This is a genomic window from Rhodobacter calidifons (assembly GCF_011174775.1).
Classification (GTDB): Bacteria; Pseudomonadota; Alphaproteobacteria; order Rhodobacterales; family Rhodobacteraceae; genus Tabrizicola; species Tabrizicola calidifons.
The window spans coordinates 333,010-443,534 of sequence record NZ_JAANHS010000001.1 but is presented as its reverse complement, the minus strand read 5'-3'; the positions used below and the strand labels follow the sequence as shown (position 1 = coordinate 443,534).

Annotated in this window: 111 protein-coding genes and 2 tRNA genes (2 of these 113 only partly in view); 65 read left to right on the top strand and 48 right to left on the bottom strand. The window is 67.2% G+C overall.

Annotated elements, in window-relative coordinates:
• The 18 genes from G8O29_RS02240 to G8O29_RS02155 form a co-directional block, all read left to right on the top strand.
• Positions 1–129, top strand: the 3' end of a protein-coding gene (locus tag G8O29_RS02240; RefSeq protein WP_166401589.1) for an adenylate kinase. 516 nt of this gene lie to the left of the window's left edge; only the last 129 of its 645 coding nucleotides appear in the window; its start codon lies off the left edge, out of view; it ends in the stop codon at positions 127–129.
• 369 nt (positions 130–498) lie between these two features.
• On the top strand, positions 499–867 hold the full coding sequence (gene rpsM, locus G8O29_RS02235) for a 30S ribosomal protein S13 (RefSeq protein ID WP_128513555.1): 369 nt from the start codon (positions 499–501) through the stop codon (positions 865–867).
• A gap of 13 nt (positions 868–880) precedes the next feature.
• On the top strand, positions 881–1,276 hold the full coding sequence (rpsK, locus tag G8O29_RS02230; RefSeq protein WP_128513554.1) for a 30S ribosomal protein S11: 396 nt from the start codon (positions 881–883) through the stop codon (positions 1,274–1,276).
• 120 nt (positions 1,277–1,396) lie between these two features.
• Positions 1,397–2,413, top strand: coding sequence for a DNA-directed RNA polymerase subunit alpha (locus tag G8O29_RS02225; RefSeq protein WP_166401588.1), 1,017 nt, complete (start codon positions 1,397–1,399; stop codon positions 2,411–2,413).
• A gap of 134 nt (positions 2,414–2,547) precedes the next feature.
• The gene (gene rplQ / locus G8O29_RS02220; RefSeq protein WP_166401587.1) at positions 2,548–2,958 is read left to right on the top strand and encodes a 50S ribosomal protein L17; all 411 of its coding nucleotides are present in this window, start codon (positions 2,548–2,550) and stop codon (positions 2,956–2,958) included.
• 178 nt (positions 2,959–3,136) lie between these two features.
• Complete coding sequence (locus G8O29_RS02215) at positions 3,137–3,748, top strand: helix-turn-helix transcriptional regulator (protein WP_166401586.1); 612 nt, start codon at positions 3,137–3,139, stop codon at positions 3,746–3,748.
• 52 nt (positions 3,749–3,800) lie between these two features.
• On the top strand, positions 3,801–4,388 hold the full coding sequence (locus G8O29_RS02210; RefSeq protein ID WP_166401585.1) for an acyl-homoserine-lactone synthase: 588 nt from the start codon (positions 3,801–3,803) through the stop codon (positions 4,386–4,388).
• Between the two features lie 99 nt (positions 4,389–4,487).
• Positions 4,488–5,099: an autoinducer binding domain-containing protein gene (locus G8O29_RS02205; protein WP_166401584.1), complete on the top strand. Its 612-nt coding sequence runs from the start codon at positions 4,488–4,490 to the stop codon at positions 5,097–5,099.
• Between the two features lie 50 nt (positions 5,100–5,149).
• Positions 5,150–5,740 carry an acyl-homoserine-lactone synthase gene (locus G8O29_RS02200; protein WP_166401583.1) on the top strand — a complete coding sequence of 197 codons (591 nt, stop codon included), beginning with the start codon at positions 5,150–5,152 and terminating at the stop codon, positions 5,738–5,740.
• A 93-nt stretch (positions 5,741–5,833) separates the two neighbouring features.
• Entirely contained in the window at positions 5,834–7,213 is a 1,380-nt protein-coding gene (locus G8O29_RS02195; RefSeq protein ID WP_166401582.1) for a trypsin-like peptidase domain-containing protein, read from the top strand.
• A 30-nt stretch (positions 7,214–7,243) separates the two neighbouring features.
• Complete coding sequence (locus tag G8O29_RS02190; RefSeq protein WP_166401581.1) at positions 7,244–8,554, top strand: replication-associated recombination protein A; 1,311 nt, start codon at positions 7,244–7,246, stop codon at positions 8,552–8,554.
• Between the two features lie 111 nt (positions 8,555–8,665).
• Positions 8,666–9,040 carry a fluoride efflux transporter CrcB gene (gene crcB, locus G8O29_RS02185; RefSeq protein WP_166401580.1) on the top strand — a complete coding sequence of 125 codons (375 nt, stop codon included), beginning with the start codon at positions 8,666–8,668 and terminating at the stop codon, positions 9,038–9,040.
• Positions 9,037–10,080, top strand: coding sequence for an RluA family pseudouridine synthase (locus G8O29_RS02180; protein WP_166401579.1), 1,044 nt, complete (start codon positions 9,037–9,039; stop codon positions 10,078–10,080). Before crcB ends, G8O29_RS02180 begins: the two co-directional genes overlap by 4 nt.
• Entirely contained in the window at positions 10,077–10,784 is a 708-nt protein-coding gene (locus G8O29_RS02175; protein WP_166401578.1) for an ATP12 family chaperone protein, read from the top strand. Before G8O29_RS02180 ends, G8O29_RS02175 begins: the two co-directional genes overlap by 4 nt.
• Before the next feature lie 235 nt (positions 10,785–11,019).
• Positions 11,020–12,036: an amino acid ABC transporter substrate-binding protein gene (locus G8O29_RS02170; RefSeq protein ID WP_166401577.1), complete on the top strand. Its 1,017-nt coding sequence runs from the start codon at positions 11,020–11,022 to the stop codon at positions 12,034–12,036.
• A gap of 132 nt (positions 12,037–12,168) precedes the next feature.
• Entirely contained in the window at positions 12,169–13,446 is a 1,278-nt protein-coding gene (locus G8O29_RS02165) for an amino acid ABC transporter permease (RefSeq protein WP_166401576.1), read from the top strand.
• Between the two features lies 1 nt (position 13,447).
• The gene (locus G8O29_RS02160) at positions 13,448–14,905 is read left to right on the top strand and encodes an amino acid ABC transporter permease (RefSeq protein ID WP_166401575.1); all 1,458 of its coding nucleotides are present in this window, start codon (positions 13,448–13,450) and stop codon (positions 14,903–14,905) included.
• Positions 14,906–14,915: 10 nt separating this feature from the next.
• Entirely contained in the window at positions 14,916–15,683 is a 768-nt protein-coding gene (locus tag G8O29_RS02155; RefSeq protein ID WP_166401574.1) for an amino acid ABC transporter ATP-binding protein, read from the top strand.
• Positions 15,684–15,874: 191 nt separating this feature from the next.
• Here the strand turns inward: G8O29_RS02155 and G8O29_RS02150 are convergent.
• The 4 genes from G8O29_RS02150 to G8O29_RS02135 all read right to left on the bottom strand — a co-directional run bounded on the left by G8O29_RS02150 (position 15,875) and on the right by G8O29_RS02135 (position 19,579).
• Positions 15,875–15,951: transfer RNA gene (locus G8O29_RS02150), tRNA-Arg, on the bottom strand.
• Positions 15,952–16,000: 49 nt separating this feature from the next.
• Entirely contained in the window at positions 16,001–17,341 is a 1,341-nt protein-coding gene (locus tag G8O29_RS02145) for a sensor histidine kinase (protein ID WP_166401650.1), read from the bottom strand.
• A gap of 102 nt (positions 17,342–17,443) precedes the next feature.
• Complete coding sequence (locus tag G8O29_RS02140) at positions 17,444–18,859, bottom strand: dihydrolipoyl dehydrogenase family protein (protein WP_166401573.1); 1,416 nt, start codon at positions 18,857–18,859, stop codon at positions 17,444–17,446.
• A complete protein-coding gene (locus tag G8O29_RS02135) occupies positions 18,860–19,579 on the bottom strand; it encodes a TVP38/TMEM64 family protein (protein ID WP_166401572.1) in 720 nt (239 codons plus the stop codon).
• Positions 19,580–19,829: 250 nt separating this feature from the next.
• Between G8O29_RS02135 and rpmH the strand changes: the two genes are divergently transcribed.
• Genes rpmH through yidD form a run of 3 tightly spaced genes read left to right on the top strand, consistent with a single transcriptional unit; the run spans position 19,830 to position 20,664 of the window.
• Entirely contained in the window at positions 19,830–19,964 is a 135-nt protein-coding gene (gene rpmH, locus G8O29_RS02130; protein WP_103259146.1) for a 50S ribosomal protein L34, read from the top strand.
• 32 nt (positions 19,965–19,996) lie between these two features.
• The gene (gene rnpA / locus G8O29_RS02125; protein WP_166401571.1) at positions 19,997–20,404 is read left to right on the top strand and encodes a ribonuclease P protein component; all 408 of its coding nucleotides are present in this window, start codon (positions 19,997–19,999) and stop codon (positions 20,402–20,404) included.
• Complete coding sequence (gene yidD, locus G8O29_RS02120) at positions 20,401–20,664, top strand: membrane protein insertion efficiency factor YidD (protein WP_166401570.1); 264 nt, start codon at positions 20,401–20,403, stop codon at positions 20,662–20,664. Before rnpA ends, yidD begins: the two co-directional genes overlap by 4 nt.
• Positions 20,665–20,699: 35 nt before the next feature.
• Here yidD and yihA read toward each other — a convergent pair whose 3' ends face one another.
• From yihA to G8O29_RS02100, 4 genes are all read right to left on the bottom strand, one after another.
• Positions 20,700–21,350, bottom strand: a complete 651-nt coding sequence (gene yihA / locus G8O29_RS02115) for a ribosome biogenesis GTP-binding protein YihA/YsxC (protein ID WP_166401569.1) — start codon at positions 21,348–21,350, stop codon at positions 20,700–20,702.
• Positions 21,350–22,111 carry an MOSC domain-containing protein gene (locus G8O29_RS18765; RefSeq protein WP_166401568.1) on the bottom strand — a complete coding sequence of 254 codons (762 nt, stop codon included), beginning with the start codon at positions 22,109–22,111 and terminating at the stop codon, positions 21,350–21,352. Before G8O29_RS18765 ends, yihA begins: the two co-directional genes overlap by 1 nt.
• Complete coding sequence (gene yidC / locus G8O29_RS02105) at positions 22,108–23,964, bottom strand: membrane protein insertase YidC (RefSeq protein ID WP_166401567.1); 1,857 nt, start codon at positions 23,962–23,964, stop codon at positions 22,108–22,110. The genes G8O29_RS18765 and yidC overlap by 4 nt, the downstream gene beginning before the upstream one ends.
• Before the next feature lie 136 nt (positions 23,965–24,100).
• Positions 24,101–24,340 (bottom strand): DUF8831 family protein, encoded by a 240-nt coding sequence (locus G8O29_RS02100; RefSeq protein ID WP_166401566.1) that lies wholly within the window; start codon positions 24,338–24,340, stop codon positions 24,101–24,103.
• Between the two features lie 121 nt (positions 24,341–24,461).
• Here G8O29_RS02100 and G8O29_RS02095 point away from each other — a divergent pair, with 121 nt between their 5' ends.
• The 4 genes from G8O29_RS02095 (at position 24,462) to G8O29_RS02080 (ending at position 26,395) form a co-directional block, all read left to right on the top strand.
• A complete protein-coding gene (locus tag G8O29_RS02095; RefSeq protein WP_166401565.1) occupies positions 24,462–25,190 on the top strand; it encodes a M48 family metallopeptidase in 729 nt (242 codons plus the stop codon).
• 67 nt (positions 25,191–25,257) lie between these two features.
• On the top strand, positions 25,258–25,506 hold the full coding sequence (locus G8O29_RS02090) for a DUF6455 family protein (protein ID WP_166401564.1): 249 nt from the start codon (positions 25,258–25,260) through the stop codon (positions 25,504–25,506).
• Between the two features lie 107 nt (positions 25,507–25,613).
• The gene (locus tag G8O29_RS02085) at positions 25,614–25,997 is read left to right on the top strand and encodes a YigZ family protein (RefSeq protein ID WP_166401563.1); all 384 of its coding nucleotides are present in this window, start codon (positions 25,614–25,616) and stop codon (positions 25,995–25,997) included.
• 35 nt (positions 25,998–26,032) lie between these two features.
• Complete coding sequence (locus G8O29_RS02080) at positions 26,033–26,395, top strand: diacylglycerol kinase (RefSeq protein ID WP_166401562.1); 363 nt, start codon at positions 26,033–26,035, stop codon at positions 26,393–26,395.
• Position 26,396: 1 nt separating this feature from the next.
• On the opposite strand, the gene G8O29_RS02075 is transcribed toward G8O29_RS02080, so the two are convergent.
• Both G8O29_RS02075 and rimO read right to left on the bottom strand, forming a co-directional pair.
• The gene (locus tag G8O29_RS02075) at positions 26,397–26,756 is read right to left on the bottom strand and encodes a thiol-disulfide oxidoreductase DCC family protein (protein WP_166401561.1); all 360 of its coding nucleotides are present in this window, start codon (positions 26,754–26,756) and stop codon (positions 26,397–26,399) included.
• Between the two features lie 52 nt (positions 26,757–26,808).
• Entirely contained in the window at positions 26,809–28,188 is a 1,380-nt protein-coding gene (rimO, locus tag G8O29_RS02070) for a 30S ribosomal protein S12 methylthiotransferase RimO (RefSeq protein ID WP_166401560.1), read from the bottom strand.
• A gap of 140 nt (positions 28,189–28,328) precedes the next feature.
• On the opposite strand from rimO, the gene G8O29_RS02065 reads away from it, so the two are divergent.
• On the top strand, positions 28,329–30,356 hold the full coding sequence (locus G8O29_RS02065; protein WP_166401559.1) for an AsmA family protein: 2,028 nt from the start codon (positions 28,329–28,331) through the stop codon (positions 30,354–30,356).
• A gap of 119 nt (positions 30,357–30,475) precedes the next feature.
• A complete protein-coding gene (locus G8O29_RS02060) occupies positions 30,476–31,450 on the top strand; it encodes a type I glyceraldehyde-3-phosphate dehydrogenase (RefSeq protein ID WP_166401558.1) in 975 nt (324 codons plus the stop codon).
• A gap of 178 nt (positions 31,451–31,628) precedes the next feature.
• On the opposite strand, the gene G8O29_RS02055 is transcribed toward G8O29_RS02060, so the two are convergent.
• Positions 31,629–32,201: a GNAT family N-acetyltransferase gene (locus tag G8O29_RS02055; RefSeq protein ID WP_166401557.1), complete on the bottom strand. Its 573-nt coding sequence runs from the start codon at positions 32,199–32,201 to the stop codon at positions 31,629–31,631.
• A gap of 144 nt (positions 32,202–32,345) precedes the next feature.
• Here G8O29_RS02055 and G8O29_RS02050 point away from each other — a divergent pair, with 144 nt between their 5' ends.
• Both G8O29_RS02050 and G8O29_RS02045 read left to right on the top strand, forming a co-directional pair.
• Positions 32,346–32,699, top strand: coding sequence for a cupin domain-containing protein (locus G8O29_RS02050; protein ID WP_166401556.1), 354 nt, complete (start codon positions 32,346–32,348; stop codon positions 32,697–32,699).
• Positions 32,700–32,826: 127 nt separating this feature from the next.
• Positions 32,827–33,690 carry an SH3 domain-containing protein gene (locus G8O29_RS02045; RefSeq protein ID WP_166401555.1) on the top strand — a complete coding sequence of 288 codons (864 nt, stop codon included), beginning with the start codon at positions 32,827–32,829 and terminating at the stop codon, positions 33,688–33,690.
• A 54-nt stretch (positions 33,691–33,744) separates the two neighbouring features.
• Here G8O29_RS02045 and G8O29_RS02040 read toward each other — a convergent pair whose 3' ends face one another.
• The 4 genes from G8O29_RS02040 to puuE all read right to left on the bottom strand — a co-directional run bounded on the left by G8O29_RS02040 (position 33,745) and on the right by puuE (position 38,051).
• Positions 33,745–35,160, bottom strand: coding sequence for a uracil-xanthine permease family protein (locus G8O29_RS02040; protein WP_166401554.1), 1,416 nt, complete (start codon positions 35,158–35,160; stop codon positions 33,745–33,747).
• 80 nt (positions 35,161–35,240) lie between these two features.
• A complete protein-coding gene (locus G8O29_RS02035) occupies positions 35,241–35,717 on the bottom strand; it encodes an ureidoglycolate lyase (protein ID WP_207623609.1) in 477 nt (158 codons plus the stop codon).
• A 79-nt stretch (positions 35,718–35,796) separates the two neighbouring features.
• Positions 35,797–36,588, bottom strand: coding sequence for a bifunctional allantoicase/(S)-ureidoglycine aminohydrolase (locus G8O29_RS02030; RefSeq protein ID WP_242678850.1), 792 nt, complete (start codon positions 36,586–36,588; stop codon positions 35,797–35,799).
• A gap of 47 nt (positions 36,589–36,635) precedes the next feature.
• Complete coding sequence (puuE, locus tag G8O29_RS02025) at positions 36,636–38,051, bottom strand: allantoinase PuuE (protein ID WP_166401551.1); 1,416 nt, start codon at positions 38,049–38,051, stop codon at positions 36,636–36,638.
• Positions 38,052–38,195: 144 nt separating this feature from the next.
• Between puuE and uraH the strand changes: the two genes are divergently transcribed.
• Both uraH and G8O29_RS02015 read left to right on the top strand, forming a co-directional pair.
• Entirely contained in the window at positions 38,196–38,549 is a 354-nt protein-coding gene (gene uraH / locus G8O29_RS02020) for a hydroxyisourate hydrolase (RefSeq protein ID WP_166401550.1), read from the top strand.
• Between the two features lie 106 nt (positions 38,550–38,655).
• A complete protein-coding gene (locus G8O29_RS02015) occupies positions 38,656–40,155 on the top strand; it encodes a DUF2125 domain-containing protein (protein ID WP_166401549.1) in 1,500 nt (499 codons plus the stop codon).
• A 74-nt stretch (positions 40,156–40,229) separates the two neighbouring features.
• Here G8O29_RS02015 and G8O29_RS02010 read toward each other — a convergent pair whose 3' ends face one another.
• A complete protein-coding gene (locus tag G8O29_RS02010) occupies positions 40,230–41,144 on the bottom strand; it encodes a LysR family transcriptional regulator (RefSeq protein WP_166401548.1) in 915 nt (304 codons plus the stop codon).
• A gap of 94 nt (positions 41,145–41,238) precedes the next feature.
• Here G8O29_RS02010 and G8O29_RS02005 point away from each other — a divergent pair, with 94 nt between their 5' ends.
• Entirely contained in the window at positions 41,239–42,471 is a 1,233-nt protein-coding gene (locus G8O29_RS02005; RefSeq protein WP_166401547.1) for a urate hydroxylase PuuD, read from the top strand.
• A gap of 147 nt (positions 42,472–42,618) precedes the next feature.
• Here the strand turns inward: G8O29_RS02005 and G8O29_RS02000 are convergent, their stop codons facing one another.
• On the bottom strand, positions 42,619–43,437 hold the full coding sequence (locus G8O29_RS02000; RefSeq protein ID WP_166401546.1) for a sulfotransferase family protein: 819 nt from the start codon (positions 43,435–43,437) through the stop codon (positions 42,619–42,621).
• 146 nt (positions 43,438–43,583) lie between these two features.
• Here G8O29_RS02000 and G8O29_RS01995 point away from each other — a divergent pair, with 146 nt between their 5' ends.
• Together G8O29_RS01995 and G8O29_RS01990 are read left to right on the top strand one after the other, a co-directional pair.
• Positions 43,584–45,161, top strand: coding sequence for a DUF5928 domain-containing protein (locus tag G8O29_RS01995; protein ID WP_166401545.1), 1,578 nt, complete (start codon positions 43,584–43,586; stop codon positions 45,159–45,161).
• A 5-nt stretch (positions 45,162–45,166) separates the two neighbouring features.
• A complete protein-coding gene (locus tag G8O29_RS01990) occupies positions 45,167–45,538 on the top strand; it encodes an HIT domain-containing protein (protein ID WP_166401649.1) in 372 nt (123 codons plus the stop codon).
• Positions 45,539–45,874: 336 nt separating this feature from the next.
• Here G8O29_RS01990 and G8O29_RS01985 read toward each other — a convergent pair whose 3' ends face one another.
• Positions 45,875–46,384 (bottom strand): HIRAN domain-containing protein, encoded by a 510-nt coding sequence (locus G8O29_RS01985; protein WP_166401544.1) that lies wholly within the window; start codon positions 46,382–46,384, stop codon positions 45,875–45,877.
• Positions 46,385–46,410: 26 nt separating this feature from the next.
• Positions 46,411–49,248, bottom strand: coding sequence for a DNA polymerase I (polA, locus tag G8O29_RS01980; protein WP_166401543.1), 2,838 nt, complete (start codon positions 49,246–49,248; stop codon positions 46,411–46,413).
• Positions 49,249–49,277: 29 nt separating this feature from the next.
• Between polA and G8O29_RS01975 the strand changes: the two genes are divergently transcribed.
• A complete protein-coding gene (locus tag G8O29_RS01975; protein WP_166401542.1) occupies positions 49,278–49,730 on the top strand; it encodes a hypothetical protein in 453 nt (150 codons plus the stop codon).
• Here the strand turns inward: G8O29_RS01975 and G8O29_RS01970 are convergent.
• The 4 genes from G8O29_RS01970 to G8O29_RS01955 form a co-directional block, all read right to left on the bottom strand.
• Positions 49,727–49,912: a zinc-finger domain-containing protein gene (locus G8O29_RS01970; protein ID WP_128513504.1), complete on the bottom strand. Its 186-nt coding sequence runs from the start codon at positions 49,910–49,912 to the stop codon at positions 49,727–49,729. The two genes, G8O29_RS01975 and G8O29_RS01970, sit on opposite strands and share 4 nt — an antisense overlap.
• Positions 49,913–49,995: 83 nt before the next feature.
• Positions 49,996–50,775 carry a hydroxypyruvate isomerase family protein gene (locus G8O29_RS01965; protein WP_166401541.1) on the bottom strand — a complete coding sequence of 260 codons (780 nt, stop codon included), beginning with the start codon at positions 50,773–50,775 and terminating at the stop codon, positions 49,996–49,998.
• A 6-nt stretch (positions 50,776–50,781) separates the two neighbouring features.
• Entirely contained in the window at positions 50,782–51,384 is a 603-nt protein-coding gene (locus G8O29_RS01960; protein ID WP_242678840.1) for a DUF1285 domain-containing protein, read from the bottom strand.
• Positions 51,385–51,471: 87 nt separating this feature from the next.
• Positions 51,472–52,074 (bottom strand): GcrA family cell cycle regulator, encoded by a 603-nt coding sequence (locus tag G8O29_RS01955; protein WP_166401539.1) that lies wholly within the window; start codon positions 52,072–52,074, stop codon positions 51,472–51,474.
• Positions 52,075–52,298: 224 nt separating this feature from the next.
• Between G8O29_RS01955 and G8O29_RS01950 the strand changes: the two genes are divergently transcribed.
• The gene (locus G8O29_RS01950; protein ID WP_166401538.1) at positions 52,299–53,438 is read left to right on the top strand and encodes a serine hydrolase domain-containing protein; all 1,140 of its coding nucleotides are present in this window, start codon (positions 52,299–52,301) and stop codon (positions 53,436–53,438) included.
• On the opposite strand, the gene G8O29_RS01945 is transcribed toward G8O29_RS01950, so the two are convergent.
• On the bottom strand, positions 53,435–54,370 hold the full coding sequence (locus G8O29_RS01945) for a Hint domain-containing protein (protein ID WP_166401537.1): 936 nt from the start codon (positions 54,368–54,370) through the stop codon (positions 53,435–53,437). The genes G8O29_RS01950 and G8O29_RS01945 overlap by 4 nt on opposite strands.
• Positions 54,371–54,714: 344 nt before the next feature.
• Here G8O29_RS01945 and G8O29_RS01940 point away from each other — a divergent pair, with 344 nt between their 5' ends.
• The 3 genes from G8O29_RS01940 (at position 54,715) to G8O29_RS01930 (ending at position 57,544) form a co-directional block, all read left to right on the top strand.
• Positions 54,715–55,905: an aspartate aminotransferase family protein gene (locus G8O29_RS01940; RefSeq protein ID WP_166401536.1), complete on the top strand. Its 1,191-nt coding sequence runs from the start codon at positions 54,715–54,717 to the stop codon at positions 55,903–55,905.
• Positions 55,906–55,983: 78 nt separating this feature from the next.
• Positions 55,984–56,910, top strand: coding sequence for an ornithine carbamoyltransferase (argF, locus tag G8O29_RS01935; protein WP_166401535.1), 927 nt, complete (start codon positions 55,984–55,986; stop codon positions 56,908–56,910).
• Positions 56,911–57,049: 139 nt separating this feature from the next.
• The gene (locus tag G8O29_RS01930) at positions 57,050–57,544 is read left to right on the top strand and encodes a DUF1993 domain-containing protein (RefSeq protein ID WP_166401534.1); all 495 of its coding nucleotides are present in this window, start codon (positions 57,050–57,052) and stop codon (positions 57,542–57,544) included.
• A 23-nt stretch (positions 57,545–57,567) separates the two neighbouring features.
• Here G8O29_RS01930 and G8O29_RS01925 read toward each other — a convergent pair whose 3' ends face one another.
• Both G8O29_RS01925 and hrpB read right to left on the bottom strand, forming a co-directional pair.
• Positions 57,568–58,779, bottom strand: a complete 1,212-nt coding sequence (locus G8O29_RS01925) for an MFS transporter (protein WP_166401533.1) — start codon at positions 58,777–58,779, stop codon at positions 57,568–57,570.
• A 266-nt stretch (positions 58,780–59,045) separates the two neighbouring features.
• The gene (hrpB, locus tag G8O29_RS01920) at positions 59,046–61,571 is read right to left on the bottom strand and encodes an ATP-dependent helicase HrpB (RefSeq protein WP_166401532.1); all 2,526 of its coding nucleotides are present in this window, start codon (positions 61,569–61,571) and stop codon (positions 59,046–59,048) included.
• Between the two features lie 96 nt (positions 61,572–61,667).
• Between hrpB and meaB the strand changes: the two genes are divergently transcribed.
• Both meaB and rpmB read left to right on the top strand, forming a co-directional pair.
• Positions 61,668–62,645 (top strand): methylmalonyl Co-A mutase-associated GTPase MeaB, encoded by a 978-nt coding sequence (gene meaB / locus G8O29_RS01915; RefSeq protein WP_166401531.1) that lies wholly within the window; start codon positions 61,668–61,670, stop codon positions 62,643–62,645.
• 212 nt (positions 62,646–62,857) lie between these two features.
• Positions 62,858–63,145 (top strand): 50S ribosomal protein L28, encoded by a 288-nt coding sequence (rpmB, locus tag G8O29_RS01910; protein ID WP_166401530.1) that lies wholly within the window; start codon positions 62,858–62,860, stop codon positions 63,143–63,145.
• A 219-nt stretch (positions 63,146–63,364) separates the two neighbouring features.
• On the opposite strand, the gene G8O29_RS01905 is transcribed toward rpmB, so the two are convergent.
• Positions 63,365–63,673 (bottom strand): hypothetical protein, encoded by a 309-nt coding sequence (locus G8O29_RS01905; protein ID WP_166401529.1) that lies wholly within the window; start codon positions 63,671–63,673, stop codon positions 63,365–63,367.
• A 300-nt stretch (positions 63,674–63,973) separates the two neighbouring features.
• Here G8O29_RS01905 and lepA point away from each other — a divergent pair, with 300 nt between their 5' ends.
• A complete protein-coding gene (lepA, locus tag G8O29_RS01900; protein ID WP_166401528.1) occupies positions 63,974–65,773 on the top strand; it encodes a translation elongation factor 4 in 1,800 nt (599 codons plus the stop codon).
• A 26-nt stretch (positions 65,774–65,799) separates the two neighbouring features.
• Here the strand turns inward: lepA and G8O29_RS01895 are convergent, their stop codons facing one another.
• Entirely contained in the window at positions 65,800–66,780 is a 981-nt protein-coding gene (locus G8O29_RS01895) for a hypothetical protein (protein ID WP_166401527.1), read from the bottom strand.
• 167 nt (positions 66,781–66,947) lie between these two features.
• Positions 66,948–67,463, bottom strand: a complete 516-nt coding sequence (locus G8O29_RS01890; RefSeq protein ID WP_166401526.1) for a BrnA antitoxin family protein — start codon at positions 67,461–67,463, stop codon at positions 66,948–66,950.
• A gap of 145 nt (positions 67,464–67,608) precedes the next feature.
• Between G8O29_RS01890 and G8O29_RS01885 the strand changes: the two genes are divergently transcribed.
• From G8O29_RS01885 to dtd, 4 genes are read left to right on the top strand one after another with little or no spacing between them, the layout of a single operon-like run.
• Positions 67,609–67,917, top strand: a complete 309-nt coding sequence (locus G8O29_RS01885) for a hypothetical protein (RefSeq protein ID WP_166401525.1) — start codon at positions 67,609–67,611, stop codon at positions 67,915–67,917.
• A gap of 51 nt (positions 67,918–67,968) precedes the next feature.
• Positions 67,969–68,934 (top strand): phosphoribosylaminoimidazolesuccinocarboxamide synthase, encoded by a 966-nt coding sequence (locus tag G8O29_RS01880; protein ID WP_166401524.1) that lies wholly within the window; start codon positions 67,969–67,971, stop codon positions 68,932–68,934.
• Between the two features lie 41 nt (positions 68,935–68,975).
• Entirely contained in the window at positions 68,976–69,899 is a 924-nt protein-coding gene (locus tag G8O29_RS01875; protein ID WP_166401523.1) for a carbohydrate kinase family protein, read from the top strand.
• Positions 69,896–70,339, top strand: coding sequence for a D-aminoacyl-tRNA deacylase (gene dtd / locus G8O29_RS01870; protein ID WP_166401522.1), 444 nt, complete (start codon positions 69,896–69,898; stop codon positions 70,337–70,339). Before G8O29_RS01875 ends, dtd begins: the two co-directional genes overlap by 4 nt.
• Here dtd and G8O29_RS01865 read toward each other — a convergent pair.
• The 3 genes from G8O29_RS01865 to G8O29_RS01855 all read right to left on the bottom strand — a co-directional run bounded on the left by G8O29_RS01865 (position 70,336) and on the right by G8O29_RS01855 (position 74,753).
• Complete coding sequence (locus tag G8O29_RS01865) at positions 70,336–70,866, bottom strand: DUF1176 domain-containing protein (RefSeq protein ID WP_207623608.1); 531 nt, start codon at positions 70,864–70,866, stop codon at positions 70,336–70,338. The two genes, dtd and G8O29_RS01865, sit on opposite strands and share 4 nt — an antisense overlap.
• A gap of 102 nt (positions 70,867–70,968) precedes the next feature.
• The gene (locus tag G8O29_RS01860) at positions 70,969–72,861 is read right to left on the bottom strand and encodes an acyl-CoA synthetase (protein WP_166401520.1); all 1,893 of its coding nucleotides are present in this window, start codon (positions 72,859–72,861) and stop codon (positions 70,969–70,971) included.
• A 110-nt stretch (positions 72,862–72,971) separates the two neighbouring features.
• Positions 72,972–74,753, bottom strand: coding sequence for an ABC transporter transmembrane domain-containing protein (locus G8O29_RS01855; protein ID WP_166401519.1), 1,782 nt, complete (start codon positions 74,751–74,753; stop codon positions 72,972–72,974).
• A 126-nt stretch (positions 74,754–74,879) separates the two neighbouring features.
• On the opposite strand from G8O29_RS01855, the gene G8O29_RS01850 reads away from it, so the two are divergent.
• The 4 genes from G8O29_RS01850 (at position 74,880) to G8O29_RS01835 (ending at position 78,938) form a co-directional block, all read left to right on the top strand.
• Positions 74,880–75,707, top strand: coding sequence for an alpha/beta fold hydrolase (locus tag G8O29_RS01850; protein ID WP_166401518.1), 828 nt, complete (start codon positions 74,880–74,882; stop codon positions 75,705–75,707).
• Positions 75,704–76,672 (top strand): threonine ammonia-lyase, encoded by a 969-nt coding sequence (locus G8O29_RS01845; RefSeq protein WP_166401517.1) that lies wholly within the window; start codon positions 75,704–75,706, stop codon positions 76,670–76,672. The genes G8O29_RS01850 and G8O29_RS01845 overlap by 4 nt, the downstream gene beginning before the upstream one ends.
• Positions 76,669–77,454: an alpha/beta fold hydrolase gene (locus G8O29_RS01840; RefSeq protein ID WP_166401516.1), complete on the top strand. Its 786-nt coding sequence runs from the start codon at positions 76,669–76,671 to the stop codon at positions 77,452–77,454. Before G8O29_RS01845 ends, G8O29_RS01840 begins: the two co-directional genes overlap by 4 nt.
• Positions 77,455–77,699: 245 nt before the next feature.
• Positions 77,700–78,938: a mandelate racemase/muconate lactonizing enzyme family protein gene (locus tag G8O29_RS01835; RefSeq protein ID WP_166401515.1), complete on the top strand. Its 1,239-nt coding sequence runs from the start codon at positions 77,700–77,702 to the stop codon at positions 78,936–78,938.
• A 66-nt stretch (positions 78,939–79,004) separates the two neighbouring features.
• Here the strand turns inward: G8O29_RS01835 and G8O29_RS01830 are convergent.
• The 4 genes from G8O29_RS01830 to G8O29_RS01815 form a co-directional block, all read right to left on the bottom strand.
• A tRNA-Arg gene (locus G8O29_RS01830) sits at positions 79,005–79,081 on the bottom strand.
• 31 nt (positions 79,082–79,112) lie between these two features.
• A complete protein-coding gene (locus G8O29_RS01825) occupies positions 79,113–79,577 on the bottom strand; it encodes a GNAT family N-acetyltransferase (RefSeq protein ID WP_166401514.1) in 465 nt (154 codons plus the stop codon).
• Positions 79,578–79,889 carry an ETC complex I subunit gene (locus G8O29_RS01820; RefSeq protein WP_166401513.1) on the bottom strand — a complete coding sequence of 104 codons (312 nt, stop codon included), beginning with the start codon at positions 79,887–79,889 and terminating at the stop codon, positions 79,578–79,580.
• Positions 79,890–80,114: 225 nt separating this feature from the next.
• Positions 80,115–80,975 carry a class I SAM-dependent methyltransferase gene (locus G8O29_RS01815; RefSeq protein WP_242678839.1) on the bottom strand — a complete coding sequence of 287 codons (861 nt, stop codon included), beginning with the start codon at positions 80,973–80,975 and terminating at the stop codon, positions 80,115–80,117.
• 128 nt (positions 80,976–81,103) lie between these two features.
• On the opposite strand from G8O29_RS01815, the gene uvrB reads away from it, so the two are divergent.
• The 3 genes from uvrB (at position 81,104) to G8O29_RS01800 (ending at position 85,567) form a co-directional block, all read left to right on the top strand.
• Entirely contained in the window at positions 81,104–83,287 is a 2,184-nt protein-coding gene (gene uvrB, locus G8O29_RS01810; protein ID WP_166401511.1) for an excinuclease ABC subunit UvrB, read from the top strand.
• 33 nt (positions 83,288–83,320) lie between these two features.
• Positions 83,321–83,791 carry an OsmC family protein gene (locus tag G8O29_RS01805; protein ID WP_166401510.1) on the top strand — a complete coding sequence of 157 codons (471 nt, stop codon included), beginning with the start codon at positions 83,321–83,323 and terminating at the stop codon, positions 83,789–83,791.
• 162 nt (positions 83,792–83,953) lie between these two features.
• Complete coding sequence (locus tag G8O29_RS01800) at positions 83,954–85,567, top strand: GMC family oxidoreductase (protein ID WP_166401509.1); 1,614 nt, start codon at positions 83,954–83,956, stop codon at positions 85,565–85,567.
• 31 nt (positions 85,568–85,598) lie between these two features.
• Here G8O29_RS01800 and betC read toward each other — a convergent pair whose 3' ends face one another.
• Together betC and bhcR are read right to left on the bottom strand one after the other, a co-directional pair.
• Positions 85,599–87,101 carry a choline-sulfatase gene (gene betC / locus G8O29_RS01795; RefSeq protein ID WP_166401508.1) on the bottom strand — a complete coding sequence of 501 codons (1,503 nt, stop codon included), beginning with the start codon at positions 87,099–87,101 and terminating at the stop codon, positions 85,599–85,601.
• Between the two features lie 89 nt (positions 87,102–87,190).
• Positions 87,191–88,003 carry an HTH-type transcriptional regulator BhcR gene (bhcR, locus tag G8O29_RS01790; protein ID WP_166401507.1) on the bottom strand — a complete coding sequence of 271 codons (813 nt, stop codon included), beginning with the start codon at positions 88,001–88,003 and terminating at the stop codon, positions 87,191–87,193.
• A 149-nt stretch (positions 88,004–88,152) separates the two neighbouring features.
• On the opposite strand from bhcR, the gene bhcA reads away from it, so the two are divergent.
• From bhcA to bhcD, 4 genes are all read left to right on the top strand, one after another.
• On the top strand, positions 88,153–89,343 hold the full coding sequence (bhcA, locus tag G8O29_RS01785) for an L-aspartate--glyoxylate aminotransferase BhcA (RefSeq protein WP_166401506.1): 1,191 nt from the start codon (positions 88,153–88,155) through the stop codon (positions 89,341–89,343).
• 83 nt (positions 89,344–89,426) lie between these two features.
• Entirely contained in the window at positions 89,427–90,389 is a 963-nt protein-coding gene (gene bhcB / locus G8O29_RS01780) for a beta-hydroxyaspartate dehydratase BhcB (protein ID WP_437440789.1), read from the top strand.
• 4 nt (positions 90,390–90,393) lie between these two features.
• Complete coding sequence (gene bhcC / locus G8O29_RS01775; protein ID WP_166401504.1) at positions 90,394–91,557, top strand: 3-hydroxy-D-aspartate aldolase BhcC; 1,164 nt, start codon at positions 90,394–90,396, stop codon at positions 91,555–91,557.
• 81 nt (positions 91,558–91,638) lie between these two features.
• Positions 91,639–92,598 (top strand): iminosuccinate reductase BhcD, encoded by a 960-nt coding sequence (gene bhcD, locus G8O29_RS01770; RefSeq protein WP_166401503.1) that lies wholly within the window; start codon positions 91,639–91,641, stop codon positions 92,596–92,598.
• Positions 92,599–93,163: 565 nt separating this feature from the next.
• Here bhcD and G8O29_RS01765 read toward each other — a convergent pair.
• The 3 genes from G8O29_RS01765 to G8O29_RS01755 form a co-directional block, all read right to left on the bottom strand.
• Positions 93,164–94,657 (bottom strand): putative bifunctional diguanylate cyclase/phosphodiesterase, encoded by a 1,494-nt coding sequence (locus tag G8O29_RS01765; protein WP_207623607.1) that lies wholly within the window; start codon positions 94,655–94,657, stop codon positions 93,164–93,166.
• A gap of 69 nt (positions 94,658–94,726) precedes the next feature.
• The gene (gene ttcA, locus G8O29_RS01760; protein ID WP_166401501.1) at positions 94,727–95,593 is read right to left on the bottom strand and encodes a tRNA 2-thiocytidine(32) synthetase TtcA; all 867 of its coding nucleotides are present in this window, start codon (positions 95,591–95,593) and stop codon (positions 94,727–94,729) included.
• 141 nt (positions 95,594–95,734) lie between these two features.
• Positions 95,735–96,481 (bottom strand): SDR family NAD(P)-dependent oxidoreductase, encoded by a 747-nt coding sequence (locus G8O29_RS01755; RefSeq protein ID WP_166401500.1) that lies wholly within the window; start codon positions 96,479–96,481, stop codon positions 95,735–95,737.
• Positions 96,482–96,598: 117 nt separating this feature from the next.
• Here G8O29_RS01755 and argB point away from each other — a divergent pair, with 117 nt between their 5' ends.
• The 6 genes from argB (at position 96,599) to G8O29_RS01725 (ending at position 101,510) form a co-directional block, all read left to right on the top strand.
• Positions 96,599–97,498, top strand: coding sequence for an acetylglutamate kinase (argB, locus tag G8O29_RS01750; protein WP_166401499.1), 900 nt, complete (start codon positions 96,599–96,601; stop codon positions 97,496–97,498).
• Between the two features lie 151 nt (positions 97,499–97,649).
• Positions 97,650–97,820: a sterol desaturase family protein gene (locus tag G8O29_RS01745; RefSeq protein ID WP_207623606.1), complete on the top strand. Its 171-nt coding sequence runs from the start codon at positions 97,650–97,652 to the stop codon at positions 97,818–97,820.
• 109 nt (positions 97,821–97,929) lie between these two features.
• Positions 97,930–98,655: a ferredoxin gene (locus tag G8O29_RS01740; protein WP_242678838.1), complete on the top strand. Its 726-nt coding sequence runs from the start codon at positions 97,930–97,932 to the stop codon at positions 98,653–98,655.
• Positions 98,652–99,155: a SixA phosphatase family protein gene (locus G8O29_RS01735; protein WP_166401498.1), complete on the top strand. Its 504-nt coding sequence runs from the start codon at positions 98,652–98,654 to the stop codon at positions 99,153–99,155. Before G8O29_RS01740 ends, G8O29_RS01735 begins: the two co-directional genes overlap by 4 nt.
• 175 nt (positions 99,156–99,330) lie before the next feature.
• Positions 99,331–99,993: an SDR family NAD(P)-dependent oxidoreductase gene (locus G8O29_RS01730; RefSeq protein ID WP_166401497.1), complete on the top strand. Its 663-nt coding sequence runs from the start codon at positions 99,331–99,333 to the stop codon at positions 99,991–99,993.
• Positions 99,987–101,510, top strand: a complete 1,524-nt coding sequence (locus G8O29_RS01725) for a cryptochrome/photolyase family protein (protein ID WP_166401496.1) — start codon at positions 99,987–99,989, stop codon at positions 101,508–101,510. The genes G8O29_RS01730 and G8O29_RS01725 overlap by 7 nt, the downstream gene beginning before the upstream one ends.
• 949 nt (positions 101,511–102,459) lie before the next feature.
• Here the strand turns inward: G8O29_RS01725 and hemC are convergent.
• Positions 102,460–103,398, bottom strand: a complete 939-nt coding sequence (gene hemC / locus G8O29_RS01720) for a hydroxymethylbilane synthase (RefSeq protein WP_166401495.1) — start codon at positions 103,396–103,398, stop codon at positions 102,460–102,462.
• Between the two features lie 93 nt (positions 103,399–103,491).
• Between hemC and hemE the strand changes: the two genes are divergently transcribed.
• Together hemE and G8O29_RS01710 are read left to right on the top strand one after the other, a co-directional pair.
• On the top strand, positions 103,492–104,520 hold the full coding sequence (gene hemE, locus G8O29_RS01715; RefSeq protein ID WP_166401494.1) for a uroporphyrinogen decarboxylase: 1,029 nt from the start codon (positions 103,492–103,494) through the stop codon (positions 104,518–104,520).
• 84 nt (positions 104,521–104,604) lie between these two features.
• The gene (locus G8O29_RS01710) at positions 104,605–105,327 is read left to right on the top strand and encodes a BUD32 family EKC/KEOPS complex subunit (protein WP_166401493.1); all 723 of its coding nucleotides are present in this window, start codon (positions 104,605–104,607) and stop codon (positions 105,325–105,327) included.
• 77 nt (positions 105,328–105,404) lie between these two features.
• Here the strand turns inward: G8O29_RS01710 and lpdA are convergent, their stop codons facing one another.
• The 6 genes from lpdA to G8O29_RS01680 form a co-directional block, all read right to left on the bottom strand.
• Positions 105,405–106,793, bottom strand: a complete 1,389-nt coding sequence (lpdA, locus tag G8O29_RS01705; protein WP_166401492.1) for a dihydrolipoyl dehydrogenase — start codon at positions 106,791–106,793, stop codon at positions 105,405–105,407.
• Positions 106,794–106,878: 85 nt separating this feature from the next.
• Complete coding sequence (locus G8O29_RS01700) at positions 106,879–107,274, bottom strand: MAPEG family protein (protein WP_166401491.1); 396 nt, start codon at positions 107,272–107,274, stop codon at positions 106,879–106,881.
• Entirely contained in the window at positions 107,271–107,681 is a 411-nt protein-coding gene (locus G8O29_RS01695) for an MAPEG family protein (RefSeq protein ID WP_166401490.1), read from the bottom strand. The genes G8O29_RS01700 and G8O29_RS01695 overlap by 4 nt, the downstream gene beginning before the upstream one ends.
• 28 nt (positions 107,682–107,709) lie before the next feature.
• Positions 107,710–108,294: a hypothetical protein gene (locus G8O29_RS01690; protein ID WP_166401489.1), complete on the bottom strand. Its 585-nt coding sequence runs from the start codon at positions 108,292–108,294 to the stop codon at positions 107,710–107,712.
• A gap of 1 nt (position 108,295) precedes the next feature.
• Positions 108,296–109,513, bottom strand: a complete 1,218-nt coding sequence (gene odhB / locus G8O29_RS01685; RefSeq protein WP_242678837.1) for a 2-oxoglutarate dehydrogenase complex dihydrolipoyllysine-residue succinyltransferase — start codon at positions 109,511–109,513, stop codon at positions 108,296–108,298.
• A gap of 16 nt (positions 109,514–109,529) precedes the next feature.
• Positions 109,530–110,525 carry the end of a 2-oxoglutarate dehydrogenase E1 component gene (locus G8O29_RS01680; protein WP_166401488.1) on the bottom strand. The gene runs 1,977 nt beyond the window's last position, so the window shows 996 of its 2,973 coding nt (coding positions 1,978–2,973); its start codon lies off the right edge, out of view; it ends in the stop codon at positions 109,530–109,532.

Genomic DNA, 110,525 nt, shown 5'->3' with positions numbered 1-110,525 from the left:
CTTATGGAATACTACAAGAAGACCTCGCCGCTGATCGGCTATTACTATGCCAAGGGGGTGTTGACGTCGGTCGACGGACTGGCCGATGTGGATACGGTGTCCTCGGCAATCGCTGCCGTCCTGGACTGACCGACCGCCATTGCAGAGTGACCGGCCCGCTGTCCCGCCGGTCTTAGGCTGCGACCGCCAGCGTCTCTTCGGGGCCGCAAGGCCAGGCGTAACCACCTTTGTCCAAGGCCGCGCCGGACATCGGCCCGGTTCTCTTGTTTCCCCGACGCTGACAGTCAGCCCTTACACGACCCTTGGGCCGCGCCCGTCGGTCGCCGGGCCGATCCCCTTGACGCCACCCGGAAAACCCCATATGGCACGGCGTCCCGCGGTGGAATCACCTTGCGGGCCTTCCATATTGGAAGTTCGTATCGCCGGGTCAACGGCCCGTGCGGTGTTGTGAAAAAAGGTTCTGGCATTACGGAACCGCAACGAAGAAGGACGACACGTTTGGCACGTATTGCTGGCGTCAACATTCCGACCGCGAAACGGGTTCCGATCGCGCTCACCTACATCACCGGGATCGGCCCCCATACGGCCAACACCATCTGCGAAGCGCTGAAGATCGACCCCGCGCGCCGGGTCAACCAGCTGACCGACAGCGAAGTGCTGGCGATCCGTGAATACATCGACGCCAACCTGACGGTCGAAGGCGACCTGCGCCGCGAAGTCACGATGAACATCAAGCGGCTGATGGACCTGGGCTGCTACCGCGGTCTGCGTCACCGCAAGGGCCTCCCGGTCCGCGGCCAGCGCACCCACACCAACGCCCGCACCCGCAAAGGCCCCGCAAAGGCCATTGCCGGCAAGAAGAAGTAAGGGGGCCGGATAGATGGCACGCGATACCAAGACCGTCCGCACCAAGAAGAAAGAACGCAAGAACATCGCCGCAGGCGTGGCGCATGTGAACTCGTCGTTCAACAACACCAAGATCCTGATCTCGGACGTCCAGGGCAACGCGATCTCATGGTCGTCCTCGGGCACCATGGGCTTCAAGGGCTCGCGCAAGTCGACGCCTTATGCCGCCCAGATGGCCGCCGAAGATGCCGGCCGCAAGGCGCAGGAACATGGCGTCCGCACGCTGGAGGTTGAAGTCCAGGGTCCGGGTTCGGGCCGTGAATCGGCGCTGCGCGCCCTGGCGGCCGTCGGCTTCCAGATCACCTCGATCCGCGACGTGACCCCGCTGGCGCACAACGGTTGCCGTCCGCCGAAGCGTCGCCGCGTTTAAGGCATTGATTTCTGCCGGGCCGTGAGGGTCATCCCTCACGGCCCGGTTTTCGTCGTTTACGATCCTCGGGCGTCCGCCAGCTTACGGACATCGGCAGCGGACAAGAATAGGGGCTTCAGAATGATCCACAAGAACTGGCAGGAACTCATCAAGCCGACGCAGCTGGTCGTCAAGCCGGGGGCCGATGCCGCCCGGGTCGCGACCGTGATCGCCGAGCCCCTGGAGCGCGGCTTCGGCCTGACGCTGGGCAACGCGCTGCGCCGGGTGCTGATGTCGTCCCTGCAGGGGGCCGCCATCACGTCGGTGCAGATCGACAACGTGCTGCACGAGTTCTCGTCGGTGGCGGGCGTGCGCGAGGACGTGACCGACATCGTTCTGAACCTCAAGGGCGTTTCGATCAGGATGGAGGTCGAGGGGCCGAAGCGGCTGTCGATCTCGGCCAAGGGGCCGGGTGTGGTGACCGCTGGCGACATCAGCGAATCGAACGGGATCGAGATCCTGAACAAGGACCATGTGATCTGCCATCTCGACGAAGGCGCGGACGTGTTCATGGAACTGACCGTGAACACGGGGAAGGGCTATGTCTCGGCCGACAAGAACCGCCCCGAGGATGCGCCGATCGGCCTGATCCCGATCGATGCGATCTATTCGCCGGTCAAGAAGGTCAGCTACGAGGTGCAGCCGACCCGCGAGGGCCAGGTGCTGGACTATGACAAGCTGACGATGAAGGTGGAAACCGACGGCAGCCTGACGCCCGAGGACGCCGTGGCCTATGCCGCGCGCATCCTGCAGGACCAGCTGTCGATCTTCGTCAACTTCGAGGAACCCGAATCGGCCAAGGTCGGTGAGATCGACAGCGGGCTGGAGTTCAACCCGCTGCTGCTGAAGAAGGTGGACGAGCTGGAGCTGTCGGTCCGGTCGGCGAACTGCCTGAAGAACGACAACATCGTCTATATCGGCGACCTGATCCAGAAGACCGAGGCCGAGATGCTGCGCACCCCGAACTTCGGCCGCAAGTCGCTGAACGAGATCAAGGAAGTGCTGTCCGGCATGGGCCTGCATCTCGGCATGGATGTCGAAAACTGGCCGCCGGAGAACATCGAGGACCTGGCCAAGCGCTTCGAGGACCAGTTCTGAGGCAAGGGTGCGCTGTAGCGCACCCTGCGATCATGCCCGGGCCGCCGGGGAAACCATGGGCCTACCGCCCCAACGACGCCGCCCGCAACGCACGGGCGGCAACACAAAGCAGAACGCGACAATAGGAGATCATCATGCGTCACGCCCGCGGCTACCGCCGCCTGAACCGTACCCACGAACACCGCAAGGCGCTGTTCGCCAACATGGCCGGCTCGCTGATCGAGCACGAGCAGATCAAGACCACCTTGCCCAAGGCCAAGGAACTGCGCCCGATCGTCGAGAAGCTGATCACCCTGGCCAAGCGTGGCGACCTGCACGCCCGCCGTCAGGCCGCGGCCCAGCTGAAGCAGGACATGCATGTCGCGCGCCTGTTCGACGTGCTGGCCGCGCGCTACAAGGACCGCCAGGGCGGCTATGTCCGCATCCTGAAGGCCGGCTTCCGCTATGGCGACATGGCACCGATGGCGATCGTCGAGTTTGTCGACCGTGACACCTCGGCCAAGGGCGCGGCCGACCGTGCCAGGGTCGAGGCGGCCGAGGCCTGAGCCCTCCCGTCGGCTGATCGATTGCGCAGGCCCGCCGGCATCGGCGGGCCTTTGCCGTTCCGCCCTGTCGTCCGGAGGATACTCTCGCGAAAGATGCAGGATGCGCGGCAACAAGACACTGGATTGATTGAACCTTTACTCTTAGGGTTGAAACTGGCCCGCAAGGGGAAACCACGCCATGTCGCAGAGTAAACGATTGAGCGAGCTTTACGAGGAATTGCACGAACTGGCCCCCGAAGGCTTTGCCGTCGGGCTGCACATCCGTTTTGCCAGCCCGCTGATCTACCACAGCTGCTATCCCGCCGAATGGGTCGAATACTACAATTCCCATTCCTATTACCTGCGCGATCCGGTGATCTTCTGGGGAATCGGGACCACCGGAACCCGCCGGTGGAGCGAAATTCCCCTGCCGGATCCGTTCGAATTGCTGAAGAAGGCTGCGACCTATGGCATGAAATACGGGGCTGTCTCTTCCTATGGCCCGATCACCTCGCGTTCGATGGCCGGCATCACCCGGTCGGACCGCGAGTTCACCGATTCCGAGATGGAGCGGCTGGCCGATATCACCGCGCGCCTGCATATCGCTGCGAAGCCGCCATCCGAACTGACCAAAGCGCAGATCGAAGCGCTGCAATGCCTTGCAAATGGGGATCGTCACTCTGCTGCCGCAGCAAAGCTTGGGATATCGGAAAGCGCCTTCAAGGCGCGGCTGAATTCGGCCCGAATCAGACTGGAGGCCCGGACCGCAGCCGAGGCTCTCAGGAAGGCGCGCGAATACCGATTGCTTTGAACGGGTGATGTTTCCCTCTGATCGTTCCGGACCACATCAGAAGGAGACTGCTATGGAAGTTACCACTCTCTCGTACGAGAACCTGCACAATCACGGCGAGCTGTTCGCCAACATGTTCAGGGCGCGGCACCGCGCCTTCATCCAGCACAACAAGTGGGATCTGCCGCAGTCGAACGGGATGGAGTTCGACCAGTACGACACGCCCGCCAGTCGCTGGGTTGCGGTGCATGAGAATGGCGAGGTTCTGGCGGGCATCCGGCTGACGCCGACCACCCACAGATGCGGCATCTACAGCTACATGATTCGCGATGCGCAGCGCGGGCTTCTGGAGTCCATCCCCTCGAACCTGCTGAATTACCCGGCGCCGGTTGCCGAGAACATCTGGGAAAGCAGCCGGGTCTTCGTGTCCGAGACGGTTCCCGCGGCAATGCGCCTGCGCGTCCAGTTGCAATTGCGCCAGGAAATGGTCAACGCCGCCCGCGCGCTTGGGGCGACTTCGGTCCTGGGGCTTATTCCCGAGGCTTCGCGCCGGATCGGACGGCGCGTCGGCCTTGAATGCGAGCCGGTCGGTCCGATCCTGAATTTCGACGGCCTGGATTGCGTCTGCGTCAACATAAACATGGGACCGAGCATGCACTGAGGGCCGCGCGTTCCTGTCTTCGTTCCTGACAAGTCAGGGCTGGATTGATACGGCTGACACGTTCGAGTTCAACGGTCAAAGGGTGCATGCCGAGTGAATATGAGTAGCCGGACGAGTATCGATATCGAGTTGCAGAACGTGGCCCGCATCGCAACGGCAGGCTATTTCATCGGCCTGCACATCCGTTTCACGTCGCCTCTCCTGACGTTCCAGACCTATGACCAGAGATGGATCGATCATTACACGGAGAACGGCTATGTATTGCGCGATCCCATGACGGCCTGGGGTTTCTCCCGGACCGGCTCGATCCGGTGGAGCAATCCGGAACTGCCGGACCCCTTCGGCCTGTTCCGGGAGGCGGCCGAATACGGGCTGAGATTCGGCGCCACGGTCTCTTACGGGCCGATCAAATCGCGCACCATAGCAAGTTTCGCCAGATCAGACCGAGAGTTTCGGGACGATGAGATCGTCAGGTTCGAGCGGGCGGTAAAGCGCCTGCACGAGCTGAGCGAGCCGCCCGAAGCCTTGACCGAGGCCCAGATCGAGGCCTTGAGATGCATTGCAGGGGGCGACCGCTTTGCTGCCGCGGCAGAAAAGCTGGGAATCTCGGAAAGCGCGCTGAAAGCCCGGATCAGTTCCGCCCGCGACCGCCTGATGGCGCGGACGACAGCCGAGGCGATCCAGCGCGCAAAGGACAGCCGTCTGATCTGACGATGTCTCCTGCGAGGTGATGACTTGACCCAACCCTGCAGGAGGACACCATGCAGACCACAACGCTATCCTTTGCCAACATGCACAACCATGGCGAGCTTTTCGCCAACATGCTGCGCGCCCGGCGCGAGCTGTTCATCGTCCATAACAAGTGGAACCTGCCCGAGGCGATGGGCATGGAATATGACCAGTACGACACTCCGGCCAGCCGCTGGGTGGTGGTGCATGACGAGACGGGCAAGGTTCTGGCCGGCAACCGGCTGACGCCCACCACCCACAACTGCGGCATCTACAGCTACATGATCCGCGATGCGCAGCGGGGCCTGCTGGAGACGATCCCGGCCGACCTGCTGTACGATACCGCCCCGACACAGGCGCATATCTGGGAAAGCTCGCGGCTTTTCGTGGCGCATGACACGCCGGCCGCGATCCGGCGTCGGGTCCATGCGCAGCTGATCGCGCAGCTGGGCGACACGGTGCGCAGTCTCGGCGCCTCGCATTGCCTGACACTGCTGGCCGCGACCTGGCCGCGCTGGGCCGACCGGGTTGGCGTGAAGATGCGGGCAATGGGGCCGGTGCTGGTGATCGACGGGGTCGAGAATCAGGTGGTCGAGATGGATTTCTCGGGCCCGCGGCACTAGGCCGTCGCCGGCAAGGCGAACTCGGGGCGATCCGGGTTGCCTTGCCTCTGCAATGACCCCAGATAGGGACGGCACCCTTGCCGGAGGTCCCTGATGCGTCCCTTGCTGCTTGTGCTTGGCCTGGCCCTGATGCCCGTGCAGCTGCTGCGGGCCGAAACCGTCATTCCGGACAGCGCGACCGAGATCGCGTTGTCCTTCGCGCCTGTCGTGCGCGCGACGGCGCCAGCGGTGGTGAACATCTATGCAAGCCAGATGGTGCGGGACCGGATCAATCCCTTTGCCGGCGATCCGTTCTTCGACCAGTTCTTCCGGGACATGTCCGGCCCGCCGCGGATGCAGAACGCGCTGGGGTCCGGGGTGATCGTGTCGGAGGACGGGCTGGTCGTGTCGAACTACCACGTCGTCAGCGAAGCGACCGACATCAGGGTCGTCCTGGCCGACCGGCGCGAATATGCGGCCCGGGTGCTGCTGGTCGATCCGCAAAGCGACCTCGTGGTCCTGAAGATCGGCGCGGACTTGCCGCTGCCCTCACTGGACCTGGGCGACAGCGACGCCTTGCAGGTCGGCGACCTTGTGCTGGCGATCGGCAACCCGTTCGGCGTCGGCCAGACCGTCAGTTCGGGGATCGTGTCCGGTCTGAAGCGCTCGGCCTTGCAGGTGGGGGATGGCACGGGCTATTTCGTGCAGACCGACGCGCCGATCAACCCGGGCAATTCCGGCGGGGCGCTGGTGGACATGGCCGGAAGGCTGGTGGGGATCAACACGGCCATCCTGACCAGAGACGGCGGGTCGAACGGGATCGGCTTTGCCGTGCCCTCGAATCTGGTGGCGGCCGTCGTGGCGCAGGCGAAGGCCGGCGAAAGCCGCTTTGTGCGGCCCTGGGCTGGTCTGGCGGCGCAGGAGGTGGACCAATCGACCGCCGATGCCCTTGGCATGCCGCGCCCCCTTGGCGTCATGGTGACCGCGCTGCACCCGCAAAGCCCCTTTGCCCAGGCCGGCCTGGCCGAGGGCGACGTGGTGCTTGCCCTCGGCGGCGCGGCGATCAACACGCCGCAAGAGTTCCTCTACCGGCTGTCGGTCCTGGGCGCAGGGCCATCCACCGTGACCTTCCGGCACGACCAGGGCGAGAAGACGGCCGAGGTCCTGCTGGGCCCCGCGCCTGACTTGCCCGACCGCGAGACGGTCACGGTCCGCGACGACACGATCCTGCGCGGCGCCACCCTGGCGCGGATCAATCCGGCCGTGATCAGCGAGCTGCGCCTGCCACTCGGGGCAAGTGGCGTGGCGGTCATGGAGACCGGGGGGCTGGCCTATGACATCGGCCTGAAGGCGGGCGATGTTCTGGTGGCGATCAACGGCGTTCAGGTCGCCACGCCGGCCGAGGCGGTGGCCGTGGCCCGTCAACCTGCGCGCCGCTGGCAGGTCGATCTGCTTCGTCAGGGCCAGCCGCTGCGCCTGCGCTTCCGGCTTTAGTCCGGCGGCGCGCCCGGCTAAGCTGGCCGCATGGCCGATCTGTTCGACATGCCCTCTGCCCGTCCTGACAGTGGCCCCCGGCCATTGGCCGACCGCTTGCGGCCGAAGGCTCTGGCCGAGGTTATCGGGCAGGAGAAGGTCCTGTCGCGCGAGGGTCCGCTTGGGGCGATGCTGGCGTCGGGCTCCTTGTCCTCGCTGGTCCTCTGGGGCCCGCCTGGCGTGGGCAAGACCACGATCGCCCGTCTTCTGGCGGATGCGACCGACCTGCATTTCGTCCAGATCAGCGCAATCTTCACCGGCGTGCCCGAATTGCGGAAGGTGTTCGAGGCGGCAAGGCTGCGGCGGCAGAACGGGAAGGGCACGCTTCTGTTCGTGGACGAGATCCACCGTTTCAACAAGGCGCAGCAGGACGGATTCCTGCCGCACATGGAGGACGGGACGATCCTGCTGGTCGGCGCCACGACCGAGAATCCGTCCTTCGAGCTGAACGCCGCCCTTCTGTCGCGCGCGCAGGTGATCGTGCTGGAGCGGCTCTCGCTGGCCGATCTGGAACGGCTGGCGCAGCGGGCCGAGCAGGAGCTGGGCCGCGCGCTGCCCCTGACGGCAGAGGCGCGCGAGGCGCTGCTGGAGATGGCCGATGGGGACGGGCGGGCCCTGCTCAACCTGGTGGAACAGGTGGCGGCCTGGAAGGTTGATGCGGCCCTTGCGACGGACCAGCTGGCCCAGCGGCTGATGCGGCGGGCGGCGAACTATGACAAGTCGGGGGACGGGCATTACAACCTTATCTCGGCCTTGCACAAATCGGTTCGGGGGTCGGACCCGGACGCGGCGCTCTACTGGTTTGCGCGGATGCTGGAAGGTGGCGAGGATCCCCGGTTCCTGGCCCGGCGGATCACCCGGATGGCGGTCGAGGACATCGGCCTTGCCGACCCGCAGGCCGAGGCGGTCTGCCTGGACGGCTGGCAGACCTATGAGCGGCTGGGCAGCCCCGAGGGCGAACTCGCGCTGGCGCAGGCGGTGGTCTATCTCGCGCTCGCGCCCAAGTCGAACGCGGTCTACACGGCTTACAAGGCTGCACGGGCGGCGGCGCGCGAGACCGGGAGCCTGATGCCGCCGAAGCACATCCTGAACGCGCCGACACGGATGATGAAGGAGCAGGGCTATGGCGCGGGCTATGCCTACGACCACGATGCCGAGGACGGGTTTTCCGGGCAGAACTACTTCCCCGAGGGCATGAAGCGTCCGGTCTGGTATCTGCCCCCCGAGCGCGGCTTCGAGCGCGAGTTGAAGAAGCGGCTGGACTATTTCGCCAGGCTGCGGGCGAAACGGCAGGACGGGTAGCGCCGATTTCCGGACGGAAATCGGACCGGAGCCTTGCAGGCTCCGCACCGGAATTCGCCAGAATTCCGCTGCCAGATTGACAATCCGCCCGCACCGCCGCAAAGGGGGGCCATGTTCCAGACCCTGATCCAGGTCGCCCTCGGGGGCGCGATCGGCGCAAGCCTGCGCTATCTGACCAATGTCGGCACGATGCGCTGGATCGGGCCGGGCTTTCCCTATGCCACGGTGATCGTGAACGTCACGGGGTCGTTTCTGATGGGGGTCCTGGTCGTCGTCCTGTCGCGCAAGGGCGGCACCGGCTATTCGCCCTTCCTGATGACCGGCGTCCTGGGCGGCTTCACCACCTTTTCCGCCTTCTCGCTGGACACGCTGACGCTGTGGGAGCGCGGCCAGCACGGGCTGGCCGTCACCTATGTCGGGGTTTCGGTCATCCTGTCGCTGGCGGCCATCGTGGCCGGGCTGGCCGTGGCGAGGGCGCTGGCATGAGCGTGCAGCTTCTGACCGTCACCGAGGACGAGGGCGCGCAGCGCCTGGACAAATGGCTCCGGCGCCGGTTCCCGCACCTGACGCAGGGGGCGGTGGAGAAGCTGTGCCGGACCGGGCAGCTGCGGGTGGACAAGGGGCGGGTCAAGGCCTCGGACCGCGTGGCCCCGGGCCAGGTTGTCCGCGTGCCGCCCCTTCCGGCCGAGGGTCCGCCACCGGACCCCCGCCCTGCCGGGATCAGCGCAGCGGATGCGAAGATGATCCAGGGGGCGGTGCTTTACAGGGACGAGCACCTGATCGTCCTGAACAAGCCGGCCGGACTGCCCTCCCAGGGGGGCAGCGGTCAGGGCGATCGGCATGTGGACGCATTGGCCGAGGCGCTGAAGTTCGGCTACAAGGACAAGCCCAAACTGGTACACCGGCTGGACAAGGACACCTCGGGCGTCCTTCTGCTGGCCCGCACCGACCGCGTGGCCCGCGCCCTGTCCGAGGCGTTGCGCCATCGCAATGCGCGCAAGATCTACTGGGCGGTGGTGGCCGGCGTGCCGCATCCCCGGCAGGGCTCGATCAAGTTCGCGCTGGAAAAGGCACCGGGCCGGGGCAGGGGGGGCGAGGGCGAGAAGATGCTTTGCGTCCATCCCGCCAGGATCGCCGACCACCCGGAGGCCAAGCGGGCGCATACCGATTTCTTCACGCTCTGGTTCCTGGGCAACCGGCTGTCCTGGATGGCGCTGGAGCCGGTGACGGGCCGCACCCATCAGTTGCGCGCCCATATGGCCGAGATCGGGCATCCGATCCTGGGCGACGGCAAGTATGGCGGCAGTCAGGCCGAGAACCTGGGCGACGGCTGGGGCGCGGGCACGGGGGGCGATCTGTCGAAGAAGCTGCACCTGCATGCGCGCAGCCTGTCCATCGAACACCCGATCACGAAGAAGCTGATGACCTTCTCCGCACCCTTGCCCGACCACATGGCGCGCACCTGGAAACTGCTGGACTGGAAAGAGGATGACGTCCCCGCCGATCCGTTCGAGGTGATCCGGTGAACGACTGGACCCCGCGCCGGTTCTGGAGCACCGCGCAGGCCGTTCCGGCCGAAGGCGGCTTCACGGTGCATCTGGACAGCCGCCCCCTGCGCACGCCCCGCAAGGCCCCCCTGGTGCTGCCGACCGCCGCGCTGGCCGATGCGGTGGCGGCCGAGTGGCAGGCGCAGGGCGAAAGGATCGATCCCGTCACCATGCCCTTCACCCGCATGGCGAATTCGGCCATCGACACGGTGACGGCGGAACACGCGACGATCGCCCGCATCGTGTCGGACTATGGCGGCAGCGACCTTCTGTGCTATCGGGCCGAGGGCCCCGCGCCGCTGGTCGCGCGGCAGGCCGAGGCCTGGGATCCGCTGTTGGACTGGGCCGCGCAGCACCTGCATGCGCCGCTTCGCACCACCGCCGGCGTGGTGCATGTGGCGCAATCGCCGGACAGCCTGCGCATCCTGCATGGCCTGGTCAGCGACCTGTCGCCCTTCCGTCTTGCCGCCTTCCATGACCTCGTGTCCCTGTCGGGCTCGCTGATTCTTGCCCTTGCCCTGACCCGCGGCCGCATCGCGGCCGACACCGCCTGGCGGCTGTCGCGCATCGACGAGGACTGGCAGATTTCGCTCTGGGGCGAGGACGAAGAGGCGGCCGAAGTCGCACAGCGCAAGCGGGCGGCATTTCTGGATGCCGACCGATTCTATGCATTGTGTGGGTAACAAGATTGCCCGGATCCTGTGCAGTGCAGGATAACAAGGCCGAACGACTGCTCCAGCCCGAGGAAAACAGGCATTTTTCCCGATTCCGCCAGAGGCCGCTTGACCAGCAAAAGCGCTTTCGCCGAAACTGCGGGGCAGTGGGGGCAAGTCTGCGCCTGCACCGGCAACTGCGCGACAGGATCGCGCTGCAAAAAACGTGATCCGCGAAGGATCACTTACTCAGGAAGAGGTAAGAATGAAAAAATCCGTATTCTTCGGCGCATTCGCGGTCACCGCGCTCGTCTCGGGCATGGCGCTGGCCGGGACCCTCGACGATGTCAAGGCGCGGGGCGAGCTGATCTGCGGGTCCAACACCGGCCTGACCGGCTTTGGCGCTCCGGATGCCAGCGGCAACTGGGCCGGCTTCGATGTCGATCTCTGCCGGGCTGTCGCGGCCGTCGTCCTGGGTGACGCGACCAAGGTGAAGTTCCTGCCGACCACCGGCGAGACCCGCTTTACCGCGCTCCAGTCGGGCGAGGTTGACCTTCTGGTCCGCAACTCGACCTGGACCTTCTCGCGCGATACCGAACTCGCGCTCGATTTCGTCGCAGTGAACTACTACGACGGCCAGGGCTTCATGGTGAAGAAGGATCTCGGCGTGTCCTCGGCCAAGGAACTGGACGGCGCGACCGTCTGCATCCAGACCGGCACCACGACCGAGCTGAACCTCGCCGACTTCTTCAAGCAGAACAACATCAGCTACCAGCCCGTCACGGTGGCCGATGACTCGGAAGCGCAGCGCCAGTATCTGGCCGGTGCCTGCGACGCCTACACCACCGACGCTTCGGGTCTGGCCGCCAGCCGTGCGACCATGCCGGATGCCGACAATCACATCATCCTGCCCGAGATCATCTCGAAAGAGCCGCTGGGCCCGGTGGTGCGTCATGGCGATAACCAGTGGGGCGACGTGGTGCGCTGGACCTACTATGCGCTGCTGATCGCCGAGGAAAGGGGCATCACCTCGGCCAATGTGAACGAGGTCGCCGCATCCACGGCCGACGAGGAAGTCAAGCGTCTGCTGGGCGTCTCGGGCGACATGGGCGCCAAGATGGGCGTGAGCAACGATGCCTTCAAGAATGCCATCTTGGCGGTAGGCAACTACGGCGAGATCTTCGCCCGCAACATCGGCGAAGGCACCACGATCAACCTGGCCCGCGGCCTGAACGCGCTGTGGACCCAGGGCGGCCTGCAATACGCTCCGCCCTTCCGTTGATCCCGGAACATGGGGGCGCGTCCCGCGCGCCCCCATGCCGTTCTTGCAGCGACAGACTGACTGACCAGGGGCACCGACCCTGCAGCCACCGGGAAAACCCGGGGCCGACTTTCCGGGAAACAGGGGGAAACGATGGCTTTTGCCTCGGACGCGCCGAAAGATGGCTTTCGGCTCTCGATGCTCATCTACGACACGCGCTACCGGTCCTACACGATCCAGATCGTGGTGCTGGTGCTGTTCGCCATGGCGGTGGCCTGGCTTCTGAACAACACGGCACAGAACCTTGCGGCGCGGGGCAAGGAATTCAACTTCGCCTTTCTCTGGCAGCGCGCGGGCTACGACATCGGCCAGGCGCTGATCCCCTACACGAACGACGACAATCATTTCCGGGCCCTGCTGGTCGGGCTGGTCAACACGCTGGTCGTCGCCTTCTGCGGCTGCCTTTTCGCGACCGTGCTGGGCGGCATCATCGGCGTGCTGCGCCTGTCGAACAACTGGCTGATCGGCCGGCTGATGACGATCTACGTCGAGGTCTTTCGCAACGTACCCCTCTTGCTGTGGATCCTGCTGAGCTATGTGATCCTCTCCGAGACCACGCCCCAGCCCCGCGATTTCCGCGTCACCGACGAGATGATCGCGGCGGGCGAGGAACCGGCCGCCTCGATGATCCTCTTCGGCACGGTGGCCGTCACCAACCGCGGCACCAACATCCCGGCGCCCCTGTTCGAGCGCAGTCTCGGCTCGGTCCAGATCGGGTTCCTGCCGGTCAGCCTGAACCTTCTGGCCTTCATCCTGGTCATCGTCGCCTCGGTCTGGGCCAACCGCCGGCTTCTGGCCCATGCCAAGGCCGTGCAAGAGGCGACGGGCGACCGCCCCGTCACCTGGTGGAAATCGCTGCTGATCCTGTTCGGGCCGGTGCTGGCGCTGAAGTTCGCGCTTGGCCTGCATCTGGAGATCCCCGAGCTGAAGGGCTTCAACTTCGCCGGCGGCATCCTGGTCGCGCACAGCTTCACCGCGCTGACCATCGCGCTTGCGCTTTACACCGCCGCCTTCATCGCCGAGATCGTGCGCTCGGGCATCCTGGCCATCAGCCGCGGCCAGACCGAGGCCGCCTATGCGCTGGGTCTGCGGCCGAACCGGACGATGAGCCTGATCATCCTGCCCCAGGCGCTGCGGGTCATCATCCCGCCCCTGATCAGCCAGTATCTGAACCTGACCAAGAACACCTCGCTGGGGATCGCGGTCAGCTACCTTGACCTGCGCGGCACGCTGGGCGGGATCACGCTGAACCAGACCGGGCGCGAGCTGGAATGCATGCTTCTGATGATGCTGATCTACCTTTCGATCAGCCTGATCATCTCGGCGCTGATGAACCTTTACAATTCCTCGGTCCAGTTGAAGGCGCGCTAGGATGAGCGAGACCCACGCACAAACCGTCCTCTTCGTCCGCGACACCATGCTGCCGCCCGTGGATCCCCCGATTGCCGAAAGGGGTGCGGTCAAATGGATGCGCGAGAACCTGTTCTCGACCCCGCTGAACATCGCCCTGACCCTTCTGGGCGTGCTGATCGTCTGGTGGCTGGTCTCGGCCTCGCTGCCCTGGTGGCTGAATTCGGTCTGGAACGCCTCGTCGCTGAGCCAGTGCCGCGAGATCGTGGCCGCCACTGCCGGCGAAGGCGCCAGCGGCGCCTGCTGGGCGATGATCCGCGAACGCTGGCACCAGTTCATCTTCGGCTTCTATCCGGCGTCGGAATGGTGGCGCCCGGTGCTGGCCTTCGGGCTTCTGTTCGCCGCGCTGGCGCCGGTGCTGTTCGCCGGGCAGAAGCGCAACCAGTCGCTGATCCTTCTGGCCGTGCTGGCCTATCTTCTGGTGACGCTCTACCTCGCCGGGGCCCCCGGCACGGCCTTTCTGCTGTCCCTGCTGCTGGTGGCGGGGCTGCTGGTGGGCGCCCAGCTGGCTCCGGGGAAGCTTCTGTGGTTCACCCTGGCCTTCCCGGCGTTGTGCTTCTGGCTTCTGTGGGGCGGGTCGGTCTGGTCGCCGATCGTGGCGATGGCGGGGTTCGGTGTGCTTTATGCCGTGTTCCGCGTCGGCACGCCGTTCATAGGCCTGGTGCCCGCAGCCGGAGCAGGGGTCGTGGCGGCGGTGCTGTGGTGGCTCTATCTCGACAAGCCTGTCGTCGATGCGCTTCAGGCGGCCCTTCCGTTCGGGATTCAGTCGGTCCGCTCCGACCTCTTCGGCGGCTTCCTTCTGGCCATCGTGATCGGGGTGACGGGCATCGCCTTCTCGCTGCCCATCGGCATCCTCCTGGCCTTGGGCCGGCAGTCGGACATGCTGATCGTCAAGACCCTGTCGGTGGGCTTCATCGAATTCATCCGCGGCGTGCCGCTGATCACCCTGCTCTTCACCGCCTCGCTTCTGTTGCAGTATTTCCTGCCGCCGGGGACGAATTTCGACATCATCCTGCGCGTCATCATCCTGGTGACCTTCTTCGCCGCCGCCTATCTGGCCGAGGTGATCCGGGGTGGCCTCGCCGCCCTGCCGCGCGGCCAGTATGAAGCCGCCGATGCGCTGGGCCTTGACTATTGGCAGGCGCAGCGGCTGGTCATCCTGCCGCAGGCGCTGAAGATCTCCATCCCCTCGATCGTCTCGACCTTCATCGGCCTGTTCAAGGACACCACGCTGGTCGCCTTCGTAGGCCTTATGGACCCCTTGAAGGGCGTCACCCAGATCGTCCGCGCCGACATCAACTGGAAGGGCATCTACTGGGAGCCCTACATCTTCGTCGGCACCATCTTCTTCCTCATCTGCTTCGGCATGTCCCGATACTCGATGTATCTGGAGCGCAAGCTGAAGACCGATCATCGCTAGGGGCACGCACATGGCAGACGCAGCAAAGATGCAGATCTCGGACGAGGTCGCGATCCAGATCACCGGCATGAACAAGTGGTACGGTCAGTTCCACGTTCTGCGCGACATCAACATGACCGTGCAGCGGGGCGAAAGGATCGTGATCTGCGGGCCGTCGGGGTCGGGCAAGTCCACGCTGATCCGCTGCATCAACCGGCTGGAGGAACACCAGCAGGGTCAGATCATCGTGGACGGGACCGAGCTGACGAACGACCTGAAGAACATCGACAAGGTCCGCTCCGAGGTGGGCATGGTGTTCCAGCACTTCAACTTGTTTCCGCACCTGACCATCCTGGAAAACTGCACGCTGGCGCCGATCTGGGTCCGCAAGGTCCCGAAGAAAGAGGCGGAAGAGACGGCGATGCACTTCCTGACCAAGGTCAAGATCCCCGAACAGGCGCACAAGTATCCCGGCCAGTTGTCGGGCGGTCAGCAGCAGCGCGTGGCGATCGCGCGGTCCTTGTGCATGAAACCGCGGATCATGCTGTTCGACGAACCGACCAGCGCCCTTGACCCCGAGATGATCAAGGAGGTGCTGGATACGATGATCGAGCTGGCCGAAGAAGGCATGACCATGCTTTGCGTCACGCACGAGATGGGCTTTGCCCAGGCAGTCGCGAACCGGGTCATCTTCATGGACCAGGGCCAGATCGTCGAACAGAACGAACCGAAAGAGTTCTTCAACAATCCGAAGAGCGAGCGGACCAAGCTGTTCCTCAGCCAGATCCTGGGCCACTAGGATCAGCGGTCCCGCGCCAGCCGGGGGCGTCAGGCTGCCGTCCGATGGGCGCCATTGCGCCCCGGTGGTTATGGCCATGGCAAAGGGAAGGCGAAGGCGGGATTTCCTCGACCGGACGGACGAGGAAATCGCGATGCAGAAGAGCAAAGTCACCGAAAGCCGCGGGATCATTCCGTCGTTTCGGTGGGGAATGGCGGACCCGGAGCGATTCGAACGCCCGACCCTCAGATTCGTAGTCTGATGCTCTATCCAGCTGAGCTACGGGTCCGCAATGCCCGGCGATGTAGCCCCCTCTGGCGGGCAATGCAAGGGCGAAATCACGCGGAAATCTCGCTGGTCCCCTTTGGCAGGTGGATCGCGAACTCGGTGCCTTCGGCGTCAGAGCGGACCAGCTCCAGCCGGCCGCCATGCCCGCGCACCAGTTCGGCCGCGATGGCAAGACCCAGGCCTGTCCCGCCCTTCCTTGCGCCGCCCTGGAAGGCCGAGAACAGATGCTCGCGCGCCTTTGCGGGCAGGCCGGGGCCGGTGTCGCCGACCCGGATCCACCATTCCGCTTCGTCCTCGCCGGCCGAGATCTCGATCGTGCCGGCCTGTCCGGTCGCCTCGATGGCCTGGCGCGCGTTGCGGACAAGGTTCGACAGCACGCGATAAAACTGTTCGCCGTCGGCCCGGATCATCATGCCCGGCGGCAGGTCCAGCAGGCAGGTGATCGCCGTTTCGCTGCTCAGCCCCTCGCCCTCGGCCACTTCACCGGCCAGCTGCGCCAGGTTCAGCCGGCGCAGTTGCGGCGGCGGTTCCTCGGCCTTGCCGAAGGCCAGCGTCGCCTCGCACAGCGACACCGCACGGCTGATCGAGCCGACAAGCTTCGGGGCCGAGCGGGCGACCACCGGATCGGCGCTGCCCTCGATCCGGTCGGCAAAAAGCTGCGCGGTCGTCAGGATGTTGCGCAGGTCGTGGCTGATCTTCGCCACCGCCCCGCCCAGCTGCGCCAGCCTCTCCTTCTGCCGCAGGGCGCCGGTCAGCTGGGTCTGCATCGATTGCAGCGCCTCTTCGGCCATCCGCAGTTCCTCGACATCGGCACTGGGGGTGATCACCCGTCGCGCGTCCTCGGGCGCTTCGGCATAGTCCTGCATGTGCCGCACCACCCTTCGGATCGGCATCACCAGCAGGCGGCGCACCGCCAGGAACAACAGGAAGGCGGTCACGACCGAGATCAGCGCCGACAGGATCAGGATGCGCAGCCCGTATTCCACCATCGCCGTCCGCAGGGGGCGGGTCTCCATCGTCACCTCGATCAGCGTCCCGGCCTCCTGCACCGGAGAGCCGATCACCCGGACGATGCGGTTCTCCGGGTCCAGCAGCGTGGCGAAGGCGTCGCGGATCAGCTCCCACGGGCCGGCCATCCGCAGGTCGAAGGATTCGTGGATCTCTCCCGGCACCGGCGAGGACAGGACCAGCTGGCGCACCTCGTCCCGGCGCAGGACCACGTTGTAGACCTCGGCGTTCTTCAGCAGTTCGGCCTCCAGCTCGGGCGAGACCGTGTCATCTGCCGCAAGCTGGGTCAGGGCGGCGATCTGGGCCTGTTTCAGCCGCGTCAGCAGGAAGTCGGCCCGATACCGCGCGATCGAGGGGACGAAGATCAGCACTTCGGCCAGCATCACGAAGATGACGGTCAGGATCAGGAAGCGCCCGGACAGCGTGTTGAGAAAGCTCTTGCGTCTTCCGGTCACCCGAACCTTCCCCGAACCTGGCGGGGCACCCTAGGGCACCCAGCGCTGGACCAGCCGCACCAGCCGCTTGACCGCGGCACTTTCGAACAGCCTGGGGGCAAAATAGGCGCCTGCCGCGCGTTTGGAAACCTCTCCCAGCGTCGGATAGGGCGCGATCATGCCGGCAATCGCCGACATCTTCAGCCGGGCCGACAGGGCAAGCGCCCAGAGGCCGATCAACTCGCCCGCCTGGGGACCGACAATGCCGGCGCCGACCGGGCGGCCCTTCACGATCATGACCTTGGCGAAACCCGCGGTCTTGCCCTCGGCCTGGGCGCGGTCGTTGTGGGCGAGGCTGGCGCGCACCACCGTCAGCGCCTCGCCGTGCAGGGCGCGGGCCTCGGCCTCGGTCAGGCCGACCTGGGCCAGTTCCGGGTCGGTATAGGTCGCGCGCGGGACCGCCCGCGGGTCGGCCCTGGCCGGCAATCCAAGGATCGCCTGCCGGATCACGATGCCCGCATGCCAGCCCGCGACATGGGTGAACTGCAAGCCGCCCGCCGCATCCCCCACCGCAAAGATGCGCCGGTTCGAGGACCTGAGCCGCGCGTCCACCGTCACGCCCTTTCCCGTATGGGCCACCCCCGCCGCCTCGAGGTTCATCCCCTCCAGCGCCACCTTGCGCCCGACCGCCAGCAACAGATGCGAACCCCGGACCTGCCGCCCGTCACCAAGCGTCACCTCGACCGTCCCATCCGTCTTGGCCAGCCGCACCACCGGCTGACCCTCCACCAGCACGATGCCCTCGGCCTGAAGCGCATCGGTCACCACCCGGGCCAATTCGGGATCCTCGCGGCCCAGAACGCTGGCGCCCTCCACCACCGTCACAGCGCAACCCAGCCGCCGATGCGCCTGGGCCATTTCCACTCCGATCGGCCCGCCGCCGATGACGATCAGGTGCTGCGGCCGTTCGCGCAGGTCGAAGATCGTCTCGTTCGTCAGGTAAGGAACCGTATCGACCCCCTGGATCGGCGGGACGAATGGGCGCGACCCGGTGGCGATCACGAAGCGCCGAGCGCGGATGGTGGTTTCGCCGGCCTGCACTTCGCGCGGCCCCGAGAAGCGGGCGAAGGCGCGGATCACGGTGCAGCCAAGGCCCTCGAACCGCTCCTGGCTGTCCACCGGGGCGATGGCCTCGATCACCGCGCGCACATGGTCCTTCACCGCGCCGAAATCCACCTCGGGCACGGCCGGAGCCACCCCGCGAAACCCACGGCGTTGCGCCTCGGCCGCCTTCGCCGCCGCGATCAGCGCCTTCGAGGGCACACAGCCCGCATTCAGGCAGTCGCCACCCATCTCTCCGGCCTCGATCAGCACGACCCGCGCGCCCATCTGGACCGCCCCGGCCGCGACCGAAAGCCCCCCGGACCCGGCGCCGATGACGCAGATATCGGTCTCGATGCGCGGCATTCAGCGTGCTCCCTTGATGGCTCGAAGAAACATCGGCAGCGCGGCCAGCGCGGCCAGACCCAGAAGCGGCAACAGCACGGGCAGGGTGAAGATGATGCCCAGGTCGGGCGCCTCGCCACGGGCGAAGACCTCGCCCAGTCCCGCGCCGACCGAGGTGAAGACCAGCGCCCCCGGGATGATGCCGAGGAAGGTCGAGACGGCAAAGCGTGTCAGGCTGGTGCCGACGAAGGCCGGGATCAGGTTCGCGACGAAGAAGGGCACCAGCGGCACGAGGCGCATCAGGAACAGGACCGACCATTCGTTCTCGCGCAGGCGGGCCTGCAACCGCGCGGCCGCACCGCCCGCACCCTCCAGCTTGCGCGACAGGGTCTCGCCAAAGCCGCTGCGCGCGGCCAGAAAGATCAGGACCGCCCCGGTTCCGGCGCCCAGCACGTTGTAGAGGACGCCCGGGAACAGCCCGAACAGGAAACCGCCCGTCAGGGTGGCGACCGTTCCCCCGGGCAGGCTCAGGCCGACGATCAGCACATATCCCGCCAGGAAGGCCAGCACCGCCCACAGGTAATGCGCGTCGCGAAAGGCCAGCAGGTCCTCGCGGTGACGGGCCAGGGTCTGGAAGCTGAGGTCGTCGCGCAGGCTGATCGCCCCGATCAGGGCCGCAAGCAGGATCACCAGGATCGGCAGGCGCCTGAGCCAGGTCGCGTTCTGGGAAGGGGGGGACATCCGGGCTCCTTGCATGGACCGCGAAGATGGACCAGCTTTGCCCGGTGCGACAGGGGCTTCACGCCAGCTTGATCCGGTAGGGTCCGATTGCCGGCCCATTGCAACATATCGCCGCCCTGGCTGCGGAAATGTTGCAAGGAATCGGTGCCGGCGACGTTGACTTGGCGTCTGCGCGACCGTAAAGGACTGGCTTCAATTGCCGGCCCGCGATTCCGAGTGGGGTCCGGGTCATGTCTGATGGAGAGCCGCGATGAAGCGCACCTTTCAACCGTCGAACCTGGTTCGCAAGCGCCGCCACGGCTTCCGGGCGCGCATGGCCACCAAGAACGGCCGTCTGGTCCTGGCCGCCCGCCGCGCCAAGGGCCGTCACAAGCTGACCGCCTGATTGCCCGCCCGCGAGGGCGACCGGGTTTGCTCATGACACCGCCGGAGACCCAGGGCCAAGGCATTGCCGCCGAAGCGCCTGCACGGTCTCCGGCGGTTTCGCTTTGCGTGCTGCGAAAGCGCGCCGACTATCTGAAGGCGGCCTCGGCCCGGCGCCAGGGAACCGCGGGCTTCCTTTTGCAGGCGCGCGATCGGGGGGACGGGTCGGATCAGGTGCGCGTCGGCTTCACTGCCTCGAAGAAGATCGGCAACGCCGTCCTGCGCAACCGCGCCAAGCGCCGTCTCCGTGCCCTTGCGCGCGAAATCCTGGCGCCGGCTGCCCGTCCCGGCTGGGACTACGTTCTGGTGGCCCGGCCCGAAGCCACCGTCACGCGCCCCTATGCCGCGCTTCGTGCCGATCTCAATCTGGCGCTTGTCTTAGTGCACCGGGGGCGCCCTTGAGCCCGCTCGCCCACCTTGTCGCGCTGCCGGTGCGGGCATACCGGCTGCTCTTGTCGCCCTGGGTGGGCCATGGCTGCCGGTTCCAGCCGACCTGCTCGGCCTATGCGCTGGAAGCGCTGGAGCGGCATGGCGCGCTCAAGGGCAGCTACCTTGCGGCGCACCGCATCTGCCGCTGTCATCCCTGGGGCGGGCATGGCTATGATCCGGTGCCAGGCGCGGACCCGGAGCATGACGCGGGACACCGGGACCGGAATTCGTAGGAATTCCGGCCCGATTTCCGTATGGAAATCGGGCCCTATTCCAGCGTGGCGATCAGGGCGCGCAGTGTCTCGATCCCTTCGCCCTTCTCGGAACTGGTGACCACGATCTCGGGATATGCAGCAGGATGCTTGACCAATGCGCCCTTGACCTGTTCGATCACCGCCGCGCGTTCGCTGCGGTTGATCTTGTCCACCTTGGTCAGCACCACCTGAAAGGTCACCGCCGAGCGGTCCAGAAGCGTCAGGATCTCTTCGTCCACCGCCTTCACCCCGTGCCGCGCGTCGATCAGGACAAAGGCCCGCCGCAGCGTGGCCCGGCCCGACAGATACTGCTTCAGAAGCGCCTGCCACTTGGCAACGATGGCCACGGGGGCCTCGGCGAAGCCATAGCCGGGCAGGTCGACCAGATAGCGCTCCTCTCCCAGGGCGAAGTAGTTGATCTCCTGCGTCCGCCCCGGCGTGTTCGAGGCGCGTGCCAGCGTCTTGCGCCCGGTCAGCGCGTTGATCAGGCTGGATTTCCCGACATTCGACCGACCCGCGAAGCACACCTCCAGCCGGTCGGCCGGGGGCAGGCCGCTCATCGCGACCACGCCTTTGACAAAGGTCACCGGCCCGGCGAACAGAAGCCGGCCGGTCTCGCGCGCCGCGTCCTCGGGTTCGGGGGCCAGAGTGAAGGTCATCGCCATCAGCGCACCTCGTCGTTCACGGCGATCCGGCCGCCCGCAATCACCCGGGCGAAGACTCCGAAATCGGTGTGGCCGTAGCCCGTTTCCAGCGCGCCCATCGTATCGGCATCTTGCAGGCCCGTCTCGGGATTTGCCCCGGTCGCGCGGCAGCGGCCGATCGGTTCCTCGATGCGCAGACGGGCGGTGCCGATGGCGATCTCGGTGCCGATCAGGTCAAGCTCGGCCCAGGGCGCCCAGCCCGCGACCCAGATGTTGCCGCGAAAGCGGTGCGGCGAGAGGCGGGTGCCCATCCGGGCCGAAAGCTCGGCCAGCGAGGCCATCGCGTTGATCGACACCAGCGGCTGGTCCTGGTCGGTCAGCGCCTGGCCCGGCACGCGGATCACCCGAGCGGGTTCGGGGCGATTCGCGGGCCAGAGGGGACGCAGCCAGTCGATCAACCGCGCGGCATCCGCAGGGTCGTCCGGGCGGAAGCTTTCGGTCGGGCGGCGGGGGTGGCCAAGCGTCACCACGCCTGCCTCGGGGTCCGAGACGCAGCTGACCGCCATCAGTTCGGCCGAACCCCAGCCGCGCAGAAAATGCAGCTTCGGCGCCCAGGTCGGCGGTTCGGTCAGGCGGGCGGCGGCGTGGGCCACCGCCCAGACCCGGTCGAAGGGAAAGGCCGCGCCTGCGGTCAGCACGGCCTCGTCCAGCTCTTCATGACCCGCGGACTTGATCGGGTGGCGCACCAGAAGCGCGACACGCCCGCCCGAAAGCCCGCTCACTTCTTGCCCTTCTTTGGCGTGTTCGTCGGAGCCTTGGGCGCATTTGCCGCCGCGGACGCGGCGGCCTTCGCCTCGGCCCTGGCCAGTTTTGCCGCCTTGATGTTGCCGAAGATGTCCGGCCGTTTCCCGTGGCTCCACATGATCAGGTACTGCTGGACGAAGGTGATCGTGTTGTTGGTGATCCAGTAGACCACCAGACCCGAGGCGAAGCCGCCCAGCATGAACATGAACACCCATGGCATCCAGGCGAAGATCTGCTGCTGCACCGGATCCGTGGGCGCCGGGTTCAGCTTCTGTTGCAGCCACATGGTGATGCCCAGTAGCAGCGGCAGCACGCCGATGAAGATCAGGTGCAGCAGGCTGCCGGTCGGGGGCGCATCCCAGGGCAGAAGGCCGAACAGGTTGAAGAGCGACGACGGATCGGGCGCCGAGAGGTCCTTGAGCCAGCCGAAGAACGGCGCGTGGCGCAGCTCGATCGTGACGAAGATCACCTTGTAAAGCGCGAAGAAGATCGGGATCTGGATCAGGATCGGCAGGCAGCCCGCGGCGGGGTTGACCTTCTTGTCCTTGTAAAGCTGCATCATCTCGCGCTGGAGCTTCTGCTTGTCCTCGCCCGCGCGCTCCTTGATCGCCTCCATCTCGGGCTGCAATTCCTTCATCCGCGCCATCGAGACATAGGACTTGTAGGCCAGAGGCAGCACCAGGAACTTCAGCAAGAAGGTCAGCGCGATGATCGCCCAGCCCATGTTGCCGATCTGGGCGTTCAGCCAGTGCAGCACCGCGAAGATGGGCTTGGTCAGGAAGAAGAACCAGCCCCAGTCGATGGAATCGAGAAAGCCGGGGATGCCGCCCTCGCGCTCGTAGGCGCGGATCGTCGCCCATTCCTTCGCCCCGGCGAAGAACCGGATCGAGGACGAAGCCGTGGCCCCGGCATCCAGCGACAGGACCGGCTGGCGCACCTCGGCCTGGTAGATGCCGGCGGTCGGGACATATTTCAGCACCGACTTGAACGGCTTGCCCTGTTCGGGGATCAGCACCGTCATCCAGTAGTGATCGGTGAACCCGATCCAGCCGTCGGTCGTGGCCTCGGTCACCTGGGCCGGCAGGTTCCCCTCGCGCGGGTCGGGGGTCAGTTCGGTGATGTCGGAATAGTCGGTCTCGGTGCGGATCCCGTCCTCGCGCTGCACCGCGCCTTCGTGCACCACGAAGATGTTCTGCAACTTGGGCAGACCATGGCGCGCGATGATCCCGTAGGGTTGCAGGGCTACCGCCGCGGCCGATCTGTTCTGGACCTGGTCGGTCACGGTGAACATGAAATCGTCGTCAACCTTGATCTCGCGGCGGAAGGTCAGCCCCTTGCCATTGTCCCAGCGCAGCACCACGGGCGCGGTCGAGGACAGGGTGGCGTTGCCCTCCACCGTCCACAGCGTATTGGCATCCGGCACCTCTCCGGGCTGAAGCCCGGTGCCCGGCAGCCAGCCGAAGACCGAATAATAGGCCAGGTCCTCGCCCACCGGGGCCAGCAGCCGCACCGTGGGCGAGTCTGGTGTCAGGTCCTCGCGGTAGGTTTTCAGCGACAGGTCGTCGATCCGGCCGCCCCGCAACGAGATCGACCCGGCCAGCTTGGTCGAATCGATCCCGAGGCGCGGGGCTTCGGGGACGGCCGTCGCTTCGGTCTGCGCGGGGGCCGCTTCGGGCAGAGGCGTGGCGACATCGCCGGTGACGCCGGCGGCGGTTTCGGTCGGGGCGGTCAGCGGCGGCTCGGGCGGGGGGAACAGCACGAACCAGACGATCATCACCGCCGCGCTCAGAACCATCGCCAGGATCAGGTTCTTGTTGTTCTGGTCTTCCATCTGCCCGCCACCATGCCGTCTCCGGATCAGCGGTGCTTCAACGACAGCACCGGGCAAAGGTCAAGCGGTTTCGCCCGGAACGGCAGGGCAGGGCGATCAATTCTGGCCCATGCCCGCGCCGCAACGCCGCCACGTCTCAGGCCTTGCGCTCCAGCCGGTAGCTGCCTTCGGGCAGGTTCAGCGCCGCCGCCAGGTCGCGCAGCTGGGTCAGCGACAGGGTGATCCGCAACACCTCATCGGTCTGCGGATCGGTCTGTTCGACCGTCACGCAATCCTCGAAGGCATGGATCACGATGTCCTCCACCAGCGGCAGGTCGCCGCCCTCGTCAACCAGGGTGATCACGGTGGCGTCGAATTCGTGCTCGATGGTGAACATGGCCGCAGGCTAGCCCGGGCCGGCGGTCCCGGCAACGCCAAAGGCGCATGACACCTGCGTGAGGCGCCCTTTCCCTTGCCGGGCGATTTGCTACCCTCCGCAGACCCTGCCGAGGTATTTCATGCGTCTGTCCCGGATCTTCGCCCTGCCGCTTGTCCTTTCCCTGGCGCTGGGCGGCTGCGTCGTGCCTGTTCCGGGGCCGGTGCCGCCACCCGCCCTTCCGCCCGCGGCCATCGCCCCGGCCCAGCCGCCCCGCGCCGCTGCCGAGACCTTCCTGTCCGTGGTGGCCCGGGTCGAGCCTGTGGCCGAAAGCTTCTGCCGCGCCCGCGCCGTGGCGAAGAACTGCGATTTCCGCATTGTGGTGGATGACCGCCCCGGACAGCCGCCGAATGCCTTCCAGACGCTCGACCGCAGCGGCCGTCCGGTGATCGGCTTCACGCTTGCGCTGATCGCCGATGCCCGCAATGCCGACGAACTGGCCTTCGTCCTCGGGCACGAGGCCGCGCATCACATCGCCGGCCACATCCCGAAACGTCAGGACCAGGCGCTTTCGGGCGCCATCCTCGCCGGTGTGCTGGCCCAGGCCAGCGGGTTGTCGCCCGAAGAGGTCCGCGCCGCGCAGAACATCGGGGCCGAGGTCGCCGCCCGCAGCTATTCCCGCGAATTCGAGCTTGAGGCCGATGCCCTTGGCGCCGAGATTGCCTTCCGTGCAGGTTATGATCCGGTCCGCGGCTCGGGCTTCTTCGACCGGCTTCCCGACCCTGGCGACCGCTTTCTCGGCAGCCACCCGCCGAATGCACAGCGCAAGGCCCAGGTGGCCGCGACCGTCCGCCGGCTTCAGGGGCTTTGATCTGGGTCAAGGCATCCGGCCACCGGCCCCGGCAGCATGGCCACAATGCGGTCAGGAGGATGTGACGATGATCGGTTATCCCGAGGCCCCGAAAGCCTGGTGGCTGACCCGCGGAATGGCGCGGATTGCCGGGGTGAACCTGCCGCGCGCGGTCGTCGAAGGCTGGCTGCAACGCGCGGAACTGGAGGACCTCATCGCCCGCTGCGCCGCCTGCGGGCGAGGGTCGGCCTGCGAAAGCTGGCTGGTCGCATCGGGTGCCTCGCAAAGGATGCCGGACTTCTGCCCGAACAAGGCCGGGATCGAGGCCCTGGGCTGATCCCTTGCCCGCTTGCAACTTGCCGCGCTGTGCCCTTTGCAGTTGCGGCCACGGGGCGGCGGCCATCCCCTCTGGTCCGCCGCCCGTTCTTTTCCTATGACCGCCGCATGATCGTGCTGGAAAACCTGATCCGCGACCGTGGCTCGCGTTATGCTGCCGCGGCCGGCACCGTGCGCAACCGGGCCGAGATCGAGGCCTTCCTCGCCACGCTGCGCCGCCGGCGCAAGTTCGACCGCGCCACGCATCATTCCTGGGCGGCCATCCTGTCCGAGGGCGGGCCGCTGAAGCATGACGACGGCGAGGCCGGGGCAGGGGCGGTCATCCTGCGGATGCTGGAGCGTGAGGCCGTGACCGACCGCATCGTGGTGGTGACGCGCTGGTATGGCGGCGTGCCTCTGGGCGGCGACCGCTTTGCCCATGTCGTCACCTGCACGCGCGCCGCGCTGGCGGCGCTTGGCAATGGCCTCGACGGGCCGGAGGCGGGCCGCTAGGCTTTCCACGGGACGGGAAGACGGGGGAAGCAGCGATGCGCGGGATGCTTGCGGCCGAGGCACGGCGGCTGGCCAATACGGTGATCTGGTCCTGGGACGGCTTCCGCGCCGCCTGGGCCACGGAAAAGACGCTGCGGCAATGGACGCTGGCGAATGTGCTCTCCGCCGCTCTGGCGTTCTCGCTGGACCTGACGCCGGCAGAGCGGGGGCTGATCCTGGCGCTGGGTTTCGTGGTGCTGGCCGCCGAACTCATCAACACCGCGATCGAGGAGGTGGTGGACATGATCTCTCCCGTCCTGGATCCGAGGGCGAAGAAGGCCAAGGACTGCGGATCGGCCTGCGTGGCGCTGGCCGCGCTTGCGGCGGGCCTGGCCTGGGTTGCGGTGCTGCTCGGCTAGCCTAAGGCCGCTGCCGCCGCAGATGCGCGCGGTAAAGGATCGGTGCCGCGACATGCTCATAGGCCAGATCGGCCAGCGGCCGGATGACCGGCCAGCCCGTCACGCGGGCCAGCCAGCGCCAGCGCGGCATCGTCGCCCACAGGGCGCGGAACGCCGCCATGCCGGCCAGGACCCGGCCATCCTGCCAGACATGCAGGCTTCGCGCCGCCTGATCGGGCGTCAGCCCCCAGTCCCCGGCCCGGTCAAGCGCGTCGAAGCGGATCGGCAGCCCCTCGGCCTGCGCGCGGCGGCGATAGACGTCGATCTCGAACCGGCAGACCGGGCAGGTGTCGTTGTAAAGGACGCGGGTTTCTTGGGTCATGCCGGAAGGGTAGCGCGTCCTGCGCCGAAGTCAGGCGACAGGCTGCCGCAGGTCAGACGCGCCGCCCCCACAGGTCATACTCCCCCGCCTCATCCACCTGGACCCGGACAATATCCCCCGGGGCCAGCCCCTCGAAGCCGTCGTCGATAAAGAGGTTCCCGTCGATCTCGGGCGCATCGGCCTGGGTGCGGCAGGTGGCGCCGTCCTCGTCCACCTCATCGACGATCACCTCCAGAACTTTTCCAACCTTTGCGGCCAGTTTAGCCGCCGAAATCGCCTGTGCCTTTTCCATAAAGCGATCCCAGCGGTCCTGCTTCACCTCGGCGGGCACATGGTCGGGCAGGTCGTTCGACCGCGCCCCGGCGACGTTTTCGTACTGGAAGCAGCCCACCCGATCCAACTGCGCCTCGTCCAGCCAGTCCAGCAGCGTCTGGAACTCGGCCTCGGTCTCTCCCGGGTAGCCCACGATGAAGGTGGACCGCAGCGCCAGGTCGGGGCAGACCGCGCGCCAGGCGGCGATCTCGTCCAGCGTCCGCGCCGCCGCCGCCGGGCGGGCCATCCGTTTCAGCGTATCCGGATGGGCGTGCTGGAAGGGGATGTCCAGATAGGGCTGCACCAGCCCCTCCGCCATCAGCGGGATCAACTCGCGCACATGCGGATAGGGATAGACGTAATGCAGCCGCACCCAGGCGCCGAGCTTGCCCATTTCGCGCGCAAGGTCGGTGATATGGGCGCGCACCTCGCCGCCCTTCCAGGGCGACAGGTCATGCTTGCGGTCCACCCCGTAGGCCGAAGTGTCCTGGCTGATCACCAGCAGTTCCTTCACCCCCGCCTCGACCAGCTTTTCCGCCTCACGCAGCACGGCATGGGCGGGGCGGCTGACCAGCTTCCCGCGCATGTCGGGGATGATGCAGAACTTGCACTTGTGATTGCAGCCCTCGGAAATCTTCAGATAGCTGTAGTGCCGGGGCGTCAGCGAAACGCCCGTGGCGGGCAGCAGGTCGATGAACGGGTCCGGCGCGGGCGGCACCGCGCCGTGGACGGCATCCAGCACCGCCTCGTACTGATGCGGGCCGGTCACCGCCAGCACCTTGGGATGCGCGCCGGTGATATACTCGGGCTCGGCCCCCAGACAGCCCGTCACGATCACCCGACCGTTTTCCTGCAAGGCCTCGCCGATCGCCTCCAGGCTTTCTGCCTTTGCCGAATCCAGGAACCCGCAGGTGTTCACGATCACCGCATCCGCGCCCTTGTAGTCGGGGCTGATCGCATAGCCCTCGGCCCGCAGCCGCGTCAGGATGCGCTCGCTGTCCACCAGCGCCTTCGGACAGCCCAGCGAGACCATGCCGATGGTCGGCTGGCCCTCCCGTCGGCTGTCGGGAACAAGGGCGCGGGCCAGGTCGGGGCGAAGGAGCGGCGGGTTCTGGGACATGGCCCGCCTATACCGCGCCGCGCGGCGCCGGGAAAGCCCGGCCTCTCGGCCATTTGATGCCAGTATGGCACCCCCGACTTGGCAAGCGGGCGCGCATGGGCCTAAACTTTCGGAAAACAAGAAAATCCGAGGAGATGAGCATGCGCTGGATCGTCCGGGTCGGGGTTGCGCTGGCGATCCTTGTCCTTCTGGCCTTCGGATTGCTGGCCATCGTGCCCTCAGACCGCATCGCCCAGGTCGTCTCGACCCAGTTCGAGGCGATGACCGGCCGCAAGCTGGAGGTTGCGGGCGAGATCAGGCCGCGTCTCTGGCCCAGCCTTGGTGTGACCACCGGGCCGGTCAGCATCGCCAATGCCGAATGGGCCGAAAGCGACCAGCCCCTGTTCCGCGCCGAGAACCTGTCGGTGGATGTGAACCTCGGGGCGCTCTTGGGCGGCGAGGTGAAGATCCTCGGCCTGGCCGCCGACCGGCCGGAAATCAACCTGGAACGCAGCCGCGACGGCAAGGCGAACTGGGACTTTGCCGCCGGCCTTCCCAGCGACGGCACCGGCGTCGGGGCCGTGCCGCCCCCCGCGACCGGCTTCACCCTGGACGAGGGCGCGATCAGGGGGGGCACCATCCGCTTTGACGACCGGCAGTCCGGGCGCAGGATCGCGCTGGACGAGGTGGACGCCCGCCTGTCCATTCCCGATTTCTCCGGCCCGTTCAGGCTTGCCGCCACGGCGCTGTCCGGCGGGCAGAAGGTGGCGCTTGACCTGTCGGGGGACGTGTTCTCGGCCTTTGCCATGGGCCGGGTGGTTCCGATCAAGGTCAGCCTGACGGCCGGCGGCAGCAAGCTTGGGTTCGAGGGGCGCGGCGGCTATGCCCCGCTGGCCGCGGAAGGGGCGCTGGTGGCGGACCTGCCGGACCTGCCCGCCTTGGGTCGGCTTTTCGGCGCCAGCCTGTCGCGGCCGAGCCCCGGCCTTGGCCATGACCGGCTTCAGGCCAGCGGCCAGCTGACCCTCGACGGCAGCGGCAGGGCCTTCCTGCGGCAGGCGACCCTGGCCGCGGATGCGAATGAGCTGAAGGGCGATCTTGACCTGACCCCCGGCGAGGCGCGCCCGAAACTGAAGGCGCAGCTGACCGCCGGGCCGATCAGCCTGAACACCGGGTCCGCCGGGGGCACTGGCGGGGGCGCTGGTGGGGGCGCTGGCGGCGGCATGCAGGCAGAGGGCTGGCCCGAGGACGTGATCGACGTCAGCGCGCTGGGCGTGATGGATGCCGAGGTCGCCCTGACCGCGCCTTCGGTCGATCTGGGTGTGCTGAAGCTCGGGCCGACGCGCGCCCTGATCACGGTGGAACGGTCCCGTGCGGTGTTCGACTTCCGTGAGGCACAGGCCTATGGCGGCCGGATCACCGGCGATTTCGTGGTCAACGGTCGCGGCGGCCTGTCGGTCGGCGGCCGTCTGAATCTTGCGGGACTGCAGACCCAGCCCCTGTTTGCCGACCTTGTCGGATGGGACCGGCTGGTCTCGACCGGCGATCTTGAGCTGGAGTTTCTGGGCGTCGGCAACTCGATTGCCGCGATCATGAAAAGCCTGAAGGGCAAGGGCGCAATCACGCTGGGCAAGGGCGAGCTGCGCGGGCTGGACATCGCCGGAATGTTGCGGACGCTGGATGCGGGCTATGTCGGAGAGGGGCAGAAGACCATCTTCGACGGGCTGGCGGGGACCTTCGCCATGGAGGGCGGCGTGCTGACCAACAGCGACCTGAAGCTGGTCGCGCCCTATCTGACGGCCGCCGGCGCGGGCCGCATCGGTCTTGGCGAGCGCACGCTCGACTACCGCCTGCGCCCGACGGCCCTGGCGGCCGCGGACGGGACGGGTGGGGTCATGGTGCCGCTGCTCATCACCGGCCCCTGGGCCAAGCCGCGCTTCCGGCTGGATCTGGAATCCATCGCGCGCGAGAAGATGGAGGCCGAGGCCAAGGCGGCTGCCGAACGGTTGAAGGCCGAAGCGAAAGCCGCCGAAGCCGCGGCCAAGGCCGAACTGGAGCGGCGCCTGAAGGAAGAGCTGGGGGTCGAGGTCGCCCCGGATGACTCCCTTGGCGCGGCGGCAAAACGCAGGGCGACGAAGGCGCTGGAGGATGAGGCGCGCCGCGCGCTGGAGGAAATCCTCGGCGGCAATTGACGCCCCCTGTCACTCCGGCCCGATGCGATTGTGCCGGGCACAAGTTTTGATCAAAACCCTGTTGCAGCCGCGCCCGACCCGTGCTGAGACTGCGTGGAACCAGGCGCGGAGCAGGGCGGATGCGGGTCTTCATCAACGGGTTCGGGCGGATCGGGCGGTCGGTGCTGCGCGCCTTCCTTCAGACACCGGCGCGCTGGCCGGGGGTGGAGATCGTCGGGATCAACGACATCGCCGCGCCCGAGATGTGTGCCTACCTGTTCGAATACGACTCGGTCTTCGGCCCCTGGCGCGGCACGGTCGCGCTGGAGGAGGGGGCGCTGGTGGTGGACGGGCGGTCCATCCCGCTTCACCGGGCGCCGGACCTCTCGACGCTGGACCTGTCGGGGGTGGATCTGGTGATGGAATGCACCGGCCGGGCCGAGGCGCGCGACGTGGCCGAACGCGGCCTGCGCGCAGGGGCGGCACGGGTGCTGATCTCCGGCCCTTCGGCGGCGGCGGATGTGACGGTGGTGCTGGGGGCGAACGAGGCGGTGCTGGGGGACCAGCGGATTGTCTCGAATGCCTCCTGCACGACCAATGCGCTGGCGCCGCTGGCGCGGCTGATCCATGACAGATGGGGGGTGGTGACGGGCTCGATGACCACGGTCCATTGCTACACCGGCAGCCAGCCCACGGTGGATGCGCCGGCCGCCGACTATCCGCGCAGCCGGGCGGCGGCACTGTCGATGGTGCCGACGACGACCTCGGCCGCCCGGCTGCTGGACCGGGTGCTGCCCGGGCTTGCCGGGCGGATCATGGCGCAGGCGGTGCGGGTGCCGGTCGCCAGCGTCTCCTGCGTGGACTTCCACCTGCTGACCGAGGCCCGCCCGACGGTTGCGGAGGTCAACGCCGCCTTCCGGGCGGCGGGGGGCGTGATCGGGGCAACGGACCGGCCGCTGGTCTCGACCGACCTCAGGGCGCGGTCCGAGTCCGTGGTGGTGGCCTGCCCGGAGACGAAGGTGACCGCGGGCGGGATGCTGCGGGTCTTCGGCTGGTACGACAACGAATGGGGGTTTTCGAACCGGATGCTGGACATGGCCCTGCGGATGGCCTGAGCGACCGCGCGCGGTCCGCGTTCGGGCCTGAGCGATTTCAATGGGTTGCGCGCGGGCGTTCAGAATCTGGCAAGGATTGCCCGCAGGTCCTGGCGGGGCGCTCGTCGTGGGCTTCGCCCCTCCTCGGTGGCGGTGGCCCGACGGGAAGCCGAAAGCGAACGAGGAGGCGGGTCAGAGGTCAGAGGGATCTGGTGAACAGAATCCATTCCGAGGCATCGACCGCCCAGTCCTCCTTGACCACCGCCCGGCGGGCGACTTCGGCAAATCCCCTGGCCCGGTACAGGCGAAGGGCGTCCTGATGCGTGTCCGCGGCGATCAGGCTGATGCTGCGGCGCCCGGCCTGCCGTGCGACCTCCTCGGCATCCGCCAGAAGCGCCGAGCCGAGACCGCGCCCGCGATGGGCAGGATAGGTCGCCAGCACGTTCAGATACCATGACCCGGGGGCGAGATTCTCCAGTTCGATCAGCGGCACGAACAAGGGCGGCGTGTCCGGCGCGATGGGTTCGGGCTCCATCGCGGCGGGATAGCCCAGCAGGCAGGCGGCCGCCGCGCCCTCCACCTCGGCCAGCCAGGCGTTGCGATAAGAGAAACTGCCCGTCTCGCGCGCCGCCCGTTCGCGACCCAGGGCGAGCGGATCACCATCGGGGCCGACGGATTTCTTCCAGAAGTGCAGCGGCAGGTCGTCGGCGGCCATGTTGATGAACCGGACCAGATGGTCGGCATCGCTGGCCTGGGCCGGGCGGATCAGCATGGGGGGACCTCCTGTCCTGCTGCCCCGGATGAAGCAGACCGGGCGCTGGCCTGCAAGGCGGAAACCGACGGATCATGGCGCTTCCCGGCCTTGCGCGGCCATCGTCCCGGTCCTACCAAGGGCCAGGCCAGAGGGAGCCGCCGCATGACCGACACCGTTTTCCGCCTGCCCGCCCCCGGCCCCGAGCCGATGACCACCGACCTGGACGGCTGGGTGAAGACCGAAGGCGCGCCTGCGATGAAGACCTGGGTCCAGCACACCAGCGCGGACGGCAGCGTCATCAGCGGCACCTGGGAGGCGACGGTCGGCAGCTGGCATGCGACCTACCGATTCTACGAATTCGTCCATCTGATCGAGGGGCGCATCACCATCACCCCCGACGGCGGCCAGCCGGTCACGCTGAATCCGGGCGATGCCTTCGTGGTGGAACCGACGTTCAAGGGCACCTGGACCATCGAGGCCCCGGTCAGGAAGCATTTCTGCCTCAAGCTGAAATAGGCCGGTCGCGTCGCGACGGTAAGGATTGGCCGGTGCGAAGGCAAGTCCGAACATCAGCCATGACAGACGGCGCAGACCTGCTAGGCTGCCACCATCCGATTGATGCCACGTCCAGGGAGTGTCTGCCATGCCATCAGCCAAAGGAACGCTTGCCGTGCTGCGTCACGCCCTGCTTGCGGGCGTCGTGATCGCCGCCCAGGCCCTGTTAGCCCCGTCTGCCGTTCACGCCCAGGCCTCTACCCGCGCCGAGCCGGTGACAGGTCCCGGCGTGGTCACGATCGGCAACATCGCGACCAACGCCAAGGTCAACCTGCGCGCGGGTCCGTCCACGGTGTTTCCGGTGGTGGGCTCGCTGGGCTATGGCACCCGGGTGAAGAAGGGCCTGTGCATCGGCGGCGGCAGCGCGCGCTGGTGCGAGGTCGAGACCATGGACGGCAAGATCTCGGGCTATGTTTCGGGCCGCTTCCTGGTCGAAGGCGTCCGGCCCCCGACGGACGACGACCTGGCCGGCGGGCCGGATTTCTGGAGGGTGACCGGCCTTGCCGGCAACGAAAGGCTGGGCGTGCGGCTGGAGCCGCGGTCGAGCTCGGACGTGCTTGCGACGCTGCGCAACGGCGAGATCGTGCGCAACCTGGGCTGCCGGATGAGCGGCGGCGCGCGCTGGTGCAGGATCCGCTCGACCGTCGGGATGGATGTCACCGGCTGGGTCCGGGGCAGCTATTTGCGCGAATCGGCGGCACCGGGCGGCGGTGGCGGCGGCGGCAGCGGCCCGGATTTCTATGTGGTTCGCGGCCTTCCCGCGGGCGATACGCTGAACGTCCGCACCCGGCCCTCGACGCAGGGTGACGTGATCGCACGGCTTTCGGAAGGCGCGCGCGTGCGCAACCTTGGCTGCGAGCAGTCGGGCCAGACCCGTTGGTGCAAGATCCGCAGCACCGGCGGGGTCGAGGTGACGGGTTGGGTAAACGGCCGCTATCTGCGCGAGAAGTAGCTTTCTGCAAGCTGTCCGGGCGCGCGGCGTCTTGCGCGCGCCCGGATGTCGCGATCAGTCGCCCAGGTCTTCCGGCAGGGCGAGGTTCAGCACGATGGCGATGGCCGCCGCGGGCAGCAGGCCCGAGGTCAAGAGGATCTGCGCCGTGCGGCCCATGTGTTGCAGCGCCTCGGGCACCAGTTGCAGGCCCAGGCTGACCGACAGCGCGGTGGCGAAGATCACCATGTTGCGGCGGTTCCAGCGCACCTCGGACAGCATGTTGACGCCCGCGGCGCAGACCATGCCGAACATCACCACCACGCCGCCGCCAAGGACGTTGATCGGGACGGTGTTGATTGCGGCGCCGATCTTCGGGATGAGCCCGCAGAGGATCAGGAAGACCGCGCCGATGGTGACGACATGGCGGCTCATCACGCCGGTCATCGCGATCAGGCCCACGTTCTGGCTGAACGAGGTGTTTGGCAGGGCGCCGAAGACACCCGCGATCGCGGTGCCCGCCCCGTCGGCGAAGGTTGCGCCCTGAATTTCCCTGTCCGTCGCCTCGCGCCCCGCGCCGCCCTTGGTGATGCCCGAGACATCGCCCACCGTCTCGATGGCCGAGACCACGGCCATGAAGCACATGCCAAGCACGATCGCCAGGTTGAACTCGACGCCCCAGCGGAAGGGGTTGGGCAGGGCGAAGGAGCCGGCGCGCTCGACGGCGGTAAAGCTGACCTGACCCATGGCCAGCGCCACGACATAGCCTGCCAGGATGCCGATCAGGACGGCGGCAATGGCCAGGAAGCCGCGGGTGAAGAACTTGATCGCCAGCGTCACCAGGATCACCACCAGCGCAGGCAGCCACTGGTTGAAGCTGCCGAAGGTGATGGTGGACCAGTCGACGGGGGTGCCCGCGGCCCTGGCCTCGGCGATGGCGCGCATCCCGGCCTCCATCGCGGGGACGCCACCGGCGGCATACTGGATGCCGACCTTCACCAGGGCAAGGCCGATCATCAGCACGATCAGCCCGGTGACCAGGGGCGGCAGGGCATGGCGGATGCGCCCGACGATGAAGCCGAGGCAGAAGTGGAACAGCCCGCCCAGGACGACGCCGGTCATCAGGCCCGCAAGGCCTGCGGTGCCAAGGCCCGCCACGGCGGGGATCATGACAGGGATGAAGGCGAAGGAGGTGCCCTGCACGATGGGCAGGCGCGCGCCGACCGGGCCGATGCCGATGGTCTGCAAAAGCGTGGCGATCCCGGCGAACAGCATCGACATCTGGATCATGTAGGTCATGTCCGGAAAGCCGAGCGCCCCCTGGTCCGAGCCGAAGCCGATCCCGGCCGCGCCGCAGACGATGATCGCGGGCGTGACGTTCGAGACGAACATCGCCAGCACATGCTGGATGCCCAGCGGTACGGACTGGCCGAGCGGGGGCAGGTAGTCCGGGTCGCGCAGTTGCTCTGGCGTCCCGATCGCGGATGCGGTCATGTGTCTGTCCTTTCCCTCGGGGCGTTTATGTTCGCGCCGTCTTCGCACTGCCCCGGGGGTGCGATCCGGTTAGGCGGCCCTCAGGGGGCCAGAACCGTCCAGGGTTGGCTGTAACGGTATTCCTCCAGGTTCGGGCCTGGCCCGATCCGGTCGACCACGGCAAAGATGCCGGGCGCATGCAGCGGTGTCAGCACGCCGTGCCAGGTGCCGCGGTGCAGGTTGATGCCCTGTCCGCCGTTTGTGACGAAAGCGCGCGGAACTGCCTCAGGATCGGGCGCGACGATGACGAGGAACGGGTGTGCGGTCATCGGGATGAAGGCCTGCGAGCCGTCCGGGTGGCGTTCGATCAGATCGAAGCTGTAGGGCAGGGCGCGGGGCTCGGCGTTGAAGACCGAGATGCCGGCGCGGCCGTCGGGGCCGAAATCGAGGTGGGCGCGGTCATGGTGGCGGCGGCAGAGGCCCGCGTTGATGAGGCGGAAGTCGCCGGTCGCATCAAGGACATCGCCGAAGGGGGCGAAGGCTTCGGCCGTCAGCGGGGCCGGGCGCAGGGGTCTCATGCGCGGCTCCTTGTGCGGCTTCGCCTTCTCGTCGCCGGAGCCGGGCCCGGCGATGCGTGCCGAAGGCATCGAAACGCGGTCATCGGGGCGGGCCGAAAGCGCCGGGGCCGCGCAGTCTGGCGTGGCGGTTGACGTCCTTGTAGAGAAGATATCGGAACCGTCCCGGCCCGGCGGCATAGCAGGCCTGCGGGCAATAGGCGCGCAGCCACATGAAATCGCCCGCTTCCACTTCGACCCAGTCCCGGTTCAGCTTGTAGACGGCCTTGCCTTCCAGCACATAGAGCCCGTGCTCCATCACATGCGTCTCCTCGAACGGGATCAGGCCGCCGGGCTGGAAGGTGACGATGTTGACATGGGCGTCATGGCGCAGGTCCTCGGGATCGACGAACCGGGTGGTGCCCCAGCGGTCCTGGGTGTCGGGCATGAAGCGGATCGGCACGTCGCGTTCGTTGATGACGATCGGGTCGGGTGCGGGCAGGCCGGGGGCGGGTTCGTAAAGCTTTCTCAGCCAGTGGAAACGGGCGGGTGTGCCGCCTTCGGCCAGCAGGGTCCAGGGGGTGCCGGGCGGGATATAGGCGTAGGAGCCCGCCTCCATCTCATAGCCCATGCCCGCGATGGTCAGCGTCGCCAGCCCGTCGGTGAAAAACAGCCAGTGCTGGGCGCCCGTCTCCGGATCCGGCGCGTCGGAGCCGCCGCCCGGGGCGACCTCCATCACATATTGGCTGAAGGTCTCGGCGAACCCCGACATGGGGCGCGCGATGAGCCAGAGGCGGGTTTTCGTCCAGCCGGGCAGCTGGCTGGTGACGATGTCGGAAAAGCAGCCCTTCGGAATGAAGGCATAGGCCGTGGTGAAGACCGCGCGCTGGGTCATCAGCGCGGTCTGCGGCGGCAGGCCGCCGGGCGGGGTGTAATACTGGCTCACGGCAGCTGGTCCTTGAGACGAAGCTCGGCGATGCGTTCCACCTGTTTGCAGGCGGTGGCGAATTCGGTCTGCGTGTCGTTCGCGATGCGGGTCTGGAAGGCCTCGAGGATGCTGTCCCTGGTGTGGTCCCGGACCGCGATGATGAAGGGGAAGCCGTGCCTGGCGACATACGCCTCGTTCAGGCGCTGGAAGCGGCTTCTCTCCTCGTCGGTCAGCGCGTCGAGGGCGGCCGAGGCCTGTTCGGCAGTGCTTTCGGGCGTCAGCCGTCTGGCGGCGGCCAGCTTGCCGGCAAGGTCGGGATGGGCCCTCAGCACGCCCAGGCGTTCCTCGGGCGTGGCGCTGCGGAAGATGCGGGCCAGCGCGTTGTGCAGACCCGCAGCGGAATCATGGGCGGGGCCGAGCTCCAGGTCGAAGGCCCGGTCGGCGATCCAGGGCGAATGTTCGAAAATGGAACCGAAGCGTTCGACGAAACGGGCGCGCGCCATCTGCGAGGGCCGCTCGAACCGCTTGTTCGGATGGGTCTTTCGCCAATGCTCGGCAATGTCGATCCGGCGCGGAAACCAGACGCCCGCGTGGGATAATGCATAGTCGAGAAAGCGCTTCAGCCCCGCGATCCTGCCGGGGCGGCCGATCAGTCGGTTGTGCAGGCCGATGGAGAACATCTTTGCCGCCCCCGCCGCGCCTTCGGCGTAAAGGGTGTCGAAGCTGTCCTTCAGGTATTGGTGGAACTGTTCCCCGGTGACATAGCCCGGCGCGGTGGCAAAGCGCATGTCGTTGGCTTCCAGCGTGTAGGGGATCACCAGCTGGTCATGGTCGCCGAATTCGCGCCAGTAGGGCAGGTCATCGTCGTAGCAGTCCGAGATCCAGGCCAGGCGGCGGGTCTCGGCGGTCAGCCGCACCGTGTTCATGCTGCACCGGCCGGTATACCAGCCACGCGGGGCCTCGCCCACCACCTCCTCGTGCAGGCGGAAGCTTGCGGCGATCTGGGCGGCCTCTTCGGCCTCGCTCATGTCGCGGTGATCGACCCATTTCAACCCGTGGCTGGCGATCTCCCAGCCGGCGGCCTTCATCGCGGCGACCTGTTCGGGGTTGCGGGCCAGCGCCGAGGTCACGCCGTAGACGGTGACAGGGAGGTCCAGCCCGGTGAACAGCCGGTGCAGCCGCCAGAAGCCGGCCCGGGCGCCGTAGTCGTAAAGCGATTCCATGTTCCAGTGCCGCTGTCCCGGCCAGGGCGCGGCCCCGGCGATGTCACTGAGGAAGGCCTCGGACTGCGCGTCGCCGTGCAGGATGTTGTTCTCGCCGCCCTCCTCGTAGTTCAGCACGATGGAAACGGCGATCTTTGCCCCGCCCGGCCAGCGGGGATCGGGGGGATTCGGGCCATGGCCACGGAAATCTCGGGGGTAGCGGTGCACGGGCGGTCTCCTTCCGGCGCCAGACTAGGGGAAATCCGTGGAAGATATTTTCAGGATTTGACGAAAGGTCATATGCGCAGAACGCCGGGTCGCCGCGGACCGGGTTTCGTGCTTTGATGCCTCGGCAAGCGATGGAGGACGAGGATGGGGCGCGTTTCGACGCATGTTCTGGATACGGCAAGGGGCAGGCCCGCGGCGGGGGTGCGGATCATCCTCTACCGGATCGCCGGGCAGGACCGTCGGAAGGTCAAGGAGGTCGTCACCAACGCCGATGGCCGGACCGATGCGCCGCTCTTGGAAGGCGACGGGCTTGAAGCGGGGATCTACGAACTGGTCTTCTGCGCGGGCGACTATCTGCGCGCCTCGGGGCAGGCGGGCGAAGGCGTTCTTTTCCTTGACGAAATCCCGATCCGCTTTGGCGTGCCGGATGCAGGCCAGCACTATCATGTGCCGCTGCTGATCTCGCCCTTCGGCTATTCCACCTATCGGGGATCGTAGGGCCGGGCGGTGGCGCCCCGGAACGGTCGTGAAAGCGTCACTTGCGGTTCGGCTCAGGGCGGCATTATCTGGCTGCGTCCCATTTTTTCGTCCTGAGGAGAAGCGCATGTTTCAGATGAAGAGTTTCGCAGCAGCCCCGGCCTTTGCACTCTTGCTTGGCGGCACCGCCCATGCCGCGCTGACCGCCGATCAGGTCTGGCAGTCCTGGAAGAATGCCGGCGCGCTGGTCGGCCTGACGGTTTCGGCCGCGACCGAGAACACTTCGGGCGGTGTGCTGACCCTGAACGGCATCAAGATCGCGCCCGAGGGGATGGGCGGGCTGACCATCTCTGACATGGTGCTGACCGAACAGTCCGACGGATCGGTTGCGATCACGCCGGGTGCCGATATCGGGATGACGATGACCGGCGAGACCGAAGGCTCGATCAAGGTGACCCATGACGGCCTGATCCTGACCGCGCGCGAGGCCGATGGCGGGCTGGCCTACGACTATTCCGCGGCAAAGCTGGATGTCGTCTACGACAGCACCTATCCGGGCTATTCCTTCGACGGCAGCGAGCCGCCGAAGGTCACCGCGTCGGGCGATGTGCGGTTCTCGAACCTTGCGGGCACCTACAGCGACAGGCCCGGCACCAACCGGACCTTCGGGCTGGACCTGCGGGCGGACGAACTGGCCTACAACACCCTCTCGGACGACCCGGGGATGGAGCTGAAGCAGACCTCGACCAGCGCCACCCAGGACATCCGGGTGTCGCTGGCGCTGGCCTTGCCCTCGACCATCGAACTGGCCGCCATCGCCTCGCCCGCCGATTTCGGCACCGCGCTGAAGGAAGGGCTGAGCGTCTCTCTCTCGATGACGCAGGGCGAATCGGTGGGCACGATGAAGCAGGAAAGCCCTTATCTGCCGATGGACCTTTCGATGAAGGCCGGCGGTGGCGATGCCTCGGCGCTGTTCAACAGGGACACCTTCTCGATCAAGTCCACGGCCACCGGGCTTGACATCGAATCGGCGCCGGGCGCGATGCCGGTGCCGGTCAAGCTGGTCTCGGGCCCGATGGCGTTCGGCCTGACCGCGCCGGTGATCGCAACCGAGGCGGCGGGCGACTACGGGCTGGTCCTGAAACTCAGCCAGTTCAGCCTGAACGAGGAAGCCTGGGCGCTGTTCGACCCGAACGGGGCGCTGAAGCGGGATGCGGCGGACATTGCCATCGACATCTCGGGCAAGGCCAGGATGGACGTCCCGGCGATGATCGCTGCGGACGAGGCCGGCGGCCCCCCCGCGGTGCCCCAGCCGGAAAGCCTGAACATCACCGAACTGGCCGTGAAGGTGGCGGGCGCGGCGCTGGCGGCGACCGGGGCCTTCACCTTCGACAATTCCTTCGGCATGCCGATGCCGCTGGGCGAGGCGAATGTGAACATCACCGGCGCGAATGCGCTGATCGACGGGCTGATCGCGACGGGCCTGCTGTCGGACCAGGACGCGATGGGCGCGCGGATGATGATGGGCATTTTCATGATCCCTGCGGGTGATGACAGCCTGACCTCGAAGATCGAGGCCAAGGAAGGCATGCAGATCCTGGTGAACGGTCAGCCGCTGCCGATGTAGGGCCTGCGGTTTCGGGTTGAAGGGGGCGGGGCTTCGGTCCCGCCCCTTTTCCGTTGGTGGGTTGGAACCCCACCCTATGCAGTCGCGCGCCTCAGGTCGTCGCGGATCTGCCCAGCCATGTAGTCGGTGAACAGCTGCACCTTGGGGTCCTTCAGCCTGCGGTGCTGGCTGAGGGCGGACAGCTGGACGGCCATGGGCGGCGTGGCGGTGGCAACCGGGACAAGGCGACCCTCGCGCAGGAAGTCGGCGACCTCGAACAGCGGTTTCAGCACGATCCCGCGCCCGTCCAGCGCCCAGCCGGTCAGCACGTCACCGTCGTCGGATTCGAACGGCCCGGCGATCTCGAACCGGCGCGGGCCCTCGGGGGTTTGCAGGGTCCACTGGAACTCCTTCGCGCCCGGAAAGCGCAGGTTCAGGCAGTCGTGCCGGTCGCGGACCAGGGCCTCGCCGTCTGCGGGCATGCCCCGACGGGCGATGTAGGCCGGGGCGGCGCAGAGCAGGCGCGGGCAATCGGCGATGGTGCGGACCTTGAGCGTGGAATCCTCCAGAAGGCCAAGGTGGAAGGCCACGTCGATGCCTTCGGCGACCACATCGACCCCGCGGTCCGACAGGCGCAGGCGGACGTCGATCTGGGGATAGAGGTCCTTGAAGGCGGGCACCCGGGGCGCGATGAGCCTGCGGCCGATGCCGAGGGGGGCTGCGACGAAGATCGTGCCGCGCGGGTTCTGCGTGACGTCCATCACGGCGGCTTCGGCCTCGTCGATCGCCTCGAGGATGCGGCGGGCGCCGTCATAGAAGATGCGGCCGTTCTCGGTGGGTTGCAGCGACCGGGTGGTGCGGCTGAACAGGCGCACGCCGAGGTGCTTTTCCAGTTCGGAAATCCGGGCCGAGGCGACCGCGGGCGAGGTGCGCTGATCGCGGGCAGCCGCCGACATGCTGCCCAATTCATAGACACGGACGAACATGCGGATGTTGTTCACATAGGACATTTTACGTCCTCTTTTGAAAGTGATCCGGTCATTCCATGGATTACCAGAAAGGTAGCGGTCGGTATAGCATTCCGGAAACCGTGGAGGGCGCGCGATGTACGACTGGGTCGTCTTGTGGGAATGGGTCGAGATCGCGGCGCGCTGGCTGCATGTTATCACCGCCATCGCATGGATCGGGTCCAGCTTCTATTTCATCGCGCTGGACCTGGGACTGCACCGCGACCGCAATCTGGCCTCGGGCGCGGATGGCGAGGAATGGCAGGTCCATGGCGGGGGGTTCTACCATATCCAGAAATATCTCGTGGCTCCGGCCGCGATGCCCGACCACCTTGTGTGGTTCAAATGGGAAAGCTATGCGACCTGGCTGTCGGGCTTTGCCATGCTGGTGCTGGTCTACTACCTGGGCGCCGAGCTTTACCTGATCGACCCGCAGGTGATGGAGCTTTCGGTCTGGCAGGCGGTGGCGATCTCGCTGGCCTCGCTGGCCTTCGGCTGGGTGGCCTACAACACGATCTGCAAGGTCTTCGTGAACGCGAACCAGACGGTGCTGATGGTGGCGCTGTTCGTGGTGCTGGTGGGGATGGCCTGGTTCTACACGCAGGTGTTCAGCGGCCGGGCGGCGATGCTGCATCTGGGGGCGTTCACCGCCAGCATCATGTCGGGCAACGTGTTCTTCGTCATCATGCCGAACCAGCGCGTGGTGGTCGCCGACCTGAAAGCGGGCCGCAAGCCCGACCCGAAGTATGGCAAGATCGCCAAGCAGCGCAGCACGCACAACAACTATCTGACCCTGCCCGTGGTCTTCCTGATGCTGTCGAACCATTATCCGCTGGTCTTTGCCACCGAGTGGAACTGGGTGATCGCGAGCCTCGTCTTCCTGATGGGCGTGACGATCCGGCACTGGTTCAACACCCGCCACGCGCGGAAGGGCAACCCGCACTGGACCTGGGGGCTGACGGTGATCCTGTTCCTGGTCATCGCCTGGCTGTCCACCGCGCCGATGCGGGTGGTTGACGGCGAGGCCAGGTTGCAAGGCGCGGCTCTGGTCTATGCCTCGGCCCCCGGCTTCGAGGAGGTGGTCGGCATCGTGCAGGGCCGCTGTTCGATGTGCCATGCGGCAGAGCCCGGCTGGGAGGGACTGCACTGGCCGCCGAAGGGCGTGGTGCTGGAGACGCCCGCCCAGATCGCGCAAGAGGCGCGGCGGATCTATCTGCAAGCGGGGGTGACCCATGCCATGCCGCCGGGGAACCTCAGCTACATGGAGCCCGAGGAACGGGCGGCGATCGTGGAGTGGTTCCGCAAGGCGGGCACGCAGGACCCGGTGTGACGCTGGGGCAAAACTCTTCGAAGAGTTTTGCAAATTCCTTCGAAGGAATTTGCCTCGGCAACCGGCGCCGGTGTCCTGTCGATCGTTGACGCAGGGATGTTGTCCGGCAACCGGCCTTTCCGCCCGTCCGACAGGCAGCCGACGGCGTCAATCGCCAAGCTTGGCGTGAACCTCGTCCAGATCGACCGGCCCCTTCGGCATCTTGTTGGCCGGATTCTCGAAATCATAGCGGAACAGCTGGAAGTCGCGCTTGTAGATTTCCCACATCAGATGCATCGACAGGTCGTCGAAGTAATCTTCCACCGGATGCGCGCGTTTCGGGCCGTGGCCTTCGCTTTCGTTGAAACGGGGGATCGTGGCCAGATCGACCGGGTGCCGGGTCTGGATGTTGTCCAGCACCACCTGCATCCCGGCATTGAAATCCTCGGTGAAGAAGATGTGGTTGTAGCGCCCGCCGTTGACGATGAAGGTCGAGACATGCCCCGACACCGAAGACCAGTGGATGTCGGGCTCCATCGGTTTCTTCCAGCGGATCGTGTCGCGGGCGAACAGAAGGAAGCGGCGGAAGCTGGCGATCTGGTCGAAGTCCTGCTTGCCGTCCTCGCCGCCGACCTCGATCCCGTATTTCTGGATCAGAAGCGGCACCAGATTGCCCCGGTAACGCCTGCCGTTGCGCTGGATGCCGCAGATCTTGTCGAAGAACGAGGACAGGATCCGGGTATAGGGATTGCGCACGCAGGTGAAGGCATAGACCTGTCGCGCCCGCACGCTGCGTTCGATGATCGGCTGGCTGGCCTCCTGCGCCCATTTGTGCAGGCCGGTGGTCGCATCGTGGATGTCGCCGTCGAAGAACCGGCCGTGGTCGGAATAGTACATGATCTGCCCGATGGTCGAGCAGGCACATTTCGGCACCACCCGGTAGACGACGCTTTCGCTCTCGGTCATCCAGGTTCCGGGAAAACCCATTAACAATCGTCCTTCTTCAGCCAATGCCGCAGGTTCCAGCATGAACCGCGATTGTGGCAGTCAAGCAGACATATTCGGGCTTTTCAAGGAACCACCGGGCGGTCTAACCAGTCAGGACCGCGCCTTGTCGGGCTGGCCCAGGACCGATGACCCAGATTGCCTTCATCCTTCTCTGCCACAAGGACCCGGAAGGGATCATCGCCCAGACCCTGCGGCTGACGGCGGCCGGGGATTGCGTGGCGATCCATTTCGATGCCCGCGCGTCGCAGGCCGACTATGCCCGCATCCGTGCCGCCCTGGCCGACAATCCGCAGGTGACCTTCGCGCGACGGCGCCTGCGCTGCGGCTGGGGGGAATGGAGCCTGGTCGCGGCCACGCTTTCCGCCGTGCAGGCCGCGCTGGCCGATTTCCCCGGCGCCACGCATTTCTACATGCTGTCGGGCGACTGCATGCCGATCAAGACGGCGGAATATGTGCACGCCTTCCTGGAACGCGAGGATGCCGACTACATCGAAAGCTTCGACTTCTTCGGATCGGACTGGATCAAGACCGGGATCAAGGAGGAACGGCTGATCTACCGGCACTGGTTCAACGAACGTCAGCGCAAGTGGCTGTTCTACACGTCACTTGAATTGCAGAAGAAATTCGGCCTGGCGCGCAAGGTGCCCGAAGATCTGAAGATCCGCATCGGCAGCCAGTGGTGGTGCCTGCGCCGCCGCACGGTCGAGGCGGTGCTGGCCTTCGTGAAGCGCCGGCGCGACATTCCGCGCTTCTTCTCGACCACCTGGATCCCGGACGAGACCTTCTTCCAGACGCTCGTCGCGCATCTGGTCCCCGACCGCGAGATCCGCTCGCGCACGCTGACCTTCCTGATGTTCACCGACTACGGCATGCCGGTGACCTTCTACGACGACCACCATGATCTGCTTCTGGCGCAGGGCTGCCTGTTCGCCCGCAAGATCAGCCCCGAGGCGCGGGCGCTGAAGGACCGCCTGGGGGCGCTTTACTCCGAGACCGGGCGGCATTTCGCGATCTCGGACGAGGGGCGGCGCCAGTTCGCCTATCTGACCTCGCGCGGGCGCGAGGGGCGGCGCTTTGCCCAGCGGTTCTGGGAGGTGGAGGCCAGCATCGGCCGCAACCGCACGCTGATGCTGGTGGCCTGCAAGAAATGGCATGTCGCAAAACGCCTGGCTGACCGGGTGCGCAGCCTGACCGGGATTCCGGCGGTGGACTATCTGTTCAACGAACAGGCCACCCCGCTGCCGGATCTCGGCGGGATCGAGACCACGCTGGACAAGCGGATGCGCCATCGCCGGGCTTTGGTGCGGATGCTGTTCGAGCACTGGCAGACCGACCGGCTGCTCCTGTGCGTCGATCCCGGCAGCGTCGAGCTGATCCAGGACTTCCGCGAGGACCGCGCGACGCTGCGGCTCATGGAGATCGAGTGCCAGTTCAGCGACGACTACCTGGTCGGCCATGCCCGGCGGGTCGGTCTGGCCGGGCCCGAGACGCCGGTTGCGGCGATGGACCTGCTTCTGCCGACGATCCGCTATGACGTGCGCTTCGAAAGCAACCGGCTGCGCGACCTGGACCTGGCGGGATACAGCCGGATGCGTCAGACTGCCAGTGTGGCCGAGAACGCCGCAGTCCTGGCGGCCTTCCTGGAAATCCCGCCCGAGACGGCGCAGGAAATCGCTGCAACCGAGTATCTATTCGTGGATTGACCGACATGAGCTGGACCTATGACCCGACCAACGTCTTCGCCCGCATCCTGCGGGGCGAGATTCCGAACAAGACGGTGATGGAGACGCCGCACACGCTGGTCTTTCATGACATCAATCCGCAGGCCCCGGTGCATGTGCTGGTGATCCCGAAAGGCGCCTATGTCAGCCTTGACCATTTCTCGGCCGAGGCTCCGGAGGAAGAGATCGTCGATTTTCACCGCACGGTCGCCAAGGTCTGTGCGATTCTGGGCCTGTCGGGCGAGGAAGGGTTCCGCGCCATCGCCAATGCCGGGATGAACGGGCATCAGGAAGTGCCGCATTTCCACCTGCATATCCTGGGCGGGCGCCCCCTGGGCCGGATGCTGGAGCGCGTCTGACCCCGCAGGGATCGGCTCGTCAGGGCAAGGGCGGCGCGCTGACGCGCCATTGCCGGATCAGACGGGCGACGAGCCCAGCCTTCGGCGGGGCTGCCCGTGCGGACGAGGATCAGATTGTGGGGGCCGCACTGCGGGGGAGGGTGAATGTCTCGGCGGCGGCGGCCAGCACCATCTCGCGTTCTTCGCGGGAGGTCTTGAAGACGGCAGCATCCACGAAAGGCGACCTCCAGCACCACATCCTGCCGAGTGCCTTGAGGCATTCGTGACCCCAGGGGAGGTGATGACGACGTCGGGGAGGGCGAAGGATTCGAGTGCAGGCCTATCGGCGGTCATCAGTCATTCCGCCTTGCGGATGAACTTCCTGCGGTTCTTGGCACTCGGCACAAAGAGGCTGAGCTTGAAGAATACAGCATCGCCGGATTTCTTCTGGCCCCATTCCCGAAGGGCCGCTTCCAAAGGCATCTCCTTTGCGAACTCGTGCGCGATCCTGTCTGCAATATCGCGTGGGAGATAGCCGATGTGGCATGTGCGATGACGTAAGTTGACGACGACACGAACCGCATTCTCATCTTCGGGATTGTCCGTCTCGCGGATTAAGCTAACCGTATCGGCGTTGACCCGGCCACCTTTCAGCGCACTGATGGCCACTTTGCATTCGTCAAGTCGGTAACTGGTTCCGGCGACTGCAACGTCAGTTGCGCCAGTAAGGTTCACGAAACCGCTTGGTGCAGCCGGTGGTTGGACGTTGGGTTTCCACCTTATCCATTGGCTTTCTTGTGGCAGATCTTCATTGTCACGTTGGGACTTCTTGCTGCGCCCAAGAAGAGCTCTGAGCAACTTCAACATGAGTGGACCTCCCCTCTTCGTGGTCATCAATGCGCCTCGGCCCAGGTGCGGCCAATTCCGGCCTCGACGGCAAGGTGGACCTTCAGCGACACGGCGGGGTGGGAGGAGCCTTCCATGACCTCCCTTGCGATCGGGATCAGGCGGTCGGCCTGGTCCTCTGCCACCTCGAACAGAAGTTCGTCGTGGACCTGCAACAGCATCTGCGCGTCGAGGTCCCTGATCGCAGCAGGCATGCGGATCATCGCCCGGCGGATAACATCGGCGGCGGTGCCCTGAATGGGGGCGTTGATCGCGGCGCGTTTGGCGAAACCGGCGCCGGGGCCTTTCGCGTTGATTTCGGGAGTATGAATTTTCCGACCGAAAAGCGTCTGCACATAGCCGTTTTCCTGGGCCAACTTTACAGTATCGGACATATAGCCCTTGATGCCGGGGAAGCGTTCGAAATAGCGGTCGATGAAGCCCTGCGCCTCGGCCCGCGGGATGCGCAGGTTCCGGGCAAGGCCGAAGCCGGAGATGCCGTAGATCACCCCGAAGTTGATCGCCTTGGCCTTGCGGCGGATGTCGGGGGTCATCTGGTCGAGGGGAACGTTGAACATCTCGGACGCTGTCAGGGCGTGGATGTCGATGCCCTCCTCGAAGGCGCGGCGCAGTTCGGGGATGTCGGCGATATGGGCAAGGATGCGCAGTTCGATCTGGGAATAGTCGAGGCTGACCAGCACCCGGCCTTCGGGGGCGACGAAGGCCTCGCGGATGCGGCGGCCTTCCTCGGTGCGGACGGGGATGTTCTGGAGGTTGGGGTCGGTCGAGGCAAGCCGCCCGGTGTTGGCACCCGCGATGGAGTAGGAGGTGTGGACGCGGCCCGTTTCGGGGTTGATCGCCTCTTGCAGCGCGTCGGTGTAGGTGGATTTCAGCTTGGCGATCTGCCGCCAGTCGAGGATGCGCGCGGCGAGGCGCGCGCCCTGCGGATGGCTGTCCTCCAGCGTGGCGATGTCCTCCAGGATGTCGGCGCCGGTGCCATAGGCCCCGGTCTTGCCCTTTTCGCCGCCGGGAATGCCCAGACGGTCGAACAGGATCTCGCCCAGCTGCTTCGGGCTGCCCACGTTGAACTTTTCCCCGGCGATGTCCTGGATTTCCTCTTCGAGCTGGACCAGCTTCTGCGCAAAGACGTTGGACATGCCGCGCAGGACGTCGCGGTCGACCTTGATGCCGGTCATCTCCATGTCGGCGAGGACGGGGACGAGGGGGCGTTCGAGCGTTTCGTAGACGGTGGTGACCTTCGCCCGGTGCAGCTGGGGTTTCAGCCGTTGCCAGAGGCGAAGCGTGACATCGGCGTCCTCGGCGGCGTATTTCACGGCGTCGTCGATGGCGACCTTGTCGAAGGTGATCTGGGATTTGCCCGATCCGAGGAGGGACTTGATCGGGATAGGCTGGTGGCCGAGGTATCGGTCGGAAAGCTCGTCCATGCCGTGATTGTGGAGCCCTGCGTGCATCGCGTAGGACATGAGCATCGTGTCGTCGATGGGGGCGATGCGCAGCCCCAGACGGGCGAAGATCTTCCAGTCGTATTTCATGTTCTGGCCGATCTTGAGGATGGCGGGATCCTCGAGGATGGGCTTCAGGGCGGCCAGAACCTCGTCCAGCGGCAGCTGGTCGGGGGCAAGGGCCTTGGCCCCGAACAGATCGCCGCCGCCGGTGGTGTGGCCGACGGGGATGTAGGCCGCCTTCCCGGTATCGACCGACAGCGAGATGCCGACGAGATCGGCCTGCATCTCGTTCAGGCTTGTCGTTTCGGTGTCGATGGCGACATGGCCCAGATCGCGGATGCGGGCGATCCAGCGGTCGAGGGCGTCGCGGCTGCGGATGCATTCGTAGGCGGCGTGGTCGAAGGGGGGCTGTTCGGCCTGCGCCTGCGGCTTCTCCTCGCGGGCGACGGTGAGCTGCGAAACCTCTGGCAGGGCGGGGGCGGCGATGCCGAGCTTCTCCGCGACACGTTTCGTCAGGGTGCGGAATTCCATTTTCGCAAGGAACTCCATCAGCTTGTCCGGTTCGGGCAGGCGGATTTCCAGATCGTCCAGCGTCACGTCCAGCGGCGTGTCGTCCTTCAGCGTGACCAGCGCGCGGCTGATGCGGATCTTCTCGGCATTCTCGACCAGCGCCTCGCGGCGTTTGGGCTGCCTGATCTCGGAGGCGCGGGCGAGAAGCGTGTCGAGGTCGCCGTATTCGTTGATGAGAAGCGCGGCGGTCTTGAGCCCGATGCCGGGCGCGCCGGGGATGTTGTCCACGCTGTCGCCCGCAAGCGCCTGCACGTCGATCACCTTTTCCGGGGGGACGCCGAATTTCTCGATCACCTCCTCGGGGCCGATGACGCGGGATTTCATCGGGTCGAACATGTCCACCCCGGGGCGGATCAGCTGCATCAGGTCCTTGTCCGAGGAGATGATGGTGCAGGACCCGCCCGCCTCCACCGCCTGTTTCGCCAGGGTGGCGATGATGTCGTCGGCCTCGAACCCTTCCGTTTCCAGACAGGCGACATTGAAGGCGCGGGTGGCTTCGCGGGTGAGGGGGAATTGCGGGCGCAGGTCCTCGGGCAGCTCGGGGCGGTTGGCCTTGTAGTCCGGGTAGATCGCGTTGCGGAAGGTCTCGGCCGAGTGGTCGAAGACCACGGCAAGATGCGTCGCGGCCTTGCCGTTCGAGGTGGCGCGGGAAAGTTCGTTCCACAGGATGTTGCAGAAGCCCGCGACGGCACCCACCGGCAGGCCGTCGGACTTGCGGGTCAGCGGCGGCAAGGCGTGATAGGCGCGGAAGATATAGGCCGAGCCGTCGATGAGATGCAGATGATTGCCCTTGCCGAAAGTCGATGACATGCTTGGCTCCCGTTTCAGGGGGTTGTGCCATGTTCCGCTTCGTCATGCCAGCTTTGGCGCTTTGCGCCGTTCCGGTCGGTGCCGAAGAGGTGCAGTTCTGCGATCCGGCGACGATGAACTGTTCCCCGCTGGTCGTCTGCATCGAGGCGACGGGTGAGATGATGCGGGGGGCATCGTTCGGCCTCGACGCCGGGCCCTTCTTTGCGCAAAGCCGCGACGGTGTGCTGTGCGAGGGCAGTTGGCGCCGTGGCCTCTTTGGCGTCGGCCTGGCCGAGTTTACCTGTTCGGACGGCCGCAGCGGCCAGTCGGCCTTTACCTGGTTCGAGCCGGAAAGCGGCACGGCAGTCGGCAAGGGCAGCTTCTCGACCGGCGAAGTGGCCCGGTTCTGGGCCGGAAACAACCTTGAGCGTTATTTCCGCAAGGTAGCCCCGGAAGAGAGGCAGCGCATGGCCTGTTCGCCCGAGGAAATGCTGATCGGCTAGTGGTCGTCGTGGGCGTGCTCGCGGTCGATGACATACCGCTTGTCGCAATAGCCGCATTCGACCCAGCCCGTGTCGCGCGGAATGGTCAGCCAGACGCGGGGGTGGCCAAGGGCGCCTTCACCGCCGTCGCAGGCCACTTTCCAGGTGGTGACAACTTGGGTTTCCGGCGCTTCGATCGGCATGGGGGGCTTCCTGTGCTGGCTTGACGGCCTTTTAGCGGGCGAGGGGAGGGCGGCACAAGGGGGCGCGAGCGTTCGGCCGCCGCCTATCCCCCGATCAACAGGGTCCTGCGCGACTTCAGCGCGGTCAGCCAGCCCAGACCCTGCGCCGTACCCCTTGCCGGGCGGTATTCGGCCGAGATCCACCGCGCGCCGCCATCCGCATCCACCGCATCGCACAGATCGGGCAGCGAGAAGCCGCCGCCTCCCGGCTCGTTCCGGCCGGGAAAGCCCGCGATCTGGATATGGCTGATCCGGTGGCGCTGGTCCTCCCAGACCAGCCCCGCATCGCCATGCAGCCGCGCGGCATGCCAGAGGTCGAATTGCAGGCCGATCCTGGGGCTGGCCAGATCGTCGATGATCCGCGCCGCCTGATCGTAATCGTTCAGGAAATAGCCCGGCATGTCGTCGGGGTTCAGCGGCTCCAGCGTCAGGCAGAGCTCCGGCGCCTGGTCCAGCGCCCAGGCTAGGTTCTCGACATAGCACTGTTCCGCCTGCGGCCCCTTGGCCACGCCCGCCATCACATGCAGCCGCGCCGCGCGCAGCCGGGTGGCATATTCCGCCGCGCGCAGAAAGCTGTCGCGAAAGCGCAGCTCCATCCCCGGCACGGCAGCAAAGCCCCGGTCGCCCGCCGCCCAGTCGCCCGGCGGCGTATTGATCAGCGCCACCGGCAGGCCGTTCAGCGCGCGTTCCCAGTCTGCCATCGGCTGGTCATAGGGAAACAGCACCTCGACCCCGTCGAACCCGCAGCGCGCCGCCCAGTCGGGGCGGTCGAGCATCGGGACCTCGGTGAACAGATAGGTCAGGTTGGCGGCGAAACGGGGCATTTCGGTTCAGGGCATTTCCGGGCTGGGCATTTCCGGGCTGGGCAAGTCTGACGAAGGGATGACCGGGAAGAACTGCCCCGAGGACCAAAGGCCGAACCACATTTCACCGTCATGGTCGTGATGGCAACACAGATCGACCAGCCGATAGAAGGATTTCCGGTCGATCAGCGCCCAGAGATCGGCCCGGATCAGGACATAGGGCGCAGGCTCGCCCGTCTGCGGGTCGCGCTCGACGCGCAGAGGGTGGTCGGGGCCCAGCACCGCCACGTCCTCGGTCTTCGTGGTGAAGGTCAGCACCTGGTCGCGGCCCTGGCCCTCGACCTCGAAGTCATCGGCCAGCAGGGGGGCGTCATCGACGGTGATCCCGACCTTCTCGACCGGCGTGACCAGGTAATAGCGGTCGCCCTCGCGCTTCAGGATCGAGGAGAAGAGTTTCACCAGCGGCGCCCGGCCGATGGGCGTGCCCAGGTAGTACCAGGTGCCGTCGCGGGCGATGCGCATGTCGATGTCGCCGCAGAAGGGCGGGTTCCACAGATGCACCGGCGGCGGGCCCTTGCGGCTGGCGGCCTTGGCAGCGGCGGCAAGGGCATCGGCGTCGGGTGTCGGCATCGGCGGGCGCTCTGGCGGCTGGGGCATGCGGTGCAACCGGCGGCGGCGGGGTCGGGTTCTTCCCCGACCCGCGCGCCAGGCTCGGCATCAGCGGCGGCGGTCGCGCCGCGCGCTCATCGGCTGGAAGGCCACGCCGACATGCGCTTCGCAATAGGGTTTGCCGGGCAGCGAGGGCAGGCCGCAGAACCAGAAATCCTCGGTCGCGGGGTCGCCGATCGGCCATTTGCAGGTGCGCTCGGTCAGTTCCATCAGCGAAAGCTTGCGCGCGCGCTTTTCCACCTCGCGCACCGAGGCCAGCGCCTCGGGGCTGATCTCGTTCTGGCTGGGCTGCGGCGGCAGGGGCTGGCCGGCGGGGATGATCGCCTTGCGCACCGGCAGGGGCGTCACGTTCGAGACCGGAGCGGCCTGCGGCGCTGCCGCAGCCGCCGGGCGTGGCGCTTCGGTGCGCGGGGCGGGATCGGGGCGCGGGGCCGGCTCGGGCCGGGCCGCCTGCGCGGCGGCCGGGGCCGGCGCCGGGGCGGCCTCTTCCTCGTCCTTGCCGCCGACCCGGTTCGACAGGCCCAGCCGGTGCACCTTGCCGATGACCGCATTGCGCGTCACGCCACCCAGTTCCTTGGCGATCTGGCTGGCCGACTGGCCTTCGTTCCACATGCGCTTCAGCGTCTCGACCCGCTCGTCCGTCCAGGACATCCTGTTCTCCGCCTGTCTGATTGCCGCCCCATTCTATCCGCCCCGGGGCAGGGGCCGCAAGGGCGGGCCGAAACGGTCCCCTCGGGCTGGCCGTGAAAGTGTCATCCAGCCGTCACCTTGGCCCGCCAGCATAACTGCGGATCGCGGCGACGTCGATGCCGGTCCTCCTGACCTGACCCGCCCAGGGGGCAGCGCGTAGGCTCGGATATGCAAGGAGGCGCCCGATGCAGCCGCAGACCCATCCCAACCCCGATCTCAGCGTCGGCCCCGACCACCACCCGCGCTGGAATGCGGCCCCGCACCGCCGGCAGGGCTTTCACACCCTGCACCGGATCGCCCGCTACAGCCTCGGGTTCCGCGCCGCCTCGGTCCTTGACCTGCGCCTGACCGCCGACCTCGGGATCCCCGCGCGCGAAGATGTGCGCCGCCTGACGGCAAGCCCCTGGTTCTCGGCCCTGGCGGTGACCGAGGGCAACCGGCTTCTCTACGAGGCCTATGCCCCGGATTTCGGCCCCGACCGTCCGCATGCCATCATGTCGATCTCGAAGATGGCGGCGAACCTGATCCTGGGCCACCTGTGGGAAGCGGGGCGGATCGCGCTGGACGAACCCCTGGGCGCGATCCTGCCCTGGCTGGGCCCGGGCTACCGCGATGCCACGGTGCAGCAGGCGCTGAACATGGATGTGCACAACGCCTTCAACGAGGATTACACCGACCCCTTCACCACCGTGTTCCAGTTCGAAACGGCCATGGGCATGCGCCTGCCGCAGGGGCCCGAGCCGCTGATGGCCGAGCTTCTGGCCGGGATCGGCCTGGCCCCCGGGGCCGGGGACAGCGTGAACCGGACCGGGGCCAGCCTGTACAAAAGCGCCAATACCGATGTCCTGATGCTGGCCGCCGAGGCGCGGGGCGGGCGGCCCCTGCGCGCCTGGCTTGCCGATCTGGCCGACGCGGCGGGGATCGAGGGCGTGCTGCACATGGGCACCGACCGCGCCGGAACGCCGATCTTCTCGGGCGGCATCTGCCTCACGGCGCGCGACCTCTGCCGCTATGGCGCGCTTTTTGCCCGCAACGGGCGCGGGGTGGACGGCACCGCCTTCGGCTCGGCCGCCTTCCTGGACCGCACGCTTGCCGGTGGCGTGCCGATGCCCGCCCCGCGCGGCCACCTGCGCTATTCGAACCAGACCAACACCGACGGCACCTGGGTCGGTCATGGCGGCTATGGCGGGCAGTATCTGGTGGCGAACCCGGCAACGGGGCGGGTGGCCTGTTATCTCTCGGTCCTCCAGGACGCCCACGGCTATGACCCGGACTGGTATCCGCCGGTCATCGCCATGCTGACCGAAATCTGCGCCGGCCCCTAGCCCTGCAACCGCAAGGCCCGCGCCTCCGAGCCGCGCAGGATGGGATAGGCCGCGCGCCGTCGCGCAAGATCCGCCTCCGAGACCACCTGCGCCAGCGTGGCGCGGGCCTCCGCGTCCAGCCCCTCCAGCCCCTCGTCGCCCGGGTGGAAGCTTTCGCTCAACGCGCCTTCCGCCAGCAGAACCTCGTGCCGGTCGCACAGCAGGACCACATACTCCACCCCCGCCTCCGCGAGCATGGGCCGCACCCCCTGGTCATCGACCAGCGCCCCGGCCGAGACCAGCACCCGGTCCTCGCCGAAATAGACCTCGGCGCGCCAGTCGTCGATCAGAAGCCGCTGCCGGGCCGAGACGACCAGCTCGCGCGCATTGCCCAGAAGGCCCGGCGCAAGGACCACCGGTCGCAGGCCGGGGCGCGCCAGCATCTCGATCGCCGAGACCCGCCGCCGCCCGACCCAGCGCAAGGGGCGCGACCCGTTGGACAGCGTCGTCACCACATCGCCCGCCGTCAGCGACCCCGCCGGGCGCGGTCCGTCCGGCGTGTCGATCAGCGTGCCGGCGGCAAAGGCCGCGGGTGCCTCCGGGGGGGCGTGCGCGCCCTCGGGCAGGCCGTCGCCCGCCGTCCAGGGTGCCGCCATGGCCAGCGCCGCGGGCTTGCCGCCGCAGCGGACCAGGAAAAGCCCCTGCCGCCCGGCGATGTCCTCGACCTGCACATTTGCGCCCTCCGGCCAAAGGGTCCGGCCCAGCCGGGCCGGACGGGCCAGGACAGGGCCGTCCGGGCCCAGCGCCAGCGACAGGGCAACGGGCTCCGCCCCGTCGGCCAGCGCCGCACCGCCCTCGGCAAGCCGTTGCGGCCAGCCCTTGGCAGCCCCGCCGCCCGGCAACAGGATCTGGTCCAGCGCAAAGACGCCGACGGTGATGCACGTCGCATTCATGCCTGTCCCGGACCCTCGGCCTGTTGCCTGCCTTCTGCCGGGGCGATGTCCCCGGCACGATCTCACTGTGCCTTGCCAGCGTTTACAGGTCATTTCCAGCGAAAAACGGACCCCGCGACGGGGCGGCGGGACACGCGCAGAAAACCGCTTTACCGGCGCGGCCATTCCCGCTATGCCGCCGGCATGACCGCCGGATCCCGCCATTTCCCCGCCTTGCGCCGACGCCGCCGCGTCTGACGTCCGTCCCGCCGTCACCGGCGCCCCCCGCGCCATTCCTTCCCCAAGTTGACTCAAGGCCAGCCCTCGGGCACCCATTGGCTTTCACCATCCAAGGACCCCGTTCCATGATCCCGTCCGTCCTGCCGACCTACAATCGCGCCCCCCTCGCCTTCGTGCGGGGCGAGGGCAGCTGGCTTGTCGCCGAGGACGGGCGGCGATACCTCGACCTCGGCTCCGGCATCGCGGTGAACGCGCTGGGCCATGCCCATCCCGCGCTGGTCGCCACAATCACGGAACAGGCGCAAAGGCTCTGGCATGTCTCGAACGTCTACACGATCCCCGAACAGGAACGGCTGGCGCAGCTGCTGACCGACCGGACCTTCGCCGACACGGTCTTCTTCACCAACTCCGGCACGGAAACCGCCGAGCTTGCCATCAAGATGGCGCGCAAGTTCCACCATGACGCAGGCCAGCCCGAACGCATCGAGATCATCGCCTTCGAGGGCGCCTTCCACGGCCGCTCCACCGGCGCCATCGCGGCGGCGGGGTCGGAGAAGATGGTCAAGGGCTTCGGCCCGCTCATGCCGGGCTTTGTCCACCTGAAATGGCCGACCTCCGACGCCGATCATGCCGCCATCCGCGCTGCCATCACCGACCGGACCTGCGCTGTGATCATCGAGCCGATCCAGGGCGAAGGCGGCATCCGCCCGGTGCCGGACCAGTGCCTCAAGGGCCTGCGCGACCTCTGCGACGCCACCGGCACGCTGCTGATCTTCGACGAGGTGCAATGCGGCATGGGCCGCACCGGGCGCCTCTTCGCGCATGAATGGGCCGGGGTCACGCCGGACATCATGATGGTCGCCAAGGGCATCGGCGGCGGCTTCCCGCTGGGCGCGGTGCTGGCCACCGAACGCGCCGCCAGCGGAATGACCGCGGGCACCCACGGCTCCACCTACGGCGGCAACCCTCTGGGCTGCGCGGTCGGCGCGAAGGTCGTCGAACTCATCTCCGACCCCGCCTTCCTGGCCGAGGTCGCCCGCAAGGGCGCGCTCCTGCGCCAGGGCCTCGAATCCCTCGTCGCCCGCCACCCGCAGGTCTTCGAGGCCGTCCGCGGCGAAGGCCTGATGCTTGGCCTGAAATGCCGCCCCGCGCCCGCCGATGTGGTGAAGGCCGGCTACGCGGCCGGCATCCTGACCGTGGCCGCCGCCGACAACGTCCTGCGCCTTCTGCCGGCGCTCAACATCCCCGACACCGACATCGCCGAGGCGCTGGTCCGCCTCGACCAGGCCGCGACCACCCTCGAACACGCCGCCTGATTTCATCTGTCCCCAAATATCCCACGGGGGTCCGGGGGTGTGAAACCCCCGGCCTCGGGTCCCAAGAAGCGAAACGACATGAACCACTTCCTCGACATCCACAAGACCGACCCCGCGCATCTGCGGGCCATGATCGACAGCGCGCAGAAAATGAAATCCGCGCGGGGCGGCCGCCCGAAAGGCGCGCCAGACGATGACCAGCCGCTCAAGGGCCGCATGGTCGCGCTGATCTTCGAGAAACCCTCGACCCGCACCCGCGTCAGCTTCGACGTGGGCGTGCGCCAGATGGGGGGCGAGACCATGGTGCTCTCGGGCAAGGAGATGCAGCTCGGCCATGGCGAGACCATCGCCGACACCGCGCGCGTCCTGTCCCGCTATGTCGATCTCATCATGATCCGCACCTTCGAGGAGGCGACGCTGCTGGAGATGGCCGAACATGCCACGGTCCCGGTCATCAACGGCCTCACGAACCGCACCCATCCCTGCCAGATCATGGCCGACGTGATGACGTATGAGGAACATCGCGGCCCCATCGCAGGGAAAAAGGTCGTCTGGTGCGGCGACGGCAACAACGTCTGCGCCTCCTTCCTGCATGCCGCCGGCCAGTTCGGCTTCGACTTCACCTTCACCGGGCCGGAAACGCTCGACCCCGAAGACAAATTCGTCCAGTTCGCCCGCGACAAGGGCTCGAAGGTCACCATCCAGCGCGATCCCTTCACCGCCGTGGAAGGCGCCGATCTGGTTGTCACCGACACCTGGGTCTCGATGCACGACCCCGAAAGCGCCAAGGAACGCCGCCACAACCAGCTGCGCCCCTATCAGGTGAACGAACAGCTGATGAGCCGCGCCAAGCCGGACAGCCTGTTCATGCATTGCCTGCCCGCGCATCGCAACGACGAGGCGACAAGCGCGGTGATGGACGGCCCCCACTCGGTGATCTTCGACGAGGCCGAGAACCGCCTGCACGCCCAGAAGGCGATCATGCGCTGGTGCCTCGAGGTCTGACACCGGACCCCGGGGCGCGGCGCCGATTTCCGAATGGAAATCGGTCCGGAATTCGTCGCGAATTCCGGCGCCCGGGCCGGCCCTCCGGCTTGACTTCACGCCCGCAGCGCCAGACCCTGCGCGGGAAAGGAGCTTGCCCATGCACCGCCGTTCCGTCGCCGTCTTCGACCGTTTCCTGTCCGCCCTCGGCGCCATCCTCGACAAGGCCGAGGCGCATTGCACCGCCCGGAACATCAAGCCCGAGGTGATCCTTGCGGCCCGGCTTTTCCCCGACATGTTCTCCTTCACGCGGCAGGTGCAGCTGGCCTGCGACTTCGCCGCCCGCGGCACCGCCCGGCTGGCGGGGGTCGAGCCGAAGGGTTTTCCCGACACCGAGGCGACCTTCGCCGAACTGAAGGACCGCATCCGCGCCACGCGGGGCTACATGGGCAGCTTCCAGCCCGAGGACTTCGCCCATGCCGAGACGCGCGAGATCCGCTTCAAGGCCGGAGGCCGCGACATGGTGCTGCCGGGCGAGGAATTCCTTTCCTTCTACAGTCTGCCGCAGTTCTTCTTCCACCTGACCACCGCCTACGACATCCTGCGCCACAACGGGGTCGAACTGGGCAAGCGCGACTACATGGGCGCGCCCTGACCAGGGGACGCGCGGGCCGGACCTCAGGCCGCCCGAGGCGCAGCCCGTGACAGCGCCCGCGCCCCGTCCGCGTCCGCCGTCCGGGTGGCCAGCAGCGCCACCAGGACCAGCACGAGCGACAGCCCGGCATAGGTCGGGCGAAAGCCCAGATGCTCGGCCAGGAAGCCGATGCTCGACGGCGCGACGAGGATGCCGCAGTAGCCGACCATCGTCACGATCGAGATCGCACTGGCCGCAGGCAGGCGCGGGTGGTTGCCGGCGGCCGAGAACAGGATCGGCACCATGTTGGCGATCCCCAGGCCCGCGACGAAGAAGCTCAGGATCACCATCCACTCCGCGCTTGCCACCGCCCCGCCCATCATCCCCGCCGCGCCCAGCCAGCCCGAGATCCGCAGCGTCCGCACCGCGCCCAGGCGGTTGCGCACCCGGTCCCCAAGGAACCGCATCAGGGCCATCGCGCCGGCGAAGAAGGCAAAGCCCAGGCCCGAGACGAAGATTTCCGCCCCCAGCTCCTTCTGCATGTAGATCGCCGCCCAGTCCAGCACCGCGCCTTCGGGCACCATCGCGGCCAGCGCCAGAAAGCCCAGAAGCCAGACGTGGGCATCCTTCGGGAACAGCTTCGTCCTCGGGGCAGGGACCGCCGCTGTCGCCGCCGGCCCCGCTCCCGGCCGTGGCGCATCGGGCAAGAGAAAGGGCATCGCGGCCAGCACGATCCCGGCAACGACCGCAGCGGTGGCCAGCGACTGCACTTCTGATCCCCACTGCGCGATGACCCAGGCCCCTGCCGACCCGCCGATGAAGCCGCCCAGGCTCCAGAACCCGTGCGAGGCGGACATGATCGCCTTCGCCAGCCGCCGCTCGATCGCGACCGCCTGCGCATTCATCGCCACGTCCATGCAGCCCACCATCGCGCCGAAGATCGCCATGAACAGGGCCAGCGCCCAGAGGTTCGGCGAAAAGACCACCATCGGCAGGACGGGGATCAGCGCCAGCGAGAACCAGGACAGCACCCGTCGTCCGCCGAACCGCCCGATCAGCCGCCCGGCGAACAGCATGGCCGTCACCGCCCCCAGCCCCAGAACCAGGATCAGCAGTCCCAGGACCGATTCCGTCACCGCATGGCGCGGCATCAGCAAAGGGATCTGCGGCGCCCAGGCCCCCATGACGATGCCATTGGCCAGGAACATCGCCGCCACCGCCCACCGCGCGCGCCGGGCCTGCACATCCACCCGCATGATCCGCCTCTTGACTGTTAGCGCCTGTCATAGGGCAGGCTTGCCGGGACGGAAAGGCCGCTGCGATCAATCCGTATTGCAGGGTTGCAAGGTTTTCGCCCCGCCCGGCCGGCGCCCCGGTGACCGGACCCATGCCGTGAGACAGCCCTCAGACATTCCGGTCGCGCAAACTCGCACCGGCCTGTGCTTGCCCTCGTCCGAAATACTCCGCGGGAGGTCTGGAGGGTGCGAAACCCTCCAGTCCGACGCCGGACAGAAGCGCGGCCTCAGGTTCCGCGCGGCTTTGCCCGCAAGGTGGGCTCGGCCTGGGTCGGGTCCTCGGGCCAGGGATGCCGGGGATAGGCGCCGCGCATGTCCTTGCGGACATCCGCGTAGGAGCTCGCCCAGAAGCGCGGCAGGTCGGTCGTCACCTGCACCGGGCGGTGCGCCGGGGACAGAAGCGTGATGCGCAAGGGCTGCCGGGCGGCTCCGACCACGGGATGCGCGGTGACCCCGAACATCTCTTGCAGACGCACCTCGATCGCGGGCACCTGGCCTTCGTAGTCGATGGGGATGCGCCGCCCCAGCGGGGTCTCGAAATGTCCGGGTACCAGGCGGTCCAACTCGGTCAGCCTTTCCCAGCCCAGCAGGCCCTGCAAGGCCGGCACCAGATCCACCGCGCGGAGATCGGCCTCGGTCCTGACCCCCGCCAGATGCGGCAGCAGCCAGTCCTCGGCCGTGGCCAGAAGCTCGGCATCCTCCACCCCCGGCCAGCCCGCGCCGCGGGCAAGCCGCGCCCGCGCGCGCAGCCGCCGCGCCGCCGGAGACCAGGGCAGACCCAGCGCCCGCACACCGTCCAGCGCGGCGCGGGCCACGGCCTCGGGCGGCGCATCCCAGTGCCGGTCCTCCAGCACCAGCGCCCCCAGCCGCTCCTGCCGGCGCGAGACGACCCGCCCCTCGCGCCGTGACCATTCGCAGACCTCGACCCAGGCGATGCGGTCGGCGTAAATCCCCCGCAGTTCCGCCTCGGACATCGCCACCGCCTGCCGCACGGTCGCCTCGCGGGCGTCGCCGTCAAGGTCGGTCGCCACGATCAGCCGCGCGCCCGACAGGGGCAACCCCGGCGCCATCGCCGCCCCCTTGCCGCCCGACAGCACCCAGCGCGGCGCCTCACCCTTGCGGCGCAGGCCGATCCGGTCGGGATAGGCCAGCGCCGCCATCTCGGCCAGTGAATGGCCCCGGGCATGGCCCCCCCTCCCCATCCCTCCCCCACCAGGGGGGAGGGGGGCACCCTTGCCCGACGTCTCCGCATCGCGCCTCCCCTCCCCCCCGTGGGGAGGGGATGGGGGTGGGGGGCTTCCTGCCAGAGCCTTCGCCGCCGCCGCCAGCCGCTTTGCCTCGGCCCGGATGCGCTCGACCACCCCCCGGTCGGCCTCCGGCCCCGGGCGCCGGATCGCCGCCATCCGCAAGGCCAGATCCGGCCCCGCCCCGCGCAGCGGGTCGCGCTCGGCCAGAAGCGCGGCCAGCTCCGCCGCCTCCGGCCCCGCCACCGCCAGCATGTGCCCCAGCCGCGGATGCAGCGGCAGCCCGGCCAGCACCCGGCCATGCGCGGTGATGAGGCCCTTCTCGTCCAGCGCCCCAAGGTCCATGAGAAGGCTGCGCGCCTCGGCCAGGGGCCCCGCCGGCGGCGGGGTCAGGAAGGGCAGGTCCGCACCCCCCCACAGCGCCAGCTCCAGCGCAAGGCCCGCCAGATCCGCCACCTCGATCTCGGCCGGAGGGTAGGGGGCCAGACCGCCCTCCTCTCCCCTGGTCCACAGCCGGTAGCAGACCCCTTCCGCCACCCGCCCCGCCCGGCCCCTCCGCTGCTCGGCTTCGGCCTTCGTCACCCGTTCGGTCACCAGCCGCGACATGCCCGAGTTCGGATCGAACCGCGCCCTTCGCGCGCGGCCCGAATCCACCACCACGCGGATGTCCGGCAGGGTCAGCGAGGTCTCGGCGATCGAGGTCGCAAGCACCACCTTGCGCCCCTCGACCGGGGCCAGCGCCGCCCGCTGCGCGGCAAAGTCCATCGCGCCGTAAAGCGGCCGCACCGTCACACCCGGCAGACCGGCCAGCAGCGCCTCGACGCGCCGGATCTCGCCTTCCCCAGGCAGAAAGACCAGCATCCCGCCCTCGGTCTCGGTCAGCGCCGCCTTGACCGCGCCCGCCACCACCGCCTCCAGCCGCAGGCTCGGGTCGGGCGGGCGCGGCAACCACCGCGTCTCCACCGGATAGGCCCGGCCCGCCGAGGTGACCATGGGCGCATCCCCCATCAGCGCCGCCACGGGGCCTGCGTCCAGCGTGGCCGACATGACCAGAAGCTTCAGGTCCTCGCGCAGCGCGCCGCGCACTTCCAGACACAGCGCCAGCCCCAGATCGGCGTTCAGGGACCGCTCGTGGAACTCGTCGAAGATCACCAGACCGACGCCCGCAAGCTCCGGGTCCGACTGGATCATCCGGGTCAGGATGCCCTCGGTCACCACCTCGATCCGCGTGGCCGCCGAGACCCGCGCCTCGCCGCGGATCCGGTAGCCCACCGTCCGCCCCACAGGCTCGCCCAGGGTCTCGGCCATCCGCTCGGCCGCCGCCCGCGCCGCCAGCCTGCGCGGCTCCAGCATCACGATGCGGCCCGCCACCACCCCCCGCGCCAGCAGGTCCAGCGGCACCAGCGTCGTCTTGCCCGCACCGGGTGGCGCCTGCAACACCGCCATCCCGCGCAAGGCCAGCGCCTGGGCAAGCTCGGGCAGGACATGGGAAACTGGCAGAGTGGTCATGCCCCGCTTATCGCGCGGGGCCATCGCAAGCGGAAGCCCCAGGAATTTTCGCCCCGGCCTCTCGCCAAGGCTGCCTCGATCCGGCACAACTCCGGCATGGACACGACCGAACGCGCCGCCCTCATCCGTGCCGGAGACCGCCGGGCCCTGGCCCGCGCCATAACCCTTGTCGAAAGCGCACGCCCCGATCACCGGGCCGAAGCGCTGGCGCTTCTGGAGGCGCTGCGCGATGCGCCGCAGGCGCTGCGCATCGGCCTGTCGGGCACGCCGGGGGTGGGCAAATCCACCTTCATCGAAGCCTTCGGCCTGATGCTGACCGGGCAGGGCCTGAAAGTCGCCGTCCTGGCCGTCGATCCCTCCTCGGCCCGCTCCGGCGGCTCGATCCTTGGCGACAAGACCCGGATGGAACGCCTCTCGCGCGACCCCGCAGCCTTCATCCGCCCCTCGCCCAGCCAGAGCCAGCTTGGCGGCGTCGCCCGCCGGACGCGCGAGGCGGTGGCGCTCTGCGAAGCGGCCGGCTTCGACGTCGTGCTGATCGAGACGGTGGGCGTCGGTCAGTCGGAAACCGTGGTCGCCGAACTGTCCGACCTCTTCCTCCTGCTTCTGGCCCCGGCAGGCGGCGACGAATTGCAGGGCGTGAAACGCGGCATCATGGAGATGGCGGACCTGATCCTGGTCAACAAGGCCGACGGCGACCTCAAGCCCGCGGCCCTGCGCACCGTGGCCGATTACGCCGGGGCCCTGCAACTCCTGCGCCGCCGGCCGCAGGACCCGCCGGGCTTCCCCAAGGCCCTGCCGGTCTCGGCGCTGGGCGCGGCAGGGCTCGGCGAGGCCTGGGCCGAGATGCAGGCCCTCGTCGCCTGGCGCAAGGCGCAGGGCCACTGGGACCGCGCCCGTGCCGCCCAGGCCCGCCACTGGTTCGAGGAAGAGGTGCGCCAGGGCCTTCTGGCCGCACTGGCGCGCGAGCCGCAGAAGGGGCTGATGGCAAGCCTCGGGGACCGCGTGGCACAAGGCAGGCTGACACCAGAGGCCGCCGCCGCCGAGATGCTGCATCACCTCGGCCAAGCCCGCTGATCCCGCCTCCTTGCCCTTTGTCCGGAGACTTCGGCCGGAGTCCGCTGCCCTGTGCTGCGCGACCCGGCGCCGGGCATCGCCCGGCAGGCCCCGGTTCCGGCTGCCTTCCCGCTTGACGCTGGCGCGAAATCCCCTTAAACGCCCGCAATCGCTTTCGAAGGCAGGGGATGCCCCGCCTTTCCCCGCTTTTGACGAATCGAAGGAACACCGCAATGTCGCGCGTCTGCGAACTCACCGGCAAGGGGCCGATGACGGGCAACACCGTCTCCCACGCCAACAACAAGTCCCGCCGCCGGTTCCTGCCGAACCTGAACGAGGTCACGCTGATCTCGGACGTGCTGGGGCAGTCGTTCAAGTTCCGCGTCACGGCGGCCGCGCTGCGCTCGGTCGATCATCGCGGCGGTCTCGATGCCTATCTGGCCAAGGCCAGGGACGAGGAACTGTCGCCCGCTGCGCTGAAGATCAAGAAGGACATCGTCAAGGCCCAGGCCAGCGCCTGATCCTGGCCGGCTTTCCGGAAAAGGCCCCGCCTTCGTCCTGAAGGCGGGGCCTTTTCGCATCCTGCCCCGTTCGGCGCAAACCGGACTTTTCAAAAAGTCCGGACCAGAACCTTCACAGGCTCCGAGGCGATTTCTTCGAAGAAATCGCCGCCTGACGTCAATCAGGTGCCGTCGTCAGGTACAGCGCGGGCCGAACCAACAGCCCACCCTGCGCGAGCTTCAGCCAGAGCAATAGGCTTCGGCGGTCTGGCCGAAGCTCTTGTAGCGCTCCCAGAAGGCGTCGTCCGCTTTCGACTGCGACACCCAGGTCGCATGCGCGGCCTCGGGATCCTTGAAGAACTTCGCCGCCCGACGCTGGTCGCTGCCCGAAAGCGTCATGTCCGCCGCCTGCTGGATGCAGCCGCAGAGCGACCGGTTGGCGCCGCGGTCCGAGGCCATGCAGGCCCGCTCGATCGGGCCGGCCAGGGCAAGGGTGGTCATTACCGGAAGAAGGGCCGCGCATGCGGCCGCGATTGCGATGGGTTTCATATGCCTCTGCCTCGTCTGCCAGGCCGGGGCCGAGCCGCAGCCCGGACCGCCGCCGGTCATCTTCTCTGTTCGATATTGCCAAGTCGAAGGGAAATTTTCAAGCTCTTTCAGTCACTTGCGTCGCCTGCGCAGATTTCCGCAACTTCTCGCGTCCCGTCGCGCCCATGCCCACAAGATGCGGTAGGTCCATCGCCCCTCCCGCGCATCAGGGCGACAGGCCCGCCGCCGCTGCGCCCGGACGCCCAATTCGCGCCGCAGGCCCCCCTTTCGCGGCCTTGCGGCACAGGCTATACGCGCGCCATGATCTCGCTCGACCGCATCCGCAATTTCTCCATCGTGGCGCATATCGACCACGGCAAATCCACCCTGGCCGACCGGCTGATCCAGTCGACGGGCACGGTCGCCGAACGCGACATGCAGGCCCAGCTGCTGGACTCGATGGACATCGAACGCGAACGCGGCATCACCATCAAGGCCAACACCGTCCGGATCGACTATGTCGCCAGGGACGGCCAGGCCTATGTCCTGAACCTGATCGACACCCCCGGCCATGTCGACTTTGCCTACGAGGTCTCCCGGTCGATGCGCGCCGTCGAAGGTTCGCTTCTGGTGGTGGATGCCAGCCAGGGCGTCGAGGCGCAGACGCTGGCCAACGTCTATCAGGCGCTGGATGCGGGCCACGAGATCGTCCCCGTGCTGAACAAGATCGACCTTCCGGCGGCCGACCCCGAACGGGTGAAGCAGAACATCGAGGACGTGATCGGCCTCGACGCCTCCGACGCGATCCCGATCAGCGCCAAGACCGGCCTCGGCATCCCCGACGTGCTGGAGGCCATCGTCCACCGCCTGCCCCCGCCCAAGGGTGACCCGAACGCGCCGCTCAAGGCCATGCTGGTGGACAGCTGGTACGACGCCTACCTTGGCGTCGTGGTCATGATCCGCATCATCGACGGCGTGGTCAGGAAGGGCGACCGCATCAAGATGATGCAGACCGGCGCCGTCTACGGCATCGACAAGCTCGCCGTCCTGAAACCCCAGATGCAGGACATCCCCGAACTTGGCCCCGGCGAGATCGGCGTCTTCACCGCCTCGATCAAGCAAGTCCGCGACACCCGCGTCGGCGACACGATCACGCATGAGAAGAAACCCTGCGACCAGCCGCTGCCGGGCTTCAAACCCTCGGTCCCCGTCGTCTTCTGCGGGCTCTTCCCGGTGGACGCCAACGACTTCGAGGCGCTGCGCGACGCCATCGAGAAACTCGCGCTGAACGACGCCTCCTTCACCTACGAGATGGAGACCTCGGCCGCGCTCGGCTTCGGCTTCCGCATGGGCTTCCTCGGCCTCCTCCACCTCGAGGTCGTCCGCGACCGGCTGGAACGCGAATACGACCTCGACCTCATCACCACTGCGCCGTCGGTGGTGTTCAAGCTCCACATGAAGGACGGCGAGGTCCGCGACCTGCACAACCCGGCCGACATGCCCGACCTGACCTATGTCGATCACATCGAGGAGCCGCGGATCAAGGCCACGATCATGGTGCCGGACGACTACCTCGGCGACATCCTGAAGCTCTGCCAGGACCGCCGCGGCATCCAGCTGAACCTCACCTACGCCGGCAACCGCGCGATGGTCGAATATGACCTGCCGCTGGCCGAGGTCGTGTTCGACTTCTACGACCGCCTGAAATCGGTGACCAAGGGCTATGCCAGCTTCGACTACCAGATCAGCGAATACCGCGAGGACAATCTGGTTAAGATGTCCATTCTGGTGAACGAGGAACCGGTGGATGCCCTGTCGATGATGGTCCACCGCGACCGCGCCGAGGCGCGCGGTCGGGCGATGGTCGAGAAGCTGAAGGACCTGATCCCCCGCCACATGTTCAAGATCCCGATCCAGGCGGCGATAGGAGGCAGGGTGATCGCGCGTGAGACCCTGTCCGCCATGCGCAAGGACGTAACGGCGAAGTGCTACGGCGGCGACGCGACGCGGAAGAAGAAGCTCTTGGAGAAGCAGAAGGCGGGCAAGAAGAAGATGCGCCAGTTCGGGAAGGTCGAGATCCCGCAGGAAGCGTTCATTGCGGCGTTGAAGATGGATGGGTGAGGGAGATTAGCGCAACACCGCAAAGTCTAATTCGAAATCCATTCGGGTAGTGGCTTTTTGTTTCTTTGTATGTTGTCCAGCATCTTCACCATTTGTTCATCATAAAGGCGGTTCTGGCTATTGATGACTGAAAGCCATTCGCTATTCGCCTCGATGGACTTATTGATATTCTGACTGGTCGCCCATAAGCCTGCCACTTCGGCGCTTGCACCGTCAATTCTGCTGGCAACAAGCTGGCCTGCATCGCGAACCTCAGACCGAATCGCGTCTAACGAGGACACCAAGCAATCTGTCTGATTTCTAATCTGGCTGGATACATCATCCAGAGCACTCGCCAATGAGGAAAATCCAGCAACTAGAATTTGATTTGTCTTGTGAACCGCAAATATCCCAGCAAAGTCCTTGTCCTTGTGCGCTGCTCTCGTTATTGATTTAAGCCGCGTGACTGTTCCCGCGGTTTCGCAAATCGCACGAACCGTTTCGATGGAAACAGGAAAGTTCGGAGCCGGCTGATTAAACCTCAATCGAAGTTCTTGGTAGTTCTCAGAGTGGGTCCTGATTAGATCAAGGCATTTCTTGATACCAGCAATTTCATTGGCACACGCAGCGATTTGATCCCAAAAAGGGTAAAGCGCTCGCTCTTCGAAATCCACGAGACTCTGGGCTAGGTGGTCTTCAGCACTTCTTGCATGCTCCACACATCTACGGACAAGTTCATTGGCGGAATTTATACGGCTCTCAATTTGTTGAGAAATTCGTTTCTGCTCATCCTCCTTCCGTTTTCTTTCAAGTGCAGCTGCATCCACGCGACGAATCCGATCTTGTTCGGCTTCATCCCTCTTCTTGGCCTCATTTCTAAAATAGAAGAATATCGCGGCCGCGGCGGCAAAAATTAGAATAAACGGAATTGCCGAGACTAGCAGTGGAAATATGTATTTTGGAATGAATTCAAATATAAACCACAGCGCGGCAAAAAGAACAAATAAGGAAATTACTAGGCCTTCCATCTTCTCCTCGTTTACGCACCTGATACACCCGAGCAGTAGTTTGCATTGGTTGAAAGTTCCAAGCAAGCGGGAACCTCGTTGATACGGATCACCCACGATCTTCTGACACCCCGGTCTAAGCAAGCGTAGGGTGTGTGCTCGCGCGCGCAACTCCTCGCACCCCCCCCTCACCGCACCCAAGGCACCGCCTCCCCCCAATCCGTCATCTCCCCCGCTGCAAACCGCTGCTGCCGCACCTCCTGCATCCGTGCCCGCAGGGCCTGAGCCGCCTCCGGCCCCTCGTCCTCCCACTCTTCGCCCGTCACCTTCGCCACATCCCCGAACTGCGGTTTCGGCCCGTCCAGCCCCTCCGCTTCCCGCCGCCGGTAATGCGCCAGCGTCTCGGCCCCCCGGATCACCCCCGCCAGCCGCGCGTGCATGTAGCTGCGCAGCACGTCGTTGATCCGCGGCCCGTAGTCCGGCCCCATCGAGCGGAAGAACTTCAGCACATCCCGCTCCAGCCGCAGCGTCACCTTCTCGCGCGCCGTTCGGGGTGTCCGTTGCGCGATCTCGTGCCACTCCTCCGGGATGCGGCCCGTGGCTTCGATGGTGTTGTGCAGGTCCCATTCCAGGCGCCGCATCACGTCCATCATGTAGGTCATCTGCGCCCGCTGCCGGGGCGTCTGCTTCTTCAGGTCGGGCATCGGGGTCGCTCCTTTCGCGGCCACTTTGATCCGCAAAAGTTAACGCCCAAGGAAGCCATCGTCCGCCCGACCAATGCCAGACGCCTGCCAGACGGATGCCAGACGCTTAACCCCCCGTTAACCAACCTTTGCCATCCTTGCAGCCATGAAACACCTCATCCCGCTGATCCCAATCGCTTTTCTCACCGCCTGCGGGGCCTCCCCGGCCCCCGAATTCATGGGCGCGACCCGGACCGACGTTAACGTTGGCGGACGGGACTACACGGTCTTCCAGAAGGGGGAGCGGGTAGAGGTCATCCGCCTCGGCTATGCCCGGCGTGGCGAGCATCAGCAGATCCGCGCCACGATGATCGAACTGATCCCCCGGGTGACCGGCTGCAAGTTGCGCGACAGCACACTCCAGGGCGACAGCGGTGAGATGCGGGGAAGCCTCGACTGCCCCAGGCAGCCTTGACTCGACTGGTAAAACCCCCAAGAAGCAGGCACCGCGAACCGGGGGCCCGCCATGCGCCAGATCGACCTTTCCCGCACCCTGCCGGATGCGCGGATACCAGAGCTTCCCAACCCCTATTTCGGCAAGGTCCGCGACTGCTATGACCTGCCCGACGGCACCCGGCTTCTGATCTCCTCCGACCGGATTTCCGCTTTCGATCAGATACTTGCGGTGATACCCTGGAAGGGCCAGGTCCTGACGCAACTCGCCCGCTACTGGTTCGATGCGACCTCCGACATCGCCGCGAACCACGTCCTTTCCTACCCTGACCCGAACGTCGTCCATTGCAGACGCGTCACCATCCTGCCCGTCGAAATCGTCGTCCGGGGCTACCTCGCCGGCACCACCTCCACCTCGATCCTGACCCAGTACAAGGCCGGCGCGCGAACGATGTACGGCCATACCCTGCCCGAGGGTCTGCGCGACAATCAGGCCCTGCCGCAGGCGATCATCACCCCCACCTCGAAGGCCTTCGACGGCGGCCACGACGAACCCCTGACCGCCGCCGAGATCATCGGAACCGGCCTCCTGACCCCGGCGCAATGGGACGAGGTCAGCGCCAAGGCCCTTGCCCTTTTCGCCCGTGGGCAGGAAATGGCGCGGAAACAGGGGCTTATCCTTGTAGACACCAAATACGAATTCGGCACCGACGAGGCCGGAAACATCCTTCTGGCCGACGAAATCCACACCCCCGATTCCAGCCGCTACTGGATCGCGGAGGGCTATGAGGAGGCCCTGAACGCAGGCACCCGGCCGCCCAGTTTCGACAAGGACGTCATCCGGTCCTGGGTCGTCGCGCGCTGCGATCCCTACAAGGACAGGATCCCCGATATCCCCCTGGAAATGATCGAGAAAACCGCCCAGGTCTACATCGACGCCTTCGAGAAGATCACCGGCCAGCCCTTCCGCCCCGATGCCAGCGGGGCCACGCCCCTCGACCGCATCCGCGCCAACCTCGCTCCGTTCTTCACCCGTTAACCTGGTTGCGCTAACAGTCGATCCGACAAGGGAGAGCACACATGATTCTCAGCTGCGGCGAAGCCCTGATCGACATGCTCCCCCGCACCTCGACCGAGGGCGAGGCCTGCTTTGCCCCCTATGCCGGCGGCGCGGTCTTCAACACGGCGATCGCCCTGGGCCGGCTCGGGGCGCCTTCGGCGTTCTTCTCGGGCGTTTCCAACGACATGCTGGGCGAGATCCTGGCGGATACCCTGACGGCCTCCAAGGTCTACACGCGCTATCTCGCGCGGTCGGACCGGCCGACGACGGTGGCCTTCGTCAAGCTGGTGAACGGCCAGGCAACCTATGCCTTCTATGACGAGGCGACGGCGGGGCGGATGCTGTCCGAAGCCGATCTTCCGACCCTGCCCGCCGAGGTCGATACCCTCTTCTTCGGCGGGATCAGCCTGGTGAACGACCCGGCCGCCTCGACCTACGAGGCGCTGCAAGCCCGCGAGGCCCCGACCCGCGTCACCATGATCGACCCCAACATCCGCCCCGGTTTCATCGCCGGGAAAGAGGCCGAGTACCGCGCCCGGATCGAACGGATGGTGGCCCGCGCCGATATCGTCAAGCTGTCGGACGAGGACCTGCACTGGCTGGAAGGGCAGGGCGATCTGACCGCGCTGGCGCGGAGCATTCTGGCCAGGGGGCCGAAGGTCGCCTTCATCACCGAAGGCGCCAAAGGTGCCCGCGCCGTGACGGCAACGCAGGATATTTTCGTTGCATCGCAAAGAGTTACCGTCGTCGATACCGTCGGCGCGGGGGATACGTTCAACGCCGGTGTCCTTTGTGCGCTGCATCAGGCCGGGGCGTTGAGCAAGGCGGCCGTCGCCGGCCTGTCGGACGCCACCCTCACCGCCGCCCTGACCCTCGGCACCCGTGCCGCTGCGGTCACCGTCTCTCGCGCCGGGGCCAACCCGCCCTGGGCGCACGAGCTGTGAGGGTCGTCCTTCAGCGCGTCACCCGCGCCGCTGTCCACGTTGACGGCGAACTGGTGGGCGAGACCGGAAAGGGCTTTCTGATCCTGGTCTGCGCGATGGCTGGCGATACCGAGGCCCAGGCCGAACGGCTGGCCGCCAAGGTGGCCAAGCTGCGGGTCTTCAGGGACGATCAGGGCAAGATGAACCTGTCGATCCGCGACATCGGCGGCGGCGCTCTGGTGGTCAGCCAGTTCACCCTGGCCGCCGACCTGCGCGGCAACCGGCCGGGCTTTTCCACGGCGGCCCCCCCGGCCGAGGGCGAGCGGCTTTACCTTCACTTCGCCCAGGCACTTGAAAACGAAGGCGTTCCGGTCGCCAAGGGCCAGTTCGGGGCGGATATGGCCGTCAGCCTTGTCAATGACGGGCCGGTGACCATCTGGATGGACACCGACGCGCTTTAGTTGAACGGATTGCCCGGGGTCTTCGCGGCGATCGCCTCTCCGCATTCCACCAGTGCCGAGATCGAGGCGCTGGATCCGGCAAGCGAATAGTTCTGCACGTCCGACCCGTCCTTTGCCCTGAGATACAGGCGGTTGCCGCGGGCGACCTCGGTGATGAAGTTCACCCCGGCCCTGTCGTCGGGTAGATAGAACAGGACCGAGTTCCTGTAGAGTTCGGCGCCGGTCAGGCTCCATGGTGTGCGGCGGTCGATCTGCACGCCCAGATCGGCGGTCTTGCCCTCGCCGAATTCCCAGGCGGTCGAGTAGAACTGCAACTGCACCGCGCCATTCGGAAAGGTCCAGATCGAGAAGCTCTCGCCCGGCGCCGTCACCTCGGCCACGCAGCCGACTGTCCCGTCATCCCAGCCGACGACAGAGACCTGCCAGTGCTTGTGCGAGAACAGCACCTCGCTTTGCTGCGCCTCGGCCCCCGCCAGCGACGCGACCACCAGGGCCGCAGCACATCCCGACCTTCCGATCATCTTCACCGTCCCGTCCATCCTGCCGTTTCCCCCTGTCTCGCCGCGAAGGCCGATTCAGGCAAATGAAACATGCAAGGTTGCGGGCAACGGGCGGTCCGACCCAGGCCGTCAGGCCGCCCATTCCCAGGGGTTCGAGAACTGGCCCAGCACGCTGGCGACGGCGGCATCCTCGACCGGGGCGGACTTGCGCAGTTGCGCGACAAGGCCACGCTTCTTGTCCTCGATCACCGAATCCACCCGCGCGGGCAGGCCGGCCTCGGCCAGGGCCGCGTCGAAGGTCCGGGTGATCGCCAGCCGCCGCAGGTCGGGCTTGAAGACCTTGCCGACCGCGGTCTTGGGCAATTCCGGCAGGATCTCGATGTACTTGGGCAGGGCGGCGCGTTCATGGATATGCTTGGCGGCATAATCCATCAGCTCATCCACCGTGGCCGACTTGCCCTTTACCAGTTCCACATAGGCGCAGGGCAGCTCTCCGGCATGGGCATCGGGCTGGCCGATGGCACCGACGAAACCCACCGCCTCGTGCCCCATCAGGGCCTCTTCGATGATCGCCGGATCGATGTTGTGGCCGCCGCGGATGATCAGGTCCTTGGCGCGGCCGGTGATGAACAGATAGCCGTCCGCGTCGATCCGGCCAAGGTCGCCGGTGCGCAGGAACCGGCCATCGGCGAACAGTTCCCTGTTCTTGTCCGCCTCGGTATAGGTCGAGCCCTCGTAGACCCCGGGGTTCGAGATGCAGATCTCGCCCACCTCGTCCACCGCACATTCGCGGAACCCGATCGCCCCCTGACTGGTCAGGATCCGGACCTGGGTATAGGGGAAGGGCAGGCCGACCGAGCCGATCTTCTTCACCCCGTCCGGCGGGTTGACTGAAACCAGGCAGGTGGCTTCGGTCAGCCCGTAGCCCTCGACGATCTCGATGCCGGTTTCCTTCTTGAAGCGGTTGTACAGCTCTACCGGCAGGGGCGAGGAGCCCGAGAAGGCGCTCTTCAGGCTGGAGATGTCGGCATTGACCGGCCGCTGCATCAGCGCGGCAAGGGCGGTGGGCACGGTGATAAGATAGGTGACCTTATAGCGTTCGATCAGCTTCCACAGGTTGTCGAACACGCCCTCGCCGCGATAGCCCTGCGGGGTGGGGAAGACGACATGCGCGCCCGAGCCGATCATCGACATCAGGATCGGATAGCAGGCAAAGACGTGGAACAGCGGCAGCGGGCACATCACCACGTCGGTCGGCTGGAACAGCAGCGTGGAGCCCAGCCAGCCATTGTAGATCATGCCGCTGGCCTTGTGCTGCGCCACCTTGGGCATGCCGGTGGTTCCGCCGGTGTGGAAATAGGCGGCGACATGGTCTTCGGTGCGGTCGGCAAAGGTCAGACTGTCGGACGGCATCCGGGCCAGTTCCGTGCGGAAGTCCTTGACATTCGCGGTGTGCTGGATCGGGTTCTTCGGCCGGATCCAGGGCACGATGACCTTCTTCAGCCCCGAGAGATAGGGCACGAGGTCCACCTCCAGCACCGTCTTGACCGAGGGCGCGAACTGCACCGCCTCGGACACCTTCTGTGGCAGGTCGGTCTTGGGGAAGGCCTTCAGCGTGACCACGACCCTGGCATTGGTCTCGCGCAGGATGGCGCTGATCTTCTCGGGTTCCAGAAGCGGGTTGATCGGGTTGACGATCCCGGCGACGGCCCCGCCCAGAAGCGTGACGACAGTCTCCATCGCGTTCGGCAGGACGAAGGCGACAACGTCCTTTTCGCCGACACCAAGACTGCGGAACAGGTTCGCGGCCTGGGTGACCTGGGCGTGCAGCTCGGCCCAGGTCAGCGTGACCTTCTTCGTCTCCGGCCCGGACAGCAGCTGGAAGCTGACCGCAGGTCGTGCGCCATGGGCGGCCTTGGCGCGGCTGAGATATTCGTAGATCGACCGCGCCTGGCCCCTCTCGGACCAGGGCATTTCGGCCTCGATGGCGCGCAGGTCCGCTGCGGTGGCGAATGTGGTCATGGCTTCCTCCCCGTCATGCCCGCTGTATCCGCAGGCTTCAGACGAACATGGGGGCGTCAGGCGGTTTTGTGAAGTCCGTTTGTCCCGACCCGGAAGGTCGGGACGCCACGTCAGACCGATCCGTCGGTGAATTGCAACCGGGCAAGGCGGGCATAAAGCCCGTCCTCGGCGACCAGCTGGTCATGCGTGCCCTGAGCGACGATCCGGCCCTTTTCGAAGACCACGATCCGGTCCGCGCGCTTCACCGTGGCCAGCCGGTGCGCCACGACCAGCGTCGTCCGCCCCTCGGCCAGCCTTTCCACCGCCGCCTGCACCGCGCGTTCGCTTTCCGCGTCCAGGGCGCTGGTCGCCTCGTCCAGCAGCAGGATCGGCGCATCGCGCAGGATGGCGCGGGCGATGGCCACCCGCTGCTTCTGCCCGCCCGACAGCATCACCCCGCGCTCGCCCAGATAGCTGTCATAGCCCTGCGGCAGCGCGGTCAGGAAATCATGCGCAGCGGCGGCCTTCGCGGCGGCCTCGACCTCGGCATCGGTCGCATCGAGGCGGCCGAAGCGGATGTTCTCGCGCGCCGAAGTGGCGAAGATCACCGGGTCCTGCGGCACCAGCGCGATGGCCTGGCGGAAATCGCTGCGCGCCATGTCGGGCAGAGCGATCCCGTCCAGCGTGATCCGGCCCGATTGCGGGTCGTAGAACCGCATCAGCAGTTGCAGGATCGTGGTCTTGCCCGCGCCCGAAGGGCCGACCATGGCCACCGTCTCGCCCGGGCGCACATGCAGCGACACGCCGTTCAGCGCCGAGGCCTCGGGCCGGGCGGGATAGCGGAAGGTCACATCCTCGAAGGCAATCTCGCCGCGCACCGGGCGGGGCAGGGGGACCGGGCGCACCGGATCCTGCACCGAATCCTCGGTCCCCAGCAGTTCCACCAGCCGCTCGGTCGCGCCGGCGGCCCGCTGCAACTCGCCCCAGATCTCCGACAGCGCGCCCACGGCCCCCGCCACCATCACCGCATAGATCACGAACTGGATCAGCGCGCCGACCGACATCTCTCCGGCCCGCACGTCGCGCGCGCCGACCCACAGCACGCCCACGATCCCTGCGAAGGTCAGGAAGATCACAATCACCGTCATCACCGCCCGCGTGCGGATCCGCGCCTTGGCCGAGACAAAGCTCTTTTCGGTCACCTCGGCGAACTGGCCACGCGTGGCGCCCTCATGCGTGAAGGCCTGCACCGTCTGGACCGAGGTCAGCGCTTCGGAGGCCGCACCCGAGGACGAGGCGATCCAGTCCTGGTTTTCGCGCGACAGGGCCCGCAGACGCCGCCCCAGCACCACGATCGGCACGATGATCGCCGGAACGATCAACAGGACCAGGCCGGTCAGCTTGGCCGAGGTCAGGAACAGCAGCAGCAGCCCGCCAATCAGGATCAGCACGTTGCGCAGCGCGACGGATACCGACGAGCCGATGACCGACAGGATCAGCGTGGTGTCGGTGGTGATCCGGCTCAGCACTTCGCCGGTCAGGATGCGCTCGAAGAAGGCGGGGGACATGCCCAGCACCCGGTCGAACAGCGCCTTGCGGATATCGGCCACCACCCGTTCGCCCAGCCGGGTCACAAGGTAGTAGCGCAGGCCCGTCCCGACGGCCAGCAGCGCCGCAATCCCCAGCGCCGCAGCGAAATACTGGTCCAGCAGCTGCGCGTTGGCATCGTTGAACCCGTCGACAACCCGGCGCACGGCCAGAGGCAGGACCAGACTGACGGTCGCAGTCAGGATCAGGGCAAGCAGCGCAAGCGCGCCCAGGCCGCGATAGGGCCAGAGGAACGGGATCAGCCCGCGCAGGGCGCCCACCCGCTTCGACTTCGGCCGATCCTCGACGCTGGATGTATCCGTCATGCCCTGCCCCTTCCGGTTCGGCCAAGGGTTTAGTGTGCCACGGCCCGCCCCACAAGCGCGCTTCCCCGCGACCAAAGGCGCATCGCCCCCTTTTCCCCGCCGCCGCCGCATGCCACCCTGCCGCCCATGACCCAGCCCCTGCATTTCCCCGCCGCCGACGGCGCCCGCCTGGCCTATCGCGACGAAGGCGCGGGGCTGCCGCTGCTCTGCCTGCCCGGCCTGACCCGGACCATGGCCGATTTCGACTATCTCATCCCCCATCTGCCGCCCCTGCGCCTGATCCGGATGGACTATCGCGGCCGCGGCGCCAGCGACTGGACCGGGGCCGCGACCTATACCGTCGCGCAAGAGGCGCAGGACGCGCTGGCGCTCCTCGATCACCTGGGTGTGGCCAGGGCCGCGATCCTTGGCACCTCGCGCGGGGGGCTGATCGGGATGGTTCTCGGCGCCACGGCGCGCGACCGGCTGTCGGGGCTGATCCTGAACGATGTCGGGCCCGAGATCGCCCGGGACGGATTGACCCGCATCTTCGATTATGTGGGCCGCAACCCTGCCGGCAAGACCCACGAGGGCTTTGCCGAACTGCTGTCCCGCACTCCGGGCTTTTCTGGCGTGCCGATGTCGCGCTGGCTGGACGAGGCGCGCAAGCATGCCGTGGAAACCCCGCAGGGCCTGCGCATACCCTATGACCCGGCCCTGCGCGAGGCGTTCCTGGCCGCCTTCGAGGGCCCGCCGGTCGATCTCTGGCCGCTGTTCGACGCGCTGGCGGGCCTGCCCCTGGCGCTGATCCGGGGCGCGAATTCCGACCTTCTGGCACCCGAGACCGTGGCACAGATGCGCGCCCGCCGGCCGGACATGGCCTTCGCCGAGGTGCCGGACCGCGCCCATATCCCCTTTCTCGACGAACCCCCGGCAGTGGACCTGATCCGCCGCTTCCTTGCGGGGCTGGGATGACCGACATCGCCCTGATCGAGGCCGCCGCGCGGCGCATGCAGGGCCGGATCCGCCGCACGCCCCTCCTGCATGCGCCGCTTCTCGACCGGGTGGCGGGACGGCGCATCTTCGTCAAGGCCGAATCCCTGCAACTGACCGGCAGCTTCAAGGCGCGCGGCGGCTGGTCCGCCGTCTCGGCCCTGCCGCCCGAGGCGCGCGCGCAGGGGGTCATCGCCTATTCCTCGGGCAACCATGCCCAGGGTGTCGCCCATGCCGCCGCACGGCATGGCGCGCCCTGCGTCATCCTGATGCCCGACGACGCGCCGCAGGTGAAGATCGCCAACACCCGCGCCTACGGGGCCGAGGTCGTCCTCTACGACCGCCGGACCGAGGACCGAGACGCCATCGGCGCGCGTCTTGCGGGCGAACGCGGCCTGACCCTGATCAAGCCCTATGACGACCCCCAGGTGATCGCTGGCCAGGGAACGGTTGGCCTGGAACTGGCCGAGCAGGCTGCCGAGGCCGGGTTGACCGAGGCCCCGGTTCTCACCTGCTGCGGCGGGGGTGGGCTGGCGTCCGGGATTGCGCTGGCCCTGAAGGCGCGGGCGCCCGGCCTTCAGGTCCGCACCGCCGAACCGGCCGGCTTCGACGACATGGCCCGCTCGCTGGCCTCGGGGCGGCGGGAACGCAATGCCGCCCTCGGCGGATCGGTCTGCGACGCGATCCTGACCCCCACGCCGGGCGACCTGACCTTGCCGATCCTGCGCAAGCTTGCCGGACCGGGTGCCGTGGTCACCGACGACGAGGCCCTGCGCGCCGTCGCGCTGGCCTTCACGCATCTGAGGATCGTGCTGGAACCCGGCGGCGCCGCCGCGCTTGCCGCCGCGCTGTTCGGCGCGGATCTGCCCGAAACCGTGATTGCGGTCGCCACCGGCGGCAATATCGACCCCGCCACTTTTGCCACAGCGCTGGATCGCTTCGCATGACTCTGGTCTGGCTGGACGACCTGCGCCTGGACGCCGAAGTGGCGGGCCCGCCCTCGGCACCCCCGATCGTCCTTGTTCATGGCCTTGGCCTGGACGGCCGCCTGTGGCAGTCGCTTCTGCCAGGCCTGACCGGCCACCGCGTCCTGCGGCTGGACCTGCGCGGACACGGCGCATCCGACGCGCCGGCTCCGCCCTACGCGATGGGCGCGATGATCCGCGATGTCGAACGGCTGATGGACCATTTTGCGCTGAAAGAGGCGATCGTCCTCGGCGCCGGAGAAGGCGGGCTGATCGCCCAGGGTCTTGCCGTCAAGCGGCTGGACCTGGTGCGGGGCCTGGTGCTGACCGGCGCGGCCACCCGCTTTGCAAATCCTTCGGTCTGGCAAGTGCGCCTTGCCCGGCTGCACGATGCGGGCCCCGATCTCGACGCCGAATGCGCCGCCCTGCTTGGTCCGCGCTGGCGCACCTCTCCGGCCCAGGCCGAAGTCCGGGCCATGCTGGAGACCACCCGCCGCGCGGGCTGGGCTGGCTTTGCCTCGGCCATCGCCAGCGCCGATTTCTACCGGACCACTGCCACGCTGCGCCTGCCGACCCTGGTCCTGGCCGGCGCCGATGACCGCAGAACCCCGCCCGACCTGCAACGCGAACTGGCCGATCTTGTCGCGGGATCCACGTTCCGTCTGATCCGGGGCGGCAGCCACCTGCCCATGCTGACCCATGCCGACGGGTTCCTGCCACCGCTGCGCGACTTCCTGTCCGCCATCGGCCATCTCCAGACTTGAGATAACCGTTCATTTCCCTGGATGCTGCTTTCTGACGACATGATCGACTTGATTATTTCGAACATCTGCGGGGTCTTCACCCCCCTGGCTCCGCCAGCCCGGCCACTGTCCTGTCTGCGTCACGCCCTGTCGCGGATGAAGGGTTGGCCCCGGGGCTTCCGGTCTAGCTTGCCCATGCAGAAATACTCCACGGGGGTGCGGGGGTGTGAAACCCCCGCTGCACCGGCAGCCAGGGAGATCGGCGCATGAAGCTCAAGGACCTGGAGATCTTTGTCGTCGCCCCGCCATTTCCGGGCTGGGGCGGCCGCTACTGGATCTTCCCGAAACTGACCACGGACGACGGCATCACGGGCTACGGCGAATGCTACGCCTCGACCGTTGGCCCCAAGGCGATGCGGGCGGTGATCGAGGATGTCTTCGAACGCCACATGCAGGGCGAAAGCCCCGAGAATATCGAACTGATGTTCCGCCGTGCCTACTCCTCGGGCTTCACCCAGCGCCCCGACCCCACGGTCATGGGGGCCTTCTCGGGGCTCGAGATCGCCTGCTGGGACATCCTCGGCAAGGCGCGGAACCGCCCGGTCTACGCCCTTCTGGGTGGCCGCATGAACGACCGCATCCGCAGCTACACCTACCTCTACCCTGAACCCGGCAGGGAGTCGCCCGAGTTCTGGGTGAGCCCCGACGCCGCCGCCGAGGCGGCGGTGCGCTTCATGAACCAGGGGTTCACCGCCGTCAAATTCGATCCCGCCGGCCCCTATACCATCCGGGGTGGCCATGAACCGGCCCTGTCCGACATCACCCGCTCCGTCGCCTTCTGCAAGGCGATCCGTGATGCCGTCGGCGACCGTGTCGACCTTCTCTTCGGCACCCACGGCCAGTTCACCACCCCCGGTGCGATCCGCATGGGACGCGAGCTCGAACCCTGGAACCCGCTCTGGTACGAAGAACCGATCCCGCCCGACAACCTTCTGGAATTCGCCGAAGTCGCGAAATCCGTCCGCGTCCCCCTCGCCACCGGCGAACGCCTGACCACCAAGGCCGAATTCGGCACCCTTTTGCGCGCCGGGGGCGTCAAGATCCTGCAACCCGCTCTTGGCCGTGTCGGGGGGATCTGGGAGGCAAAGAAGATCGCAGCCATGGCCGAGGTCTTCAACGCCGAGATGGCCCCGCACCTCTACGCCGGGCCCGTCGAATGGGCCGCCAACGTCCATTTCGCCGCCTCGATCCCCAACCTGCTGATCGCCGAGACGATCGAAACCGGCGGCGCCTTCCACCAGAAGCTGATCCGGAACTCGATCAAGTGGGAGGACGGCTACATCCTGCCTCCCGAAGCCCCCGGTCTTGGCATCGACTTCGACGAGGACGTCGCCCGCGCCCATCCCTTCACCGGCACCGGCCTGCACCTTCAGATGCAGGAGGCCCCCTGCGACTATCGCAACGGCAACCGCTTCGAGGGCGGCGCACCGGGCACCAAGACCTGACCACCTACCGTGGCAACGCCGTCCGAGTGGCTCGATGCCACGAGGACGGCTTTCTGTTGCGGAAAATGGCGGGCCCGGAAGGACTTGAACCCTCAACCTCGGACTTAGAAGGTCCTTGCTCTATCCAGTTGAGCTACGAGCCCGCGCGACGCCCTTTTGGGCCAAGCGCAAGGGTCAGGCAAGCATCTTTGTCATGAAAACCGAATTCGGGTCGGGGCCATATCCCTCGAACGGCGGGCATTCGGTGAACCCGGCACGCGCGTAAAGCGCCCGCGCGGCGGTGAAGGTCGGCTGTACCCCGGTCTCGAGGCTGAGCCGCGAAAAGCCGTCCGCCGCTGCCGCAGCCAGAAGGTGATCCAGCATCGCCTTCGACAATCCGCGGCCGCGCGCTTCGGCAAGGACATGCATCGACTTGATCTCGGCATGGGTCGCGTCGATCCGCTTGAACGCACCCATGGCCAGCGGCACCCCGTCCTCGCGCAGCACGAAGAAACGGATGCCCGGCGCGGCAAGGGCGGCCCTGTCCATCATGTGGATCGATTCGGGCGGCGTGTCGGCGTGCATGTCGGCCGTGTGCCGCTGGAACAGCAACGCCAGATCCGGGGTCAGCGGATGTTCCTCGGCAATCGAAACCGCCATTCAATGCGTCCAGGCGCCCTTGCGGTCGGTGGCGAAGTTCTCGCCATAGCCGCGCGGCCGGATCACCGGCTTGCGCGGCTTGGGCTCGATCACGTCATATTCGATGCCCTTTTCGGCCGCATAGGCCTCGGCCGCCGCGCGGGTCTCGAAGCGCAGGCGCACCTGGCTCTGGGTGTCGGCCGAGGAGGTCCAGCCCATCAGCGGGTCGATCTCGCGCGTGGAGGCGGGGGCGAATTCCAGCACCCAGAGATGGGTCTTGGCGGTTCCCGACTGCATCGCGGTCTTGGCGGGCTGATAGATGCGGGCGCGCATGGCAGGCTCCTTCCGACGTGTCCCGTGTTATTCCGAAGCTTTGCGGAAAGCGCAAGGGCGAGCTGTTCGGGAAAGGACTGCCGGCCGGCATCGGTGAGTGCGGGTGGGGTGGGGTCCGAGGCCGCCGGCAGTTTCAGTTGCTGCTTGCCCCGATACCTTGGCCGAGACAGGCGCCGAAAGCAACCCCAAGTTGTGCGCTGTGCGGCAGAAGTTCGTCTGCCCTTGTCATGCCCCGGCGCGGGCCAGCCGGGTGATGAGATAGCGGTTGTAGGTCCGGAACGCCTGAGAGGTCCGCGCGGTCCCCATCAGCCGCTGCATCAGGTTCTCGCGGCGCCTGGCCGACAGGAAAAGGCCGATCATGCGCGCCAAGGCCCAATGCGCCCAGGGCCGTTTGCCGCGGAGTTCGTCCGACACGCGGACAACGCCATGGCCGAGCACGTTGAACAGCCGCTGTTCCAGATCGATCGAGGGCGCGACGGCATCGGTGATGTCCTCTTCGGCGACCACGGCAAAGCCCGCCTGCGGCACCGCGGCGCGGAACGCCGCGATCTGGTGTCCGCCGCCGGGCTGCGGGCCATGCACGGCGCGGCCGCGGTAGGCCTCGGTGCGGAAACAGTCGGCAATCAGCACCTGCCCGCCGGGCGCCAGAAGCCGGGCGCATTTCGGCAGGCTTTCGGCCAGCGGGATATACTGGAAGCTTTCCGAAAAGAGGCACAGGTCGAAGGGGCCGGTCCCGGCAAAGGCCTCGAAGGTGGTCTCGTGCACCACCGCGCCGCGCGCCGTCTCGCGGCAGCGCGCGGCCAGGAAGGCCGACGGCACGACGATCTCGACCGCATGGCCAAGGGCCAGAAGCTTTTTCGCCGTCTCGCCCGCGCCGCCGCCGATGTCGAGGATGCGCAGGCGCCCTTCGGGCAGGTAGCCGAACAGCCTGGTGGAATAGTTGTCCTGCGCGGCCCGCAGGTTGCCCGCGGTGACCTCCAGCCCGGTCCAAAGCCCGTAATGCAGGTTCTCGGCCCCGGTCAGCCAGCGGATGAAGGCCAGCCCCACATCCAGCCCCACCGCGCGCGTATCGATCTTGTCTGCCATCATGCACCTCTTGGCGTCCGATTACCGGCTTGGCCCCGCCGCGGCAACCATGGCCTGCGGATTGGCGCTTGAACGGGAACAAAAACGGATCAACTCTGTCCTGCCCCCGAGTCGCGAAAGCCCGCCCGATGCCGCACAACAACGCCAATGCCCTGACCGAACGCCCGGAGGTGCTGACCAAGCCCAAGCTGGAAGGCGGGCGGCGCTTTGTGCTCTCGACGCCGTTTCAGCCTGCGGGCGACCAGCCGACCGCGATCGCCGAGTTGACGGCCGGCGTTCTGGCCGGCGAACGCAACCAGGTGCTGCTTGGCGCGACCGGCACCGGCAAGACCTTCACCATGGCCAAGATCATCGAGGAAACCCAGCGCCCCGCGATCATCCTGGCGCCCAACAAGACGCTGGCCGCGCAATTGTACGGCGAATTCAAGGGCTTCTTCCCCGACAACGCGGTGGAATACTTCGTCAGCTACTACGACTACTACCAGCCCGAAGCCTATGTCCCCCGCACCGACACCTATATCGAGAAGGAATCCCAGATCAACGAACAGATCGACCGGATGCGCCACTCGGCCACCCGGGCGCTTCTGGAACGCGACGATGTGATCATCGTCGCCTCCGTCTCCTGCATCTATGGCATCGGCTCGGTCGAGACCTATTCGGCGATGACGCAGGATCTGGTCGTCGGCCAGCTATACGACCAGCGCAAGGTGATGGCCGATCTGGTGGCCCAGCAGTACCGCCGCCTCGACACCGCCTTCCAGCGCGGCGCCTTCCGCGTGCGCGGCGACAGCCTGGAAGTCTGGCCCGCCCACCTGGAAGACCGCGCCTGGCGGTTCAGCTTCTTTGGCGAGGAACTGGAGGCGATCACCGAATTCGACCCGCTGACCGGGGCAAAGACCGACAGTTTCAAGCAGATCCGCATCTATGCGAACAGCCACTACGTCACCCCCCGGCCAACCCTGCAACAGGCGATCAAGGGCATCCGGGAAGAGCTTTTCCACCGTCTGAAACAACTTACCTCGGAAGGAAAACTCCTCGAAGCCCAACGTCTGGAACAACGCACCAACTTCGATCTCGAAATGCTGGAGGCGACGGGCAGTTGCGCCGGGATCGAGAATTATTCCCGCTACCTGACCGGCCGCGCGCCGGGCGAACCGCCGCCCACGCTGTTCGAATTCATCCCCGACAATGCCATCGTCTTTGCGGACGAAAGCCATGTCAGCGTGCCGCAGATCGGCGGCATGTATCGCGGGGACTTCCGGCGCAAGTTCACCCTGGCCGAACACGGCTTCCGCCTGCCCAGCTGCATGGACAACCGGCCCCTCAAGTTCGAGGAATGGGACGCGATGCGCCCGCAATCCATCTTTGTCTCGGCCACCCCGGCGGCCTGGGAGCTGGAGCAGACCGGCGGCGTCTTCACCGAACAGGTGATCCGCCCCACCGGCCTTCTCGACCCCGAGGTGGAAATCCGCCCGGTGGAGATGCAGGTGGACGACCTTCTGGACGAGATTCGCAAGGTCTCGGCCAAGGGTCTGCGCACCCTCGTCACCGTGCTGACCAAGCGCATGGCCGAGGATCTGACCGATTACCTGCACGAACAGGGCATCCGGGTGCGTTACATGCATTCGGACATCGACACCATCGAACGCATTGAAATCCTGCGCGATCTGCGGCTGGGGGCCTTCGACGCGCTGGTGGGCATCAACCTCTTGCGCGAAGGGCTCGACATCCCCGAATGTGGCCTGGTGGCGATCCTCGATGCCGACAAGGAAGGTTTCCTGCGGTCTGAAACCAGCCTGATCCAGACCATCGGCCGCGCGGCGCGCAACAGCGAAGGTCGGGTCATCATGTATGCCGACCGGATCACCGGATCGATGGAACGCGCTCTGGCCGAGACCAACCGCCGGCGCGAGAAGCAGATGGCCTACAACCTGAAGCACGGGATCACCCCCGAAACCGTGAAGAAGAATGTCGAGGACGTGCTGGCGGGCCTCTGGCAGGGCGACACGGACCAGTCGCGGATCACCACCCAGGTCGAAAAGCCGATGGTCGGGTCCAATCTTGCGGCCCATCTCGACGCGCTGCGCACGCAGATGCGCAAGGCGGCCGAAAACCTGGAATTCGAGGAAGCCGCCCGCCTGCGCGACGAGATCAGGCGGCTGGAGGCCGTGGAACTCGCCATCGCCGACGACCCGTTCGCCCGGCAGGAGGTGATCGAGGAAGCCGTGACCGAAGCCGTGAAGCGGACCGGCAGGTCCACCGCCGGCCGTGCCGGGCAGCGTGGCGGCAAACGGTCGCGCGGGCGCGGCTGACCCGGCCCGCCGAAAAGACCGAGGAGCCGGCCCATGCCCAGCCACGACTATACGACGCGCATCCTCTGGACCGGCAACCGCGGCGAGGGGACGGCGCATTACCGCGCCTATGACCGGACCTGGGACATCGCCGTGCCGGGCAAGGCGCCGGTCCATTGCTCGAACGACCCGCTTCTGGGCGGCGATCCCGGCAAGATGAACCCGGAGGACCTGCTGCTTTCGGCGCTCGCAGCCTGCCACATGCTGTGGTACCTGCACTATGCGGCAGAGGCGGGAATTGTGGTGACATCCTATTCCGACGTGCCGCTGGGCGTCGGCGAGGTCGGGCGCGGCGGGGCGGGCCGCTTTGTCAAGGTGACATTGCGGCCGCATGTGGTGGTGCAGCCGGGCACCGACCTCGCCGCGGCCGAGGCCATTCACCACCGGATTCACGAGGTCTGCTTCATTGCGCGGTCGGTGAATTTTCCCGTGGACCATGCCCCGACCTTCGCGGTTTCGGGCTGACGCATCCGCTCGTCCTGCGCCTTCGGCTTCTCCTCGCAGGGCCCCATGACGAGAAGCCGCAGGCGCAAGAGGAGTGATGTCAGGTGCGACATACGGTGTCGCAAACCGGACGGTTCGCCGCCTTTGCCGCCGATAGGGTCACCCCGACGGTCTGGGGGCGACATGGACGAGACGGATTACATCATTGTCGGCGCGGGCAGCGCGGGCTGTGTGCTTGCCGACCGGCTGACGGCCAGCGGTCGCCACAAGGTGACCCTGCTGGAGGCCGGGGGATCCGACCGGCGCTTCTATGTCCACCTGCCGCTCGGCTATGGCAAGCTGTTCTACGATCCGGCGGTGAACTGGATGTACCGGACCGAGCCCGACCCGGGACTGAACGGGGCGCAGGACCACTGGCCGCGCGGCAAGATCCTCGGCGGCTCTTCCAGCATAAATGCCATGGTCTGGATCCGCGGTCAGCGAGAGGACTACGAGGACTGGGGGCGCGCGGCCCCGGGCTGGGGATGGGAGTCCTGCCTTGCCGCCTATCGCGCGCTTGAGGACAACGAGGCCGGCGCGGACGAATATCGCGGGACCGGGGGGCCTTTGTTCATCTCGGCCAACCGCTCGGGCCTGCATCCCCTGGTCCGCAGCTATCTTGACGCCTGCGCCGAGGCCGGCCTGCCCGAGATCCCGGATTTCAACGGCGCACGGCAGGAAGGTGCGGGCGTCTACCAGATGACGATCAAGGGCGCCCGGCGCAATTCCACCGCGCGGGCCTTCCTGCGCCCGGCGATGAAGCGGGCGAACCTGCGCGTGATGACGCGGGCGCTGGTGACCCGGGTGCTGATCGAGCAGGGCCGGGCGGTCGGGGTCGAATACCGCCAGAGGGGCGCGACGCGGACCTTGCGCGCCCGGGCCGAAGTCATCCTGGCCGGCGGCGCCATCAACTCGCCGCAGCTGCTGCAACTGTCGGGCATCGGGCCGGGCGCGCTGTTGCAGGACCTTGGGATTCCGGTCGTGCTGGACAATCCCAATGTGGGCGACCATCTCAGCGACCATCAGGGCCTGAACTACACCTGGTCGATGAAGGTCCCCACCTACAACGACGAGCTGCGTCCCTGGTGGGGCAAGCTTCGTGCCGGACTGCAATATGTCCTTGGCGGCGGCGGGCCGCTTGCCAAGTCGATCAACCACGGCGGCGGGTTCTTCCGGACGCGGCCGGACCTCGACCGGCCGAACATGCAGCTGTACTTTCAGGCTTTCTCCACCCTGATCCCGCGCAGCGGCGAAAGGCCGCTGCTGACGCCGGACCCATGGTCGGGCATGTCGATCGGTCTGTCGAACTGCCGGCCCACCAGCCGCGGACATATCCGGCTGCGGACGCCACGACCCGAGGACCATCCGGTCATCACCGCCAACGCCCTTTCGACGAACCACGACGTCGAGGAAATGCTGGCCGGCGTCAAGCAGTTGCGCCGGATCGCCGCGCAGCCCGCCCTGGCGGCGCTGATCCTGGAGGAGCTGCGTCCGGGCCCGCAGGTGGTGACGGACGAGGAACTGATCGCCGATTTCCGCGCGCGGTCGGGCACGGTCTACCACCCAAGCTGCACCTGCCGGATGGGGCAGGATCTGGCGACTTCGGTTGTGGACCCCGGGCTCAGGCTGCACGGCATCGGCGGGCTGCGGGTGATCGACGCCTCGGCCTTTCCGAACATCACCTCCGGCAACACCAATGCCCCTGCCATCCTGATGGGCTGGATGGGCGCCGAGGCGGTCCTGCGCGACGCAAGGTAAGCCGGGCTGCGCCGCCCGCCCGGCACGGGGGTCATTCCCCGCGCGGAAAGCGCTTCTGCTCTTCCAGCACGTTCAGGTCCATGTGGTTGCGCATGTAGCGTTCGCTGGCCGCGCGCAGCGGCTGGTAATCCCAGGGGTAATAGCCACCCTGGCGCAGCGCCTCATAGACCACCCAGCGGCGGGCCTGGCTTTCGCGGACCTGGGCGTCGTAGGCGGAAAGATCCCAGCGCGCGTCGGCAAGGGCGCGGAAATGGGCCAGAATCGGCGCGGCGCGGCGATCGTCGGCCAGGTTCACCGTCTCGCCCGGGTCATTGGCCACATCGAACAGCAGGTCCGGGTCGGCGGGGCAGCGGATGTATTTCCACGCGCCTTCCCGCAGCGCGACCATGGGGGTGATGCTGCCCTCGGCAGCATATTCCATCGCCACAGGTCCGCGGGGCTGGCCTTGCGCGACGGGGATCAGGTTGACGCCCTCGGTCCAGGGCATGACCTCTTCCATCGAGATGCCGGCCAGCGCCGCAAGCGTCGGCGCTAGGTCGATGGTGCTGACCGGCGTGTCGATGCGTCCCGCGGGCAGGTCGGGCGCCGCGATCATCAGCGGCACGCGGGCCGAGCCCTCGAAGAAGTTCATCTTGAACCACAGACCCCTCTCGCCCAGCATCTCGCCATGGTCCGACAGGAAGACGATATGCGCCTCCTGCCGGGTGGCTTCCAGGACCGCAAGGATCTCGCCGATCTTGTCGTCGATATAGCTGATGTTGGCGAAATAGCCGCGGCGGGCGCGGCGGATATGGTCGGGCGTGATGGCGAAGTTGCGCCAGTCGCAGGCGTCCATCAGGCGTCGGGAATGGGGGTCCATGTCGTCGTAGTCGACGGGCTTTGGCGGTTCGCATTCGGGGGCGCCTTCGTAGAGGTCCCAGTACTTGCGGCGGGCGACGAAGGGGTCGTGCGGATGGGTGAAGCTGACGGTCAGCGCCCAGGGGCGGGGGTCGGCCCCGCGCGAGAGGTCGTAGAGTTTCTGCACCGCCTGGAAGGCCACGTCGTCGTCGTATTCGTACTGGTTGGTGATCTCGGCCACGCCGGCACCCGTGACCGAGCCGAGGTTGTGATACCACCAGTCGATCCGTTCCCCCGGTTTGCGGTAGTCCGGGGTCCAGCCGAAATCGGCGGGGTAGATGTCGGTGGTGAGGCGTTGTTCGAAGCCATGCAGCTGGTCGGGGCCGACGAAATGCATCTTGCCCGAGAGCGTGGTCTGATAGCCTGCCCGGCGCAGGTGGTGGGCGTAGGTCGGGATGTCGGAGGCGAACTCGGCGGCGTTGTCGTAAACGCGGGTGCGCGAGGGCAACTGGCCGGACATGAAGCTGGCGCGCGCCGGCGCGCAAAGGGGCGAGGCGGTGTAGCAGTTGGCGAACCGGGCCGACCGCGTGGCGAGCGTCTTCAGGTTCGGGGTGTGCAGAAAGTCCGCCGGGCCGTCGGGAAACAGAGTCCCGTTCAGCTGATCGACCATGAAGATCAGGAGGTTGGGCTTGGTCATGGCGGCAGTCCTTCCGTGCAGTCGCCTGCCTGTCTAGCCGGTCGTGGGGCCGGGTCTGGCCCCCGACCGACAGGCCCCTGTCGAAAGCGTCACGCGGGCCGGGTGCCGCCTGTGGCCTCGGTCACCTGATCCGCCGCCGCCCGGACCAGCGCGCCGATCCTTGTCGCGTCCGACAGGCCCATGCGGAAGGCGGGGCCAGAGACAGAGAGGCCCGCCACCGGCTCGCCATGCGCGTTGAAGATGGGCGCGGCGACGCAGCGCATCCCCTCGGCGCGTTCCTGATCGTCGATGGCAAAGCCCCGGTCGCGGGTGCGGGACAGGTCGCGCAGCAGGGCGCTTTCGCTGGTGAGCGTCAGGGAGGTGAACTTCTCCAGCCCCTTGCGGGCGAGGATTCCGCGTGTCTTTTCCTCGGGATACCAGGCCAGAAGCGCCTTGCCGATCCCGCTGGAGTGCATCGGCGCGCGGGTGCCGGGGGGGAAGAAGGCGCGGATCGCCTCGTAGGTTTCGACCTGGGCGACGAACAGCACTTCGTCCCGGACCTCGATGCCAAGATTCGCGGTTTCCCCGGTTTCGCGCATGAGCTGGTCCATCGGCTGGCGGGCGCGTTCGACCACCTTGGTGCGGCGCAGGAAGGCCGAGCCGACGCGGAAGGCGCCGGGACCGATGTGCCAGAACTGGCCGGGCTCATCCACCTCGACCATGCCGTGGCCTTGCAGGGTGACAAGGGCGCGGAAGACGGTGGCGATGGCCTCGCCCGTCTCCTCGGCGATTTCCGAGAGCGTGCGGCCGGGGTTCTGCGCGACATGGGTCAGGATGTCGAGCCCGCGGTCCAGGGCCTGCACCGTGTTCTGGTCGGTCTTGTCGTTGAACGCCTTCGGCCGGCCGCGGGGTTTCTGGGCCATCAGGGGCCTCCCATTCATGAAAAATCGCAAGGCATTGAACGGACGAGGGAATAGCACGGGCCTGTGACAATGAAAAATCTTTTCGAAAAAATTGTGCGGATTGGTCGCAGGGCGTAGATTTTGTGGGCGATCTTTCAGGGAGTTGCCCGATGTCGATGCAGAACCCGGTTTTCATCCCCGGTCCGACGAACATCCCGGATTCGGTGCGCAAGGCCTGCGACATGGGCACGCTGGACCACCGCTCGCCCGCCTTCGCACGGCTGTTCAAGCCTGCGGTGGAAGGGGTGCGGCGGGTCCTGAAGATGGATGAGGGCGAGGTCATCCTGATCCCCTCGACCGGGACTGGCGGCTGGGAGGCGGCGGTGACGAACACCCTCTCGCCGGGTGATACCGTGCTGGCGGCGCGGTTCGGGATGTTCAGCCACCGCTGGATCGACCTGTGCCAGCGCCACAAGCTGGATGTCGAGATCATCGAGACCCCCTGGGGCGAGGGCGCGCCGCTGGCGGCGATCGAGAAGGCGCTGCGGGCCGACAAGGGGCACCACATCAAGGCGGTGCTGGCCACGCACAACGAGACGGCGACGGGCGTGAAGTCCGACATCGCGGGCATCCGGGCCGCGATGGACGCGGCGGGGCATCCGGCGATGCTGTTCGTCGATGGCGTGTCGTCGATTGCCTCGATGCCCTTCGATTTCGCGGGCTGGGGCGTCGATATCGCCGTGGCCGGGAGCCAGAAGGGCTTCATGCTGCCGGCGGGACTGGCGATCCTGGGCGTCAGCCCGAAGGCCATTGCAGCAATGGAAACGGCGCGGTTGCCGCGAACCTTCTTCGATTTCAAGGACATGCTGGCCTCTTACGCAAAGGGCGGCTACCCCTACACGCCCGCCGTGGGCCTGATCGCGGGTCTGGCGCACGCCATCGACTTGCTGGAGAGCGAGGGGCTGGACAACGTCTATGCCCGACATCACCGGCTGGCAGAAGGGGTCCGCCGGGCGGTCTTTGCCTGGGGGATGGCGCCCTTTGCGGCCTCTCCCGACCTCTATTCCGATACGGTGACGGCGGTGAAAGTGCCGCCGGGGTGCGACGGCACGGCCTTGGTCCAGCTTGCAGCCTCCAAATACGGCATGGCCTTCGGCGTGGGCCTGGGCGAGGTCGCGGGCAAGGTGTTCCGCATCGGGCATCTGGGGATGCTGACCGAGGCGATGGTGCTGTCCGGGCTGGCCGTGGCCGAAATGTGCATGGCCGATCTGGGCTGGCCGGTGACGCTGGGGTCCGGCGTGGCGGCGGCGCAGGAGTACTATCGCGGCACGATCGAGGCCGTGGCGCTTGCGGCGGAATAAGGGGGCCAGGACTTTTCGAAAAGTCTTGCAAAATCCTTCGAAGGATTTTGGCCCCCAGTGGAAAGGTCAGGAAAATGAAGGACATGAACGGACTTGTGATCCCCACCTACGACGACATGCTGGCCGCGCATGAGCGCATCCGCCCGCATGTCCGGCTGACCCCGGTGCGAACCTCGGACTATCTGAACGAGCTTGCCGGCTGCGAGCTATTCTTCAAATGCGAGAACTTCCAGGAGCCGGGGGCCTTCAAGGTGCGGGGGGCGACGAATGCCGTCTTCGGCCTGACTGAAGAGCAGGCGAAACGCGGTGTCGCCACCCATTCCTCGGGTAATCACGCCTCGTGCCTGTCTTACGCGGCTATGTTGCGGGGCATTCCCTGCAACGTGGTCATGCCGCGCACCGCGCCGCAGGCGAAGAAGGATACGGTGCGACGCTATGGTGGGGTCATCACCGAATGCGAACCTTCGACCACCAGCCGCGAGGCCACCTTTGCCGAGGTGCAGGCGCGGACGGGTGGCGATTTCGTGCACCCCTACAACGACCCGCGCGTCATCGCCGGGCAGGGCACCTGCTCGGCCGAGTTCATGCAGCAGACCGGGGGTCTCGATATCGTCGTGGCCCCCATCGGCGGGGGCGGCATGATCTCGGGCACTTGTCTCACGCTGGCGACGCTTGCGCCCGAAACCAGGGTGATCGCGGCGGAACCCGAGCAGGCCGATGACGCGTACCGCAGCTTCAAGGCGGGCCACATCATTGCCGACGACGCGCCGAAAACCATCGCCGACGGGCTGCTGGTGCCCCTGAAGGACCTGACCTGGCATTTCGTGTCGAACCATGTGAGCGAGATCTTCACGGCCTCCGAGCAGGAGATCATCGATGCGATGAAGCTGACCTGGAAACACCTGCGGGTGGTGATGGAACCTTCCAGCGCGGTGCCCCTGGCCGTGGTCCTGAAGAACCGCGCGGCCTTCCGGGGCAAGCGGGTGGGCATCATCATCACCGGCGGCAACGTCGATCTGGACAAACTTCCCTGGATGAAAGGCTGAGGCCATGAACAAGCATGCGGAATTCGAAGGCTACGAGGTCGGCTACGACATCCCGGCTCTGCCGGGCATGGACGAGAAGGACATCCAGACACCCTGCCTGATCCTCGACCTCGACGCGCTGGAGCGCAACATCGTCAAGATGGGCAACTATGCGAAGGCGCACGGGATGCGGCACCGGGTGCACGGCAAGATGCACAAGTCGGTCGATGTTGCCAGACTGCAAGAGAGGCTCGGCGGCGCGGTCGGCGTCTGCTGCCAGAAGGTCAGCGAAGCCGAGGTCTTCGTCCGCGGCGGCATCAAGGACGTGCTGGTGTCGAACCAGGTGCGCGATCCGGCCAAGATCGACCGTCTGGCGCGGCTGCCGAAGCTGGGGGCCCGGACCATCGTCTGCGTCGACATGCTGGACAACGTGGCCGATCTGTCGGCAGCGGCGGTGAAGCACGGGACCACCATCGAGTGCCTGGTCGAGATCGACTGCGGCGCTGGCCGCTGCGGCGTGAAGACCACGCCGGAGGTGGTGGCGCTGGCCAAGGCCATCGACGCGGCGCCGGGTCTGACCTTCTCGGGCATCCAGGCCTATCAGGGCGCGATGCAGCACCTGGACAGCTACACCGACCGCAAGGCCAAGATCGACCTCGCCGTGGCCCAGGTGAAGGAGGCCGTCGAGGCGCTGGAGACCGAGGGGCTGGCCTGCGACATCGTGGGCGGCGGTGGCACCGGCAGCTACTATTTCGAAAGCAATTCAGGGGTTTACAACGAACTTCAGTGCGGCAGTTACGCCTTCATGGACGCCGACTATGGCCGCATCCTGGACAAGGACGGCCGCCGGATCGACCAGGGCGAATGGGAGAATGCGCTGTTCATCCTGACTTCGGTGATGAGCCACGCCAAGCCCGACAAGGCCATCGTCGATGCGGGCCTCAAGGCCCAGTCGGTCGACAGCGGGCTGCCGGTGGTATTTGGCCGCACGGATGTGAAATATGTCAAGTGCAGCGACGAACATGGCGTTGTCGAAGACCCGGCAGGCGTGCTGAAGGTCAACGAAAAGTTGAAACTGGTCCCCGGTCACTGTGACCCGACCTGCAACGTGCACGACTGGTATGTCGGCGTCCGGGCTGGCCGCGTCGAGGTGGTCTGGCCGGTCTCTGCCAGAGGCAAGGCCTACTAGCACGTTCCCTTCCTCGAACATCCCACGAGGGTCCGGGGGTGTGAAACCCCCGGTCCGACGCCTGCCGCAAAGGACCGTCCCATGCTCATCGTTCCCGAGACACTGATCGCCTCGCTTGTCACTCCCGAAGACGCCTTCCACGCGGTCGAGGCCTGCTTCTCCTCCATGGCGCGGGGAGAGGCATACAATTTCCCCGTCGTGCGCGAGGCCCTGGGCGAGGGACGGCAGTATGGTTTCAAGTCGGGTCTGGATCGGGCGGCGGGGCAGCTGGGCGTGAAGGCGGGGGGCTACTTTCCCGGTAACGCGGCCAGGGGGTTGATCAACCACCAGTCCTCGGTCTTCCTCTTCGACCCGGAGACAGGGCGGCCCCTTGCGATGGTCGGGGGAAACCTGCTGACGGCTCTGCGGACGGCGGCGGCCTCGGCGCTCGCCATCGACCGGCTTGCCCGACCCGAGGCCGAGGTGCTGGGGATCGTCGGTGCCGGACACCAGGCCGGCTTCCAGCTGCGCGCTGCCGCGCGGGTGCGGCGGTTTCGTCGGGTGCTTGCCTGGAACCTGCACCCCGAAATGCTGCCCCGGCTCGGGGCTGTCGCCGCCGAACTGGGCCTGCCGTTCGAGGCGGTGGCACTGCCGCGGATGCGCGAGGCCGAGGTGATCGTCACCATCACCTCTTCGCCCGCGGCAAGCCTGATGGCCGAACATGTCGCCCCTGGCACGCATCTGTCCTGCATGGGCACCGACACGCGGGGCAAGCAGGAGGTGGAGCCGGCGCTGGTGGCCGCCGCGACCGTGTTTGCCGACGAAGTGGCGCAGTCGGTTTCGATCGGCGAGGCGCAGCATGCGGTGGCGGCGGGCATGCTGGATGCCTCCGCCATCGTGCCCATCGGCGAGGTTTTGGTCGGTCGCCATCCGGGCCGGCGGTCTGCGCAAGAGATCACCCTCTTCGACGGCACCGGCGTCGGCCTTCAGGATCTTGCGGTGGCCGCAGTAGCGGCCGCGCGGGCCAGCGAGCGGGGTCTCGGGATCGAAGTCGGGATCTGAGACTTCGGTGCGCAGCTTGGCACGATCAGGGACGCTGCAACCCGGGTCCGGAGCGCGACGGGCAACGGATCGCGGCGATCCCTTGGCCTGGTCGCGGGGAACGGGTCAAGAAATGGCGCAGAGGTCCGATCGAGGCCCGTGCCTGCGGGGGGCGGCCGGCGTTTGCGCCAGGGCGAGGTCATGGCCTCGGCCAGCGCCCTTGTTCGGTGTCATACTGGAGCGATGACACTTGTCCGGCCTTGTCCGGCAGGGGGATCCTTGCCGTACGCGTCATGCCGCACCGGGAATCGGGCGTTCGGGCGAAGGTCCGGGTCCGATCCAGCTGCGCGAGCCGCCCCGGTCCGACCGGGCAGCCGAGGCAGCAAATGCCGGCCCGGCAAAAGCCCTCACCCTCGCACGGACGCGCCTGACCCTGATCCCCTGACCCCGGGTGCGACCTGCCGGGACAGGCCTACCCGAATGGACGGACGACCCGTCGCGTTCGGCCGGACTGTCCTTTCCCGGGATTTCCGATGCAGGCCCGCTGCGGAGCCCCCTTGCGGGCGCGATCCGCGTGCGCCCGGGATCACTTTGCGCGAACGCCGATCCGGATTTCCCTCGACTGTCGGTCGCGATAGGCAGCCAGCCACTCGGCCAGATCCTCGGCCGGCATCGGACGGGCGACGACAAAGCCCTGCACATGGCCACAGCCAAGCTGGGCAAGCAGGGCATGTTCTGCCGGGGTCTCGACGCCTTCGGCCACGGTATCCAGCCCCAGGCGTTCGGCCAGCGAGAGGATCGCAGTGACCAGGTTCTGCTGGTCGCGGTTCTGGTCGATGTGCTGGACGAAGCTACGGTCGATCTTCAGCCGGTGCAGAGCAAAGCGGCGGATCGCGGTGATCGAGGCATGTCCGGTGCCGAAATCGTCCAGATCGACGCCGCAGCCCAGGGCGGCGATCCGCGCGATGTTTGCCGCGACGATGTCCTCGCCATCCCCGGCGACAACGGATTCCAGCACTTCGACGGTCAGGCGCGAGGGCGTGAGGCCGAAGCGGTCCAGCGTCCAGGCCAGCCGGTCGGGCAGATGGGGATCGCGCAATTCCTGCTGCGACAGGTTGACTGCAACCGTGGGGATGCGCAGCCCCTGGCGGTCGAGATCGGCCAGGGTCGCCAGCGACTGGGTCAGCATGGTGTGGCCCAGCAGCTCCATCAGGTCGGACCCTTCGATGGCCGGCAGGAAGGCACCGGGGGCAAGGCAGCCGCGCTCCGGGTGGTGCCAGCGCACCAGGGCCTCGATCCCCGTGACCTCGCCGCTGTCGGTCGAGACCTGGGGCTGGAACCAGGCCCGCACCTCGCCCCGGCCCACCCCGTCAGCGAACCCGGTCCGCAGGGCATCGCGTTCGGCGCGCGCGCGCGCCAGTTCCGCGGTAAAGCCGCGGATCGCGCCCGGACGGCAGGCCCTGGCCTCGTCCCCGGCGATCTGTGCGGCGTCCAGCAGCGCCCGCCCGTCTGGCTGGGCCAGTTGCGGCGAATGGCAGAACCCGATGGAGCAGATCACCTGAACCGGACCGGAGGCGAGGATCACCGGCTGCTGCACCACAAGCTGCATGCGCGCCGCGATGCGGACCATGATCTCGGCGTCGAGCCGAGGGGAAGCCGACAGCACGACGGCAAGGCCGCCATCCTCGAGCGGGTAAAGCAGATCGCCCGGGCGCAAGGCCCCGCGCAACCGGGCAACCAGGGTCGCCAGAACCTCGCTCTGCCGGGCGCGGCCAAGCCGGTCGCAGAGATGGGCGGCGCCGTCGAACTGGATCACGAGGCAACCCGTCGCCCCGCCACGGACCGCCGTTTCGGAAAGTATGGCGTCCAGCCGGGCGATCACCTGATCGGAAACGGCACCGGGACGCTCGGGCGGGGCGAGGCGGCCGAAGGCAAGCACCGCCAGGGGAACCGTGGCCGCCAGCGCCGCCAGGGCCGGTTCGCCCCCCGTCCAGTAGGCCGCCAGCGCCAGCAGGGGCGTCAGGGCAAGAAACTGCCAGGAAAGCGTTGCCAGCCGTTGCAGCGCCAAGGTCATGCCCATCGCCTCCGTTCAGGCGGGCCGGATGCCCGCGATCCTGGTCAGGCTAGGCGGATGTTCATGATCAGTTCCTTAACGCTCGCGCGGAAGTTGCGTCGAATTTTCCATATCGGCCGCAGCGGCGACCAGCGCGGCGAAGTCGAACAGCCCGGGGTCCGCCAGATGCGAGGGGCGCACATTCATCAGCGCGCGGAACATGATCTGCCTGCGGCCGGGGCTGCGGGCCTCCCATTCGTCCAGAAGCTTCTTCACCTGGGCGCGCTGCAACCCCTCCTGGCTGCCGCAGAGGTCGCAGGGGATGATCGGATAGCCCATCGCGCCGGAGAATTTGCCGCAATCCTCTTCCGAGACGAAGGCCAGGGGGCGGGCGACGAAGAGATCGCCATCCTCGTTCAGAAGCCGCGGCGGCATCGAGGCGAGACGTCCGCCGTGGAAGAGGTTCATGAAGAAGGTTTCCAGGATGTCGTCACGGTGGTGGCCGAGGACGACGGTCGAGCAGCCTTCTTCCCGCGCGATCCGGTAAAGATTGCCGCGCCTTAGCCGCGAGCAGAGCGAGCACATCGTCCCGCCCGGCTTGATCTTGTCGATGACCACGGAATAGGTGTCCTGGTATTCGATCCGGTGCGGGACGCCCATCCGGGTCAGGAACTCGGGCAGGACGGTTGCCGGAAACCCTGGCTGCCCCTGGTCCAGGTTGCAGGCCAGAAGGTCCACCGGCAGCAGGCCGCGCCATTTCAGCTCGGTCAGGATGGCGAGCAGCGTGTAGCTGTCCTTGCCGCCCGAAAGGCAGACCAGCCAGCGGTCGCCCGCGCGCGCCATGCCGTAGGTGTCGATCGCCTCGCGCACCTGTTGCACCAGACGCTTGCGCAGCTTGCGGAACTCCAGCGCCTTCGGGGCGCCGTGGAACAGCGGGTGGATGTCGTCGGTGTCGTCAAGCATCTTGGGCCTCGCCGGGATGCGCCCTTATGCCAGAGGACGGGCGGAAGGCAAAGGTCCGGGGCGGCGCTCATCGCTTCCTGCGGTCGCTCTTCGCCGGGTCCGCACGCGAAGAGCGACCGCAGGAAGCGATGAGCCGCCCGGTCAGACGTGCTGGGCGCCGTTGACCTCGATCTCGGCGCCGGAGATGTAGCTGGCCTCGTCGGAGCAGAGGAACCAGATCACGTCGGCCACTTCCTTCGGCTGGCCGAGCCGTTGCAGCGGCAGCTTTTCCACGATCTTCTCGGTGCCGGGTGAAAGGATCGCCGTCTCCACCTCGCCGGGCGCGATGGCGTTCACCCGCACGCCCAAGGGCCCGAAATCATGCGCCATTTCCCGTGTCAGCGCGGCCAGCGCGGCCTTGGACGTGGCATAGGCCGCCCCGGCGAAGGGATGCACGCGCGAGCCGGCGATGGAGGTCACGTTGACGATGCTGCCCTTCGCGGCGGTCAATTCGTCCTTCAATCCCCGGGCCAGGATGACCGGAGCGAAGAAGTTGACGTGGAACACATGGCCCCAGGTGCGCAGGTCGGTCGTCATGGTGTTCAGCCGCGCGCCGCCGGGGCCCTTGGGGCTGATTCCGGCATTGTTCACCAGGGCATGGATGTGGCCGCCGACCTTGGCCTTGATCGTCTCGATCGCGGCGATGGTCTTGTTCGGGTCGGCCAGGTCGATCTCGATATGGTTCTCCTCGCCCCCCGGCCAGGGGCAGCGCGGGTCGAAGGGCTGGCGCGAGCAGGTGAGGACCCGCCATCCCTCGGCCGAAAAGCGCTTGACGGTGGCATGGCCGATCCCGCGACTGGCGCCGGTCAGGACAAGCGTCTTCTGTTCGGGGGGCGTATGCTCGGACATCTGCGATCTCCTTTCCGTGCCAAGCTACGCTGGCCTGCGAGGAAGGCAAGGCTTGGCCAAGAGGACTTGGCGGGGGGGCGGAAAAGGCTTATGCGGCGCGCAAGCATGGAGGTCCCGATGAGAGAGCAGACCCTGACCGCCGAGAACGCCAAGGCCACGGCGAAGATGCTGTCCGAGGCGCTGCCCTATCTGCAACGGTTCGAGGACGCGGTGGTGGTCGTCAAGTTCGGCGGCAATGCCATGGGCGACGATGCGGCGATGGCCGAGTTCGCCCGCGACATCGTGCTGATGAAGCAGGTCGGCGTGCATCCCGTCGTGGTGCACGGCGGCGGACCGATGATCAACGAAATGCTGGAAAAACTCGGGATCAAGTCCGAGTTCGTCCGCGGCAAGCGGGTGACGGACAAGGCCACGGTTCAGGTGGTGGAGATGATCCTGTCGGGCCTGGTGAACAAGCGGATCGTGCAGGCGATCATGGATGCGGGCGGGCGGGCCGTGGGCATTTCCGGCAAGGATGACGACCTGATGGTCTGCGAGGCGGACGACCCCGAACTGGGCTATGTCGGCCGCCCGGTCGAGATGAACGTCCAGGTCCTGCGCGACCTTTACAAGGCCGGCATCATTCCCGTCGTTGCCCCCGTGGCGACGGGGATGAAGGACAACGAGACCTTCAACGTGAACGGCGACACGGCGGCAGGCGCGATCGCGGGGGCTTTGAAGGCGGACCGGCTGCTGCTTCTGACCGATGTGCCGGGGGTGAAGGACGCGAACGGGCAGGTGATGACCCAGATCACCCCGGAGGAGATCCGGCGGATGATCGCCGAGGGGGTGATCTCGGGGGGCATGATCCCCAAGACCGAGACCGCGCTGATGGCCATCGAGCAGGGGACGCGGGCGGTGACGATCCTGGACGGCAAGGTTCCGAACGCCTGCCTGCTGGAGCTGTTCACCGACCATGGCGCGGGCAGCCAGATCCGAAGCACGGAGCCGCGGGTGAAGCCGCATGTCCGCCGGTAGGCGTTCGGCGCGTTGACACGCTGAAACCCGGCGATTTTACGGGTCGGGCTTGCGTCGGCTTTCCGTCCGGCATGTGTCTGCCATCCGGTCTGGCGGCAACCGGCGGCGAGACGGGTTGACCTTGCCTGGCGAATCGGTGCGGGGTCGGCGCATGGAGCATGACAGCGGATACGGCTTCTGCCTGTCGCTCCGGGACCGGATTTTCCGCACCCGTGTGCCGGAACCGAAGGCAGGGCATGTCGCGATGACCGTGGGGCTGGAATGGCAGGACGAAAGGCCGGCGAGGCTGGGATGGAGCCTGGGGCTACCTTTCCGGCGCTGATCCAAGGGGGGCCTGGGGGCGCCTCCCGTCCCCCTTGCGGGGAGGGGAGGGGGGCGGGGGGCCGGCGGCCGGGTGCCGGAAGGCGCCTGCGCGCCGCAAGGGACATGGCATGACCCGAGGCGCCCCCCCTCCCTCTCCCTCCCCCACGCGGGGGGAGGGAAGCGCACCGGGTCCGGCCCTGCGCTCTGCCGGTCCGGCGCGGCTGGAGGACCGGCTGGCCGAGGCGCAGCTGGAGATTCTGGGCGGATTCCCGGTCGCCGAGGGCGAGGCGGGCTTTCCGGCGGGGACGCGGACGCTCTTGCTGCTGGGGCCGAAGGAGCCGGGGTTCTGGGTGCATCTGACGGCGCAGCCGGAATGGGATGGCGGACCGGACCCGGTGGATCGCTGGTCGCGCCGGGTGATCGGGCGGATCGCCTGCGATCTGGGGGCAAAGGCGCTGTTTCCCTTCGGCGGGCCGCCCCATCATCCGTTCTATCAATGGGCGATGCGGACGGGACGGATCTGGGACAGCCCGGTGCGGCTGCTGGTCCATGCCGGGCAGGGGCTGATGGTCAGCTTTCGCGGCGCGCTGGCGTTGCGGGAGGCGGTCGAGGTGCCTGCGGCGGCTCCCCGGCCCTGCGACGCCTGCCCGGCCCCCTGTCTCACGGCCTGCCCGGCGGGGGCGTTGAGCGGGTCGGGTTATGACGTGCCGGCCTGTCACGCCTGGCTGGACCGGGCGGAGGGGGCGAAGTGCATGGGCGGCGGCTGCCTTGTGCGCCGCGCTTGCCCGGTGTCGCAAAGCTATGCAAGACTGCCCGAACAGTCGGCCTATCACATGAGGCAGTTCCACAGATGAAGCGGTTGATCCTGACGCGGCACGCGAAATCCTCGTGGGACGATCCGGCGACCCCCGACCATGACCGCCCGCTGAACGAGCGCGGCAAGGCGGCGGCGGCGGACCTGGGGCAATGGCTGGCCAGCCGCGACTATGTGCCGGGAGAGGTTCTGTGTTCCGACGCGCTGCGCACGCGCAAGACCTTTTCCGGGATCGCGCCTGCGCTGCCGGGGGCGCCGGTGCTGGAGCTGAAGCCGGCGCTGTATCATGCCGGGCCGGATGTGATGATGGCGGTGCTGCGCCATGCGAAGGCCGATGTGGTGATGATGATCGGCCACAACCCCGGCATCGCCGAGTTCGCCGCGCGGCTGGTGGCGCATCCGCCGTCGAACCCGGAGTTCGCCCGCTATCCGACCGGGGCGACGCTGGTCGCGGATTTCGACGTGGCGGACTGGGGGCAGGTGACGTTCGGCTCGGGCGTCACGGTGGATTTCATCGTCCCGCGCGAGATCGTGGTCTGACGGAGAGCCGCCGCGGCGCCCATCGAGGGCCCCGCGGCGGCGCATCCGCGGGAAAGCGGGTGACCTTGCGCGCCTGCGGGGCGGGGGCTGCCTCCGGCGGGAGTATTTGGCACATGGGCAAGCCATGGTCGGCCGCGGGCCGGGCGCTAGCTTCCGTCGCAGTGACGGAGGGACCATGCGGGCATTGGTGATCGGGGCTTCGGGCGGGATCGGGGCGGCGCTGGTGGCGGAGCTGCGCGCGCGGGGGGACGAGGTTGTCGGGCTGTCGCGGTCGGGCGACGGGCTGGAGGTGACGGACGAGGCGTCGGTCGCGGCGGCGCTGGGGGCCCTGGAGCCGTGGTTCGATCTGGTGGTGGTGGCGACGGGGGCGCTGGTCATCGGCGGGGTCGGGCCGGAGAAGACGCTGCGTGCGGTGACGGCCGAGGGGCTGGCGGCGCAGTTCGCGGTCAATGCCATCGGGCCTGCGCTGGTGATGAAGCATGCGCTGCGGCTGATGCCCCGGGACCGGGTGGCGCGGCTGGCGGTCCTGTCGGCTCGGGTGGGGTCGATCGGGGATAATGCGCTGGGCGGCTGGTATGGCTATCGGGCGGCGAAGGCGGCGCTGAACCAGTTGCTGCGGACGGCGGCGGTGGAGGCGAAGCGGACGCATCCGCAGTCGGTCTTCGTGGCCCTGCATCCCGGGACGGTGGAAACGGGCCTCGCGCCTGCCTTGCGCGCGGGGCATCCGGCCGTGCCGCCCGCGGTGGCGGCGGGCAACCTGTTGCGGGTGCTGGAGGGCTTGGGGCCGGAGCAGTCCGGCGGGTTCTACGACTGGCAGGGCGAGGTGGTGCCGTGGTGAGGCTGGTCCTGGTGCTGGGGGATCAGCTGACGCGGGACGTTGCGGCCCTGCGGGCGGCGGACCGGGCGCGCGACGTGGTGGTGATGGCCGAGGTGATGGCGGAGGGGACGAGTGTGCCCCACCATCCGCAGAAGATCGCGCTGATCCTGGCGGCGATGCGGAAGTTTGCCGTCGCGCTGGAGTCCGAGGGCTGGCGGGTCGCCTATTCGCGGCTGGACGATCCGGCGAACAGCCAGACGATTTCGGGGGAGCTTCTGCGGCGGGCGGCGGAGTTCGGGGCGGCGGAAGTGCTGGCGACGAAGCCGGGGGAGTGGCGGGTGCTGCGGGATTTGCAGGAGCTGCCGCTGCCGGTGCGGGTGCTGGAGGACGACCGGTTCCTCTGTTCCGAGGCGAAGTTCTTCGCCTGGGCCGAGGGCCGCAAGCAGCTGCGGATGGAGTGGTTCTACCGCGAGATGCGGCGGAAGACGGGGCTGATGATGGAGGGGGACCAGCCGGCGGGGGGGCAGTGGAACTTTGACCACGACAACCGGAAGGCGGCGAAGGCGGACCTGTTGCGGCCCCGGCCCCGGGACTTCGCGCCGGATGCGGTGGTTAAGGAGGTGCTTTCCCTGGTGGAGGCGCGGTTTTCGCACTTCGGGCGGCTTCGGCCGTTTCGCTGGGCGACGGATCGGGTGGGGGCCTTGGCGGCCTTGCGGGAGTTTGTCGAAGAGCGCCTGCCCCGGTTCGGCGAAGAGCAGGATGCGATGCTGGCGGGGGAGGCGTTCCTGTCCCATGCGGTGATTTCTCCGTATCTCAACATCGGGCTTCTGGGGCCGATGGAGGTGTGCCTTGCGGTGGAGGCGGCGTGGAAGGCAGGCCGCGTGCCCATCGCGGCGGCGGAGGGGTTCATCCGGCAGGTGATCGGCTGGCGGGAATATGTGCGGGGCATCTGGGCGCTGAAGGGACCTGCCTATCTGGAGGGGAATGCCTTGGGGCATGTCCGGGCTTTGCCGGGGGTCTATTGGGGAGGTGAGACGGGGATGGCCTGCATGGAGGCGGCGGTCGGGCAGACGCGCGACCTGGGCTATGCCCACCATATCCAGCGGCTGATGGTGACGGGGAATTTCGCCTTGCTGGCGGGGGTGCACCCGGCGGCGGTGCATGAGTGGTATCTGTCGGTCTATGTCGATGCCTTCGAATGGGTGGAGGCGCCGAATACGCTGGGGATGAGCCAGTTTGCCGATGGGGGGGTGCTGGGGTCGAAGCCCTATGTCTCGTCCGGGGCCTATATCGACCGGATGTCGGATCATTGCGGGGGGTGCCGGTATCGGGTGAAGGAGAAGGTGGGGGAGCGGGCCTGTCCGTTCAACCTGCTGTACTGGCACTTCCTGGACCGGCATCGGGAGCGGTTTCGGGGCAACCCGCGGATGGGACAGATGTACCGGGTCTGGGACGGGATGGAGGCGGGGCACCGGGAGGCGGTGCTGGCCGGGGCGGAGGCGGTGCTGGCGCGGCTGGACCGGGGGGAGGTCGTGTGAGATCGCCGCGCGCGGCGCGGTTTTCGGGGTGAGGAATTTCAAGGGGTTGGCTGCGGGCATTTACGGATTGGCAAGGATTGCCGCGCGTACCCTGGCGGCCGCCCCGACCCCTGGTCCCTTCCCTCGGAGGGGGAAGCAAGGGGCCTGCGGATGCCCTTGCGCCTGGCGGGAGACGCTGTTCCGGGTGGTGAGGGAAGGGCCTCCGGCGGGAGTATTTGGGACATGGGCAAGGGCAGGGAGGGTCGGGGTGACGTGCGCCGCGGTCCGGCTGCGTGCCCGCTGCTTGCCCGGTGCGGGTCGGCGGCTGATCGCGCGGGCGCGGGTGGCGGGAGGCTGGCCCGGGCTGCGCGGTGCGGGACGTGGGGAGTGGCCTCTTGCGCAGGTGGTCGGAACCTTCGCGAGGGCAAGGGAGGGCGGTGTGGCGATACCCGTTCCTGCGCGTTTCTTTGGCATAGCGGGATTTGAAGGGTCCGCCGGTGGCGCGCAGGCGGTCACGCGCCGTTCTGCACCGGCTTTCGGGATCTGCCTTCGCCCTGGCCTCGGGAACCCGGGAGACCATGGGTCAGCCTTCCGCCAGGATTTCAGCGGCAACGCGGAGGCTCATGAAGAAGAACGGCGCCCGGAGGAGGCGGGCGGTTTCGATTTCCGCCGCAGGTCCGGCCGCGAACGTCGCCATTCCGAGGATCGGAACGTCGCGAGCCTGCGCGGCATGGGACAGGGCGAAGGCGGGGACAGGAAGGGCGAGAGCAAGCGAGAGACGGCGCAGGGCATCGGACCCTTCCGGGCAACGGCGGCGCGTCACTTCCGGAAGGGGAGCGGTCTGGCTGCCACCGGCGACAAGGGCGCCGGTGGCGGGAGTTTCCCGAGCGGGGCAAACGGAGCGTCGGCTGCGGGCCGCGGTGCGGGGATTGCCCTGGAGCGGGTTCCGGTGACGCGTTCGGCCTGTCGGTCAGTCGAAGAACCCCGGTCCGGCCCGGGAGAGAAGCTCTTCGCCCAGGGCCTCGCCGATCCCGGCACCTTGCGCGGCCGCGCCGCGTCGTTCGCCGGTGACGGAGGCCGAGCCGTCGGGGCGCAGGATCTCTCCGCGGAGCCAGAGTTGGTCGCCGTCGAGGATCGCAAGGCCCGCGATGGGGGTTTCGCAGGAGCCGTCGAGCGTGGCGAGGAAGCTGCGTTCGGCGGCAAGGCACAGGCCGGTCGCCCGGTCGTGGATGCGGGACAGGAGGGCGGCGGTGCGGGGGTCGTCGCTGCGACGCTCAATCCCGATGGCGCCTTGGGCGACAGCGGGGAGCATTTCCTGCGGCTCGATGGCGGAGCGGGCGACGTCCAGCATGCCGAGGCGGGTGAGACCGGCCATGGCGAGGAATGTGGCCTGGGCGACGCCTTCGTCGAGCTTGCGCATGCGCGTCTGCACATTGCCGCGGAATTCGACGAGATGCAGGTCGGGGCGGCGGAGGGCAAGCTGGGCGCGGCGGCGGAGCGAGGAGGAGCCGACCGTGGCGCCTTGGGGGAGGTCGTTGATGCTGGCGTAGCGGGGGGAGACGAAGGCATCGCGCACGTCGGCGCGGGGCAGGTAGCAGTCGAGGATCAGGCCCTCGGGCTGCCGGGTCGGCATGTCCTTCATCGAATGGACGGCGATGTCGATGCTGCCGTCGAGGAGCGCCTCTTCGATTTCGCGGGTGAAAAGGCCCTTGCCGCCGATCTCGCGCAGGGCCTTGTCCTGGATCTGGTCGCCGGTGACCTTGATGACCACGATCTGGAAGGCCGTTTCGGGCAGGTCGAAGGCCGCCATCAGGCTGCGGCGCGTCTCGTGCGCCTGCCAGAGGGCGAGGGGGGAGCCTCGGGTGCCGATCCTGAGGGGCTGCGCGGGGGTGGGCAGATCTACGCTCATGGCGGAAGGCTTAGCGGTGTCAGGCGCGGCTGACAACTCTTGACAAGCCGGGCAGGGCGTCGGACGCATGGTCCCGACACGAAAGGGCCGAAGATGACCAAGACGATCCTGCGCGCGCTGAAGGGCGAGGTGCTGCCGACCCCGCCGATCTGGATGATGCGCCAGGCGGGGCGGTATCTGCCGGAGTATCGGGAAACGCGGGCGAAGGCGGGAGATTTCCTGTCCCTGTGCTACAACCCGGTGCTGGCCGCAGAAGTGACCTTGCAGCCGATCCGCCGCTACGGGTTCGACGCAGCGATCCTGTTTGCCGACATCCTGCTGCTGCCGCAGGCGCTGGGACCGAAGCTGTGGTTCGAGACGGGCGAAGGGCCCCGGATGGAGACCGTCACCACAGCCGCCCAGGTCGCCAATCTGAAACCCGTCGAGGCGATCCATGACACCTTGTCGCCGGTCTACGAAACGGTGCGGATCCTGGCGCAGGAACTGCCGAAGAAGACCACTCTGATCGGGTTTGCGGGCGCGCCCTGGACGGTGGCGACCTACATGATCGCGGGGAAGGGATCGAAGGATCAGGCGGCGGCGCATGCGCTGAAGGCCGAGGACCGGGCGACGTTCCAGGCGCTGATCGACAGGATCACGGAGGCGACGGTGGAATATCTGTCGGCCCAGATCGATGCGGGGGCCGAGGTGGTGAAGCTGTTCGACAGCTGGGCCGGGTCGCTGAAGGGGCAGGATTTCAGGGACTTCGCCGAAGCTCCGGTGGCGCGGATCATCGCCGCGCTGAAGGCGCGGCATCCGGGGGTGCCGGTGATCGCCTTCCCGCGCGAGGCGGGGCAGGGCTATATCGGCTTTGCGCACCGCACGGGGGCGGATTGCGTGGCGATCGACAATTCGGTCAGCCCGGAATGGGCGGCGGCCAATGTGCAGATCGACGGCTGCGTGCAGGGCAACCTTGCGCCCGAGCACATGGTGACGGGCGGGCAGGCGCTGGTGGCGGCCACGCGGCATGTGGTGAAGGCGTTTTCCAGGGGGCCGCATATCTTCAACCTTGGCCACGGGATCACGCCGGATGCGAACCCGGACCATGTGCAGCTGATGATCGACACGGTGCGCGGGACCTGAGCGGCAGAGGCCGCCGGTTGCGGCCGGGGTTTTGCAAATCCGACATGCAGACGTTACATGGGCGCAAAGAGCCCGGAGCCTGCCTTGCCCGATCCGCAACTTGACAAGACCCTGAAGCGCGCCCTGGCCGAGCCGGCCCGGCGGGTGCGGCGGCTGGATCTGCCGGATGGGCGGCGGTTCTGGCTGAAACGGGTCGAGCGGCTGTCGGGGCGGTTGCGGGTGCAGAAGGGCGATCCGGCGCGGGCCTTCGCGGTGGAACGCGCGGGGCTGCGGGCCATGGCCGCGGCGGGTCTGCCGGTGGCGGGGGTCGCGGCCGAGGGGGCGGACTGGATGCTTATGCCCGATGCGGGGCCGGTCCTGCCGGAAGTGGTGGCCGATGCGGGCCGGGCCGAGGCCGAGAAGCTGCGCGCCTTTGCCCGGGCGGGGCGGGCTCTGGGCCTGTTGCACTGGGCCGGGATGGCGCATGGGCGGCCGGCTGTGCGCGACGTGTGCTGGGACGGGCAGGAGGCGCGGTTCATCGACCTGGAACGGTTCCGGCATGCGCGCCGCGCCGGGGTCTGGCAAGCGGCGGATGTGGTGATGTTCGCGCAGACGGCCTTCACGCTGTGGCCGGAGGAGCCGCGCTGGCTGGACGCGGCGCTGGCGGAATATGCGGTGTCGGCGCCCGAGGGGGCGATGGCGGCCGCCCGGCGGCTGGCGCTGTGGCTGCGGCCGCTGCGCTGGCTGGCGGCGGGGCTGGCGCGGCTGAAGCCGGGAAGCCGGGAGTTGCGGGCGGTGGGGCTGACGCTGGCGCGGCTGCGGCGGTAGGCTTGCTCGTCGGGGGCTTCGTCCCTCCTCGCTGCGGGTGGCGAGGAGGAGACGAAGGCGAACGACGAGCCCTGGCGTCAGGCGTGGATCGCGCCGTCGCCGCAGGCGAGCGCGGCTTCGCGGACGGCTTCGGACCAGGTGGGATGCGCGTGGCAGGTCAGCGCGAGGTCCTGGGCCGAGGCGCCGAATTCCATCGCCACGCAGATCTCGTGGATCAGGTCGCCCGCGGCGGGGCCGATGATGTGGGCCCCGAGGATGCGGTCGGTGGTGGCGTCGGCGATCAGCTTCACGAAGCCTTCGGCCTGGAAGACGGCCTTGGCGCGGGCGTTGCCCATGAAGGGGAACTTGCCGACCTTGTAGGCGCGACCTTCGGCTTTCAGCTGCTCTTCGGTGAGGCCGACGTTGGCCACCTCGGGCGTGGTGTAGATCACGCCGGGGATCACGCCATAGTTCACATGGCCGTGCTTGCCCGCAAGGACCTCGGCCACGGCCATGCCTTCGTCTTCCGCCTTATGGGCCAGCATGGGGCCCGCGATGGCGTCACCGATGGCGTAGAGGCCGGGGATGTTGGTCTGCCAGTGCGCATCGGTCTTGATGGTGCCACGCGGGCCCATCTCGACCCCCAGCGCCTCGAGCCCGAGGCCTGCGGTATAGGGTTTGCGGCCGGTGGCGACGAGGACGATCTCGGCGTCGAGGCTGGCCTCGCTGTCGTCCTTCCTCAGCTTCCAGGTCACGGTCGCGCCCTTCTTGCCCTTGGTCACGGACTGGACCGCGGCGCCGAGGACGAATTTCAGGCCCTGTTTCGTCAGGATGCGCTGGAAGGTCTTGGCGATCTCGGCGTCCATGCCGGGGGTGATGGCGTCAAGGTATTCGACCACGGTGACCTCGGTCCCGAGGCGGGCGTAGACGCTGCCCAACTCCAGCCCGATGACGCCCGCGCCGATGACCACCATGGTCTTCGGCGGCTTGGCGAGCGTGAGGGCTCCGGTGGAGGTGACGACGGTCTGTTCGTCGATTTCGACGCCGGGGAGGGAGGAGGCTTCGGACCCCGTGGCGATGACGATGTTCCTTGCGGTGTGGATGTCGTCGCCGACCTTGACCTGACCCGGCGCCGGGATGGTGCCCCAGCCCTTCAGCCAGGTGACCTTGTTCTTCTTGAACAGGAACTCGATCCCCTTGGTGTTGCCGGAGACGACATCGTCCTTGTAGGCCTGCATCTTCGCCCAGTCGACCTTGGGCGCGGCGCCGATCAGCCCCATCTTCTCGAAGTTCTCGTGCGTCTCGTGCAGCATGTGGGTGGCGTGCAGGAGCGCCTTGGACGGGATGCAACCGACGTTCAGGCAGGTGCCGCCCAGCGTCTCGCGCCCTTCGACGCAGGCGACCTTCTGTCCGAGCTGGGCGGCACGGATCGCGGCGACATAGCCTCCGGGGCCGGCGCCGATGATGATGGTGTCGAAATCTGCCATTTGGTCGGTTCCTTTGGTCTGGCCGGGGAACCGGGGGTTTCACACCCCCGGACCCCCGTGGGATATTTTCGGACAGATGAAACAGTCAGATGAGGCTGGCCAGGATCATCGTCAGGGTTGCGAAGAAGCCTACCGCCCAGATGACAGAGCGCCAAGGGCGCCAGCCGAAAGCGTAGGCGGGGATGTAGAGGATGCGGGCCGCAAGGTAGGCCCAGGCGGCGGATTGGGTGACCTGGGTGGACTGGTTGCCGAGCGTGACGACGACGACGGCGAGGGTGAAGAGGATCAGCCCCTCGAAATGGTTGTTCATCGCGCGTTGCAGGCGGCCGGTCAGGGTGGAGAGTTCGCGGGAGGGCGGGCGGTCGCGGGGGCCGCTGGTGTAGCCGGTGCCGAGTTCCAGGTTCGCGGGGATGGCGAAGAGGTGGAACTGCACGGCCTGGAGAAGGCCGGCGAGAGCGAGGGCGGTGAGTTCGGGGGTCATAGCGCGGCTCCGGTCGGGGCGAGGATAAGGCCTGCCAGCATCGCGGCGATCCCGGTGGTGGCCACCAGCCAGGCGGCGGTGCGGGCGTAGGGAATGGCGAGGGCATAGGCAGGCAGGTAGACCGCCCGCCCGGCGATCCACGCGAGGATGCCGGCATCCGCCAGGCGCCCCTCGCGGCCCGACAGCGCAAGGGCGGCGGCGTAGGCGACGAAGGCGGTCGCGGTTTCGGTGTCGTTGCGCAGGGCCTGGTCGAGCCGCGCGGCGAGCGGGCCGGGGGCGGCGGGCGTGTCGCGCGGGCCGATGGTCCAGCGGTTGCCCACCGAGGCCTTGAGCGCCATCGACTGCGCGCCGACATGGATCAGGGCGAGGAGGGCGGCGGCGGCGAGGCCCCAGAGGGGGAGGGTCATGCGAGCGCGGTGCATTCTGACACCATTGCTAAAGAACCTGTTTGATTGCGTCGGCAATCTCTTGCGCTCGGCGTTCACCCGCTTGGAATGACGGGTGAGCAGCGCCGACGAACGGAATTCCATTCAACCTGCATGCTCGCTGGGCGGAATTCCCCAATGCCACGGGCACCCGCGAAGCAAGTTCCAAACGCAATACCCGGCTTATCGACAGTTGATACACCTCATCCGGAATGTTCTTTCCCGTGACTTCGGCAGGCAAGAAAACGCAGGCTTGGGTGATGTACACTTCGCTTCGGCGCAGCCGTAGAATGCTCAGCGCGCGATCAAGGCAAGTATTGGTCTTTATTCCTTCGAGATATCCCAGTTGTCTGAGTGCAACCTTGGAGTGGTGCTCCAGCTCCCTCAGCGCGCGCCAGCCATACCAGTTATTCAGCAGAATTACAGGACCATTAAGGGAACGGGAGGATAGTTGATTTGGAACAACAAAATCACCGTCCCATCCCTCGTCAACCAATGACCGCATATCCGCGGACGCTGCAGCGGGACACTCTGCAACCGTCAGGCCTTGTCTCGCCCTGATTGCAGCCTGATACCGTTCCGGCGAAATCGCCATCTCACAAGTCCATCAAGAGCCGCCGCGGATCCTCCAGCGCCTCCTTCACCCGCACGAGGAAGGTCACCGCGCCCTTGCCGTCCACGATCCGGTGGTCGTAGCTGAGCGCCAGATACATCATCGGGCGGATGACGATCTGGCCGTTCACCACCACCGGGCGGTCCTGGATCTTGTGCATGCCGAGGATGCCGGACTGCGGGGGGTTGAGGATGGGCGACGACATCAGGCTGCCGTAGACGCCGCCGTTGGAGATGGTGAAGGAGCCGCCCTGCATCTCGGCCATCGACAGTTTCCCGTCGCGGGCGCGGGCGCCCAGTTCGGCGATCTTCTTCTCGATGGCGGCGAAGCCCATCTGGTCGGCGTCGCGCACCACCGGAACAACGAGGCCCGAAGGCGTGCCGACGGCGACGCCCATGTGGACGTAGTTCTTGTAGACGATGTCCTGGCCGTCGATCTCGGCGTTGACCTCGGGCACCTCTTTCAGGGCGTGGCAGCAGGCCTTCACGAAGAAGGACATGAATCCCATCTTCACGCCGTGCTTCTTCTCGAAGGCGTCCTTGTAGGCGTTGCGCAGGTCCATGATTCCGGACATGTCGACCTCGTTGTAGGTCGTCAGCATCGCGGCGGTGTTCTGCGCGTCCTTGAGCCGCCGGGCGATGGTGGCGCGGAGGCGGGTCATCTTCACCCGTTCCTCACGCGCGGCGTCGTCGGCGGGGACGGGGGCGCGGGGGAGGGCGGCGGGGGCCGGGGCGGGTGCCGCAGTGGCAGCTTGCGCGCCGGCGGCGCCCGCGACGGTGCGGGCCACGTCTTCCTTCATGATGCGGCCGTCGCGGCCGGTGCCCTGCACCTGATCCGGCGTGAGGCCCGCCTCGGCCATCGCCTTCTTCGCGGCGGGGGCGTCCTCCACGGATTTCGCGGCGGGCTCCTCCTTCCGCTCCTCCTTCGGCGCGGGTGCTTCGGTCTTCGCTGCCGTCGTCGCGGCGGCACCCTCGGTCACGATGGCGAGGCGGGCGTTTGCCGCCACGGTCGTGCCTTCGGGCGCCAGGATCTCGGCCAGGACGCCGGAGACGGGCGACGGGACCTCGACCGAGACCTTGTCGGTTTCCAGCTCGCACAGCATTTCGTCCTGCTTCACCGCATCGCCGGGTTTCTTGAACCAGGTGGATACGGTGGCCTCGGACACGGATTCGCCAAGGGCGGGCACCATCACGTCAGTCATTTGTCTTCTCCGGTCTTCAGGCGGACAGGCCAAGGGCCTGGGCGACGAGGGTTTCTTGTTCATGCTTGTGGCGGGAGGCGAGGCCCGTGGCGGGCGACGCGCTGGCCTTGCGGCCCGCATAGGACATGCGGGTGGGCTTGCCGCGGACCCTGGTGAGGATCGCTTCCATCTCGGGCTCGATGAAGGACCAGGCGCCCTGGTTCTTCGGTTCCTCCTGGCACCAGACGAAATCGGCCTTCGGGAAGCGGCCAAGTTCCTGAGAGAGCGACATGCTGGGCACCGGGTAAAGCTGTTCGACGCGGAGGAGATAGATGTCGTCGAGGCCCTGAGCGTCGCGTTCGGCGAGAAGGTCGTAGTAGACCTTGCCCGAACACAGGATGACGCGCCGGATCTTGTCGTCGGCCTTCAGCTTCAGCTTCGAATTTCCCTTCTGCGCATCGTCCCAGAGGACGCGGTGGAAGGTGGAGCCGTCGGTGAAATCCTCGGCCCGGCTGACGCACATCGGATGGCGCAGGAGCGACTTGGGCGTCATCAGGATCAGCGGTTTGCGGTAGGTCCGATGCAGCTGGCGGCGCAGGATGTGGAAGTAGTTCGCCGGCGTCGAGCAGTTGGCGACGATCCAGTTGTCCTCGGCCGAGAGTTGCAGGAAGCGTTCGAGCCGGGCGGAGGAATGCTCCGGGCCCTGGCCCTCGAAGCCGTGCGGCAGAAGGACGACGAGGCCCGACATCCGCAGCCATTTCGATTCGCCCGAGTTGATGAACTGGTCGAACATGATCTGCGCGCCGTTGGCGAAATCGCCGAACTGGGCCTCCCACAGGGTCAGCGCGTTGGGTTCGGAGAGCGAATAGCCGTATTCGAAGCCGAGGACGGCATATTCGGACAGCATCGAATCGATCACCTCATACCGCGCCTGGCCGGGGCGGATGTGGTTCAGGGGATAATGGCGTTCCTCGGTCGTCTGGTCGATCCAGCCGGAATGGCGCTGCGAGAAGGTGCCGCGGGTGCAGTCCTG

Bases quoted from the DNA above. Each gene is read 5' to 3' on its own strand.
- G8O29_RS02205 (WP_166401584.1), top strand. From the start codon at position 4,488: ATGAGTAGCCGGACGAGTATCGATATCGAGTTGCAGAACGTGGCCCGC.
- G8O29_RS01945 (WP_166401537.1), bottom strand. From the start codon at position 54,370: ATGAATGCGACGTGCATCACCGTCGGCGTCTTTGCGCTGGACCAGATC.
- meaB (WP_166401531.1), top strand. From the start codon at position 61,668: ATGGACACGACCGAACGCGCCGCCCTCATCCGTGCCGGAGACCGCCGG.
- G8O29_RS01880 (WP_166401524.1), top strand. From the start codon at position 67,969: ATGCGCCAGATCGACCTTTCCCGCACCCTGCCGGATGCGCGGATACCA.
- G8O29_RS01805 (WP_166401510.1), top strand. From the start codon at position 83,321: ATGCCCAGCCACGACTATACGACGCGCATCCTCTGGACCGGCAACCGC.
- G8O29_RS01850 (WP_166401518.1), top strand. From the start codon at position 74,880: ATGACCCAGCCCCTGCATTTCCCCGCCGCCGACGGCGCCCGCCTGGCC.
- G8O29_RS02210 (WP_166401585.1), top strand. From the start codon at position 3,801: ATGGAAGTTACCACTCTCTCGTACGAGAACCTGCACAATCACGGCGAG.
- rpmH (WP_103259146.1), top strand. From the start codon at position 19,830: ATGAAGCGCACCTTTCAACCGTCGAACCTGGTTCGCAAGCGCCGCCAC.
- G8O29_RS02035 (WP_207623609.1), bottom strand. From the start codon at position 35,717: ATGAGACCCCTGCGCCCGGCCCCGCTGACGGCCGAAGCCTTCGCCCCC.
- G8O29_RS02200 (WP_166401583.1), top strand. From the start codon at position 5,150: ATGCAGACCACAACGCTATCCTTTGCCAACATGCACAACCATGGCGAG.
- G8O29_RS02060 (WP_166401558.1), top strand. From the start codon at position 30,476: ATGCGGGTCTTCATCAACGGGTTCGGGCGGATCGGGCGGTCGGTGCTG.
- rnpA (WP_166401571.1), top strand. From the start codon at position 19,997: ATGACACCGCCGGAGACCCAGGGCCAAGGCATTGCCGCCGAAGCGCCT.
- G8O29_RS01995 (WP_166401545.1), top strand. From the start codon at position 43,584: ATGACCCAGATTGCCTTCATCCTTCTCTGCCACAAGGACCCGGAAGGG.
- hrpB (WP_166401532.1), bottom strand. From the start codon at position 61,571: ATGACCACTCTGCCAGTTTCCCATGTCCTGCCCGAGCTTGCCCAGGCG.
- G8O29_RS01985 (WP_166401544.1), bottom strand. From the start codon at position 46,384: ATGTTGAAGTTGCTCAGAGCTCTTCTTGGGCGCAGCAAGAAGTCCCAA.
- rimO (WP_166401560.1), bottom strand. From the start codon at position 28,188: ATGTCCCAGAACCCGCCGCTCCTTCGCCCCGACCTGGCCCGCGCCCTT.
- G8O29_RS02080 (WP_166401562.1), top strand. From the start codon at position 26,033: ATGCGCGGGATGCTTGCGGCCGAGGCACGGCGGCTGGCCAATACGGTG.
- G8O29_RS01815 (WP_242678839.1), bottom strand. From the start codon at position 80,975: ATGGCAGACAAGATCGATACGCGCGCGGTGGGGCTGGATGTGGGGCTG.
- G8O29_RS01690 (WP_166401489.1), bottom strand. From the start codon at position 108,294: ATGGCGATTTCGCCGGAACGGTATCAGGCTGCAATCAGGGCGAGACAA.
- G8O29_RS01820 (WP_166401513.1), bottom strand. From the start codon at position 79,889: ATGCGCGCCCGCATCTATCAGCCCGCCAAGACCGCGATGCAGTCGGGA.
- bhcR (WP_166401507.1), bottom strand. From the start codon at position 88,003: ATGGCCCAGAAACCCCGCGGCCGGCCGAAGGCGTTCAACGACAAGACC.
- G8O29_RS01700 (WP_166401491.1), bottom strand. From the start codon at position 107,274: ATGACCCCCGAACTCACCGCCCTCGCTCTCGCCGGCCTTCTCCAGGCC.
- rpsK (WP_128513554.1), top strand. From the start codon at position 881: ATGGCACGCGATACCAAGACCGTCCGCACCAAGAAGAAAGAACGCAAG.
- bhcC (WP_166401504.1), top strand. From the start codon at position 90,394: ATGAACAAGCATGCGGAATTCGAAGGCTACGAGGTCGGCTACGACATC.
- G8O29_RS02030 (WP_242678850.1), bottom strand. From the start codon at position 36,588: ATGACCCAGCGCGCGGTCTTCACCACGGCCTATGCCTTCATTCCGAAG.
- G8O29_RS02000 (WP_166401546.1), bottom strand. From the start codon at position 43,437: ATGGGTTTTCCCGGAACCTGGATGACCGAGAGCGAAAGCGTCGTCTAC.
- argF (WP_166401535.1), top strand. From the start codon at position 55,984: ATGAACCACTTCCTCGACATCCACAAGACCGACCCCGCGCATCTGCGG.
- G8O29_RS01950 (WP_166401538.1), top strand. From the start codon at position 52,299: ATGCAGCCGCAGACCCATCCCAACCCCGATCTCAGCGTCGGCCCCGAC.
- odhB (WP_242678837.1), bottom strand. From the start codon at position 109,513: ATGACTGACGTGATGGTGCCCGCCCTTGGCGAATCCGTGTCCGAGGCC.
- G8O29_RS02005 (WP_166401547.1), top strand. From the start codon at position 41,239: ATGTACGACTGGGTCGTCTTGTGGGAATGGGTCGAGATCGCGGCGCGC.
- G8O29_RS02090 (WP_166401564.1), top strand. From the start codon at position 25,258: ATGATCGGTTATCCCGAGGCCCCGAAAGCCTGGTGGCTGACCCGCGGA.
- G8O29_RS02140 (WP_166401573.1), bottom strand. From the start codon at position 18,859: ATGCCGCGCATCGAGACCGATATCTGCGTCATCGGCGCCGGGTCCGGG.
- hemE (WP_166401494.1), top strand. From the start codon at position 103,492: ATGACCAAGACGATCCTGCGCGCGCTGAAGGGCGAGGTGCTGCCGACC.
- uvrB (WP_166401511.1), top strand. From the start codon at position 81,104: ATGCCGCACAACAACGCCAATGCCCTGACCGAACGCCCGGAGGTGCTG.
- G8O29_RS01695 (WP_166401490.1), bottom strand. From the start codon at position 107,681: ATGACCCTCCCCCTCTGGGGCCTCGCCGCCGCCGCCCTCCTCGCCCTG.
- G8O29_RS01925 (WP_166401533.1), bottom strand. From the start codon at position 58,779: ATGCGGGTGGATGTGCAGGCCCGGCGCGCGCGGTGGGCGGTGGCGGCG.
- rplQ (WP_166401587.1), top strand. From the start codon at position 2,548: ATGCGTCACGCCCGCGGCTACCGCCGCCTGAACCGTACCCACGAACAC.
- G8O29_RS01860 (WP_166401520.1), bottom strand. From the start codon at position 72,861: ATGACCACATTCGCCACCGCAGCGGACCTGCGCGCCATCGAGGCCGAA.
- polA (WP_166401543.1), bottom strand. From the start codon at position 49,248: ATGTCATCGACTTTCGGCAAGGGCAATCATCTGCATCTCATCGACGGC.
- G8O29_RS01970 (WP_128513504.1), bottom strand. From the start codon at position 49,912: ATGCCGATCGAAGCGCCGGAAACCCAAGTTGTCACCACCTGGAAAGTG.
- G8O29_RS01855 (WP_166401519.1), bottom strand. From the start codon at position 74,753: ATGACGGATACATCCAGCGTCGAGGATCGGCCGAAGTCGAAGCGGGTG.
- G8O29_RS02065 (WP_166401559.1), top strand. From the start codon at position 28,329: ATGCGCTGGATCGTCCGGGTCGGGGTTGCGCTGGCGATCCTTGTCCTT.
- G8O29_RS02165 (WP_166401576.1), top strand. From the start codon at position 12,169: ATGGCTTTTGCCTCGGACGCGCCGAAAGATGGCTTTCGGCTCTCGATG.
- G8O29_RS02135 (WP_166401572.1), bottom strand. From the start codon at position 19,579: ATGTCCCCCCCTTCCCAGAACGCGACCTGGCTCAGGCGCCTGCCGATC.
- G8O29_RS01895 (WP_166401527.1), bottom strand. From the start codon at position 66,780: ATGGAAGGCCTAGTAATTTCCTTATTTGTTCTTTTTGCCGCGCTGTGG.
- G8O29_RS01960 (WP_242678840.1), bottom strand. From the start codon at position 51,384: ATGCCGACACCCGACGCCGATGCCCTTGCCGCCGCTGCCAAGGCCGCC.
- G8O29_RS02195 (WP_166401582.1), top strand. From the start codon at position 5,834: ATGCGTCCCTTGCTGCTTGTGCTTGGCCTGGCCCTGATGCCCGTGCAG.
- uraH (WP_166401550.1), top strand. From the start codon at position 38,196: ATGGGGCGCGTTTCGACGCATGTTCTGGATACGGCAAGGGGCAGGCCC.
- G8O29_RS02040 (WP_166401554.1), bottom strand. From the start codon at position 35,160: ATGACCGCATCCGCGATCGGGACGCCAGAGCAACTGCGCGACCCGGAC.
- G8O29_RS01735 (WP_166401498.1), top strand. From the start codon at position 98,652: ATGAAGCGGTTGATCCTGACGCGGCACGCGAAATCCTCGTGGGACGAT.
- G8O29_RS01940 (WP_166401536.1), top strand. From the start codon at position 54,715: ATGATCCCGTCCGTCCTGCCGACCTACAATCGCGCCCCCCTCGCCTTC.
- G8O29_RS01875 (WP_166401523.1), top strand. From the start codon at position 68,976: ATGATTCTCAGCTGCGGCGAAGCCCTGATCGACATGCTCCCCCGCACC.
- crcB (WP_166401580.1), top strand. From the start codon at position 8,666: ATGTTCCAGACCCTGATCCAGGTCGCCCTCGGGGGCGCGATCGGCGCA.
- G8O29_RS02225 (WP_166401588.1), top strand. From the start codon at position 1,397: ATGATCCACAAGAACTGGCAGGAACTCATCAAGCCGACGCAGCTGGTC.
- G8O29_RS01745 (WP_207623606.1), top strand. From the start codon at position 97,650: ATGGAGCATGACAGCGGATACGGCTTCTGCCTGTCGCTCCGGGACCGG.
- G8O29_RS01930 (WP_166401534.1), top strand. From the start codon at position 57,050: ATGCACCGCCGTTCCGTCGCCGTCTTCGACCGTTTCCTGTCCGCCCTC.
- lpdA (WP_166401492.1), bottom strand. From the start codon at position 106,793: ATGGCAGATTTCGACACCATCATCATCGGCGCCGGCCCCGGAGGCTAT.
- G8O29_RS01975 (WP_166401542.1), top strand. From the start codon at position 49,278: ATGTTCCGCTTCGTCATGCCAGCTTTGGCGCTTTGCGCCGTTCCGGTC.
- G8O29_RS02190 (WP_166401581.1), top strand. From the start codon at position 7,244: ATGGCCGATCTGTTCGACATGCCCTCTGCCCGTCCTGACAGTGGCCCC.
- G8O29_RS01845 (WP_166401517.1), top strand. From the start codon at position 75,704: ATGACCGACATCGCCCTGATCGAGGCCGCCGCGCGGCGCATGCAGGGC.
- G8O29_RS02160 (WP_166401575.1), top strand. From the start codon at position 13,448: ATGAGCGAGACCCACGCACAAACCGTCCTCTTCGTCCGCGACACCATG.
- G8O29_RS01840 (WP_166401516.1), top strand. From the start codon at position 76,669: ATGACTCTGGTCTGGCTGGACGACCTGCGCCTGGACGCCGAAGTGGCG.
- G8O29_RS02100 (WP_166401566.1), bottom strand. From the start codon at position 24,340: ATGTTCACCATCGAGCACGAATTCGACGCCACCGTGATCACCCTGGTT.
- betC (WP_166401508.1), bottom strand. From the start codon at position 87,101: ATGACCAAGCCCAACCTCCTGATCTTCATGGTCGATCAGCTGAACGGG.
- G8O29_RS01800 (WP_166401509.1), top strand. From the start codon at position 83,954: ATGGACGAGACGGATTACATCATTGTCGGCGCGGGCAGCGCGGGCTGT.
- G8O29_RS01905 (WP_166401529.1), bottom strand. From the start codon at position 63,673: ATGAAACCCATCGCAATCGCGGCCGCATGCGCGGCCCTTCTTCCGGTA.
- G8O29_RS02010 (WP_166401548.1), bottom strand. From the start codon at position 41,144: ATGTCCTATGTGAACAACATCCGCATGTTCGTCCGTGTCTATGAATTG.
- G8O29_RS01885 (WP_166401525.1), top strand. From the start codon at position 67,609: ATGAAACACCTCATCCCGCTGATCCCAATCGCTTTTCTCACCGCCTGC.
- G8O29_RS02095 (WP_166401565.1), top strand. From the start codon at position 24,462: ATGCGTCTGTCCCGGATCTTCGCCCTGCCGCTTGTCCTTTCCCTGGCG.
- G8O29_RS02075 (WP_166401561.1), bottom strand. From the start codon at position 26,756: ATGACCCAAGAAACCCGCGTCCTTTACAACGACACCTGCCCGGTCTGC.
- G8O29_RS01765 (WP_207623607.1), bottom strand. From the start codon at position 94,657: ATGGGCATGACCTTGGCGCTGCAACGGCTGGCAACGCTTTCCTGGCAG.
- G8O29_RS02055 (WP_166401557.1), bottom strand. From the start codon at position 32,201: ATGCTGATCCGCCCGGCCCAGGCCAGCGATGCCGACCATCTGGTCCGG.
- yihA (WP_166401569.1), bottom strand. From the start codon at position 21,350: ATGGCGATGACCTTCACTCTGGCCCCCGAACCCGAGGACGCGGCGCGC.
- G8O29_RS02145 (WP_166401650.1), bottom strand. From the start codon at position 17,341: ATGCTGGCCGAAGTGCTGATCTTCGTCCCCTCGATCGCGCGGTATCGG.
- bhcD (WP_166401503.1), top strand. From the start codon at position 91,639: ATGCTCATCGTTCCCGAGACACTGATCGCCTCGCTTGTCACTCCCGAA.
- ttcA (WP_166401501.1), bottom strand. From the start codon at position 95,593: ATGCTTGACGACACCGACGACATCCACCCGCTGTTCCACGGCGCCCCG.
- yidC (WP_166401567.1), bottom strand. From the start codon at position 23,964: ATGGAAGACCAGAACAACAAGAACCTGATCCTGGCGATGGTTCTGAGC.
- G8O29_RS02050 (WP_166401556.1), top strand. From the start codon at position 32,346: ATGACCGACACCGTTTTCCGCCTGCCCGCCCCCGGCCCCGAGCCGATG.
- G8O29_RS01835 (WP_166401515.1), top strand. From the start codon at position 77,700: ATGAAGCTCAAGGACCTGGAGATCTTTGTCGTCGCCCCGCCATTTCCG.
- lepA (WP_166401528.1), top strand. From the start codon at position 63,974: ATGATCTCGCTCGACCGCATCCGCAATTTCTCCATCGTGGCGCATATC.
- G8O29_RS02015 (WP_166401549.1), top strand. From the start codon at position 38,656: ATGTTTCAGATGAAGAGTTTCGCAGCAGCCCCGGCCTTTGCACTCTTG.
- bhcA (WP_166401506.1), top strand. From the start codon at position 88,153: ATGTCGATGCAGAACCCGGTTTTCATCCCCGGTCCGACGAACATCCCG.
- G8O29_RS01755 (WP_166401500.1), bottom strand. From the start codon at position 96,481: ATGTCCGAGCATACGCCCCCCGAACAGAAGACGCTTGTCCTGACCGGC.
- bhcB (WP_437440789.1), top strand. From the start codon at position 89,427: ATGAACGGACTTGTGATCCCCACCTACGACGACATGCTGGCCGCGCAT.
- G8O29_RS02170 (WP_166401577.1), top strand. From the start codon at position 11,020: ATGAAAAAATCCGTATTCTTCGGCGCATTCGCGGTCACCGCGCTCGTC.
- G8O29_RS02215 (WP_166401586.1), top strand. From the start codon at position 3,137: ATGTCGCAGAGTAAACGATTGAGCGAGCTTTACGAGGAATTGCACGAA.
- G8O29_RS01740 (WP_242678838.1), top strand. From the start codon at position 97,930: ATGACCCGAGGCGCCCCCCCTCCCTCTCCCTCCCCCACGCGGGGGGAG.
- G8O29_RS01825 (WP_166401514.1), bottom strand. From the start codon at position 79,577: ATGGCGGTTTCGATTGCCGAGGAACATCCGCTGACCCCGGATCTGGCG.
- rpmB (WP_166401530.1), top strand. From the start codon at position 62,858: ATGTCGCGCGTCTGCGAACTCACCGGCAAGGGGCCGATGACGGGCAAC.
- G8O29_RS01990 (WP_166401649.1), top strand. From the start codon at position 45,167: ATGAGCTGGACCTATGACCCGACCAACGTCTTCGCCCGCATCCTGCGG.
- argB (WP_166401499.1), top strand. From the start codon at position 96,599: ATGAGAGAGCAGACCCTGACCGCCGAGAACGCCAAGGCCACGGCGAAG.
- G8O29_RS01890 (WP_166401526.1), bottom strand. From the start codon at position 67,463: ATGCCCGACCTGAAGAAGCAGACGCCCCGGCAGCGGGCGCAGATGACC.
- G8O29_RS02085 (WP_166401563.1), top strand. From the start codon at position 25,614: ATGATCGTGCTGGAAAACCTGATCCGCGACCGTGGCTCGCGTTATGCT.
- G8O29_RS02180 (WP_166401579.1), top strand. From the start codon at position 9,037: ATGAGCGTGCAGCTTCTGACCGTCACCGAGGACGAGGGCGCGCAGCGC.
- hemC (WP_166401495.1), bottom strand. From the start codon at position 103,398: ATGAGCGTAGATCTGCCCACCCCCGCGCAGCCCCTCAGGATCGGCACC.
- G8O29_RS01955 (WP_166401539.1), bottom strand. From the start codon at position 52,074: ATGTCCTGGACGGACGAGCGGGTCGAGACGCTGAAGCGCATGTGGAAC.
- G8O29_RS02155 (WP_166401574.1), top strand. From the start codon at position 14,916: ATGGCAGACGCAGCAAAGATGCAGATCTCGGACGAGGTCGCGATCCAG.
- G8O29_RS01965 (WP_166401541.1), bottom strand. From the start codon at position 50,775: ATGCCCCGTTTCGCCGCCAACCTGACCTATCTGTTCACCGAGGTCCCG.
- G8O29_RS01730 (WP_166401497.1), top strand. From the start codon at position 99,331: ATGCGGGCATTGGTGATCGGGGCTTCGGGCGGGATCGGGGCGGCGCTG.
- G8O29_RS02045 (WP_166401555.1), top strand. From the start codon at position 32,827: ATGCCATCAGCCAAAGGAACGCTTGCCGTGCTGCGTCACGCCCTGCTT.